The sequence below is a fragment of the Streptomyces sp. Tu 3180 genome (assembly GCF_009852415.1).
In the GTDB taxonomy this organism is placed as follows: Bacteria; Actinomycetota; Actinomycetes; order Streptomycetales; family Streptomycetaceae; genus Streptomyces.
This window is the reverse complement of record NZ_WOXS01000002.1, coordinates 4591361-4704325: the sequence shown is the minus strand read 5'-3', so window position 1 is coordinate 4704325 and position 112965 is coordinate 4591361. Positions and strand designations below refer to the sequence as shown.

Genomic DNA, 112965 nt, shown 5'->3' with positions numbered 1-112965 from the left:
ATTGTCCCACCGGCACACCGCGCACACCGTCCGGCCCGGCCCCCCGCCTATGCTGGCCGGGCACCGCCCCGACCACACGGGCCAGTGCGCCCGCGCCCGCCGCGCCGCCACGTACCCGGGAGGCGGCCCGCCCGCGGGCGCCCCGCCCGCCCCGCCCGTCCGCACCCGCCCGAGGAGCAGCCCATGGCCACCGCCGTACCGTCCGCCGCGTCCCGCATCGCCGTCGTCACGGGCGCGAGCAGCGGGATCGGCGCCGCCACGGCACGCCGGCTCGCCGAGGCCGGCTACCGCGTCGTCCTCACCGCCCGCCGCAAGGACCGCATCGAGGCGCTCGCCGAGGAGCTCACCGCGGCCGGCCACTCGGCGACGGCCTACCCGCTCGACGTCACCGACCGGCCGGCGGTCGACGAGTTCGCCACCGCGTTCAGGACCGTCGGCGTCCTCGTCAACAACGCCGGCGGCGCGCTCGGCGCCGACCCGGTCGCCACCGGCGACCCGGACCACTGGCGCACGATGTACGAGACGAACGTCATCGGCACCCTCAACCTCACCCAGGCCCTGCTGCCCAAGCTGGAGGCGAGCGGCGACGGCACGGTCGTGGTCGTCTCCTCCACCGCCGGCCACGCCACCTACGAGGGCGGCGCGGGCTACGTCGCCGCCAAGCACGCCGAGCACGTCCTCGCCGAGACCCTGCGCCTGGAGATCGTCGGCCGGCCGGTGCGCGTCGTCGAGATCGCGCCCGGCATGGTCAGGACGGAGGAGTTCGCGCTCACCCGCTTCGGCGGCGACGCGGAGAAGGCCGCCAAGGTGTACGAGGGCGTCGCCGAGCCCCTGACCGCCGACGACGTCGCCGACACGATCACCTGGGCGGTGACCCGCCCCAGCCACGTCAACATCGACCTGCTCGTCGTCCGCCCGCGCGCCCAGGCGTCGAACACGAAGGTCCACCGGGAACCGCGCTAGGCGGCGCCCGGCCCCGCGGAGGAAGCGCGAACGGCACGTCCGGCATCCCCGTCGCGGCGTTCGTGACGATCCGCGCCGTGCGGCACGCCGGGGCCGAGGGACCCGCGGGCCCGTCCCCGGCCCCGGTGTGACGGGGGCGGGCCCGCGACGGACCGGGCCCGCCCTCCCGTCAGCCCTTGACGCAGACGACCTGCTTCAGCTTCGCCACGACCTCCACGAGGTCCCGCTGCTGGTCGATGACCTGCTCGATCGGCTTGTAGGCGCCCGGGATCTCGTCCACGACGCCGGAGTCCTTGCGGCACTCCACGCCCCGGGTCTGCTCCTCCAGGTCCTTCGCGGTGAACCGGCGCTTCGCCGCGTTGCGGCTCATCCGCCGGCCGGCGCCGTGCGACGCCGAGTTGAAGGAGTCGGGGTTCCCGAGGCCCTTGACGATGTACGAGCCGGTGCCCATGGAGCCCGGGATGATCCCGTACTCGCCGGAACCCGCGCGGATCGCGCCCTTGCGGGTCACGAGCAGGTCCATGCCGTCGTAGCGCTCCTCGGCCACGTAGTTGTGGTGCGCGCTGATCTCCTGCTCGAAGGTCGGCTTCGCCTTCTTGAACTCCTTGCGGATCACGTCCTTCAGGAGCGCCATCATGATCGAGCGGTTGTACTTCGCGTACTCCTGCGCCCAGAACAGGTCGTTGCGGTACGCCGCCATCTGCGGGGTGTCCGCGACGAAGACGGCGAGGTCGCGGTCGACCAGGCCCTGGTTGTGCGGAAGCCCCTGGGCCACGCCGATGTGGTGCTCGGCGAGCTCCTTGCCGATGTTCCGGGAACCGGAGTGCAGCATCAGCCAGACGGAACCGTCCGTGTCCGTGCACACCTCGACGAAGTGGTTCCCCCCGCCCAGCGTCCCCATCTGCTTCGCGGCCCGTTCCTCGCGGAACCTCACCGCGTCCGCCACCCCGCCGAACCGCTTCCAGAAGTCGTCCCACCCGCCGGTCGCGAAGCCGTGCAGCCGGCCCGGGTCGACCGGGTCGTCGTGCATGCCCCGGCCCACCGGAATCACCTGCTCGATCTTCGACCGCAGCCGCGAGAGGTCCCCGGGCAGGTCGTTCACCGTCAGGGACGTCCGCACCGCCGACATGCCGCAGCCGATGTCGACGCCCACCGCCGCCGGGCACACCGCGCCCCGCATCGCGATGACCGACCCGACCGTCGCGCCCTTCCCGTAGTGCACGTCCGGCATCACGGCCAGGCCCTTGATCCACGGCAGGGTCGCCACGTTCCGCAGCTGCTGGAGGGCGACCTCCTCGACCGTCGCCGGATCCGTCCACATGCGGATCGGAACCTTCGCGCCCGGCAGTTCCACGTACGACATAACGTCCTCTTTCCCCCGATGAACCAGCAGAAGTCACGAATCGCAAAACCGGCGCCAGGGTCGGCGAAAAGGGATGACGGACCGGCGTCCACGGCAGTGCGTGCGATACACATTGTCTGCGGGGGGCGCCCCCCTGCGGCAAGCGAATAACCAGCGGGGACACTGGGGGGACACCAGCGAGGACCCCGGGGGCCCCGCGGGCGACCGGCCCGCACCCACCGTCGAGAGGAGCCCGACCGTGCAGCGGAAGGCGTACGTACCCGGCGTCGCCGTGCTCCTGGCGGCCGTGCTGGCCGGCTGCACCGGCGGCTCGGGCGACGGCGGCACGACGGACGACTCCAACCCGGGGAGCGCCGGCACGGCGACGCAGGCGGCCCAGCCCGGCAGGTACACCACGCTGCCCGAGCCCTGCGGCGCGGTCGACGAGGCGACGCTCGGCGAACTCCTGCCCGGTCTGGCGGAGTTGACCGACGAGGCGCAGCGCGAGAAGGCGTACGCGGGTGAGGCGGCCCTCACGTACGACACCGACCGCAAGGTGGGCTGCCGCTGGAAGGTGGAGTCGGCGGAGGCGACCGACCACCTGGCGGTCGGCTTCGAGCGGGTCGTCTCCTACGACAACGCCGTCAGCGACGACAGCCAGGCCGAGCGGCTCTTCGCGGAGAAGCGGACGGCGGCGGGCCTCCCGGAGCCGGTGGTCACGGAGTCCGGTTCCGCCGGCACCGGCGACGGCCCCGCCGCGGGCCCGAGTTCGCCGCCCTCCTCGTCCGCCTCCCCCTCCGGGTCCTCCCCGTCCGGGGCCTCCTCCGGGGGCTCCTCGTCCGGGGCCTCCGCCCCGGTGTCCGGCTCGCCCTCCGCCGCCCCCTCCGACCTCCGGCCCCGCCTCCTGGAGGACCTCGGCGACGAGGCCTTCCTCGACGACGAGCTGGACAGCTCGGGTTCGACCGCCAAGCAGCGCACGGTGACTGTGGCGTTCCGCACGTCCAACGTGATCGTGACCGTCGAGTACGCGGAGCAGCCGGCGGTCGTCGGCGCCGTCCCGGACAGCGAGGAAATGCAGGACAGGGCGCGGAAACTGGCCTCCCTGCTGGCCGATTCGCTGGGCGGCTGAGCGCCGTTCACGCCCTCTCCACGCCCGCGCGCAAAGCGCGCGAAGGAAGACCACACGAGTGGCTCACCGCGTACCGTGACCCCTCGGACCCCGTTCCGACCGCAGGGAACACGAGCGTCATGAGTGAAGGAACCATGCAGCGACGAGCACAGCGTAATCAGCGAGCGAAGCGTCTCACCCGCGCCCTTGTCTGCGCGGGCGCCGTCCCCGTGATGCTGGTCGCCGCCGGCTGCTCCTCGGACTCCGGCTCCGAAGAGGGCAAGGACAAGGCGGCCGGCGCCTCCGCGTCGGCGTCCGCGAGCCCGTCCCCGACGGTGCGGGCGGCGGCGTACAAGACGCTCCCGGAGTCGTGCAAGGTGCTGGCGAAGAAGACCCTGGAGGACCTCGCCCCGAAGGCGAAGGCGGGCAAGGAGGGCAATTCGGACGACGTGTCGACGCGCGCCAGTTGCTCCTGGAGCAGCCTCGACAACAACGGCGTGAAGGGCTCGCAGTTCCGCTGGCTGAACGTGTCGCTGCTGCGCTTCGAGTCGGACGCGACGCGCGGCGCGGGCGACGAGCTGGCCAAGGAGTACTACGACAAGCAGGTGCGGGACGCGCAGGCGGCCGAGGGCGCCAGGAAGACCGAGGCGGAGCCGCTCGCCGGGACGGGCGACGAGGCGACGGCCGTGCGGTACGAGCTGAAGAAGAAGGAAGGCACCTTCAAGCAGCAGACGGTCGTGGCCCGCGTGGAGAACGTGGTCGTCACCCTCGACTACAACGGCGCCGGCCTGGCCGGTGACCGGACGCCGAGCGCCGACGACCTGATGAAGGACGCGAAGAAGGCGGCCGCGGAGGCGGTGGCCGCGGTGACGAAGGCGAACGGCGCGGGCTCCGGGACCGGCGGGCCGAGCGGTTCCCCGTCGAAGTCGCCGTCGAAGTCGGCGTCCGCGTCGACGTCGGCGTCCGCCGAGAAGGCGTCGAGCAAGAGCTGATCCGTTGCCGCCCCGGAACCGGCCACCCGTCCCCCGTACGCGTGTGCCACTCTGTTGCGCGCAACAACACGCAAAGGGAGGGGAGTACGGGTGGCCGCGCCACTGCAGCTGACACGGATGCACCGGGTTCTCATCGGCGTGGTCGTCACCGGAGCCGTGATCATCGCCGGGATCGGCTTCGCGGGTTCGTACGCGGCCGTCCGTGAACTGGCCCTGAAGAAGGGCTTCGGGGACTTCAGTTACGTCTTCCCGATCGGCATCGACGCCGGCATCTGCGTCCTGCTGGCCCTGGATCTGCTGCTGACGTGGATCCGCATACCCTTCCCGCTGCTGCGGCAGACGGCGTGGCTGCTGACGGCGGCGACGATCGCCTTCAACGGCGCGGCGGCGTGGCCGGATCCGCTCGGTGTGGGCATGCACGGGGTGATCCCGGTGCTGTTCGTGGTCTCGGTGGAGGCGGCCCGGCACGCGATCGGCCGGATCGCCGACATCACCGCCGACAAGCACATGGAGGGCGTCCGCCTCACCCGGTGGATGCTCTCCCCGGTCCCCACGTTCCTGCTGTGGCGGCGGATGAAGCTGTGGGAGCTGCGCTCCTACGAGCAGGTGATCAAGCTGGAGCAGGAGCGTCTGGTCTACCAGGCCCGCCTGCGGTCCCGCTTCGGCCGCGCCTGGCGCCGCAAGGCCCCGGTGGAGGCCCTGATGCCGCTGCGCCTCGCCAAGTACGGCGTCCCCCTCGCCGACACCGCCCCGGCGGGCCTGGCGGCGGCGGGCATAGAGCCGGCGCTGATCCCCCCGGCGCCCCGGCAGGAGGTGGCCGAGGGCGGACGTGCCGCCGGGACGGCGCCCGTCCTGCAGAAGGCGGCGCCCGCCGGGGAGCAGCGCCCCGAGCTGGTCGCCCACCGGGACCCGGAGCCGGCACCGTACGCGCCCGGAGCCGAGCCCGAGCCCGTCCCGGCCCCCGACCAGAACCCCTGGCTGCACGCCCGGGACCCGCAGTCCGTGGAGTACCACGGGGACTACGACCCCACCTACGACCCGGACCAGTACGCCCAGTGGGTCGCGGAGCAGCGGCAGGCCGAGGAGTACCAGGACCAGTACCAGGAGGAGCCCCCGGTCCGGGAGCCCGCTCCGGAGGAGACCGGCAGCTTCCCCATCCCGGTGAGCCCGGGCCGCACCCGCGAGCTGGGCGAGGGCGGCGGCACGCCGGTCGCCGAGCCGGACGAGGAGGCGTACTACCAGGTGTTCCGCCAGTCGATAGACGGCAGCTACCCCACGCCCCGGGTCCTCGGCGACAACATCCAGGCGACCTACGGCACGACGCTGAGCCCGAGCGCCCTGAAGGCCCTCGCGGAACGCTTCCAGAAGCGCCATTCGGCGGAACTGGAGGAGGACCACATCGCCTAGCCGCACCGCCCGGCCACGACGACGGGGGCGCCCGGTGAGATCACCGGGCGCCCCCGTCGTCGTCGAACCGCGGTCTACTCCCCGAGCAGCGTCCGCACCCGGTCCTGTCCCACCGCGAGCAGCAGCGTGGGCAGGCGCGGGCCGGTGTCCCGCCCGACCAGCAGGTGGTAGAGCAGCGCGAAGAACGACCGCTGGGCGGTCTTGATCTCCGGCGGCAGCTCCTTGGGCGTGGCGTCGGCGGAGAAGCCCGCCTGGACCTTGGGCACGCCGTAGACGAGGTGGGTGAGCCCGTCCAGCGACCAGTGGTCGGCGAGTCCGTCGAGCAGGAGGCGCAGGGACTGCCGGCCCTGCTCGTCGAGCGACTTCAGCAGCTCGGCGTCGGGCTCCGCGCGGACGATGGTGCGCTGGTCGGCGGGGACGTGGGTGTTGATCCACGCCTCGGCCCTGTCGTAGCGCGGCCGGGCCTCGTCGAGCGAGGCGAGCGGGCGGGCCGGGTCGAGCTCGCTGAGGATGCGCAGCGCCTGGTCCTCGTGGCCGGCGGTGATGTCGGCGACGGAGGCGAGGGTGCGGTACGGCAGCGGCCGGGGCGTCCTCGGCAGCTCACCGCTCGCGGTGCGCACCGCGCGGGAGTGCGCGGCGGCGTCGGCGGGCAGCGCGGTGCCGTCGGCGACCTTGGCGTCCAGCCGGTCCCACTCGTCGTAGAGGCGCTGGATCTCCTGGTCGAAGGCGATCTTGAAGGACTGGTTGGGCCTGCGGCGGGCGTACAGCCAGCGCAGCAGCTGCGGCTCCATGATCTTCAGCGCGTCGGCGGGCGTGGGCACGCCGCCGCGCGAGGACGACATCTTGGCCATGCCGCTGATGCCGACGAAGGCGTACATGGGCCCGATGGGCTGCTTGCCGCCGAAGATCCCGACGATCTGCCCGCCGACCTGGAACGACGACCCGGGCGAGGAGTGGTCCACGCCGCTCGGCTCGAAGATCACGCCCTCGTAGGCCCACCGCATCGGCCAGTCGACCTTCCAGACCAGCTTGCCGCGGTTGAACTCGTCGAGCCGGACGGTCTCGGAGAAGCCGCACGCGGTGCAGGCGTAGGTCAGCTCGGTGGAGTCGTCGTCGTAGGAGGCGACGGTGGTCAGGTCCTTCTCGCAGTTGCCGCAGTACGGCTTGTACGGGAAGTACCCGCCGGCGCCGGAGCTGCCGTCGTCCTCGGCGGCGGCGCCCGAGCCCTCGGCGGCCTCCAGCTCGGCCTCGTCGACCGGCTTCTGCTTGGCCTGCTGCTTCTTCTGGTCGGCGGGCTTCGGCTTGGTCCGGTACTGGGCGAGGACCGCGTCGATGTCGTGCCGGTGCTTCATGGCGTGCAGGATCTGCTCGCGGTAGACCCCGGAGGTGTACTGCTCCGTCTGGCTGATCCCGTCGAACTCCACACCCAGCTGGGCCAGCGACTCGACCATCGCGGCCTTGAAGTGCTCGGCCCAGTTCGGGTGCGCGGAGCCCTTCGGTGCCGGGACGGAGGTCAGCGGCTTGCCGATGTGCTCGGACCAGGTCTCGTCGACGCCGTCGACACCGGCCGGCACCTTGCGGTACCGGTCGTAGTCGTCCCAGGAGATCAGGTGCCGGACCCGGTGGCCGCGGCGGCGGATCTCGTCGGCGACGAGGTGCGGGGTCATGACCTCGCGGAGGTTGCCCAGGTGGATCGGGCCGGAGGGGGAGAGGCCGGACGCGACGACGACCGGTTTGCCCGGGGCCCGACGCTCCGACTCCTCGATGACCTCATCCGCGAAACGGGAGACCCAGTCGGTGGTCTCGGTGCTCTGAGCCACGATCGGCACGTCCTTCTTTCTGCTCGGGCAGCCGGTACGGTCGCACGGCTGACCGCTCCATTCTCCCAGGCCCGCCCGCATCCGCGAAAACCGCTTTTCACCGCGTGGGATACTCGACTTCCGCAGCAGTCCACGAACCCGAGAGAACGGCAGCCACTCCATGGCCTCGGTCACGTCCCTCAGCGACTCCGTCCAGCAGCAGCTCGCGTCCGCCCTTTCGGCCACCCGGCCGGAGGCCGCCGGCGCGGACCCGCTGCTGCGACGAAGCGACCGGGCGGACTTCCAGGCCAACGGCATCCTCGCGCTGGCCAAGAAGGCGAAGGCGAACCCGCGGGAGCTGGCGGCCGAGGTCGTCGCGCACATCGTCACCGGCGACGACCTGATCCAGGACGTCGAGGTCTCCGGACCCGGCTTCCTCAACATCACGATCGCGGACCGGGCGATCACGGGGAACCTGGCCGCGCGGTACGCGGACGACACGGGCCGCCTCGGCGTGCCGTCCGCCGACCGCCCTGGCACCACGGTCATCGACTACGCCCAGCCGAACGTGGCGAAGGAGATGCACGTCGGGCACCTGCGGTCCGCGGTGATCGGCGACTCCGTCGTCCGGCTGCTGGAGTTCACCGGCGAGAACGTCGTGCGCCGCCACCACATCGGCGACTGGGGCACCCAGTTCGGCATGCTCATCCAGTACCTGGACGAGCACCCGCACGAGCTGGACCACAGGACCGGCGAGAACCTCCAGGTGTCCGGCGAGGAGGCGATGTCGAACCTCGACCGCCTCTACAAGGCGGCCCGCAGGCTGTTCGACTCCGACGAGGAGTTCAAGACCCGCGCCCGCCGCCGGGTGGTCGACCTCCAGGCCGGCGACCCGGCGACGCTCGCCATGTGGCAGAAGTTCGTCGACGAGTCGAAGATCTACTTCTTCTCCGTCTTCGAGAAGCTGGACATGGAGATCCGCGACGCCGACATCGTCGGCGAGTCCGGCTACAACGACATGCTCGCGGAGACCTGCCGCCTGCTGGAGGAGTCGGGCGTCGCGGTCCGCTCCGAGGGCGCGCTGTGCGTGTTCTTCGACGACGTCAAGGGCCCGGACGGCAACCCGGTCCCGCTGATCGTGCAGAAGTCGGACGGCGGCTTCGGCTACGCGGCGACCGACCTGTCGGCGATCCGCGACCGCGTCTTCCACCTGAAGGCGGACACCCTGCTGTACGTGGTGGACGCCCGCCAGGCGCTGCACTTCAGGATGGTCTTCGAGACCGCCCGCCGGGCCGGCTGGCTGAACGACGACGTGAAGGCGGTCCAGCTCGCCTTCGGCACGGTCCTCGGCAAGGACGGCAAGCCGTTCAAGACCCGTGAGGGCGAGACGGTCCGCCTGGTCGACCTCCTCGACGAGGCGATCGACCGCGCCTCCGCCGTCGTCCGGGAGAAGGCGCAGGACCTGTCCGAGGAGGAGATCGCCGAGCGGGGCACCCAGGTGGGCATCGGCGCGGTGAAGTACGCGGACCTGTCGACGTCGGCGAGCCGGGACTACAAGTTCGACCTGGACCAGATGGTCTCGCTGAACGGCGACACGTCCGTCTACCTCCAGTACGCCTACGCCCGCATCAACTCGATCCTGCGCAAGGCCCCCGAGGGCGTCCGCCCGGCGGCGCACCCGGAGCTCCGGCTGCACGAGGCGGAGCGGGCGCTCGGCCTGCACGCGGACGCGTTCGCGGAGACGGTGGCCGAGGCGGCGCGCGAGTACGCCCCGCACAAGCTGGCGGCGTACCTGTACCAGCTGGCGTCGCTGTACACGTCGTTCTACGACAAGTGCCCGGTGCTGAAGGCCGAGTCGCCCGAGCAGGTGGCCAACCGCCTGTTCCTGTGCGACGTGACGGCCCGGACGCTCCACCGGGGCATGGCGCTGCTGGGCATCCGGACGCCCGAGCGGCTCTGACGCCTCCGCCGGCGAGCGGCACGCGGCCCGTCCTCTCCCCCGGTGGGAGGACGGGCCGCGGCGTTCGCTCAGGCGCAGTGGTCGATGCTGTTGAAGTCCGGGAACGCGGCCCTGGTCCTCGCTCCGGCGACCCCGTCGACGGCGCGGTCGTAGTCGAAGAGGTCCAGGTGGCGCCGCAGCGCCCTGATCGCGTCGGGCCCGACGTGGTCCCGGGCCGGCACGGCGCTCTCCGGGCGCGGGAGGCGTCACCCCCCGCGCGTGCGGCCGCCCCGGCCGAGCCTGGCGGGAGCGGTCCGGGCCGTCTCCGGCCAGGTGTCCAGCGCTGCCCGGGCCGCGTGGTACCCGCACATGCCGTGGACCGAGGGGCCCGGCGGGGTCGCCGAGGAGCACAGCCACGTGCCGGGCAGCGGCGTCCGGTAGGGGTTCCAGCGGGGCACGGGACGGGCCAGCGTCTGCCACAGGGTCATCGCGCCGGAGGCGATGTCGCCGCCCACGTAGTTCGCGTTGTACGCGCCCAGCCGGGCCGCCGGCACGCCGCGCTCGGCGATCACCGTGTCGGTGAAGCCCGGGGCGTGGTTCTCGAGGGCGGCGCGGATCATCGGCAGGGGGTCGCGGGTGTCGCCGTGGGGCACGTGCGCGTAGGCCCACACCGGTCTCCTGCCCCGGACGGCCCGTGCCGGGTCCGCGGCGGCCGGGTCGACCACGATGACGTACGGGTGCGGGGTCCTCAGGCCCCGGGCGGTCGCGGTCTCGGCGCGGGCCAGTTCCGGTGCCGTGCCGTGGGACCCGCCCAGGTGGATCGTGGCGGCCCGGGAGAGGCGGGGGTCGGACCAGGGGATCGCCCCCTCGACGAGGAAGTCGGCCTTGGCGGCGCCCGGGCCGTACCGGTAGCGGGACAGGGCGCGGAGGTACCCGGTGGGCAGCGGGGCGATCCGGGCCAGTTCGCGGGGCGAGACGTCCAGCAGGGTGAGGCCGCGGGCGGGCAGGTCCCGCAGGCTGTCCACCCGGACGCCGGTGTGGATCCGGCCGCCGAGCCGCTCGATCTGCGCGGCCATGACGGCGGCGACGGCCCCGGAGCCGCCCCGCGGGACGGGCCAGCCGGTGGTGTGGGCGAGGTGCCCGAGCAGCAGGGCGACCGCGGCGGACGCCGGTGAGGGGAGCCGGCCGATGCCGTGGGCGGCCACCCCCGTGAGGAGAGCCCGGGCCGCCTCGGTGCGCAGGCCGCCGCCGGCGCGCAGGGCCTGGGCCGGCAGACGGGTGGCCAGGACGGCCAGGGCCCTCGGGTTCGGCGGCGTGCGCTGTGTGGAGAGCATCAGCTCCACCACGTCCGCGGAACGCTCCATCAGCGGGAGCATCAGCCGCCGCCAGCGCGGCCCGTCCCCGCCGAGTCCGGCGCAGGTGGCGTCGAGGTCACGCCAGGCCAGGGCGGCCGGCCGGCCCTTGAGGGGGTGCGCGTAGGCGGCCGGGGAGTGCAGCAGGGCGACGCCGTGCGCCTCCAGGCCGAGCGACCGCATGAACGGGGACACCGGCGCCATGGGGTGGACGGCCGCGCAGATGTCGTGCACCACCTCCGAGTCGAACAGCGGTTCCGAGCGCAGTCCCCCGCCGATGCGGTCGTGCGCCTCGAACACCTCGACCCGGAGCCCGGCGCGGGCGAGGGTGAGCGCGGCGGCGAGCCCGTTCGGCCCGGAACCGACGACGACGGCGTCCGTCATGAACGTCCTCTCAGTGGAAGGCCAGCCACCCGATGCCCAGGGCGCAGGTGAGGCCGGCGGCGGCCACGGCGGCGGGCCGGTTGCGGTGCAGCGCGCACCAGAGCAGCGCGGCGGTCACCAGCACGGCGCCCGTGCCGATCGCGGCGCGCAACGGCCCGTCGCCGTACCCGTATGCACCGAAGTTCCTCGCCAGCCAGGCGAACCAGGCGATCCTCATGACGCTCCCTGTGGCTCTCTGTCGGTGGTGGTGATCAGGTCCCGCCGCGCGGCGCGGGAGCCGCGAGAAGGGCTTTCCTGGCGAGACGCTCGGTGCCGGCCGCGTCGCCCAGGCGGTGCAGGACGATCCAGCGGCCGTCGTCGTGCGCGGCGGCCACGACGGACGAGCCGCGCGTGGCGCCGTTGTGCCACGTGATCGAGGAGCCGCGCCGCCAACTGGGCGCGGGCGGGCCCAGCCGGCGCTCGACGAGCAGTCCGACCACGACCCGGGACAGGGTCCGGCAGGTGGACCACAGACCGCCGGCCGGCAGGATCGGTCCGGTCAGGGTCCACAGGGGGCGGGGCCGGCCGAGCAGACCGCGCGGGACGAGGCGTCGCTCCTGCGGCGGCAGCGCGGTCACCGCACCCGCCTCCAGCCCCAGCGGCGACAGGACGTGCTCGTCCACGAGTTGTTGGTACGGGCGTCCCGTGACGGTGGTGAGGGCGTGCCCGAGCACGGCGTACCCGAGGTTGGAGTACTCCTCCTCCCCCAGCCGTCCCGTGGCCACCCGGTCCAGCTCGCGCAGCGAGGCGCGCAGGGCCTGTTCGGTGAAGGGGGCGTACGGGTCGTCGGGCGGGCCGGCGGGGCCGGCGGGCAGGCGCGGCAGGCCCGAGGTGTGCTCGGCGAGGTGCCGGAGCGTGATGCCCGTCCCGGCGGGCACCTCCTCCAGGCACTCCTCCAGCGGGGTGTCGAGGCCGACGACCCCGTCCTTCGCCAGCCGGGTCAGGACGGTTCCGGTGAACACCTTGCTGAGGGAACCGATTTCCACGAACCGGTCCTGGTCATGGCCGTGGGCGGTCCGGTCGTCGATACCGGCGCCGCCCAGCAGGCAGATCGGGGTGGGCACGTTGTCCGTCGCTCCTGTCGGTCGGATGTCGGTCGGATGTCGGTCAGACGGGTTCGGCCTCGGGTGCGGCCGTCCTCGTTCCGCTCTCCCCGCCCGGTCGCTCCGCCTTCGGGGGTGCTTCCGCCTCCGCCTCGGGCGTCCGGGCCCCGGGAAGCCTGCCCCGGACCCACGACAGGGCACGGTCGAGGGCGCCGGACAGGAAGACCAGATCGCACGCGATCATCGTCAGGGCGAAGCCGGTCAGCCCCATGAAGAACGCGATCGACAGGTGGAAGCAGACGGAGGCGGCGGCCGCCCAGGGACGCAGTGCCGGGACGAGCACGCCCAGGGGGAAGTAGACCAGGAAGGCGACCGTCCCGTAGGTGCCGAGCACGACCAGGAGGTCGTTCTCGTACACCAGGTCCGACCAGCCGGGCAGTTCGAACTCCGCGACGCGCATGATGTAGAAGAGCGCGGTGCCGTCCTGCCACTCCTCGCCCATGACCTTGTAGAGGCCGGAGACGACGTAGACCAGGCAGATCTGCGCCGCCACCATGAGGACGCCCAGGTTGTGGAACGGCACGGACACCGCGCGCAGTCGCCCGGGAACCCGCTGGGCGAGACGGTCCGCGAGGCCGGTGGGCAGGGCGAACCGGTCGTAGCAGCGCGTCAGGAGCAGGAACGGGATGACGACGTACGCGAGGTTGTCCCCGCCGTCCAGGAGGCCGGGCTGCCGCTGGTAGACGGACCACAGCAGCGCCCAGTGGAGCGCCAGTCCGGGCCGGCCGCCGACGCCGAGCATCACGGCCAGCGCGGCGGCCATCCCCAGGTGGTAGACGAGCTGGAAGTACCCGGGCGACGCCGACAGCGTGTACAGGCTGAAGCCGGTCAGCTGTGCCTCGAACTCCTCGTGCGGCAGCACCCCGTCGGGGCCGAACAGGTAGTTCCGCTCCTGGTACTGGCTCGCGTAGTACATGAGCCCGACGAAACCGAGCAGCACGCGTGTTCCCGACACGCCGGTGACGGCCACGGGGTCCAGGGACCAGGAATCCAGCCGGGCGGTGACGTTCCTCAGGGACCTCCTCATCGCAGATCCCGGGTCTTCTGCCAGGCGAAATCCTTCACCAGGACCTTTCCTTCGGCGGAGGGGTCACGACGCTTCGACCACGGCGGCAACTCGTGCACGTACATGCGGACCTGGACCTTCACCGCTTCTCCGCCGCACGCGGCGGGCATCTGGTCGTAGGCGTACCGGGACAGCCCTTTCACCGCCTCCGCCTCGGTGGCCTTCTCGTAGGGCAGCGGGGGCAGCACGGGCTTCTTGTCGTTGGTCTGCTGCTGGCGGATCCTCCTGAGCAGTTCCTCGCTGCTGGTGATGTTCTGCAGGTGCGCGGAGACGATACGGACCTCCCGCGACGGGAAGAAGCGGGAGGCCCGCGCCTTCTCCACGCCACGGGCCGACACGTCGTGGTACCGCGTCACCGATCCGTCCGCGCAGGCGGCCCTCGCCAGGATGCCGCGGTCGTCGGAGACGGGCGTCGGGGCGAAGAGCTGCCAGTTCTGCGAGAAGTACGGGTCGAGGTATTCCGCCACCCGGTCGCCGTAGACGAGTTTCGCCGGGCTGAGCGGCGCCTGGGACAGCGCGGCCATGGTCATGTGGGCGCCCAGGAGGGCGCCGCCGACAACGAGCGCCGCCCTCCTGGTGGTGCGGTACGGGTGCGTCACGTGGTGCTCAGCGGTCGAAGACCGTGTCGGCCGTGACTCCCTGCGGCAGGTTCGCCGGAGGGGCGAAGACGCTGCCGTGCGACAGCATGTTGTCGGCGTTGCTCTTCGCCACCACGGCCATGCCCTTGCCGACGGCCGTGGCCTTGTTGGCGGCCTTGGTGGCGGCCTTGCCGACGGACTTGGCCGCCTTGCCCACCAGGGACCCGATGGCCTGCGGGGCCTTGTCCTGCGAGGGCTGGGCGGCGGCCACGGGCGCGGCCGGCCGGGCCGGCACGGCCTGGGCGCTGCCCTGGGTGGCGACGAAGAGGGCGACACCGGCGGTGGCGGCACCGGCCGCGGTGGCGATCTTCTTGATGTTCATACGGTTTCTCTCCCCCAGGATGGTGATCCAGGTACGGGCAAAGCCGTGCGCCCGGTCGGGTGTTCCGGGTCCGTTTCCACGCACGGCGAACGACGTCGTCGAGCCTGCCAGTGTGGGGCGGGCCCTTCCATTGCCTCCTGAGGCAATGCCTTCAGCGGCAATGCCTCAGGAGGCGATTGCCTTCTCGCCGAGGGATTCGTAATTCTGGAACGCCACCAGGCTCGCCTCGAACCTGGATCCCACACCCAGTTTGCGCACGACGCTGGTGACATGGGCGCGAACGGTTCGTTCGGCGATTCCGAGCTGCCGGGCGAGCACGCGATTCGTCTCGCCTTTCGCCAGGTGGCGCAGCACCTCGCGCTCCCGGTCGGTCAGACGCGCCAGCGTCGCCACATCAACGGAAACATCGAACGGCCGGGTCTTTGCGACCGTGGTCAAGTGAGATCTCCCCCTGATTACTTGCCCCTGCCGGCCCGGAAAACGGCACGGCAGGACGAGCCGGTCGTACTTCCGGCGGGCGGTGGTCAGTCGCCGCACCGGTGTTTCACCCGGCTCGTTTCTTCATGCGCAGTTTAGTGGCGAGGACCGATGGAAACCAGCCGGGGTGACCCGAATCACCGTCAACTGCCGTCGGCAATGCGGGAAATACCGTTCCCACACGTCCGGCGCCTTACATTTCGTTTTGTTTTGAATGGTTGACGATTCGATCAGGTGCCGGCATTCGGGCGCCGGCCACCGGACGGTTCGTCCGGCGTGACGGAGCGCTACGCGGACCGCAGCCCCGCCCCCAGCCTGCGCAGCCCCTCCGCGATCTCCTGCGGGGTCTGCGTCACGAAGCACAGCCGCAGCGTGGCGCGGTCCGGGTCGGCGGCGTGGAAGGGGGCGCCGGGGACGTAGGCCACGTTCCGGCGGACCACCTGCGGGAGCAGGGCCGTGGTGTCGTACGGCTCCGGCAGGCGGACCCAGAGGAACATGCCGCCCTCGGGCCGGCTCCAGGTCGAGCCGTCCGGCAGGGCGGCGGCGAGTCCGGCGAGCATGGCGTCGCGCCGTTCGCCGTACGCGCCCGCGACGCGCCGGACGTGGGCGTCGAGGTCGTGGTCGGCGAGGTAGCGGGCCGCGGCGAGCTGGTTGACGGTCGGGGTGTGCAGGTCGGCGGCCTGCTTGGCGACGGCGCAGGCGCGGCGCAGCGCGGCGGGCGCGCGCAGCCAGCCCAGCCGCAGTCCGGGCGCCATGACCTTGGAGAAGCTGCCCAGCAGCACCGTGCGGTCCTCCGCCCCCGGGTGGGCGGCGATCCACGGCACGCGTTCGCCCTCGTAGCGCAGTTCCCCGTAGGGGTCGTCCTCGACGATCCACAGCCCGCGCCGGGCGGCGACCCCGGCCACGGCGGCACGGCGCGCGGCGGGCAGGGTGCGGCCGGTCGGGTTCTGGAAGGTGGGCACGGTGTAGAGCAGCTTGGGCCGCTCGCGGACCACCAGCTCGTCCAACGCCTCGGGGTCGAGCCCGTGTTCGTCGCCGGGCACGGCCACCACCCGCGCCCCGGCCAGGCCGAAGGACTGAAGTGCCGCCAGGTAGCAGGGGTTCTCCACCAGGACCGTGTCGCCGGGTTCGAGCAGCGCGGTGGCGAGGAGGGAGAGCGCCTGCTGGGAGCCGGTGGTGACGATCAGGTCGTCGGGGCCGGTGGGCAGTCCGCGCGCGCCGGTGCGTTCGGCGAGCGCGGCCCGCAGCGCCGGCTCGCCCTCGGTCGTGGAGTACTGCAGCGCCCGCGCGGGCGTCTCGGCGAGCACCGCCCGGTACGCCGCCGCGATGCCGTCGGCGTCGAACAGCTCCGGTGCCGGCAGCCCGCCCGCGAAGTTGATCACCTCGGGGCGGGCGGTGACGGCCAGGATGTCCCGCACGGGCGAACCGCCGACGCCGCGCGCCCGCGCGGCGAGCGGCGGCGTGGGGGCGGCGGGGACGGCGGGTTCGGTGACGGTCATGGGGCGGCTCCTTCGGCAGCGGTGACGGCGCGTCACCGCAGCCTAGGAAACTGCGTGCTCCATACATGCGACTTTCCGCGATCCGGACACCGGCCGGTGCGCCGGATCAGGTGCCGTCGTAGTGCTCCCAGGCGCTGCCGCCGAGCGGGTAGCCGTAGTAGTCCGTGCCCGAGGCGCTGGTGCGGAACGGCTTGCCCTGGTCGTCGATGCGGACCGTGCCCTTCCGGGATCCGCTGGACCACTGGAGCTCCAGGTACCAGCGGACGTCGTGCCCGCTGGTGTGCGCGCTGACGTAGAAGACCTCCGGGTCGGACTCGCTCACCGAGTAGGGGAAGTCCCGCTGCCCGTTGACCGGGGTCGCCAGGGGGTTGCCGAGGTCGAGCGACACGTCGAACGCCTTGGTGCCCACCTCGCCCCCGCAGCCCACGCCCATCGCGTACTCGTTCCAGGCGAGCGGTGCCGCCCTGCCCACCACGCGCACGTGCAGGGCCTGGAGGACGACGGTCTCCTCACCCGTGCCCTGCACGGTGAGCGCGACCGTCTGCCGGTCGGCGGAGACGGCGCCGAGCGCGGTGGCCCAGCCGACCGCGTCCTGCTGGGCGGGCGGCCTCGACACGTTCTGCGGGCTCCGGTCGATCAGGAAGCTGTGCTCGCAGGGGACGTCCCAGTAGTACGGCGTGTTCTGGACGGTGACCGGCACGGTCTTCCGCCCCTCGGTGTCCCGGCCGGCGGGATCGCCGCCCTTCCCGCCCCGGGAGGCCGAGGGACCCGGCGTCGTCCCGCTCTTGCCGGCCCCGGAGGCGGAGACGGACGGCGAGGCCGACGCGCTCCTGCTCGGGGAGGCCGACCGCGCGGTCCGCGACGGCGACGCGGACGCCGGGTCGGGAGCGGTGGCTCCGGCGGCCTCGGAGGGGCCGTCCCGCCCGGTGCCCCCGTCCGGGAGCAGGGTCACCCCGAGCACCACGGCGGTGACGAGGGCGACGGCCGTCCCGGCGTACAGCGCGGCCCGCCGCGCCGGACGGCGCCCGCCCGCCGGCGCACCGTCGCGCGCCTCACCGACCACGGTGACGACCTGCTCCCCGGCGGACTCCCCGGCACCGGGGGCCGCACCGGCCTCGGCACCGGGGGACTCGCCCGCGGGTCCGGCGGGAGCGGCACCGGCATCGGGAGACTCGCCCGCGGGTCCGGCGGGCCCGGCCTCGGCACCGAGGGGCGCGTGCACGGCCTCCGGGTCCCCGTCCGCGGCCGCCGGCGCCGGACGCTCCGTCTCCGGGGACGTACCCCCGGCCGCCGAAGGCGCCTTGCCCTTCGCCCCGTCGCTCCCGTCGCTCCCCTTGCCTGCCTTGTCTTCCTTGCCTTCCTTCACGCCCCGCAGGGCGTCCGCGCGGATCCAGCGGCGGTGGAGCTCCAGCAGCTCCTCAGGGGTCGCCCGGCACACCCGGGCCAGGCGTTCGACCGGTGCGAACTCGACCGGGACGACCTCTCCGCTGACGTAGCGGTGAAGGGTCGACGCACTCATGTGCAACCGCTTGCCCAGGACCCCGTAGCTGAGGCCCGAACGCTCCTTCAGCTCCTTCAACAGCCCCGCGAAATCGTCCCCCGCCACCATCTCTCCCACTCCCCGCATCCCCGTACCGCGTCCCAGCGGGACACCGTTCCCCCAGCTCAGAGCCGTTTTCGGCATCCCATTGTCCCGCATGTCCCGGCGTTACTGGCGACCGGGACGGGGCGTGTCACACGCTGTGGTCATCCAAGCAGCCGCTCCCCGGCACCGGTTGAGCGGCCGTCACACTCCAGCCACTTCCTGAAGGAGCTCCACCATGTCCGCACGCACCGCCCGCACCCGCCTGTTCGCCCTGTCCACCGTCGCGCTGGCCGCGCTGGCGCTGACGGCCTGCGAGAGCGGGTCGGACACCGGCGCCAGCAGCCCGTCCTCCTCCACGACGGCCACCGCCGGGGCGAAGCCGTCCACCGGGGACTCCGCCGGCACGGCCGGCGGCACCGGCGCGAACGACTCAAAGGGCACGGACGCCCAGGGCGACAAGGGCACTTCGGCCGGCTCCTCGGGCACCGGCACCGGGAAGGGCACCGCCACCGGCACCGGCGGCGGCAAGGGGAACGGCACGGGATCCGGCTCCGGCGCGCAGGACAAGGGGATCCCCGGCAAGTGCTCCGCGTCCGACGTGAGGATCACCGCCACGGAGGTGCCCCGCCCGATCAACCACCTGCTGCTGACGGCCACCAACACCGGCTCGAAGACGTGCCACCTGCCCGCCTACCCGCAGGCGCGGTTCGGCGAGGCCCAGTCCGTGCCGCCGGTCGCGGAGGAGACCAAGCCGCAGGCGGTGACGACCCTGGAGCCCGGCGCGTCCGGTTACGCGGGCGTGCTGCTGTCGGCCGGCGACGGCAGCGGCGGGAACGGCCGCACGGTGAACACCCTCACGGTCCCGTTCGACGACGGCTCGATCGCCACCGTGAGCCTGCCCTCCGGCGGCGTCCACGTCGACGACGCCCTGACGGTCACCTACTGGCAGACCGACGTGGACCTCGCCCTCTCCCACTGAGGGCCCCGATGCCACCGAGGGCTCCGGCCCCGCCCCGGCCGCACCTGCGCCGCCGGGACGGGGCCGGAGCCCTGCGGCCGTACGGAGTCAGCTCAGGGCGCGGGCCGCCTCGACGGCCCAGTAGGTGAGGATGTTCCGCGCCCCGGCCCGCTTGATGCCGGTCAGCGTCTCCAGGATCGCCCGCTCCCGGTCGATCCAGCCCTTCTCGGCGGCGGCCTCGACCATCGAGTACTCGCCGGAGATCTGGTACGCCGCCACCGGCACGTCCACCGCGTCCGCGACCCGCGCCAGGATGTCCAGGTACGGGCCCGCCGGCTTCACCATCACCATGTCGGCGCCCTCCTCCAGGTCGAGCGCCAGCTCGCGCATCGACTCGCGGACGTTCGCCGGGTCCTGCTGGTACGTCTTCCGGTCGCCCCGGAGCGAGGAGCCGACGGCCTCCCGGAACGGCCCGTAGAAGGCGGAGGCGTACTTGGCGGTGTAGGCGAGGATCGCCACGTCCTCCCGCCCGATCTGGTCGAGGGCGTCGCGGACGACCCCGATCTGCCCGTCCATCATCCCGCTGGGGCCGACCACGTGGGCGCCCGCGTCGGCCTGCACCTGCGCCATCTCGGCGTACCGCTCGAGCGTCGCGTCGTTGTCGACCCGCCCCTGCTCGTCCAGCACCCCGCAGTGCCCGTGATCGGTGGTCTCGTCGAGGCACAGGTCGGACATGACGAGCAGCTCGTCCCCGACCTCGGCCCGCACGTCCCGGATGGCCACCTGGAGGATCCCGTCCGGGTCGGTCCCGGGCGTCCCGAGGGCGTCCTTCTTCGACTCCTCCGGCACGCCGAACAGCATGATCCCGGAGATCCCGGCCGCCACGGCCTCCGCCGCCGCCTTCTTCAGGCTGTCGCGCGTGTGCTGCACGACGCCCGGCATCGCCGCGATCGGCACCGGTTCGCTCACGCCCTCGCGCACGAAGGCCGGGAGGATGAAGTCGGCGGGGTGCAGCCGGGTCTCGGCGACCATCCGGCGCATGACGGGGGTGGTCCGCAGACGCCGGGGCCGCGTGCCGGGGAAGGATCCGTACGTCGTCATACCACCTACGCTACGCCCGCCCCGGCACCGCCTTTGCCGACGTCGCGTCGGCGGACGGGCCCGCGCGCGGGCGCCTCCGCCCCGGCCGTGGGGGCCCCGCGCCGCCGGAACCCCGCGGGAGGCCGAGTACCGTTCCCCTTCGTCGTGGTCACGTCGTGGACGGGGAGCAGATCATGCGCAGTGCCGCCGTGACCGCCGGGGGCGACCGCATCCGCTGGGTCGAGCTGCCGGGCCGGGACCCGGCGCGCGTCTACGTGCACGGCCTGGGCGCCACCTCCCCCGCCTACTTCACCGCGACCGCCGTCCACCCCCTCCTCGCGGGCCACCGCTCCCTCCTGGTCGACCTGCTCGGCCACGGCCACAGCGACCGCCCCGCCTCGTTCGCCTGCACGCTCGAGGACCACGCCGACGCCCTCGCCGCCGCCCTGCGCGCGGCGCACGTCACCGGCGCCGAGGTCGTCGCGCACAGCATGGGCGGCTCGGTCGCCGTCGTGCTCGCCGTCCGGCACCCCGAACTGGTCTCCCGGCTCGTCCTGGTCGACGCCAACCTCGACCCGCTGCCCCGGGTGCCCGGCTCGGCCGGCAGCAGCGGCATCGCGGCCTACACGGAGGAGGAGTTCGTCACCGGCGGCTGGCGCGAGGTCCGCGACCGCGTGGGCTCCCACTGGTGGTCGACGATGCGCCTGGCGGGCCTGGAGGCCCTGCACCGCAGCGCGTCCCACCTGGTGGACGGCACCGAGCCGACGATGCGCGAGCTCCTGCTCGGCCTGCCGGTCCCCCGCACGTTCCTGTTCCCCGAGGCGGACGCGCCGTTCCCCGGCGCGGACGAACTGACCGCCGCGGGCGTCCCGGTGGTCCCGGTCCCCGACTGCGGGCACAACATCATGCTGGACAACCCGGAGGCGTTCGCCCGGGCGGTGGCGAAGGCACTGGCCTGACGGCCCTTTCGACGCACGTCCGCTTCACCGTCCCTCCCCCTCCGGCCGGGAGGAGAACCGCCGCTTATAATCAGCGTGTTGGCCTTCGGCGCCCCGCGGGAGCGTGCGGAGGCTTTTTTCATGCCCTCAGACACCCCGAAGACCTCCGGACCCACCACCTACCGCGCGTTGCTCCGCAACCGCGAGTTCGCCGGCCTGTACGCGAGCTTCACGCTCACGGTCGCCGCGGGCACCCTCTCGGGCTTCGCCCTCGGCACGCTGGTGGACCACCAGACCGGATCCCCGTTCCTGACGGCCGTGAGCATGTACGGCGCCACCTTCGCGACCGTGCTCGGCGCGATGACGCTGATGTCGGTCGCGGACGGCAGCCGTCCCCGCCGCACCCTCGTCGCGCTCCAGTGCGTCTCGCTGCTGGGCGTGGCCGCGCAGGCGGTCCCGGGGCTGCCGCTGTCCGCCCGCTTCGGCCTCCTCCTGGTCCTGGGCTTCCTCCAGTCCCTCGGGACCGGCACCCGGATGGGGCTGCTCGCCGAGGTGGTGCCCGCCGCCGCGTACGTCCCGGCGCGTTCGCTGATGAACATCACCTCGGGCGGCACGGCCGTCCTCGGCTACGCGCTCGGCGCCGTACTGCTGCGGTACGTGACCCCCCAGGACGTCTTCGCCGCCGCGACGGCGCTGACCGGCGCCGGACTGATCGTGGTGGCGGCGACCGTCCGGGAGCGCTCGATCCGCCCGCCCCGCCGCCCCGGCCTGCGGCAGACCTGGACGACGAACACCGCGCTCCTCTCCCGCTCCGGCCCCCGCGCCCTGCTGCTGAACCTGTGGGTCCCCAACGGCCTGGTCGTCGGCTGCGAGGCCCTGTTCATCTCCTACGCCCCCGACCACGCCGGCGTCCTCCTGGCCGCCGGTTCCGCGGGCATGCTCCTCGGCGACCTGACCGTCGGACGGCTGCTCACCGCCGACCTCCGGCGTCGCTGCGCGTTCGCCCTGCGCCTGCTGCTCGCCGCCCCGTACCTGCTGTTCGCGTTCCACCCTCCCCTGCCGGTGGCGACGGCCGCCGTGTTCGTCGCCGGTGCCGGTTTCGCCGCCACCCTCCCCCTCCAGGAGCACCTCCTGGCGCTGACCCCCGACCCGGTCCGGGGCCAGGTCCAGGGCGTCGAGTCGGCCGGGCGCATGACGTGGCAGGGCATCGGCGCCGCGCTCGCCGGCGGCGCCGCCCAGTACCTCGCCCCCGCCACGACGATCACCGTTCTCTCCGCGGCCTCCGTCGCCGTCACGGTCCTCTCCCGGCCCTTCGTGGCCCGCGTCCGCGCCGTCCACGTCGAGGGGGCCGGCACCTGAGCCGCGCCACACCGCCGGGCCCTGCGCGAGCCGGCCCGGTCACGGCCCGGCCAGGACCCGCTCCACGAACTCCCTCAGCCGTGACCGCAGTTCCTCGCGGTCCGTGCCGCACTCACCCGCGAGGTGTTCGACCAGGTCGGCGCGTACGGCGGCCAGCAGGGCGTGTGCGGTGAAGCCGGGGTCGGCGAGGCCCGGGACACCGGCCAGCGCGGAGCACAGCAGCGCGTGCCACCGCCCGTAGTGCTCCGCCCGGTAAGGGCTGCTGTCGGCCCCCGCCCCCTCCAGCGCCAGCACGAGGTGGCGGTGGTCCAGCTTGAAGCACAGCAGCGCGTCGAGCAGCGCGGGCACGCGCTGCGCCGGCGGCGTGCCGGGGCCCAGCGGCGGCGGCCCGTGCGCCACCGCCGCCTCCAGGGGTTCCAGCCGCGCCGCGTAGAGCGCGCCGATCAGCGCCGAACGGTCGCCGAACGCGCGGAACAGCGTGCCCTTGCCGACGCCGGCCGCCGCCGCGACGTCGGACATCGTGATGTCCCCGGGGCTGTCGCAGTGCGCGAACAGGTCGTCCGCCGCGGCGAGCAGAGCCGCCCGGTTGCGCACCGCGTCCTTGCGCGGCCTGCGCGCGGGCGCGCCGTCCACCGGTCCCGTTCCCATCCTCGACCTCCCGAGCTTGCAAAGCGGACCAGCGGTCCGTATCGTCGCCCCCAGTAAAGCGGACCGACGGTCCGCATTCTACGGGACGGAGACACCCCCATGCCCGAGCACACCCCCGCCTCCCCCGAGGCGCTCTTCCGCCACGGCCTGCGCCTGCTGCTGGACAAGGACATCCCCGCCTGGATCTCCCTGTGGGACGACGACGGCGTCATGGAGTTCCCCTTCGCCCCCGAGGGCTGGCCCCGCCGGCTGGAGGGCAGGGCGGCGATCGCCGCGTACATGCGCGACTACCCCGACCACATCGACCTGCACGACATCCCCGACCTGCGCATCCACCGGACCGACGACCCCGGCACCCTCGTGGTCGAGATGCGCGCGGAGGGCCGCGTGGTCGCCACCGGCGCGGCCTACGACATGACGTACATCGCCGTCGTCACCTTCCGGGACGGTCTGATCACCGGCTACCGCGACTACTGGAACCCGCTCGCCGTGCGCGAGCCCGGCGTCGACTTCGCCGGGAGCGCCCGATGACCCCCACCGGCACCGTCCTCGTCGTCGGCGCCACCGGCACCACCGGAAGCCGCACCACCGCTCAGCTCCTCGCCGCCGGCCACCGCGTCCGCGCCGCCTCCCGCCGGGGCGCCCCGCGCCCGGGCGCGGAACCGGCCCGCTTCGACTGGTACGACCCCGCCGGCCACGACGCCGCCCTCACCGGCACCGACCGCGTCTACCTCGTCCCACCGGTCGGCGACCCGGACCCGGCGGCGGTCATGCTCCCCTTCCTCGAACGGGCCCGGACCCGGGGCGTGCGCCGCGCGGTCCTCCTCAGCTCCTCGGCCGTCCCCGAGGGCGGCCCGGCGGTGGGCAGGGTGCACCGGGCCCTCCCGTCCCTCTTCGACGAGTGGGCGGTGCTGCGCCCCTCCTGGTTCATGCAGAACTTCACCGGCGCCCACCTCCACGCCACCACGATCCGCGAGACCGGCGCCTTCGCCACCGCCACGGGTGACGGCCGCGTCGCCTACGTCGACGCCGACGACATCGCCGCCGTCGCGGTACGCGCCCTGACCGACGACGCCGCCCCGAACCGCGACCTCGTCCTGACCGGCCCCGAGGCCCTCACCCACGACGACGTCGCCACGATCCTCACCGAGGTCACCGGCCGTCCCGTCACCCACCACCGCCTGACCGTCGCCGAGGTCCGCGACCGTCTCACCGAACAGGCCGGCATCCCCCCGGAGTTCGCCGCCCTCCTCGCCGACATGGACCACGCCATAGCCACCGGCGCCGAGTCCCGCACCACGGACACCGTCCACCGCCTCACCGGCCGCCGGGCCCACGACTTCCGCACGGTCGCCGCACGGGAGACCGCGCTCGTCCCCTAGGGACCTCGGCCCTGTCACCAGGAGGAGGCCGCCCGGGCGCCGACGAGGGTGGTCGGGAAGGGGACCTCACCGGCTGCGGGCGTCACCAGGGTCACCGTCGCAGCCCTGACCGTCGTCGCGGGTCTCTCGCTCACCGCCTGCCGGAACGACGGCGCCGCCACGGGGCGGAGCAATGCGTCCGCCCCGTCCACCCCGTCCTCTCCGGACGGCGGTTGGGGCTCGGGCGGTTCGGCTCAGGGCGCCGCGAAGGACTCCGCCGGGAAGGGTCCGGACGAGGGACAGGGCACGATCGCCGGAACCGGCTCCGACGAGGACGGGAAGATCGGCAAGCGCCGGCCAGGGCGGCTGACCCGCGCCCCCGGTACCGGGGTGCGCGACGGGAGGGCGGCGAACACGGGCGGCCGCCGGGGAGCGGGGCCGGACGCCGAAGAGACCGGGGCCGTGATGCGCACGGCCGTAAGGCAGTCGGGCCGGACGGCCTTCCCGCCGTACGCCTCCGAGTGCTGGCGGACGGCACGTGAAAACGGTGGAGCGCCCCCTCCGGGGGGCGCTCCGCCGTCGTCGCCTCAGGTCGTCGACCGGCGCCTGCGCGCCCCGGGCCGCCGCTCGCTCGGCCGGGTCACCGGGTCGCCCGCCTCCAGCGCGGCGGCGCGGCGCCGCGCGCCGAAGTCCGCCAGCGCCTCCGCCAGCTTGTGCACCGACGGCTCGGGGGCCATGACGTCGACCCGCAGCCCGTGCTCCTCGGCCGTCTTGGCCGTGGCCGGGCCGATGCACGCGATCACCGTGACGTTGTGCGGCTTGCCCGCGATGCCCACCAGGTTCCGCACCGTCGACGACGACGTGAACAGCACCGCGTCGAAGCCGCCGCCCTTGATCGCCTCACGGGTCTCCGCCGGCGGCGGCGACGCGCGCACGGTCCGGTACGCCGTGACGTCGTCGACCTCCCAGCCCAGCTCGATGAGCCCGGCGACCAGCGTCTCCGTGGCGATGTCGGCCCGCGGCAGGAAGACGCGGTCGATCGGGTCGAAGACCGGGTCGTAGGGCGGCCAGTCCTCCAGCAGACCGGCGGCCGACTGCTCGCCGCTCGGCACCAGGTCCGGCTTCACGCCGAAGGCGATCAGCGCGTTCGCGGTCTGCTCGCCCACCGCGGCGACCTTGATGCCGGCGAAGGCGCGCGCGTCGAGCCCGTACTCCTCGAACTTCTCGCGGACCGCCTTGACCGCGTTGACGGAGGTGAACGCGATCCACTCGTAGCGGCCCGTCACCAGGCCCTTGACCGCCCGCTCCATCTGCTGGGGCGTGCGCGGCGGCTCGACCGCGATGGTCGGCACCTCGTGCGGCACGGCCCCGTACGACCGCAACTGGTCGGAGAGCGACGCCGCCTGCTCCTTCGTGCGCGGCACGAGGACCTTCCAGCCGAACAGCGGCTTGGACTCGAACCACGCCAGCCGGTCGCGCTGGGCGGCGGCGCTGCGCTCGCCGACCACGGCTATCACCGGCCGGCCGCCGTCCGGGGACGGCAGCGCCTTCGTCTGCTTCAGCGTCTGCGCGATCGTGCCGAGCGTCGCCGTCCAGGTGCGCTGCCGGGTCGTCGTGCCGGCGACGGTCACCGTCAGCGGGGTGTCGGGCTTGCGTCCGGCGGACACCAGTTCGCCCGCCGCGGCGGCGACCGAGTCCAGCGTGGTGGAGACGACCACCGTGCCGTCCGACGCCCCGACCTCCGTCCAGCACCGGTCGGAGGCCGTGCGGGCGTCCACGAACCGGACGTCCGCGCCCTCGGCGTCGCGCAGCGGCACACCGGCGTACGCGGGCACGCCGACCGCCGTCGCGATGCCGGGGACGACCTCGAAGGGCACCCCGGCCGCGGCGCACGCCAGCATCTCCTCGGCGGCGTACACGTCGAGCCCGGGGTCACCGGTCACCGCACGCACGACCCGCCTGCCGCCCCGCGCGGCCTCCATGACAAGATGTGCGGCATCCCTCACCGCGGGGACAACGGCGGTTGTCGACGCGCCGTCAACAACCGTCAACTGGGGCGTGCCCGTGCCCGGAACGGATGACGCGGAGGAACCCGCCGCGTCCGTGTGCACCTCGGCGACGCCCTGCCTGGCGTGCGGGCGCACGACGTCGAGCACCTCGTGCTCGGCGACGAGGACGTCCGCGTTCGCCAGCGCCTCCACGGCGCGCAGGGTCAGCAGTCCCGGATCCCCGGGTCCGGCACCGAGGAAGGTGACGTGCCCGTGTTCCGGAGGGGCGGGAAGGGTGGTGGGGCTCACTGTGCTCGCTCCCCCATCAGACCGGCCGCGCCCTGCGCCAGCATCTCGGTGGCGAGTTCGCGACCGAGCGCCCTCGCCGCCTCCTGCGTCTCGGGCACGGGACCGGTGGTGGACAGCTGCACCAGCGTGGAGCCGTCGGTCGTGCCGACGACGCCGCGCAGGCGCATTTCCTTGACAGTCTGCCTGTCGGCCTGGGGGTCCCCCCGCTCGAGCGGAGCCGAGAGTGGGGGAAGGTCGGCCAGCGCGCCCACGGGGGCGCTGCAGCCGGCCTCCAGGGCGGCGAGCAGGGAACGCTCGGCCGTCACGGCGGCCCGCGTGAACGGGTCGTCGAGCTCGGCGAGCGCGGCGATCAGCGCAGCGTCGTCCGCGCTGCATTCGACCGCCAGGGCCCCCTGGCCGGGGGCGGGCAGAACCGTGTCGACCGACAGGAAGTCGGTCACCTCGTCGCCGCGGCCGATCCGGTTCATCCCGGCGGCGGCCAGTACGACGGCGTCCAGCTCACCGCTGTGGACGTACCCGATCCGGGTGTCGACGTTCCCGCGGATCGGTACCGTCTCGACGTCCATGCCGTGGGCGCGCGCGTACGCGTTCAACTGTGCCATGCGGCGCGGCGAACCGGTGCCGACGCGGGCGCCGCGCGGCAGGTCGGTGAGCTTGAGCCCGTCGCGCGTGACCAGCACGTCGCGCGGGTCCTCGCGCACCGGGATCGCGGCCACGACCAGCTCGTCGGGCTGCGCGGTCGGCAGGTCCTTCAGGGAGTGCACCGCGAAGTCCACCTCGCCGCGCACGAGCGCCTCCCGCAGCGCGGCCACGAACACGCCCGTGCCGCCGATCTGCGCGAGGTGCTCGCGCGAGACGTCGCCGTACGTGGTGACCGGGACGAGCTCGACGGGCCGTCCGGTCACCTGGCTCACGGCTTCCGCCACCTGCCCTGACTGGGCCATGGCGAGCTTGCTGCGCCTGGTCCCCAGCCTCAGTGCCTTCTCAGTCATGCCGGCCCTCGGTTCTCTGGGTTCTTCTCGGTGCTGTCCTCGGCGCGGGAGACGGAGGCCACCGTCTCGGGGTCGAGGTCGAACAGGGTGCGCAGCGCGTCGGCGTACCCGGCGCCGCCGGGCTCGGCGGCGAGCTGCTTGACGCGCACGGTCGGGGCGTGCAGCAGCTTGTCGACCACCCGGCGCACGGTCTGCGTGATCTCCGCGCGGTGCTTGTCGTCGAGGCCAGGCAGCCGCCCCTCCAGGCGGGCTATCTCGCCGGCCACCACATCGGCGGCCATGGTGCGCAGGGCGACCACGGTCGGCGTGATGTGCGCGGCCCGCTGCGCCGCCCCGAACGCCGCGACCTCATCGGAGACGATACGCCGGACCTGGTCCACGTCGGCAGCCATCGGGGCGTCCGCGGAGGCCTCCGCGAGCGACTCGATGTCGACCAGCCGCACCCCGGCGAGGCGGTGCACGGCCGCGTCGATGTCGCGCGGCATCGCGAGGTCGAGCAGGAACAGGACGGGCTCCGGACGCGGCGGCTCGGCCACCGGCTCCGGGCGGCGCCGCTCGGGGATCCGGCCGACGGCCGACGCGGTCGCGGCCAGCGCGCCGATCAGCTCGGCGTCGGCCTCGGGGCCGCGCCTGCCGGCCTCGCGGCGGTCGACGGTGCCGCCCGCCACCCACGCGGCGTGCTGCTCCAGCGTCGCCGCGTCCATGCCGGCGACGGCCGCCTCGCCCATCACCGAGAAACCGGGCCGCACGGCGGACAGGTCCAGCGGGCAGCCCTCCTCGGCGCCGACGGAGGTGGGCGGCAGCACGGCCTCCGCCTCCGGGGCGGGCGCGGCGGCCGGCGGCCGCCCCGTGCGGCTCTCGACTCCCGCGGCGATCGCGTCGGCCGTCAGGACGAGCCCGGTGGCGCCGGTGCAGGAGACGACGACGTCTGCACGTGTCAGTTCGTCCCGCACCGAGTCCATCGGCACCGCCCGGGCCCGCACGTCCGTGCCGTCGACCCCGCCCGGACCCCGCCCGTACTGCTCCTCGAGCAGGCGCGCGAGCCGCTCGGCGCGCTCGTGCGTGCGGTTGGCGACGACGACCTCGGCGACACCGGCCCGCGCGAGGGTGGCCGCGGCCAGCGAGGACATCGAACCGGCGCCGATGACCAGGGCCTTCTTGCCCCGGGCCCAGCTCTCGACGGCCGTGCCGAGGGCGAGCTGCTCCAGGCCGAAGGTGACCAGGGACTGCCCGGCGCGGTCGATGCCGGTCTCGGAGTGGGCGCGCTTGCCGACCCTGAGTGCCTGCTGGAACAGGTCGTTCAGCAGCCGGCCGGCGGTGTGCAGCTCCTGGGCGCGGGCGAGCGAGTCCTTGATCTGGCCGAGGATCTGGCCCTCGCCCACGACCATCGAGTCCAGTCCGCAGGCCACCGAGAACAGGTGGTGGACGGCCCGGTCCTCGTAGTGCACATAGAGATAAGGAGTGAGCTCCTCCAGGCCGACCCCGCTGTGCTGGGCGAGCAGCGTGGACAGCTCGGCGACACCGGCGTGGAACTTGTCCACGTCGGCGTACAGCTCGATGCGGTTGCAGGTGGCGAGCACCGCGGCCTCGGCGGCCGGTTCGGCGGCGACCGTGTCCTGCACCAGCTTGATCTGCGCGTCCTGGTTCAGCGAGGCCCGCTCCAGCACGCTGACCGGGGCGCTGCGGTGGCTCAGTCCGACGACGAGGAGACTCATGCCGGCATCACGGCGGGTACGTCCCCGTCGGGCCCCTGGTCGGTGGCGGACTCCTCGCGGGCGGCGGCCGGGACGGCGGCGGTCTCGGCGGTGGTCTCGGCCGTGGCCTCCTCGCCGGCCTTGCGCTGCTCGTGGAAGGCGAGGATCTGCAGTTCGATGGAGAGGTCCACCTTGCGCACGTCCACGCCGTCCGGGACGGACAGCACGGTGGGCGCGAAGTTCAGGATGGAGGTGACGCCGGCGGCCACGAGCCGGTCGCAGACCTGCTGGGCGGCACCGGCGGGGGTCGCGATCACGCCGATCGAGACGCCGTTGTCCCGGATGATCGACTCCAGCTCGTCGGTGTGCTGCACCGGGATCCCAGCGACGGGCTTCCCCGCCATCGCGGGGTCGGCGTCGATGAGGGCGGCGACGCGGAAACCGCGGGAGGCGAACCCGCCGTAGTTGGCGAGCGCGGCGCCGAGGTTTCCGATGCCCACGATCACGACCGGCCAGTCCTGGGTCAGCCCGAGTTCGCGGGAGATCTGGTAGACGAGATACTCGACGTCGTAGCCGACACCCCTGGTCCCGTAGGAACCCAGGTAGGAGAAGTCCTTGCGCAGCTTCGCGGAGTTGACCCCCGCGGCGGCCGCGAGCTCCTCGGAGGAGACCGTGGGCACCGAGCGCTCCGACAGCGCGGTGAGGGCTCGGAGGTACAGCGGAAGCCGGGCGACGGTGGCCTCGGGAATCCCTCGGCTGCGGGTCGCCGGTCGGTGAGTTCGGCCAGTTGCCACGGTGCTCCTGCGGGTAGAGCGGGGCTTCAGGCGGTCATACGTCCCCGGACCGCCCCGTCGAATGCAGGCTATGTCTTTGTGAACGCGTGCACAAAGATGGTGTCCGATTTGTCCGGCCAACGTGACCGGGCTCACGCAACCCTGGCCCCGTCGCGCGGAACCGGTGCGTCCGCACCGCTGCTCCTTGAGTTCTGGGGGCAAAACCGCACACGCTCCTCCGTGAATCCCGCCCCCGAGACCGAGTCGCCATCGATCCTAAGCGACTTTCCGGCCGGTTTGGACTGATCGGTCAGTCGGTCGGCCGGGACCGGGAGGCGTCAGGAGTCGGTGAGGGCCTTGCGGAGGCGGCCCTCGTTCACGCGCCAGAAGGTGTGCTGCCGGCCGTCGACGAGCACGACGGGGATCTGCTCCCAGTACCGCTCGTGCAGGTCCGGGTCCCGGGTGATGTCCTTCTGCTCCCAGCGGACGCCGAGCTCGTCGCACACCTTCTCCACCACCACCTGCGCTTCGTCGCACAGGTGGCAGCCGGGTTTGCGGACGAGGGTGACGAGCCGGTCCCGCGGGGCGGGCGGGGTGGTGCGGCGGAAGAGAGGGCTCATACCGGCCATTGTCGCGCGTGCGTCAACGACACGGACACGCGGAGTTCACGGCGTTCGAACCTCTCGGCTCGGGAACCGCCGGGTGAACTGGCTATGCTCACGCCATGGCCGCTCTCGGATGGCTCACTCCCCGTAGGCGCTCCGCCACGGCGCGGAGCGTGTTGGCAGGCGAGGCCTCGGCGGAGGCAGCACGCAAGTCCACCCAGGACGTTTCCGCCCGCGAACCGGATTTCCCGGTCCACGGCGACGACCGGGCCGCCGCGTTCTTCGACCTGGACAACACGGTGATGCAGGGCGCCGCCCTGTTCCACTTCGGGCGGGGCCTGTACAAGCGGAAGTTCTTCGAGACGCGCGAGCTGGTGCGGTTCGCCTGGCAGCAGGCGTGGTTCCGGCTGGCGGGCGTCGAGGACCCCGAGCACATGCAGGAGGCCCGCGACTCGGCGCTGTCGATCGTCCAGGGCCATCGCGTCTCCGAGCTGCAGTCCATCGGCGAGGAGATCTACGACGAGTACATGGCCGAGCGGATCTGGCCGGGGACGCGGGCGCTCGCCCAGGCGCACCTGGACGCGGGACAGAAGGTGTGGCTGGTCACGGCGGCGCCGGTGGAGATCGCGCAGGTGATCGCGCGCCGGCTGGGCCTGACCGGGGCGCTGGGCACGGTGGCGGAGTCGATCGACGGCGTGTACACGGGCAAACTGGTGGGCGAGCCGCTGCACGGGCCGGCCAAGGCGGAGGCGGTGCGCGCGCTGGCGCTCGCGGAGGAGCTGGACCTGAGCCGCTGCGCGGCGTACAGCGACTCGCACAACGACATCCCGATGCTGTCGCTGGTGGGCCACCCGTACGCGATCAACCCGGACTCCAAGCTCCGCAAGCACGCGCGCCGGATGGACTGGCGGCTGCGCGACTACCGCACCGGCCGGAAGGCGGCGAAGGTCGGCATCCCCGCGGCGGCGGGCGTGGGCGCGGTGGCGGGCGGCACGGCGGCGGCCATCGCCCTGCACCGCAAGCGCCGCTGAAACGATCGTCCGGGAAATCCGGGAACTCCGGGAACTCCGGGAACAGGGACACCGCCTCGCCGGGAAACACGGCCGATCCGACTGCTGTACCCCGCAACCCCCCTGCCCAGTCCTGTTGGCTGAACACGGCCACAACTCGCCCGTACCGAACCGGAATGTGAAGCGTTTCGGTCAACAACCGGTCACTCTCCGGTGCGCGAGAGGGCGGCAACCGGTTACGGAAGCGACGTAATCGGTGATTTGAGCAACTGGGCGTAGCAGCGCCTGTACGAAGCGTTATTCTCCTCAGACGCAAACCGGCACTCCTCCGTCGCTACGACGGGTGAACGGTCCGGTACTGCATGTGATGGAAGCTCTGCCTCTGGGAGTCCCGTGTACCCACACGTCGGGGTTGACGCCTCGGGCCTGGCTACGCTGCGCGCGACAGTCGCGACAGCCCGAGACATGTTGCGCGGCATCGTCCCCACCGCGCACGCCGTCCCCGCATTCGCCACCGCCCCCGTCGGCCCGTGCTACGCCCTCGCCGACGGCCTCGAGCAGGTGCCGGCGCGCAGCGCCGTCGCCGAGGGGCGGCGGTCGGGTGACGGACGGGCGGCCGGCAGGCGGGGGCGCCCCTCCGGCCCGGCCACCGCGCGCCGCCCCGCCGCCGACAGCGACAGCGCCCGGATGATGGACCTGGTGGAGCGCGCCCAGGCCGGCGAGGCCGACGCCTTCGGACGGCTCTACGACCAGTACAGCGACACCGTGTACCGGTACATCTACTACCGGGTGGGCGGCAGGGCGACCGCCGAGGACCTCACCAGTGAGACCTTCCTGCGGGCCCTGCGCCGTATCGGCACCTTCACCTGGCAGGGGCGCGACTTCGGCGCCTGGCTCGTGACCATCGCCCGCAACCTGGTCGCCGACCACTTCAAGTCCAGCCGCTTCCGGCTCGAGGTCACCACCGGGGAGATGCTCGACGCCAACGAGGTCGAGCGCTCCCCGAGGACTCCGTCCTCGAATCACTGTCCAACGCCGCCCTCCTCGATGCCGTACGACGACTCAACCCCCAACAGCAGGAGTGCGTCACGCTCCGGTTCCTCCAGGGTCTCTCCGTCGCCGAGACCGCCCGGGTGATGGGCAAGAACGAGGGTGCCATCAAGACCCTCCAGTACCGGGCCGTCCGCACCCTCGCCCGGCTCCTCCCGGACGACGCGCGCTGACCGGAGCGGCCGGAGCCGCCCGCACACGCTCAGCGACCCTCAACTCACGTTCCGTGAAGCCTCGTTGGCTTCCTCATTCGGCCGTCCGACGTCCGTAACCCAAGTGCCGCGCCGCTCGTTGTGCGGGATACAGGCTCCCTGTGGTCACCCCCTGACCGGCTCCGATCACCCGATCGTGTGGACGCGGTCGGGGCGTGGAACCCTCAGGACCCCCTGGGGAGTCGACCGTCATGACGAGAGGAGGTGCCGCCAGTGATCGCGAACGTATCGGCGCACCGGCGGGCGAACGCCTTCGCCCAGGCCCTGGAGGAGCAGTCCGACCGGGGCACGGCGGCCGAGCAGTCCGAAGGATCGACACCGGCCCCGGCCGCCCCGGAGAGCGAACAGGCGCGGCTGCTCACGCTCGCCTCCGGTCTCGGCGCGCTGCCCAGGCCGGAGCTGGATCCCGAGGTCAAGGTCGTCCAGCGGGCCCGGCTGGTGGCCGCGTTCGAGGCCATGCTCCAGGAGGGCACCGCGGCGGGCGAGGCGACGGACCTGTCCGTGCCCGAACAGCGCTCGCGCCGGGCCCGGGGCGCACACCGGGCGACCCCCCTGGGCAGACTGCGACCACGGTCGCGGCTGGCCAAAGGGCTCACCGCGAGCGGGATCGGCGTCGGCGTCGCCGCCGGCGCCCTCGGCGGAGTCGCCGCCGCCAGTTCCGACGCCCTGCCCGGCGACTCCCTCTACGGCCTCAAACGCGGCATCGAGGACGTCAAGCTCGGCCTCGCCGACGGCAACGCCGAGCGCGGCCGGATCCACCTCGACCACGCCTCCACCCGCCTCAACGAGGCCCGCCGGCTGATGGAGCGCGGACGCAGCGGCCCGCTGGACCACGAGTCCCTCGGCGAGATCCGCCGCGCCCTGTCCGGCATGCGGCACGACGCCTCCGAGGGCCACCGGCTGCTGCGCGAGGTGTACGAGCGCGACCCGGACTCCCTGGGTCCCATGCGGGAGCTCTCCTCCTTCTCCGAGGCGCACCGCGGCACCTGGGGCACCCTGCGCGACCGACTGCCGGTGCAGCTGGGGGACGTCAGTGAGCAGGTGTCGTCGGTGTTCGACGCCATAGACCAGGACGTCGCCCCGCTGCAGTCCCTGCTCCCCCCGTCCCCGTCCCGCGGGGACGACGGCAGCGGGCGGCGGCACGACTCCGGCCCGACACCCGGCACCCCGTCCGCCACGGGCTCCTCACCGGCTCCCGGCACCGGCGGCAGCGGGACCCCCGACGGGAGCGGCACCGGCAGTCACGGGCCCAGCAGCTCCGCCGGCGCCGACACCGAGAGCGACGGCCTGCTCGGCGGCGACACCGGCGACCTGCTCGACCCGCCTCAGGAGGACGGCGCCGGCTCCTCGGCGCCGGACCCGGACGGCGTCACACCGCCCCCCGCACCCGACGTCACCCTCCCGCCGCTCCTGCCCGGCCTGCTCCCGGGCCTGGGCATCGACGCGGAGGACGCGGAATAGCACCCCGGGGGCGCCCCTTTCCCGGGGCGCCCCCGGGGTCGTACGCGGCCCCTCGGGCCCCGTCCACCACCGGAGCCGTCCGGAACACTCGGAGCACCTGGGGCGTCCGGAACGCCTAGAAGAACACCGACCTGCGCTGCACCAGCAGCTTGTAGAGCGTGTGCTGGATCTGCTCCCGCACCTGGTCGGTCAGGTTGAACATCAGCATCGGGTCCTCCGCCGCCTCCGGCGGGTACCCGTCCGTCGGGATCGCCTCCCCGAACTGGATCGTCCACTTCGTGGGCAGCGGAATCGCGCCGAGCGGCCCCAGCCACGGGAAGGTCGGCGTCAGCGGGAAGTACGGGAAACCCAGCAGCCGCGCGAGCGTCTTCGCGTTGCCGATCATCGGGTAGATCTCCTCCGCCCCGACGACCGAGCACGGGACGATCGGGACGCCCTGGCGCAGCGCGGTGGACACGAACCCGCCCCGGCCGAACCGCTGGAGCTTGTACCGCTCGCCGAAGGGCTTGCCGATGCCCTTGAAGCCCTCCGGCATCACCCCCACCAGCTCGCCCCGGCCGAGGAGGCGTTCGGCGTCCTCCGTGCAGGCCAGGGTGTGCCCGAGCTTGCGGGCGAGCTCGTTCACCACCGGCAGCACGAACACCAGGTCGGCCGCGAGCAGCCGCAGATGACGGCCGGCCGGGTGGTGGTCGTGCACGGCGACCTGCATCATCAGGCCGTCCAGCGGCAGCGTCCCGGAGTGGTTGGCGACGATCAGGGCGCCGCCCTCCGACGGGATGTTCTCGACGCCCTTCACCTCCACCCGGAAGTACTTCTCGTACATCGGGCGCAGCAGGGACATCAGGACCTGGTCGGTGAGCTCCTCGTCGTAGCCGAAGTCGTCGACCTCGTAGTCCCCGGTGAGGCGGCGGCGCAGGAAGGCCAGGCCGCTCGCGATCCGCCGCTCCAGTCCACCGGCGCCGTCGCCGGCCGGCTCCGGGAGCGGCCCCCGGGGCGGCTCTTCCCCACGGGGCACGGGGCCGCCCTCCCCCGCGGCCGCCACGCCCGGCAGGGGCTGCACCTCTCCCACCGCCGCGGGCTGCGTGCCCGGGCGGCGGCTCCCCGCACCGCCCCGGCGGCGCGGCGGGCGCTGCGCGGCGCCCCCGCGGGAACGGTCGTCGTCGAACGGAATGACCTTGGCGTCCGCCATCGTTGCTGCGCTCCTCAGTTGGCGCTCTGCGTCGGGGGTGACCGCTGCCCGGCAGGGGCAGTGCGGCGATCCGGTCGACGGCCCTCGCAAGGACCTCCGGCGGAAGCAGCCCGGGGCCGCGGCTGCGCACGAAGTCCCCAAACGTTTCCGCAGTCGTGTATTTCGGGGTGAAGCCCAGCGTCTCGCGCATCTGGTCCGTCGCCACCACCCGCCCGTGCGTGAGCAGCCGGATCTGCTCGGGCGAGAAGTCCGTCATCCCCAGCGTACGCACCAGCGAACCGGCCCAGGTGACCGCGGGAAGCAGCAGGGGCACGGTGGGCCGGCCGAGCCGCCGGGAGCACTGGGAGAGCAGCAGGACGCCGTCGCCGGCAATGTTGAAGGTGCCGCTGTTGAGGGTGGAGCGCCTCGGTTCGTGCGAGCCGATCCGCAGCACCTCGATCACGTCGTCCTCGTGCACGAACTGCAGCCGCGGGTCGTAGCCGAACACGGTCGGCAGGACCGGCAGCGAGAAGTACGCGGCGAGCGGGGTGTCCGCGGCGGGACCCAGGATGTTGGCGAACCTCAGCACGCACACCGCGACGTCCGGGCGGCGCCGCGCGAAGCCGCGCACGTACCCCTCGACCTCGACCGTGTCCTTCGCGAAGCCACCGCTGGGCAGGGACTTGGGCGGGGTCGTCTCGGTGAAGACCGCCGGATCGCGGGACGCGGAGCCGTAGACGTTCGTACTGGACTTCACGACCAGCCGCTTGACGTTCGGGGACTTCTGGCAGGCACCGAGCAGCTGCATGGTGCCGATGACGTTGGTCTCCTTGAGCGTGGCCCGGCTGCCGCTGCCGAGCGGCGTGCCCGTGACGTCCAGGTGGACGACCGTGTCGGCGCCCGACTCGGCGAGCACCCGCGCGATGGTCGGCTGGCGGATGTCGGCCTGGACGAAGTCGGCACCGCCCAGGTGGTGCTCGGGCGGGACCGCGTCGACCGCGACGACCCGGTCCACCTCGGGATCACGCTGGATCCGCCGGACGAACCGGCCTCCCAGCTGACGGGCCACTCCGGTCACGAGCACGACTTTTCCCAAGATCAGCGCCTTCCTCTCGCCCTGCCCCGACGGCCAACTTAGCGGGTGACCGTCGCTCTGTGGTGCCCCGCGGATGCGTGAAGTGACGGCTTCCCCGGACGTACGAACGGCAGTGGCCCCCCACCGGAGTGCGGTGGGGGGCCACTGGACACGCTTGCGCGGTGCCGCTTACTTCTTGTTGCGGCGCTGGACGCGCGTGCGCTTGAGCAGCTTGCGGTGCTTCTTCTTGGCCATCCGCTTGCGCCGCTTCTTGATAACAGAGCCCACGACTACCCTCGCTCACTTCTCATCACTCGGTGTTTGGGCGCCATGGGCCCACACGACCTACGAGGGGCTAGCCTACCCGCCCGAGCGCTGAGGTCGTAATCGAGGTGACCGGGGAGTCCCACGAGTGCCCTGAACGGGACTCCCCGACACGCCGTCAGGCGGTTTCCACCCCCACATAGCTCTCGCGGAGGTACTCGTGAACCGCTTGCTCCGGGACGCGGAAGGACCGCCCCACCCGGATCGCGGGCAGATGACCGCTGTGCACCAGCCGGTACACGGTCATCTTCGACACTCGCATCACCGAGGCGACTTCCGCCACGGTAAGGAACTGAACCTCGTTCAGAGGCCTCTCGCCAGCTGCAGCCATGACACACCTGAACCTTCCGCACTCGACGGCCACCGGCTTCCCCTTCCGGTGACTCTTCGTCGCTGCGTGCTCACTCCCCAATGTAGGGGCGGGTGATGCGAGTGGGGAAGAGGTGCACCCATCGGCGGCCTACTGTGACAGACACGCTCGTTTGAGTACGTAGCGGGTCAGCGGCAGGTAGTAACCGGCCCGCGCGCCGTCATCAAGTGGAACGACGACGGACACCGCCCCCTCGGCTTCCCCGACGAACGGGGCCGGGTCGTTCACATCGGCCAACGCGACGGCCTCGAACCCCAGCTGACCTGCTCCGCAGGCCCAGCCGTGGTCCCCGATCACCAACTCCGGAAGCGGCCCGCCGGCCGCCGCGGCCGCGTCGAGCGCGGTCCGAACCGGGAGGGGGGAGTGCGTGTGTGCGCCGGGCTCACGACCGGGGCGTTCCGGGGCGGCTCCGCGGACGAGTCCGACTCCCCGTACGTAGTCGAGGTTGTACGTGCGTAGACCGAACCGGGTCGTTATGTCGACACAGCGACCCTGCGCCGGGGTGAGGACGGCACATCCCGCCGCCGACAGCGCGTCTGCGAGGGCGGCGTAGAAACCGAGCAGCCGGTGCGGGTGACCGGTGCCGAGGAGGACGGGCGCGCCCCGCCGGGCGGCGGCCGCCAGCCGCCCCGCGCAGGCGTCCAGGGCGGCCAGGGTCCGCTCGGGGTCGATCACCTCATGGCCGGAGGTGTGCCGGGGATCGGCCGAGACCCCGCACCTCTGCGCCATCAGCGCGAGCAACTCCCGCTCCTCCCATGCCCCTTCGGGATCCAGCCCGATCAGCACCCGCGGGTCCCGGGCGGCGAACAGCCGGTAGCTCCGCAGGCTCTCCTCCCGCGTGGTGCCCACGACCCCGGCGAGCCGGGCGGTCAGGAGGTGGGCACGGAGGTCGGCGGTGGTCAGCACGGACACGATGGTGCGGGACACGGGGGCGGGGCGCGGCCGGAACCGGGGAACACCGCACGGTCGGCGTAACGGCCCCTCAGACCTCCCGGCACACGTGCCCGCGGGCCCGTGCGGTCCGTACGGCCCACGCGGCACACGCCCCAACCGGCGCGACGGACCTGCGGGCCTACGCCAGCAGCCCCCGCAGCGGGAACACCGCGCGCCGCGCCGCCAGGATCGCCTGGTCCAGGCGGTCCGCCGGGTCGTACCCCGCGTCCCACGCGGCCCAGGAGACCGGCCACCGCCCGTCGGTCATCCGGCGCGGCGCCGGCTGCCGGGTCCGGGCGTAGACCTCCTGCCGCCAGCCCTCGGGGATCACCGTCGTGGGGTCCACGGGCCGCCCGGCCGCGATCCCCACCAGATGGGTCCAGGACCGCGGCACGACCTCCACCACCGCGTATCCGCCACCGCCCAGCGCCACCCACCTCCCGTCGGCGTGCGCGTGCGCGAGCTCGTGGCAGGCCGCCTGCACCGCGCGCTGCGCGTCCAGCGACACCGCCAGGTGCGCCAGCGGATCCTCGAAGTGGGTGTCGGCCCCGTGCTGCGTCACCAGCACCTGCGGCCGGAACTCCGCGAGCAGCTCCGGCACGACGGAGTGGAACGCCCGCAGCCACCCGGCGTCCCCGGTCCCGGCCGGCAGGGCCACGTTGACCGCGCTGCCCTCCGCGACCTCCGCCCCCGTCTCCTCCGGCCACCCGGTCTGCGGGAACAGCGTCCGCGGGTGTTCGTGCAGCGAGATCGTCAGTACCCGCGGGTCCTCCCAGAACGCCGCCTGCACCCCGTCCCCGTGGTGCACGTCGACGTCGACGTACGCGACCCGCTCGGCCCCCAGCTCCAGCAGCCGGGCGATCGCCAGCGAGGCGTCGTTGTACACGCAGAAGCCGGAGGCGGCCCCCGGCATCGCGTGGTGCAGCCCGCCCGCGAAGTTCACCGCGTGCAGCGCGTCCCCGCGCCACACCGCCTCCGCCGCCCCCACCGACTGCCCCGCGATCAGCGCCGACACCTCGTGCATCCCCGCGAACGCGGGATCGTCCATCGTCCCCAGCCCGTACGCCGGGTCCGCCGACCCCGGGTCCGCCGACGCGGCCCTCACCGCGTCGATGTAGTCCTGCCGGTGGACGAGCCGCAGCGTCGACTCCCCGGCCGCCTTCGCCGCGACCACCTCCACCTCACGGTCGAGCCCGAGGGCACCGACCAGACTCCGGGTCAGCGCGAGCCGGACAGGATCCATCGGATGGTCCCGGCCGAAGTCATAGTTCGTCACTGCCTCGTCCCACATCAGCTGTGCGCGGCCGCTCATGCCCGCCACCGTATCGGTCCGGTTGAGCCGCGAACGACCTGGCGCACACCAGCGTCACCAGGACCAACACCATCGGCACGAGCATCGCCCCGCGGTGGCTCCAGGCGTCGCCGAGCGCACCGACCAACGGCGAACCGATCAGGAAGCCCACGTAATTGAAGACGTTGAGGCGCGCCACGGCCGCGTCCGAGGTCCCCGGGCCGTGGAGCTCGAGGGCGCGCCGCCCCGCCGCCGCGAACGTCTGCGGCACCAGCACGCAGAGCCCCAGCCCCAGCAGCGTGAACCCCAGCATCCCCGCCCACGCCCCGGGCGCCCCGGCCACCACGGCGAACCCCGCCGCCGCCACCACCGCCCCGGCCCGCACGACCGCCACCGCCCCGAACCGCCGCACCCCGGCGTCCCCGATCGCCCGCCCCAGCAGCGTGGTGACCATGTAGACGTTGTACGGAACGGTCGCCAGCTGCTCCGAACCCCCCAGCACGTCCTGGAGGTACTTCGCGCTCCAGTTGGACACCGTCGAGTCCCCGATGTACGCCACCGTCATCACCAGGCATAACGGCACCAGCCACCCGAGCCCGGCGGCCCTGCCCTCCCCCGCCGCGCTCCCGGGCGCCGCGCCCTTCGCCGGCGGCTCGTCCCCGGCCACCGGCCGGCCGCCCCTGTCGACGTACCACCGGCTCCCGACCAGCGCGGCCGGCAGCAGCACCAGCACCACCGGCAGGTACGACACCCACAGCGCCAGCTCCTCGTGCGCCCCCACCCAGGCGAGCGACGCCCCGACGATCCCGCCCAGGCTGTACGCGGCGTGGAACCCGAGCATGATGCTGCGCCCGTACGCCTGCTGCAGACTCACCCCGAGCATGTTCATCGAGGCGTCCAGCGCCCCCACCGCCAGCCCGAAGGCGGCCAGCGCCACGCCCAGCCCGGCCAGGTGCTCCCCCGCCCCGACCCCGAGCAGCGCCAGCAGCACCACCGGCTGCGACCACCGCAGCACCCGGCTCGGCGGCACCCGCCTCACCAGCCGCTCCGTCGTGACGCTCCCGATGCCGGCCAGGACCGGCACGGCGGCGAGGAAGACGGGCAGCAGCGCGTCGGAGACCCCGTACCGGTCCTGGACGGCCGGAATCCGCGTCACGAGCAGAGCGAAGGCGACGCCCTGGACGAGGAAGCCGAACGCCAGCGAGAGCCTGCCGCGCCGCAGCACATCAGTCATGGCGGCGAGCGTAGGACTCCGGTGTACCCGTGGGTAGATCCGGCCAAAGGTGAATCTTCCTCAGTTCCCGTCGAGCAGCCCGGCCAACTCCCGCATGTCCCCGAAGAGTCGAGTGGTCCCGGTGAGCTTCTCCGCGGGCGTCATCGCGGTGAACCCGTACACGTCCATCCCGGCCGCGACCGCCGCCCGGACGCCCAGCGGACTGTCCTCGACGACCACGCAGCGCTCCGGTGCCACCCCCATCCGCTCGGCCGCGTACAGGAACAGATCCGGCGCCGGCTTCCCCCTGCCCACATCCTGTGAACTGAAGATCCGCTCATCGTCGAACCACCGGTCGAGCCCTGTCGTCCGATGCCCCACCCGGATCCGCTCATGGCTCCCGGACGAGGCCACGCAGTACGGCACCGCGTCCGCGGCCAGCTTCTCGAGCACCTCCACGGCACCCACCACCGGCTTCAGCTCCCGCTCGAACGCGGCGAAGACCCGGGCGTGGAACACGTCGTCGAAGTCCGCCGGCAACCGCTGCCCGGTCCGCTCCACGACCAGATCGTGCACGCGGTGCATGGCGGAACCCATGTAGTCGCGGATGGATTCCTCGTACGACGTGGGATGCCCGAGCTCGGTGAGATAGGCGGCGAGAAGCCGGTTGGAAATGGGCTCGCTGTCGACGAGAACACCGTCGTTGTCAAAGATGACGAGGTCATAGCGCATGATCCGACCCTAAACGCAGAAAACCCCCGTGCCGAACGGCACGGGGGTTTCCATCAAGAATTGTTCGGCGGCGTCCTACTCTCCCACAGGGTCCCCCCTGCAGTACCATCGGCGCTGTAAGGCTTAGCTTCCGGGTTCGGAATGTAACCGGGCGTTTCCCCTACGCTATGACCACCGAAACACTATGAAACAATCAACAACCGGCTTCGGGTTGTTCGTGGTTTCAGAACCAACACAGTGGACGCGAGCAACTGAGGACAAGCCCTCGGCCTATTAGTACCGGTCAACTCCACACGTTACCGTGCTTCCATATCCGGCCTATCAACCCAGTCGTCTACTGGGAGCCTTACCCCATCAAGTGGGTGGGAGTCCTCATCTCGAAGCAGGCTTCCCGCTTAGATGCTTTCAGCGGTTATCCCTCCCGAACGTAGCCAACCAGCCATGCCCTTGGCAGAACAACTGGCACACCAGAGGTTCGTCCGTCCCGGTCCTCTCGTACTAGGGACAGCCCTTCTCAAGACTCCTGCGCGCACAGCGGATAGGGACCGAACTGTCTCACGACGTTCTAAACCCAGCTCGCGTACCGCTTTAATGGGCGAACAGCCCAACCCTTGGGACCGACTCCAGCCCCAGGATGCGACGAGCCGACATCGAGGTGCCAAACCATCCCGTCGATATGGACTCTTGGGGAAGATCAGCCTGTTATCCCCGGGGTACCTTTTATCCGTTGAGCGACGGCGCTTCCACAAGCCACCGCCGGATCACTAGTCCCGACTTTCGTCCCTGCTCGACCCGTCGGTCTCACAGTCAAGCTCCCTTGTGCACTTACACTCAACACCTGATTGCCAACCAGGCTGAGGGAACCTTTGGGCGCCTCCGTTACCCTTTAGGAGGCAACCGCCCCAGTTAAACTACCCATCAGACACTGTCCCTGATCCGGATCACGGACCCAGGTTAGACATCCAGCACGACCAGACTGGTATTTCAACGACGACTCCACCCGAACTGGCGTCCGAGCTTCACAGTCTCCCAGCTATCCTACACAAGCCGAACCGAACACCAATATCAAACTGTAGTAAAGGTCCCGGGGTCTTTCCGTCCTGCTGCGCGAAACGAGCATCTTTACTCGTAGTGCAATTTCACCGGGCCTATGGTTGAGACAGTCGAGAAGTCGTTACGCCATTCGTGCAGGTCGGAACTTACCCGACAAGGAATTTCGCTACCTTAGGATGGTTATAGTTACCACCGCCGTTTACTGGCGCTTAAGTTCTCAGCTTCGCCCACCCGAAGGTGAGCTAACCGGTCCCCTTAACGTTCCAGCACCGGGCAGGCGTCAGTCCGTATACATCGCCTTACGGCTTCGCACGGACCTGTGTTTTTAGTAAACAGTCGCTTCTCGCTGGTCTCTGCGGCCACCCCCAGCTCCGGCAGCAAGTGCCGTCACCGGATGTGGCCCCCCTTCTCCCGAAGTTACGGGGGCATTTTGCCGAGTTCCTTAACCATAGTTCACCCGAACGCCTCGGTATTCTCTACCTGACCACCTGAGTCGGTTTAGGGTACGGGCCGCCATGAAACTCGCTAGAGGCTTTTCTCGACAGCATAGGATCATCCACTTCACCACAATCGGCTCGGCATCAGGTCTCACCCTCATGAGTGGCGGATTTGCCTACCACTCGGGCTACACCCTTACCCCGGGACAACCACCGCCCGGGCTGGACTACCTTCCTGCGTCACCCCATCACTCACCTACTAACCGCTTGGGCCGGCGGCTCCACCACTCCCCTTCACCCGAAGGATCCGGGGCGGCTTCACGGCCTTAGCATCACGATGCTCGGTGTTTGACGCTTCACAGCGGGTACCGGAATATCAACCGGTTATCCATCGACTACGCCTGTCGGCCTCGCCTTAGGTCCCGACTTACCCTGGGCAGATCAGCTTGACCCAGGAACCCTTAGTCAATCGGCGCACACGTTTCTCACGTGTGAATCGCTACTCATGCCTGCATTCTCACTCGTCAACCGTCCACAACTCGCTTCCGCGGCTGCTTCACCCGGCAGACGACGCTCCCCTACCCATCACAGCACCCGTTGGGGCTTATTGCTGCAATGACACGACTTCGGCGGTACGCTTGAGCCCCGCTACATTGTCGGCGCGGAATCACTAGACCAGTGAGCTATTACGCACTCTTTCAAGGGTGGCTGCTTCTAAGCCAACCTCCTGGTTGTCTGTGCGACTCCACATCCTTTCCCACTTAGCGTACGCTTAGGGGCCTTAGTCGATGCTCTGGGCTGTTTCCCTCTCGACCATGGAGCTTATCCCCCACAGTCTCACTGCCGCGCTCTCACTTACCGGCATTCGGAGTTTGGCTAAGGTCAGTAACCCGGTAGGGCCCATCGCCTATCCAGTGCTCTACCTCCGGCAAGAAACACACGACGCTGCACCTAAATGCATTTCGGGGAGAACCAGCTATCACGGAGTTTGATTGGCCTTTCACCCCTAACCACAGGTCATCCCCCAGGTTTTCAACCCTGGTGGGTTCGGTCCTCCACGAAGTCTTACCTCCGCTTCAACCTGCCCATGGCTAGATCACTCCGCTTCGGGTCTTGAGCGTGCTACTGAAGCGCCCTGTTCGGACTCGCTTTCGCTACGGCTACCCCACCCGGGTTAACCTCGCAACACACCGCAAACTCGCAGGCTCATTCTTCAAAAGGCACGCAGTCACGAGACACCAGCAAGCTGATGTCCGACGCTCCCACGGCTTGTAGGCACACGGTTTCAGGTACTATTTCACTCCCCTCCCGGGGTACTTTTCACCATTCCCTCACGGTACTATCCGCTATCGGTCACCAGGGAATATTTAGGCTTAGCGGGTGGTCCCGCCAGATTCACACGGGATTTCTCGGGCCCCGTGCTACTTGGGTGTTTCTCAAGCGAGCCGTACAGATTTCGACTACGGGGGTCTTACCCTCTACGCCGGGCCTTTCGCATGCCCTTCGCCTATCCATACGGTTTCTGACTCGCCGACCAGCCGGCAGACTGATCAAGAGAAATCCCACAACCCCGCATGCGCAACCCCTGCCGGGTCTCACACGCATACGGTTTGGCCTCATCCGGTTTCGCTCGCCACTACTCCCGGAATCACGGTTGTTTTCTCTTCCTGCGGGTACTGAGATGTTTCACTTCCCCGCGTTCCCTCCACACTGCCTATGTGTTCAGCAGCGGGTGACAGCCCATGACGACTGCCGGGTTTCCCCATTCGGACACCCCCGGATCAAAGCCTGGTTGACGACTCCCCGGGGCCTATCGTGGCCTCCCACGTCCTTCATCGGTTCCTGGTGCCAAGGCATCCACCGTGCGCCCTTAAAAACTTGGCCACAGATGCTCGCGTCCACTGTGCAGTTCTCAAACAACGACCAACCACCCGTCACAACCCGCCGAAGCGGACCTTTACCGGGGCCGGCAACCGAGAGACGACCGTGCGGCCGTGCCCTCAGACACCCAACAGCGTGCCCGACACGATCAGCCGACCAGATCAGCGTTCCACGCTCCGAAGAGCAGTACTAGCGCCTGGTCCGTCCTGGACCGTGCCGAGTAGTCAACGTTCCACCCATGAGCTGACCACCGCCAGACATTCGCTGGCGTAGTGGCTCTGGATCCCTTGCGGGACCTAGATGCTCCTTAGAAAGGAGGTGATCCAGCCGCACCTTCCGGTACGGCTACCTTGTTACGACTTCGTCCCAATCGCCAGTCCCACCTTCGACAGCTCCCTCCCACAAGGGGTTGGGCCACCGGCTTCGGGTGTTACCGACTTTCGTGACGTGACGGGCGGTGTGTACAAGGCCCGGGAACGTATTCACCGCAGCAATGCTGATCTGCGATTACTAGCGACTCCGACTTCATGGGGTCGAGTTGCAGACCCCAATCCGAACTGAGACCGGCTTTTTGAGATTCGCTCCACCTCGCGGTATCGCAGCTCATTGTACCGGCCATTGTAGCACGTGTGCAGCCCAAGACATAAGGGGCATGATGACTTGACGTCGTCCCCACCTTCCTCCGAGTTGACCCCGGCGGTCTCCCGTGAGTCCCCAGCACCACAAGGGCCTGCTGGCAACACGGGACAAGGGTTGCGCTCGTTGCGGGACTTAACCCAACATCTCACGACACGAGCTGACGACAGCCATGCACCACCTGTACACCGACCACAAGGGGGGCTCTGTCTCCAGAGCTTTCCGGTGTATGTCAAGCCTTGGTAAGGTTCTTCGCGTTGCGTCGAATTAAGCCACATGCTCCGCCGCTTGTGCGGGCCCCCGTCAATTCCTTTGAGTTTTAGCCTTGCGGCCGTACTCCCCAGGCGGGGCACTTAATGCGTTAGCTGCGGCACGGACGACGTGGAATGTCGCCCACACCTAGTGCCCACCGTTTACGGCGTGGACTACCAGGGTATCTAATCCTGTTCGCTCCCCACGCTTTCGCTCCTCAGCGTCAGTATCGGCCCAGAGATCCGCCTTCGCCACCGGTGTTCCTCCTGATATCTGCGCATTTCACCGCTACACCAGGAATTCCGATCTCCCCTACCGAACTCTAGCCTGCCCGTATCGACTGCAGACCCGGGGTTAAGCCCCGGGCTTTCACAACCGACGCGACAAGCCGCCTACGAGCTCTTTACGCCCAATAATTCCGGACAACGCTCGCGCCCTACGTATTACCGCGGCTGCTGGCACGTAGTTAGCCGGCGCTTCTTCTGCAGGTACCGTCACTTGCGCTTCTTCCCTGCTGAAAGAGGTTTACAACCCGAAGGCCGTCATCCCTCACGCGGCGTCGCTGCATCAGGCTTGCGCCCATTGTGCAATATTCCCCACTGCTGCCTCCCGTAGGAGTCTGGGCCGTGTCTCAGTCCCAGTGTGGCCGGTCGCCCTCTCAGGCCGGCTACCCGTCGTCGCCTTGGTGAGCCGTTACCTCACCAACAAGCTGATAGGCCGCGGGCTCATCCTGCACCGCCGGAGCTTTCCACCATCAAGGATGCCCAAGATGGTCGTATCCGGTATTAGACCCCGTTTCCAGGGCTTGTCCCAGAGTGCAGGGCAGATTGCCCACGTGTTACTCACCCGTTCGCCACTAATCCCCACCGAAGTGGTTCATCGTTCGACTTGCATGTGTTAAGCACGCCGCCAGCGTTCGTCCTGAGCCAGGATCAAACTCTCCGTGAATGTTTACCGGCTGTCCGGTGACACATCACGAGAGCGGAACGGTCGGGCGGAATAGGCCCAACCGTTCACAGCGTCCTCGCTGTGTTTTTTCAAAGGAACCTCGACCATCCGAAACCGGATGGACGGGGTATCAACATATCTGGCGTTGACTTTTGGCACGCTGTTGAGTTCTCAAGGAACGGACGCTTCCTTCGTACTCACCCTCGCGGGCTTTCCTCCGGGCGCTTCCCTTCGGTCTTGCGTTTCCGACTCTATCAGATCTTTCCGATCCGATTTCCTCGGTGCTTTCCAGGTTCCCGCTTCCGCGTTTCCCTTTCCGGCGGTTCCGACTCTATCAGATCCTTTCGGGCCTGACTCCCAGTCAGAGGGTTTTGCCTTCCCGGCCGTTGGGCCGTTCCGACGAGTGAGACTTTAGCGGATTCCTGACTCCCGAGCTAATCGGGGGCCTGCACCCTTTCGGGCGCGGATTCCTCATTTCGCGAATACGCATGCCAATGACACGACGGCAGACAGACGACTGTCGTCGAGCAGTGGTGGTGGTGCGGAATGGCTGTCCGGGGACCGACCGGAGTCGGCTCTCACGTCGGACAACTCGGAGAACAGTACGGATCCGGTCGGGCTGTGTCAACTGCCGGCCTCGCCCCTCCTCCGAGGGCTACGCTGGTCCGCATGACGACGCGTACGTACTGCCAGTTCTGGTGGGCCGCCTGACGGCGGCCGTCCTGCGTATGCACTCATCGGCCGCCGCCTCGGCGGCCGATCTTGTTTCTCCTCCGGAGCTCCGAGGGGCGGCCGACCGGGACGGCGGCCTCGGACAGGAGACGGAGAAGAGATGACACGGGTCTTCAGCGGGATCAAGCCGACCGGACACCTGACGCTGGGGAACTACCTGGGGGCCATGCGGCAGTGGGCCGCCGTCGACCAGCACCGGGCGGAGGCGCTGTTCTGCATCGTCGATCTGCACGCGCTGACCGTGGACCACGACCCCGCGCGGGTGCGCAGGCTGAGCCGGCAGGCGGCGACGCTGCTGCTGGCGGCCGGACTGGATCCGCAGCTGTGCACGGTGTTCGTGCAGAGTCATGTGGACGAGCACGCGCGGCTGTCGTACCTGCTCGAGTGCGTGGCCACGGACGGCGAGATGCGGCGGATGATCCAGTACAAGGAGAAGGCCGCGCGGGAGCAGCGGCGGGGCGGGAGCGTGCGGCTGTCGCTGCTGACGTACCCGGTGCTGATGGCGGCGGACATCCTGGCGTACGGGGCCGACGAGGTGCCGGTCGGGGACGACCAGGCGCAGCACGTGGAGCTGACCCGGGACCTCGCGGTGCGGTTCAACCAGCGGTACGGGCACACGTTCGTGGTGCCGCGGGCCACGCATCCGACGGTGGCGGCGCGGGTGATGAACCTGCAGGACCCGACGGCGAAGATGGGCAAGAGCGACGACACGGGGCCGGGGATCGTCTATCTGCTGGACGAGCCGGACGTGGTGCGCAAGAAGGTCATGCGGGCGGTGACCGACAGCGGGCGGGACGTCGTGTACGACCGGGAGTCGCGGCCGGGGGTGGCCAATCTGCTGGAGATCCTCGCGGCGTGCTCGGGCGGGAACCCGGAGGCGTTGGGCGGTGTGTATGAGTCGTACGGCGCTTTGAAGAAGGACACCGCGGAGGCCGTGGTCGAGGTCCTGAGGCCCGTGCAGGAGAGGCACAAGGAGTTGTGCGCGGATCCTGGCTATGTGGAGGGGGTGCTGCGGGACGGTGCGGAGCGGGCGCGGGCCATGTCCCGGCCGATCGTGGATACGGCTTACCGGGCGATCGGGCTGTTGCCGGCGGGCGCGGACAGCGGGACCCCCGTGCTGAACGCGGCTCGGTAGGCGGGAGGCCGGTGGCGGGACGCGTCGTGGTGCGCCGGCGCGGCGCGTCCTCGCTGCCGAGGCCGGCCCCGTGGCAGTAAATCCCTGCTCACTGACCTTTGTGCCTCTGGGGTGCGGGGCGTCGGGACACCACGATCAGGGGCATGGACATCGCAGAGATCGCTGACAACGCGGCGCTGGTGGTCGTCGACGTGCAGAAGGGTTTCGAGGACCTCGCGTTCTGGGGGTCGCGGAACCACCCCGGGGCGGACGACAACATCGCCTCGCTCATCGACGTGTGGCAGGCGTCGGGCCGGCCGGTCGTGTTCGTGCGGCACGACTCGGTCAAGCCGGAGTCGCCGTTGTGGCCGGGGCAGGAGGGCAACGCGTTCAAGGAGTACGTGCAGGCGCGGCGCGGGAAGGGGGCGCGGGGGCGGAGCTGCTGGTGACGAAGAGCGTGAACTCGGCGTTCTACGGTTCGCCCGATCTCGACGCCTGGTTAAGGGGCGCGGGGATCTCCCAGGTCGTGGTGGTCGGGATCCAGACCAACCTGTGCGTGGAGACGACGGCCCGGATGGGCGGGAACCTGGGGTACGACGTGGTGGTGCCGTTCGACGCGACGTACACCTTCGACCTGGAGGGGCCGTTCGGCTGGAGGCTCAGTGCGGACGAGGTGGCGCGGGCGTCGGCGGTGTCCCTGCACGGGGACGGCTTCGCGCGTGTGGTGACCACGAAGGAGGTGGTGGACGCGGCGGGGTGACCGCGCCCGGTCGGGTCGGTCCCGTCAGTCCTTGGTGCCGGTGGCGAGTTCGCGGCTGCGGTCGCGGGCGGCTTCCAGGGCGGCGATGAGGGCCGCTCGTACGCCGTGGTTCTCGAGTTCGCGGATGGCGTTGATGGTGGTGCCGGCGGGGGAGGTGACGTTCTCGCGGAGCTTGACCGGGTGCTCGCCGCTGTCACGGAGCATGGTGGCGGCGCCGATCGCGGACTGGACGATCAGGTCGTGGGCCTTGTCGCGGGGCAGGCCGAGGAGGATGCCGGCGTCGGTCATGGCTTCGACCAGGTAGAAGAAGTAGGCCGGGCCGGAGCCGGAGAGGGCGGTGCAGGCGTCCTGCTGTGATTCGGGGACGCGGAGGGTCTTGCCGACGGCGCCGAAGATCTCCTCGGCGTGGGCGAGGTGGTCGGCGGTGGCGTGGCTGCCGGCGGAGATGACCGACATGGCCTCGTCGACGAGGGCGGGGGTGTTGGTCATGACGCGGACCACGGGGGTGCCGGTGGCGAGGCGGTCCTCGAAGAAGGCGGTGGGGATGCCGGCGGCGCCGCTGATGACCAGGCGGTCCGCGGGGACGTGCGGGGCGAGTTCGTCGAGGAGGGCGCCCATGTCCTGCGGTTTGACCGTGAGGATCAGGGTGTCGGCGGTCTTGGCGGCCTCCTGGTTGGAGACCGGGGTGACTCCGTGGCGGGCGCGGAGCTCTTCGGCTCGTTCCTGGCGGCGGGCGGTGACCAGGAGATCGGCGGGGGCCCAGCCGGCGCGGATCATTCCGCTGAGCAGGGCTTCGCCGATCTTGCCGGTGCCGAGGACTGCGACTTTCTGGGTCATGGCTGGGGGTGCCCTCCGGGGTGTGCGTCGTCCTGGTTCATCCTCGCACCCGGGGGTGCGGGGACGGGGGCGTGTCCGGTGGGCGGGACGGGTGGGGAGCGGTCATACCGTCCTGCGGCGCAGGGTGGCGGCGCCGAGGCCGAGGACGAGCAGGGCGCAGCCGGCGACGACCAGGACGTCGCGGACGAAGGCGGCGGTCATGTCGGTGTGCTTGAGGACCTCGTTCATGCCGTCCACGGCGTAGGACATGGGGAGGACGCCGGAGATGGTCTCGAGGACCGGGTGCATGGCGTCGCGGGGGGTGAAGAGGCCGCAGAGGAGGAGCTGGGGGAAGATCACCGCCGGCATGAACTGGACCGCCTGGAACTCCGAGGCCGCGAAGGCCGAGACGAACAGGCCGAGGGCGGTGCCGAGGAGGGCGTCGAGCAGGGCCACCAGGAGGAGCAGCCAGGGGCTGCCGGTGACGTCGAGGCCCAGGAACCAGAGGGCGAGGCCCGTGGCGAGGGTGGACTGGATGATCGCGAGGGTGCCGAAGGCGAGGGCGTAGCCGGCGATCAGGTCGCCTTTGCCCAGCGGCATGGCGAGGAGGCGTTCCAGGGTGCCGGAGGTGCGTTCGCGCAGGGTGGCGATCGAGGTGACGAGGAACATCGTGATCAGGGGGAAGATCCCCAGGAGCGAGGCGCCGATGTTGTCGAAGGTGTGCGGGCTGCCGTCGAAGACGTAGCGGAGCAGCAACAGCATCAGGCAGGGGACGAGCAGCATCAGCGCGACGGTGCGCGGGTCGTGGCGGAGCTGGCGCAGGACCCGGGCCGCGGTGGCGGTGGTGCGGGAGAGGTTCAGGGCGCCGGTCGGGGCCGGTGCGGTCGCCGCCGGGCGGGTGGTGCTCATCGGGTGGTCTCCTTGGTGCGGCCTGCCGCGATCGCCTCGTCCACCAGGTGCAGGAAGGCCGCCTCGACGGTCTCGGAGCCGGTGCGGGTGCGGAGGGCGTCGGGGGTGTCGTCGGCGAGGATCTCGCCCGCGCGCATGAGCAGGAGGCGGTGGCAGCGCTCGGCCTCGTCCATGACGTGGGAGGAGATCAGCAGGGTGGCGCCGCGTTCGGCGAGGGTGTGGAAGAGCTGCCAGAGGTCGCGGCGCAGGACCGGGTCGAGGCCGACCGTGGGTTCGTCGAGGACCAGGAGTTCGGGGGTGCCGAGGAGGGCCACGGCGAGGGAGACGCGGCTGCGCTGGCCGCCGGAGAGGTTGCCGGCGAGGGCGTCGGCGTGGCTGGTGAGGTCGACGTCGGCGAGGACGCGTTCCACGTCGTGGTGGCGGTCGGCGGTCGTGCGGCCGGGGTGGAGGACCGCTGAGAAGTAGTCGAGGTTCTGGCGGACGGTGAGGTCGTCGTAGACCGACGGCGCCTGGGTGACGTAGCCGATGCGGGTGCGCAGGGTGGGGTGGCCGGCGGGGAGGCCGAGGACGTCCAGGGTGCCGGAGACCTTGGCCTGGGTGCCGACGACGGCGCGCATCAGGGTGGACTTGCCGCAGCCGGACGGGCCGAGGAGGCCGGTGATCCGACCGCGCGGGACGGTGAGGTCGAGGCCGCGCAGGACCGTGCGGGGGCCTCGGACGACGGTGAGGTCCCGGGCGCGGACGGCCGGAGCGGTGTCACCCCGGCCGTCCGCGCCCGGCTCCTCGTCGCCGTGCGGGGTGTCCGGGCGCGGCGGCCCGGAGGAGTAATTCATCATGTGATGAATAATCCTCTCGGGTGCGGGTGGCGTCAAGCCGCTGCGGGGGCCGTCGCGAGGAGGACGACGTCGTACGTCTCCTCGACGACCCCGTCGGGGGAGACGGTCAGGAGGTGCCGCCGCTCCTCGGCCAGGTAGGCCGCGCCGCGTGCCTCGTCCTGGGTCAGGAGGACCGAGTGGCTGCCGAGGTTGGCCAGGTGCGTGTCGAGGGGGACGCGGCGGCTCCAGCGGATCTCGCGGCGGGTGAGGTCGAGGCAGCCCGTGGGGTCGGCGACACGGGCGTTGACGTTGCGTTTCTCGGCGGAGAGGTTCAGCCCGAAGTGCCGGTCGGTGCGTTCGGCCGCCTCGGCGATCCACGGCACGTCGAGCGCGTCGGTGTTCCACCACAGGGCGAGGGCGCCGCCCGGGCGCAGGACGCGCAGCGCCTCCGGGACGGCCCGGGCCGGGTCGGTCCAGTGCCGGGCCTGGGCGTAGGTGAGGAGGTCGAGGGACGCGTCGGCGAGGGGCAGGCGGTCGCCGTCGCCGCGGACGATCGGGAGGCCGGGGTGGCGGCGGCGGAACTGCGCCGCCATGCCGTCCCCGGGTTCCACCGCGAGCACGTCGGCGCCGCGGGCGTGCAGCAGCGCGGTCGCCATGCCGGTCCCGGCGCCGACGCCCGCGACGCGGGAGCCGGCGAGGGTGCGGCCGGCGAGTTCCTCGAGGGCGTCGAAGAGGGCGGGCGGGTAGGAAAGGCGGCTGGCGGCGTACTGGGCCGCGGCGGCGTTGAAGGAGCGGGCGCGGGCGGAGCGGTCGGGCGGGGTGACGGATCCGGCGGCGGGCGGCTCGGACGCTTCGGTGGACATACGGCCATGGTGGCCGTGGGACGGCGCCGAGGGGACGGGGCGGGGCGGGAAATTCTCCGTCGAGCCGGAGGAATCCCGCGGTGAGCCGCGGGTCAGGGGCGGCGGCGCTTCCCGGGGTTGCCCGAGCGGCGGGAGGACCGCTTGTCGTGCCGGGCGCGGGCCGTCTCGTACTCCTCGCGGTGGAGTCCCTCCCCCGGGGCCTCGGTCAGGGAGCGGAAGAAGTAGGCGAGGAGGGAGCCGACGAAACCGATGGCCAGGAGGCCGCGGAGGGAGGCCTGGCGGGCGGGGTCGGGACGGCGGGTGAAGCTCTCCCAGGTGTGGCGGAAGGCGAGGGCGCTGCAGACGGCGAACATCACGACCATGAGGACCGTGACGAAGCTGCCGACGTCGGCGATCCGGAAGCCCTGGTAGGCGAGGCGCAGGACGAAGCAGGAGGCGGCCGCGGCGGCGAGCGAGCCGACGGCGACGCCGACGCGGCGGGCGGTGTAGCCGCCGGAGTGGTCGACCCAGGTGGTGCCGAAGAAGCGGATGGGTTCGGGGCGGGGCCCGCCGGGGGTTCCCGCTCCCGGGGAGCCCGCGGTGCTGTCCGGGGTGCCGTTCTCTGCGCTCACGCGTCGATTATGGCTCCGGGTGCGCCGCGGGCTCCGGGCGGGATCAGGCGCGGCGCGGGGCGGGGAAGGCTCCGGCGGCGCCTGCGGGCGGGACCGGCCTGCGGCTCCGGAGCGCCGTGGGAGCGCTCCGGGCCGTCGAGGCGGGTCAGAAGGAGCAGCGCGGACGGATGTAGCCGTCGCTGCCGGTCTGCACGTACGCGTCGGAGACGAACTCGCCGTCGTCGATGTTGTCCCAGATGTTGGACGTGCCGTACGGGCCCGACACGGTGGTGCCGGGTGCCTGGCAGAAGATCGGGACCTTCGCCCCCTCGGGCAGCATCCGGACGATGGTGTAGCCGGTGCCGGGACCGCTGCGGACGTTCAGGCGGACGCCCGGGGCGACCGAGTAGTAGCGCAGAGTCGCGGTGGCGACCGCTTCCGGCGCGTCGCCGGTCTCCGTCACCTCGGCACGGTCGACAGACATGTGTACCTCCCCCGTGGGTCCCCATGGTTGTCATGGGGCCCCGTTGATTCCCCTCGAACATGACGCGCACACCTGTGCGTTCGCGGAACACGGAGGCTAGCAAGCCGCCTCTGTCCCGTACGAGTCATCCACTAGGCTCCGTGCGTCGCGCGTGCGGACGAACAGTACGGGGGTGGTCCCATGGCGCCACAGCAGAACGCCGGGGCGGGCGCGGAAGCGGAACTTCCTGATTACGCCGGTCACTACCGTCTGGAGTCCCGTCTGGGCTCGGGCGGCATGGGGGTCGTCCATCTGGCCCGCAGCACCTCGGGCATGAAGCTCGCGGTGAAGGTCGTGCACGCCGAGTTCGCCAGGGATCCCGAGTTCAGAGGACGGTTCCGGCAGGAGGTGGGCGCGGCCCGCAGGGTGAGCGGCGCCTTCACCGCGCCCGTGGTCGATGCCGACCCCGAGGCGGAACGGCCGTGGATGGCCACCCTGTTCATCCCCGGCCCGACCCTCTCCGAGCACGTGAAGCGGAACGGTCCGATGGCCCCCGCCCAGCTGCGTCGGCTGATGGCGGGGCTGGCCGAGGCGCTGCGCGACATCCACCGGGTCGGGGTGGTGCACCGGGACCTGAAGCCCAGCAACGTGCTGCTCGCCGAGGACGGGCCGAAGGTCATCGACTTCGGCATCTCCCGGCCGAAGGACAGCGAGTTGCGCACCGAGACGGGGAAGCTGATCGGCACGCCGCCGTTCATGGCGCCCGAGCAGTTCCGGCGGCCGCGGGAGGTCGGGCCCGCCGCCGACGTCTTCGCGCTGGGGTCCGTGCTGGTGCACGCGGCGACCGGGCGCGGGCCGTTCGACTCCGACAGCCCGTACGTGGTCGCCTACCAAGTCGTGCACGACGATCCCGACTTGACCGGGGTTCCGGACGAACTCGCGCCGCTCGTCCTGCGCTGCCTCGCCAAGGAGCCCGAGGACCGGCCCACGCCCGACGAGTTGATGCGGGAGCTGCGCTCGGTGGCCGCCTCGTACGACACCCAGGCGTTCATACCGGCGCAGCGCACGGGAGACGCGCCCGGGCCGGAGCCCCGGGCCCGGGAGACGGAGAAGCCGAAGAGGACGGAGAGGACGGAGAAGCCGGACGGGCCCGGACGGCGGCCCGGGCGGCGCGCGGGCGGGCGGGCGGTTCTCGGGGCCGGTGCCCTCGGTCTCGCCGCGATCGTCGCGCTGGCGGCCGTCCAGCTGTCCGGTGGTGACGGCACGGCACCGGGGACCGGCGCGCCCCGGGCCGCGTCGGCCGGGTCCGGCCCGTGGGTGGCGTCCGGGTCCGGGAACGGCACGCCCCGGTGTTCCCACGGGGCGGGGAAACTGCTCTGCGCGCAGACCGGGCGGGTCTTCGCCCTCGACCCGTCCGACGGCCGGCTGCTCTGGCGGCGCACCGTCACCGCGGCGGAGGGGAGCGGACCGCCGGTCGTGGCGGGCGGTCTCGTCCTGCTCCCGTCCGCGCGGGGCGGACGCCTGGAGGCGCTCGACCCCGCCTCGGGCACGACGCGCTGGCAGCGGAACACACCCGCGTACGGCGGACTCGCGTCCGCCGGGGGCACGCTGCTGCTCACCGGTGCCGACGGCAGGGTCACCGGCGTGGACGGCGCTTCGGGCGAGAAGAGGTGGAGCCGCCGTGTCCCCGGCCACGAACGGCCGTACTTCACCTCCTTCGCCGGAAACCCCCTGGCGTACGCGGCGAGCGCGTCCGACGACGGGACGAGCACACGGGTCACCGCGGTGGATCCGGACAGCGGTGAGGTGCGGTGGGACGCTCGGCTCGAGGGAGCGCTGGAGCCCGTCGGCACGACCGGGGAAACGGTCTTCCTCACCTCCGCCGACGGGGTCTACGGCGACACGGATGCCGTGGTCCGCTACACCCCGGCCACGGGGGCCACGCGCCGGGTGGCGCTCCCCGTCCCCCTCGAGCAGGCCCACGGCACCGTCCACGGGAACGTGGTCCACCTCATGGCCGCGGGCGGGTCCCTGGTCGCCGTCGACCTGGAGGCGGGGAGGCGGCTGTGGAGCCTGGAAACGGGTCTGGCCCGCGGCTCGGCGCCGGTCACCGACGGCCGGACCGTGTACGTCACCGCCCCCGACGGGCGGCTGCTCGCCGTGGACGCCCGCGGGGGGAGGCTGCTCGGGCAGACACCGCCGCGGCTCGGCGCGGACTCCGGCCGGATCGCGGCCGACCTGCCCGAGCCCGTGGTCGTCGGGCACCGCGTCCACGCCTCCGCGCCCGACGGCACCGTCTTCGCCGTCGACGGCCGCGATCCGGCCGCCTGGTAGCGCCGCACGCGCGAAGGGGCCGCCCCCGCACCGGCGGGAGGCGGCCCCGTGACGCGGGACCCGGACCTCAGCCCAGCTTCGACACGTCGCGCACCGCGCCCCTGTCCGCGCTGGTCGCCATCGCCGCGTACGCCCTCAGGGCGGCGGAGACCTTGCGGTCGCGGTTCTTCGGGGCGTACCGGCCGTTCAGCGCCTGTTCGCGGCGGGCCAGCTCGGCGTCGTCGACCAGGAGCTCGATCGAGCGGTTCGGGATGTCGATGCGGATGCGGTCGCCGTCCTCGACCAGGGCGATGGTGCCGCCGGAGGCCGCCTCCGGGGAGGCGTGGCCGATGGACAGGCCGGAGGTGCCGCCGGAGAAGCGGCCGTCGGTGACCAGCGCGCACGCCTTGCCGAGGCCGCGGCCCTTCAGGTACGAGGTCGGGTAGAGCATCTCCTGCATGCCGGGGCCGCCCTTGGGGCCCTCGTAGCGGATGACGACGACGTCGCCCTCCTTGACCTGCTGGGTGAGGATCTTCTGAACGGCCTCCTCCTGCGACTCGCAGACGACCGCCGGGCCCTCGAAGGTCCAGATGGACTCGTCGACGCCGGCCGTCTTCACCACGCAGCCGTCGACGGCGAGGTTGCCGCGCAGGACCGCGAGGCCGCCGTCCTCGGAGTAGGCGTGCTCGGCGGAGCGGATGCAGCCGCCCTCGGCGTCCTCGTCCAGCGTCTCCCAGCGCTCGGACTGGGAGAACGCCTCGGCGGAGCGGACGCAGCCGGGGGCCGCGTGCCACAGCTCGACCGCTTCCGGGGAGGGCGAGCCGCCGCGCACGTCCCACGTCTTCAGCCAGTCCCCGAGGGAAGGGCTGTGGACCGCGTGGACGTCCTCGTTGAGCAGGCCCGCGCGGTGCAGCTCGCCCAGCAGGGCCGGGATGCCGCCGGCGCGGTGCACGTCCTCCATGTAGTACGTGCGGTTCTTCGCCACGTTCGGGGCGACCTTCGCGAGGCAGGGGACCCGGCGCGAGACCGCGTCGATCTCGTTGAGGCCGAAGGGGACGCCCGCCTCCTGGGCCGCGGCCAGCAGGTGGAGGATCGTGTTGGTCGAGCCGCCCATGGCGATGTCCAGGGCCATCGCGTTCTCGAAGGCCGAGAGGGAGGCGACCGAGCGCGGCAGGACCGTCTCGTCGTCCTCCTCGTAGTAGCGGCGGGTGATGTCCATGACCGTACGGGCCGCCGCCTCGTACAGGCCCTTGCGGGCCGTGTGGGTGGCGAGGACCGAGCCGTTGCCCGGCAGGGACAGGCCGATGGCCTCGGTGAGGCAGTTCATGGAGTTGGCGGTGAACATGCCGGAACAGCTGCCGCAGGTCGGACAGGCGTTCTCCTCGATGCGGAGGATGTCCTCGTCGGAGATCTTGTCGTTGACGGCGTCGGAGATCGCGTCGACCAGGTCCAGCGTGCGGACCGTGCCGTCGACCAGGGTCGCGCGGCCGGACTCCATCGGGCCGCCTGAGACGAAGACCGTCGGGATGTTCAGGCGCAGGGCCGCGTTCAGCATGCCCGGGGTGATCTTGTCGCAGTTGGAGATGCAGATCAGGGCGTCCGCGCAGTGGGCCTCGACCATGTACTCCACACTGTCCGCGATCAGGTCGCGGGAGGGGAGCGAGTAGAGCATGCCGCCGTGGCCCATCGCGATGCCGTCGTCGACGGCGATCGTGTTGAACTCGCGCGGGATGCCGCCGGCCGCGACGACCGCCTCGCTGACGATCCGGCCGACCGGCGCGAGGTGGGTGTGGCCGGGGACGAACTCCGTGAAGCTGTTGGCGACCGCGATGATCGGCTTGCGGCCGATGTCCGCACCCGGTACACCGGAGGCGCGCATCAGGGCGCGGGCGCCCGCCATGTTGCGGCCGTGGGTGACTGTGCGGGACCTCAGCTCGGGCATCGTCGCTCGCTCCTTCAGACCTTCGAAGAGTGCCGGCCAGAGAGTTCTGACTGGCATCGAGCGTACGCCGGTCATCCAGAGGGCGGGACGAGGTGTCCGGAATGCGGGATGAATGTCTCGCCGCCGGAACGCGGTCGTCAGCGTCCGGTGAGGTGTCCCTGCACCACGGGCGCCACGCGCCTGACGATCTGCTCCGGGTCCGCCGAGGCCAGCGGCTCCACCTTGATCACGTACCGGATCATCGCGATCCCGACCAGCTGCGCGGCGGCGAGCTCGGCGCGCAGCTCCGCGTCCGGCGAATCGAGCTGCCCGGCGATGCGGCGCAGCAGCTGGCCGGCGACCAGGCGGCGGAAGACGGCGGCCGCGGTCTCGTTGTTCACGGCGGAGCGGACGATCGCGAGCAGCGGGGCCCGGGTCACCGGGTTCTCCCAGAGCCCGATGACCGTGCGTGTCATCCGCTCGCCCACTTCCTCGAGCGGGCCTTCGAGGACCGCGTCCCGGCCCACGAGCGCCGGCGCCAGGGCGACCTCGACGGCCGCCTCGAACACCTGCTCCTTGGTGCCGAAGTAGTGGTGCACCAGCGCGGAGTCGACCCCGGCCGACTTGGCGATGCCCCGTACGGACGTCTTCTCGTACCCGCGCTCGGAGAACTCCTCGCGGGCCGCGTCGAGGATGCGGTCACGGGTGCCGGCCGATTCCGTGCGCGGGGGGCGGCCGCGGCGCCGGGAGACGCCGTTCGGCCGCGCGGCCGCGTCCGGGCCGTCGCTCGCGGTGACGCCGGTCATCGCCGCGGCATCCGGGCGGCGGAGGAGGCGGAGGCCAGGTGCAGGCGGGTGAACGCCAGCGCCTCCGCCAGGTCGGCCTCGCGCTCCGCGCCGGACATGGCACGGCGGGTGTTGACCTCGATGACGACGTGGCCGTCGAAGCCGCCGAGCGCGAGGCGCTGCAGCACCTCGGCGCAGGGCTGGTCGCCGCGGCCGGGCACGAGGTGCTCGTCCTTGGCCGAGCCCCGGCCGTCGGCGAGGTGGACGTGGCCGAGGCGGTCGCCCATGCGGTCGATCATCTGCAGGGCGTCGGTGCGGGCGGTCGAGGCGTGGCTGAGGTCGATCGTGAAGTGGCGGTAGTCCTCCTTGGTGACGTCCCAGTCGGGGGCGTACGCCAGCATCTCGCGGTCGCGGTAGCGCCAGGGGTACATGTTCTCGACGGCGAACCGCACATCCGTCTCGTTCGCCATCCGCCAGATTCCGTCCACGAAGTCCCGGGCGTACTGCCGCTGCCAGCGGAAGGGCGGATGGACGACGACGGTGCCGGCGCCGAGCTTCTCGGCGGCGGCCCGGGCCCGCTGGAGCTTGGTCCAGGGGTCGGTGGACCACACGCGCTGCGTGATGAGCAGGCAGGGGGCGTGCACGGCCAGGACGGGGATGCGGTGGTAGTCGCTGAGTCTGCGCAGCGCCTCGATGTCCTGGCTGACCGGGTCGGTCCACACCATGACCTCGACGCCGTCGTACCCGAGGCGCGCGGCGATCTCGAAGGCCGTCGCCGTCGACTCCGGATAGACGGAGGCCGTCGACAGAGCGACCTTCGCATCCGGGATGCGCACCGCTGGTTCTGCCACGAGGGACAGGGTACGGGGTGCGTTCGGCGGACGGGCGGCGGACGGGCGCCGGGCGACCGGCTTCGGCCAGGACCGCCCACCGGCGCCGGACCCGCGTGTCCGCAGGACAGGGCCCGCTCGTCCGCCCGCCGGGCGATCCGTCCGCCCGGCCGCCGTGTGACGGAGCTAACCGGCCCCCCGGATGCTCCCGCACGCGGCGCGCGGCGGCACGGAGCCCCCGGCCCGGCGCGTACGGCTACGCCGGACCCATGTGGTCCAGGCGGCGCAGGATGACGCCCTCGCGGAGCGCCCACGGGCAGATCTCCAGGCGTTCCACGCCGAACAGGTCCATCGCGCCCTCCGCGACCAGCGCCCCGGCGAGCAGCTGGCCCGCGCGGCCCTCGGAGACGCCGGGCAGTTCGGCGCGCTCGGCGACGGTCATGGCGGCGAGCCGGGGCACCCAGCCCTCCAGGGACTCCCGCTTCAGCTCGCGCTGGACGTACGGGCCCTCGGCGGAGCGGGCGGCGCCGGCGATGCGGGCGAGCTGCTTGAAGGTCTTGGAGGTGGCCACCACGTGGTCGGGGGCGCCGAGGCGGCTGAATTCGCCGACCGTGCGGGCGATCTCGGTGCGCACGTGGCGGCGCAGCGCGCGGACGTCGTCCGGCGCGGGCGGGTCGCCGGGCAGCCGGCCGGCGGTGAGGCGGCCGGCGCCCAGCGGCAGCGACACGGCGGCGTCGGGCTCCTCGTCCATGCCGTAGGCGATCTCCAGGGAGCCGCCGCCGATGTCGAGGACGAGCAGCTTCCCGGCCGACCAGCCGAACCAGCGGCGGGCGGCGAGGAAGGTGAGCCGGGCCTCCTCCTCGCCGCTGAGGACCTGCAGCTCGACCCCGGTCTCCTCGCGCACCCGCGCGAGGACGTGGTCGGCGTTGTCCGCGTCGCGCACCGCGGAGGTCGCGAACGGCAGCAGTTCCTCGACCCCCTTGTCCTCGGCGGCCCGGAGCGCCCCGTGGACGACCGCGACCAGCCTGTCGATCCCGTCCGGGCCGATGGCCCCGTCGTCCTCCAGCAGCTGGGCGAGGCGCAGTTCGGCCTTGTGCGAGTGCGCGGGCAGCGGGCACGCGCCGGGGTGCGCGTCGACCACCAGCAGGTGCACCGTGTTCGAACCCACGTCGAGGACACCGAGTCTCATGTACGGAACGCTACTGCCCGCCGCGCGGTGTGTTGCCGCCCTCGGCGCATCTTCCGCGGTGCCCGGGCCGGTCCCGGAGGGGAGCGCGGGCGACTTACCCTGGACGGGTGCCAAAGACGAAAAAGGCGAAGGACGAGAAGACGGACAAGAGGGCCGAGAAGGTCAAACCGGACGCGGGTTCTTCGCGGGTGACCGCACCGAAGTCGCCGGGGAAGCCTCCGGCGGACGACGAGAAGGGCCTCGACTTCGCCCGCGCATGGGTGGAATTTCCCGATCCGGCGGACGACGAGCAGGTCTTCCGCTGCGATCTGACATGGCTGACCTCTCGCTGGAACTGCATCTTCGGCAGCGGTTGCCAGGGCATCCAGGCGGGCCGCGCGGACGACGGGTGCTGCACTCTGGGCGCCCACTTCTCCGACGAGGACGACGAGAAGCGGGTCGCCGAACATGTGGCGAGGCTCACGCCGGACATCTGGCAGCACCACGAGGAGGGCACCAGGAACGGCTGGGTGTCGCAGGACGAGGACGGCGACCGCCAGACCCGCCCGTTCCAGGGCTCGTGCATCTTCCAGAACCGGCCGGGTTTCGCGGGAGGCATGGGCTGCTCGCTGCACATCCTCGCCCTCAGGGAGGGCCGCGAGCCGCTGGAGACCAAGCCGGACGTGTGCTGGCAGCTGCCGGTCCGGCGGACCTACGACTGGATCGACCGGCCCGACGACACGCGCGTGCTGCAGGTCTCGATCGGCGAGTACGACCGCCGCGGCTGGGGTCCGGGCGGCCACGACCTGCACTGGTGGTGCACCTCGGCGACCTCGGCGCACGGCGCCGGGGAGCCGGTGTACGTCTCCTACCGGGCGGAGCTGACCGAGCTGATGGGCAAGGCCGGCTACGACCGTCTGGCCGAGCTGTGCGAGGAACGGCTGGCCTCGCAGCTGCCCCTGCTGGCACCGCATCCGGCGGACCCCGCCTGATCCGGTCCCGGTCTACGGCGTGGACGGGGCCGGGTCGCCGCCGTCCGCGGGCGGGGGCGTCGGTCCCGCCGGGTCGGCCGGGGCGGTCCCGCCGGGCGCGGGCTCCGGGCCGGGCGAGGACGGGGGGCCGGTCGGCGTGGGCTGCGGGGGTGCCGGTGTGGTGGGCGCCGGGTCCGGGCCGGGCGACGACGGCGGCCCGCCGGGGCTCGGGGGAGGGCCGCTCGGGGTGCCGGGGTGCGCGGTGCCCGGGCCGCCGGGGTGACCGGGGGCGCCGCCGTGGCCCCCGATGGTGACGACCGCGCCGGCGGGTGCGATCGCCACGGTCGCCCTCCAGTGCCCCGACGGCTCACGGAGCCGGTCGACGTACACCCTGACCGTCGACGACTCGCCGGGGGCGAGCGTGCCCGACGACCGGCTCAGGTGGAGCCAGGGCGCTCCCGTGGAGGCGGACCAGCGGACCGGCTCGGAGCCCGTCGCGGTGAGGGTGATCAGCGTGGTGCCGCCGGTGTGGCCGGCCGTGACGGCCAGCGCGGCGCCCTCCCGTCCGGCCCCGGTGGCGCCGACGACCTCCACGGACACGTCCGCCCCGCCGCCCTCGCCGAACCGGGGGCCGGGCCGGGGGCCGGCGTTGCCGGTGTTCTCGTAGCCGCCCGCTCCCTCGCCGTCGAGGTCGACGGGGCCGCCGTCCTCCCACGCGGAGGCGGAGCGGCCGTCCTGGGCCTCGCCGACGGGGGTGCCGCGGTAGGCGGCCCACAGCGCGAACACGGGCGCGGCGATCACGGTGGCGACGACCGTCGTCGTGACGGCACGCGCGCGGAACCGGTCCCTGCGGGCGACGCGGTCCCTGGGGTCCACCGGGAAGCCGCGCCGGTCGAAGCGGGGCGCGGCGGCGCGCCCGCGCGGGTGGTGGGCCACGGCGGCGCGCAGGGCCGCGCCCGGCGCCGGCAGGACGGGCAGCGCGTCCGGCGTGACGCTGGTGCCGGGCCAGCGGCCGGGGACGGCCCGCTCGGCGGTGCGGCGGCAGCGCGGGCAGTCGTCGACGTGCCGGACGAGTTCACGGCGCAGGGCGGTGCTGAGCACGAGCTGGTGGTCGCCGGTGAAGTGCGCCACACCGGAACAGGCGCCGGTCTCGACGACGGCGAGCGCCGCGCGGGTGCGCTCGACCTCGCAGGCCGCGGAGGCGAGCAGCTCGCGGGCGGCGGCCGGCTCCCTGCCGAGCACGGCGGCGACCTCGTGGGCGGAGAGGCGGTGGCGGACGGCGAGTTCCAGCGCCTCGCGCTGCTCCGGGGTGATGCCGGCGGCCTCCGGCCAGGCCAGCAGGGCCAGTTCCCGCCGGCGGCGCTCCCGGACCTCCTCGGAGACCGCCGGGGCGGTGGCGGCCCGGTCCTCGCGCCGGCGGTCGGTGCGGCCCGCGGCGTGGGTGGTACGACGTTTCTGCTGGGCCTCCGCCAGCGTGCGCAGACACGCCCAGCGGGCCAGCGCGTACAGCCAGGCCCGGCGGTCCCCGGGCGCGTCCGGGACGTGCCGGCCGCGGCGCTCCGCGAGCACGAGGACGTCGGCCAGGGCGGCGGTCGCCGCGTCGTGGTCGCACAGCACGGACAGGCAGTAGGTGAACAGCCCGTCCAAGTGCGGTTCGTAGCGCGTGTGCGGCCGCCGCACCAGCGTGCGCGCGGCCCCACGGTCACGCACCTCCCGGTGCGCCCGGTGAGTGCCGGTCGTGCGGGTCGGGGTCTCCGGGCCACTGCTCGTCATCCGGCGACCGTAGGCGGCCCGGGGCGGCCTTCTCGGGTGCCCTGCACACTTTTAATCCGTACGGGTGAAACGATCCCTCAATCGGGTACAGGAACCTTTCGCTCACCGGGCCGGGCGCGGAAACCGCCCGGTCCGGGCCTCCCCGACGGCGCCGCCCGGGGCCGCCGTCCCCTCCTCCCGGCACCCGCTCTCCTCCCCGCGCCCGTCCCTCCCCGGCACGCGTCCGCCTCCGGGCGCAGCGCCTCCCCCGGCACGCGTCCGCCTCCGGGCGCCGTCCCTCCCCCGGTGCCGGTCCGGCGTCCGCGCCCCGGATCCGAGCGGCCGTGCGGGGGCCGGCCGGCGCCCCGGTCCGCGTTGTCAGTCCCGGCCGCTACCGTTTTCGCATGGCTGCCCGTACCAAGACCACCAAGGACCGCCCGTCCTACCGCTGCACCGAGTGCGGCTGGCAGACGGCCAAGTGGCTCGGCCGCTGCCCCGAGTGCCAGGCCTGGGGGACGGTCGAGGAGTACGGCGCGCCCGCGGTCCGTACGACGGCCCCGGGGCGGGTCACCACCTCCGCCCTGCCCATCGGCCAGGTCGACGGCCGCCAGGCCACCGCCCGCTCCACCGGCGTGCCCGAGCTGGACCGGGTGCTCGGCGGCGGGCTGGTCCCCGGGGCCGTGGTGCTCGTCGCGGGCGAGCCCGGCGTCGGCAAGTCCACCCTGCTGCTCGACGTGGCGGCCAAGTCGGCGAGCGAGGAGCACCGCACGCTCTACGTGACCGGTGAGGAGTCGGCGAGCCAGGTCCGGCTGCGGGCCGACCGCATCCACGCCATCGACGACCACCTGTACCTCGCCGCCGAGACGGACCTGTCCGCCGTGCTCGGCCACCTGGACGCGGTCAAGCCGTCCCTGCTGATCATGGACTCGGTGCAGACGGTGGCGTCGCCGGAGATCGACGGCGCCCCGGGCGGCATGGCCCAGGTCCGCGAGGTGGCCGGCGCGCTGATCCGGGCCTCCAAGGAGCGCGGCATGTCCACGCTCCTGGTGGGACACGTCACCAAGGACGGCGCGATCGCCGGTCCGCGCCTGCTGGAGCACCTGGTGGACGTCGTCCTGCACTTCGAGGGCGACCGGCACGCGCGCCTGCGCCTGGTCCGGGGTGTGAAGAACCGCTACGGCACCACCGACGAGGTCGGCTGCTTCGAACTGCACGACGAGGGCATCACGGGCCTCGCGGACCCGAGCGGGCTCTTCCTGACCCGCCGTGACGAGCCGGTGCCCGGCACCTGCCTGACGGTCACCCTGGAGGGCCGCCGCCCCCTGGTCGCCGAAGTGCAGGCGCTCACGGTCGACTCGCAGATCCCCTCCCCCCGGCGCACCACGTCCGGCCTGGAGACCTCGCGCGTGTCGATGATGCTGGCGGTGCTGGAACAGCGCGGCCGCATCAGCGCCCTGGGCAAACGGGACATCTACTCCGCGACGGTCGGCGGGGTGAAGCTCTCGGAGCCCGCCGCGGACCTGGCCGTCGCGCTCGCCCTGGCGTCGGCGGCGAGCGACACCCCGCTGCCGAAGAACCTGGTCGCGATCGGCGAGGTCGGCCTGGCCGGCGAGGTGAGACGGGTCACGGGCGTCCAGCGCAGGCTCGCCGAGGCGCACCGCCTGGGCTTCACACACGCCCTGGTACCGGGCGATCCGGGCAGAATCCCTCCGGGGATGAAGGTCCTGGAAGTCGCGGACATAGGGGACGCGCTGCGCGTCCTTCCGCGCTCCCGTCGGCGAGAGGCCCCACGGGAGGAGGAGGACCGCCGGTAGACTTTGCCCAGGTCTCGCCCGTCCGTACGAACCGAGTACGCGAAACGGGGGCGCCCCAGAACCTGCGACCGGAGGAGTGCAGTGGCAGCCAACGACCGGGCAGCGGCTCCCGGAAAGTCCGGTGGGAGTGCCGGTTCCGAGGGCCTGATGCGCGCCTCGCTGAGCGCCGTGGCACCCGGCACCACCCTGCGTGACGGCCTGGAGCGCGTGCTCCGCGGCAACACCGGCGGTCTGATCGTGCTCGGTTCCGACAAGACCGTCGAGGCACTGTGCAGCGGCGGCTTCGTGCTGGACGTCGAGTTCACCGCGACCCGGCTGCGCGAGCTGTGCAAGCTGGACGGCGGCATCGTCCTGTCGTCCGACCTGTCCAAGATCCTGCGGGCGGGCGTCCAGCTGGTGCCGGACCCGACCATCCCGACCGAGGAGACCGGCACCCGGCACCGCACCGCCGACCGGGTCTCCAAGCAGGTCGGCTTCCCGGTCGTCTCGGTCTCCCAGTCGATGCGCCTGATCGCGCTCTACGTCGACGGCCACCGCCGGGTCCTGGAGGACTCGGCGGCGATCCTGTCCCGCGCCAACCAGGCCCTCGCCACGCTGGAGCGCTACAAGCTCCGCCTCGACGAGGTCGCGGGCACGCTGTCGGCGCTGGAGATCGAGGACCTGGTGACCGTCCGGGACGTCTCGGCGGTCGCGCAGCGGCTGGAGATGGTGCGCCGCATCGCCACCGAAATCGCCGAGTACGTGGTCGAGCTGGGCACCGACGGCCGCCTCCTCGCCCTCCAGCTGGACGAGTTGATCGCGGGCGTGGAGCCGGAGCGCGAGCTCGTCGTGCGCGACTACGTCCCCGAGCCCACCGCCAAGCGCTCCCGCACGGTCGACGAGGCCCTGCACGAGCTGGACGCGCTCCCCCAGGCGGAGCTCCTGGAACTGCCGACGGTGGCCCGCGCCCTGGGTTACACCGGCTCCCCCGAGACCCTGGACTCGGCGGTGTCGCCGCGCGGTTTCCGGCTGCTGGCGAAGGTGCCGAGGCTGCCCCGGGCGATCATCGACCGCCTGGTGGAGCACTTCGGCGGGCTGCAGAAGCTGCTCGCCGCCAGCGTGGACGACCTCCAGACGGTGGACGGCGTCGGCGAGGCCCGGGCGCGCAGCGTCCGCGAGGGTCTGTCGAGGCTGGCGGAGAGCTCGATCCTCGAGCGGTACGTCTGAGCCCTCCCGGGCGGGTCACCGCCCGGCGCGTACCGCCGCTCCCGGCGGTACGCGCCGGGCGCGGCCCCGGTCCCCCGTCAGTCCTTCTCCAGCACGAACGACGTCCGCATCTTCGCGAACCCCGGCGCCTTGGCCTCCACCAGGTACGTCCCGGCGCCGGCCGATCCCGCCGGCGGCGTCGCGCACCGCGGGGCGCTCGGCTTGCGGTCCCACTTCACGGTGTACGTGATGCTCTCACCGGCCGGTACCCGGAACACCAGGCTCCGCACGCCCTCGGGGCAGTCGTCCGACGCCCAGTACGGGTCGTCCTCGCTCGCCTGGGTGATCGTCAACACCGTGCTCTCCGGCCCGAGATCGACCTTGCAGTCGCTGCCGGAGGCGTTCCGCGCGGTCAGCAGGAAGGTGGGGGTCCGACCGGGCTCGTAGGCGTTGCGGACGCTGCGCAGGGTCAACCTGACCGTGTTCGCCGTGCAGTTGGGCAGTCCGGAACCGGATCCGGCCGGCAGCGCGTCACCCGCGCCGACCCCGGACGACGTGCCGCCCTCGGAACCGCCGCCCGCGCCGCCCCCCGCGCCGCCGTCCGAACCGCCGGCGCCACCGGAGCCCGCGGGGTCGCCGTTCGCTCCGTCGTCCCCGCCTTCGCCCTCGCCCTCGTCCCCGCTCCCGGACGACGAGCCGCCGGACCCGCCGGAACCCGACTCGTCGCGTCCGCCCGGCGCCTGGCTGATCGCCGGCCCCGAACCCGACGGTCCCGGTGTGATGGACGGTGCGGGATTCTTGCCGTTGGCCCCGCTCCCGCGGTCGTCGCCGCCCCCGCCGCCCGCGGTGACCACCCAGGTGATCAGCAACGCCAACACGGCCAGTACGGACAGCAGTACGACCCTCCTTCGCCAGTAGATGGAGGAGGGAAGCGGCCCGACCGGATTGCGCAGAGATCCCACGGCGCAAACTGTACGAGAGATCGGTGCGTTCGCTCGGCCCACCCGCCGCCAAGACTCACAACTTTTCCGGATCATCATCCCGGAACCCGCCCCGCCCGCCCTGTCTTTCGTCGGGTGCGGCACGCGACGATCGCGGGGTGTGACCGCATCGGCCCCTCGCCTACGGTCCGTGACCATGGACTTCGTGGACAGCGGGCTCTACCGCGACATCACCGACTTCGCGCACGACTCCCCGTCGTGGGTGCGGCACACGGCCGAGATCGGGACGGAGGCCGGACTCCTGGTCTTCGTCGCGCTGTTCGTCCTCGGCTGGTGGCGGGCCCGGCGCGCCGGCCCACGGACGTTCGCGATCGCGTGCCTTGCACCTCTGGCCACGGCCGTGGCGTACGTGTGCAGTGAGGTGCTGAAGTCCGTTGTGACCCAGGAGCGTCCGTGCCGGGCGGTCACCGACGCCGCCCCCTCCCTGGCCGCGTGCCCGCCGCACGGCGACTGGTCGTTCCCCAGCAACCACGCCGCGATCGCGGGCGCCTCGGCCCTCGCCCTGGTCCTGGTCCGCCGCGCGCTCGTCCGGCTGACGGCCCCGCTGGCCCTGCTCACGGCCTTCTCCCGGGTGTTCGTCGGCGTGCACTACCCGCACGACGTGGCCGCCGGACTGCTCCTCGGCGCGGTCGTCGCCTTCGCCGCCGTACGGCTGGCCACGCGCCCGGCGGTCCGGCTCGCCGCGTCGATGCGCGCCTCGTCGGCGCCCGCCGTGCGCTGGCTCACCGGACCGGGACCGGAACCGGCCGCCCACCGCGTCCCGCCGTACGCGACGCGCCGACACCGCTAGGACTCAGGTCGCGACCAGTCCCGCCTCGTGGGCGACGATCGCCGCCTGTACGCGATTGCGCACGCCGAGCCGGTCGAGGACCGCGCTGACGTACGCCTTCACCGTGCCCTCGACGAGGTGCAGCCGGGCGGCGATCTCCGGGTTGGACAGTCCGGACCCGACCAGGCCGAGCACCTCGCGCTCGCGCGGGCTGAGCACCGCCACGCGCGCGCGGGCCTCCGCCTCCCGGGCGAGCCGGCCGGTGCCGCCGGCGCCGCCGAGTCCCTCGATGACGTACCGGGCCACCTTGGGCGACAGGAAGGCCGCGCCGCCCGCCACCGCCCTTGTTCCGGCGATGAGTTCGTACGGGTCACCGGACTTGAGCAGGAAGCCGGTGGCGCCGCCGCCCAGCGCGCGGGCCACGTGGGCGCGTTCGGAGAAGGTGGTGAGCATCGCGACGGCCGTGCCGGGGACGGTGCGGACGATCTCCTCGGCCGCCGCGAGCCCGTCCAGGCGGGGCATGCGGATGTCGAGCAGGGCCACGTCGGGGCGGTGCGCCCGGGCCAGTTCGACGGCCTCGCGCCCGTCACCCGCCTCCGCGACGACCTCCGTCTCACCGCTGCTCCCCAGGATGGCGCGCACCCCGGCGCGCACCAACGCCTCGTCGTCGGCCAGCAGGACCCGGATCATCGTGCGAACTCCTCTTGTTCGTGCGGTCGTTCTCCCTCCGGTCCGTCGCCGGCCAGGCCGACGCGCGGGACCACGTCCTTGGTGACCAGGCGCCCCTCCTCGTCGAAGCAGAGCCGGAAATGGTCGACGGAGACGAAGAGTTCGCCGCTCGCGCGGTAGTAACGGCAGTCGGCGCCCTCGGGCGGCGCGGGCGCGCGTTCCGAGGGCGGGTCCTGGACGTCCCGGTCCGGCAGCACCCGTGCGACCTCGTCGGCCGGCGCGCCCGGGCGCAGCCCCGCGTAGGCGGCGGGCTCCAGGACCGAGTGCGTCTCGGTGTAGGCGTACCAGCCGAAGGCCGAACCGACCAGGACGACACCCGCGCAGGCCGCGACGCCGAGACCGGCGGCGACCCGGCGGCGGGCCCGGGTGAAGGGGGCGGAGGGCGGGTGCGGGGGCGCGGCCTGCGCGGACGCCCGCGCCGGGACGTGGGCCCGGACCCGGTAGCCGTCGGCGTGCGGGCCCGCCTCGAAGGTGCCGCCGACCGCGGTCACGGCGGCGCGCAACCCGAGCAGGCCCGAACCGCTTCCCGGGGCCGGTGAACTCCCTTGGACCGCACGGCCGTTGGTGATGGTGACGGTCGCTCCCCGCGCGTCGTCCCCCGTCACCGCCACGACGACGGGCGCGCCCGGTGCGTGCCGTGCCGCGTTGGTCAGCGCCTCCCTGGTCACCCGGTGCAGCAGCCGCCCGGCGACCCCGCCGGGCCGCACGGCCGTGTTCCGCCCGCCGGTCTCCCAGCGCACCGGCAGCCCGGACTCGGCGGCGCGGGCGACGAGTTGCTCGACGTCCTCGCCGGCCGGGGTCAGCGGCACGGGCTCGTCGTCCTCCCGCAGGACGCCGATGATGCGGTGCAGCCGGTCGGTGGCGTCGGCGGCCGCCGCGCGCAGGTCGGCCGCGGCGGCCCGGTGGTGGCCGGCGAGGTCGGGGGCGACCTGGAGGGCGCCCGCGCGCAGGGCGATCAGGCTCAGCTCGTGGCCCAGGGAGTCGTGCATGTCCTGGGCGATCCGGGCCCGCTCGCGCAGCCGGGCGCGCTCCTCGGTGAGGCGCTGCTCCTCCTCCAGGCGGGCCGCCCGCAGCCAGCCCGCCTCGGCCAGCTGGCGGCTCTGCCGCCAGTAGCGCCCGCCGAGCCAGGGGAAGACGCAGCCGAACAGGAGGGTGCCGGTCAGGACCAGCCACTCGGGGACCGGGTCGGCCCCGGTGAGCGCGATCCGCGCGGTGCCGGCGCAGCCGACGGCGGCGAAGCACAGCGCCGCGGGGGCCGTGCGCTCCGCCCGCAGCCCGAGCAGCAGCGCGGACACACCGAGCGCCGGGCCGTAGGAGACGCTGAACAGCGCGGGTGCGCAGGCCAGGCTCAGGGCGGCCGTCAGCGCGAACGCGGCCGGCGGCCGGCGCCGGGAGACGGCGGTGGCGGCGGCGAGCAGGACCAGGCCGGCCAGCCGCTGCCCGAGGGCGCGCGGCTCGTTCAGCCCGAGCCGGTCCGCGGTGAGCGCCGGGGCGGCGAGGGCCGCCCAGAGCAGGCAGCCCCTGCCGAGCGCGGCGAGGCGGGCACGTTCCATGCCGTCGACGCTACAAGCGGCCGCCGGGTCGCCACTGCTGCCGATCGTCAGGTGCCCGTCACTCTCCGGGACCCCTGGTTCCCCCTCCCACCACCGTGGCGGTCCCCCCGCGGGCGGGGCCGGGCGTGGCAGGATCGAGGGGTCATGACTGCTCCCACGAAGCCCCCGTACGGCCCCGCCGCCGATTCCGCGTCCGAGCGTGCTCCCGGTGAGCCGCTGCACTCCCCTGTCATCGAATGGTTCGACGAGCACGCCCGGGACCTGCCGTGGCGGCGCCCGGAGGCCGGCGCGTGGGGGGTGATGGTCAGTGAGTTCATGCTCCAGCAGACCCCGGTGAACCGGGTCCTGCCCGTCTACGAGCAGTGGATGGCCCGCTGGCCGCGCCCCGCCGACCTCGCCGCCCAGGCGCCCGGCGAGGCCGTCCGCGCCTGGGGCCGGCTCGGCTACCCGCGCCGCGCCCTGCGGCTGCACGGCGCCGCCGTCGCCATAACGGAGCGGCACGGCGGCGACGTCCCGGCCGACCACGCCCAGCTGCTGGCGCTGCCCGGCATCGGCGAGTACACGGCCGCGGCCGTGGCGTCGTTCGCGTACGGGCAGCGGCACGCGGTGCTGGACACCAACGTCCGCCGGGTGTTCGCCCGCGCGGTCACCGGGGTGCAGTACCCGCCGAACGCGACCACCGCCGCCGAGCGCCGGCTCGCCCGGACGCTGCTGCCGGAGGATGCGTCGACCGCCGCGCGGTGGGCCGCCGCCTCCATGGAGCTCGGGGCGCTGGTGTGCACGGCGAAGAACGAGTCGTGCCACCGCTGTCCGATCGCCGCGCAGTGCGCCTGGCGCCTGGCGGGCAAGCCGGCCCACGACGGTCCGCCGCGCCGGGGCCAGACGTACGCGGGCACGGACCGCCAGGTCCGCGGGCGGCTGCTGGCCGTGCTGCGGGAGACGCACGGACCGGTGCCGCAGGCCGCCCTGGACCGGGTGTGGCACGAGCCGGTGCAGCGCGCCCGCGCCCTGGACGGTCTCGTCGCCGACGGCCTGGTGGAGCCGCTGCCGGGCGGCCTGTACCGGCTGCCGCTGGGCTGATGCACAGCCGGCGCACACGGGGACGGGCGTCCGCGGCCACGGCGCCGGCCCGCCGTATCCGCCCATAACCGCCTCGATCGCCGCACCACCCCACCCCGTTCCCCCTTCCGTTACACAACCGACGGACAGCCGCAGGCTGCCCGCAGGCTGCTTCGCACAGTGCCGTGACAACGCCTCCGTACCTTCGTCCACGTGCCCGGAAAGGGCATGACGACCACGGATCACAGGCAGTGCAGCCGGCGCGCACGGGCGGGCCGGAACGGGGAGCGGAAGGCGGTTCACCATGGCGCAGGGCGAGGTGCTCGGGTTCGAGGAGTACGTCCGCACCCGGCAGGACGCGCTGCTGCGCAGCGCCCGCCGCCTGGTCCCGGACCCCGTCGACGCGCAGGACCTGCTGCAGACCGCGCTGGTCCGGACGTACGGCCGCTGGGAGACCATCGAGGACAAGCGGCTGGCCGACGCCTACCTGCGCCGCGTCATGATCAACACGCGGACCGAGTGGTGGCGCGCCCGCAGGCTGGAGGAGGTGCCGACCGAGCAGCTCCCGGAGTCCTGCGTGGACGACGCCACCGAGCAGCACGCCGACCGCGCCCTGCTGATGGACGTCCTGAAGGTGCTCGCCCCGAAGCAGCGCAGTGTCGTGGTGCTGCGACACTGGGAGCAGATGTCCACGGAGGAGACGGCCGCCGCCCTCGGCATGTCGGCCGGAACGGTCAAGAGCACACTGCACCGGGCGCTGGCCCGGCTCCGCGAGGAGCTTCAGGCGCGCGACCTGGACGCACGCGCTCTGGAGCGTGAGGAGCGGGAGCGTTGCGCGGCCTGACCGGCGCGGGGCACACAGGGGCCCGGACCACCGTCCGGGCGGCGACCGCGGCGACGGCCGCGCTCGCCGCCGCGGGCCTCTTCGCCGCGGGCTGCGGCACGGGCGGCACCGGCGCACGGGACGAGGGCCCGGCGCACGCGGACTCGGCGGTGAGCGCCGCCGCGCCCTCGAAGGCGCAGGCCACGGCTCCCGACCGGGTGGACGCGGTCCGGCTGATCAAGGCCGACCCGGCGGTCTCGGCCGAGGTCAAGCGGGAGCTCGAGCCGTGCGTCGCCGACGAGTACCCCGTCGACGTGAGCTACGGCAACCTCACCGGAGGAGCCGCCGACGACGTCGTCGTCAACGTGCTGACCTGCGGGGACGCGGTGGGCGTCGGCTCGTACGTGTACCGCGACGAGGACGGCTCGTACGTGAACGTGTTCAAGACCGAGGAACCCCCGGTGTACGCGGAGATCGACCGCGGGGACCTGGTGGTGACCAAGCAGGTGTACGACCGGGGCGACCCGGTGTCGAGCCCGTCCGGCGAGGACGTGGTCACCTACCGCTGGACCGCGGGCCGGTTCACCGAGGAGTACCGCACGCACAACGACTACGGCAAGGTGGCCGGGCCGGAGCCGGCGCCCGCGCCCGACGGCTGAGACGTGGCTCACGGCGTGAACCGGCGGAGCCGCCCGGACCGATGAACGGGTGAACCCCCGCACGGTCCCCTGCGTCCGTCGGGTGGGCGGGGGAAGAGCGCCCGCACGGACCCGAGACCGAAACGAGAACTGAGAGCACCGGGATGGCAGACCAGACCCACGTCCTGTTCGTCGAGGACGACGACGTCATCCGCGAGGCCACCCAACTCGCCCTGGAGCGGGACGGCTTCGCGGTCACCGCGATGCCCGACGGCCTGTCCGGTCTGGAGGCGTTCCGGGCGAACCGCCCCGACATCGCGCTCCTCGACGTCATGGTCCCCGGCCTCGACGGGGTCAGCCTGTGCCGGCGCATCCGCGACGAGTCGACGGTCCCGGTGATCATGCTGTCGGCGCGCGCCGACTCCATCGACGTCGTGCTGGGCCTGGAGGCGGGTGCCGACGACTACGTGACCAAACCGTTCGACGGGGCCGTCCTGATGGCCCGGATCCGCGCGGTGCTGCGCCGCTTCGGGCGGGCGAACGGCGGCCGGGGGGAACCGGCCGCCGCGGACGACGGGGGTGTGCTCGCCTTCGGCGAGCTGGAGGTCGACACCGAGGGCATGGAGGTGCGCAGGGCGGGGGAGCCGGTGGCGCTGACGCCGACCGAGATGCGGCTGCTGCTGGAGTTCTCCTCGGCGCCGGGCACCGTGCTCTCCCGCGACAAGCTGCTGGAACGCGTGTGGGAGTACGGCTGGGGCGGTGACACCCGGGTCGTCGACGTCCATGTGCAGCGGCTGCGCGCGAAGATCGGCCAGGACCGGATCGAGACGGTCCGCGGCTTCGGCTACAAGCTGAAGGCCTGAGCGGGCGGATGCGGCGGATGCAGCGGATACGCGAGGCGCGGGGGCGCTTCCGGCGCCTGGTGGCGGCCTGGGTCGACCGGGCGGGCATCGGCACGGGCCTGCGGTGGAAGCTCAGCGCGGCCATCGCGCTGGTCGGCGCGCTGGTGGCGATCGCGCTGAGCCTGGTCGTGCACAACGCGGCCCGGGTGTCGATGCTGGACAACGCGCGCGACCTCGCCGACGAGCGCATCATGATCGCCCAGCGCAACTACGAGCTGTCCGGACGGCTGAACTTCCCCAACACCAAGATCGACGACCCGGGGCTGCCCGAGGCGCTCCGGGAGAAGGTCGAGGCGGGTCGCCGCGCGACCTACGTGGCCGACCGGCCGGGCGGGGCGCCGGACATATGGGCGGCGGTGCCGCTGAAGGACGGGCACGTGATGTCCCTGCACTCCGGCTTCACCGACCGCAGCTCGGACATCCTCAAGGACCTCGACCAGGCCCTGGTGATCGGTTCGATCGCGGTCGTCCTGGGCGGCAGCGCGCTCGGTGTGCTGATCGGCGGCCATCTGTCGCGCCGGCTGCGCAAGGCGGCCACCGCCGCCAACCGGGTCGCGGGCGGCGAGACGGACGTGCGGGTGCGGGAGGCCATCGGCGGGGTCGTCCGCGACGAGACCGACGACCTGGCCAGCGCCGTGGACGCCATGGCGGACGCGCTGCGGCAGCGGCTGGAGGCCGAGCGCCGGGTCACCGCCGACATCGCGCACGAGCTGCGCACCCCGGTGACCGGGCTGCTGACCGCCGCCGAACTGCTGCCGCCGGGGCGCCCGACCGAGCTGGTGCTGGACCGGGCCAAGGCGATGCGCACCCTCGTCGAGGACGTCCTGGAGGTGGCCCGGCTGGACGGGGCCTCCGAGCGGGCCGAACTGCAGGACATCCTGCTGGGCGAGTTCGTCGCCCGGCGGGTGGCCGCGAAGGACCCGGCCGCCCGGGTGCGGGTGGTGCACGAGTCGGAGGTCACCACCGACCCGCGGCGTCTGGAGCGCGTGCTGTTCAACCTGCTCACCAACGCCGCCCGGCACGGCAGGCCGCCCGTCGAGGTCACCGTCGAGGGCCGGGTCGTCCGGGTCCGCGACCACGGGCCCGGCTTCCCCGACGACCTGCTCGCCGAGGGGCCGAGCCGGTTCCGCACCGGCAGCGCGGACCGGGCCGGCCGGGGCCACGGGCTGGGCCTGACCATCGCGGCGGGGCAGGCCCGGGTGCTGGGAGCGCGGCTGACCTTCCGCAACGTACGGCCGGCGGGGGCGCCGGAGGGCGCACCGGCGGAGGGTGCGGTCGCCGTGCTGTGGCTGCCGGAGCACGCGCCGACGAACACCGGGAGCTACCCGGTGCTGGCCCAGTGACGGGGGCGTTTCAGCAGCCCCAGTCCTTGTCCGTGTCGAGGCCGCCCTCGCGCCTCTGGGTGAAGGAGAACCAGTTGCCGGAGTCGTCGCGGAACAGGGCCTCGGTGCCGTACGGGCGCTCCTGCGGCTCCTGGATGAACTCGACCCCGCGGTCCTTGAGCTTGGCGTAGTCGCCGTGGATGTCGTCGGTGGTCAGCACACCGGGGCCGAGCGCTCCCTTGGCCACCAGCTTCCTGATCATCTCGGCGGACTCGGGGTCCATGCCCGCGCCGGGGACCATCAGGGTCAGTTCGACGTCGGGCTGCTCCGGCGAGCCGACGGTGAGCCAGCGCATGCCGCCCTCGCCCAGGGTCATGTCGGTGCGCACCTCCAGGCCCAGCTTCTCGGTGTAGAACTCCTTCGCCCGGTCCTGGTCGAGGACCCAGACGGTGGTGATGGCGAGCCCCTTGATCATGACGTACTCCTGTTTCGCGGCCGTTCCCTCAGTGCCCTGTCACCGTAGGCGGCGCCGCCGTCAGTCCGCTTCTCCGGAATTGCGCTGTGCCGCCGCCCTGCCCGGCCCGGGCCGGTACCCGCCGAGCCAGTGCATGGCGTAACAGCCCGGGATCAGGGCGGCACCGCGGCCCACGTGCCTGGCGCGGTACTCGCTGGGGGACAGGCCGGTCCAGGTCTTGAACCGCGCCGAGAACGTGCCCAGGCTGCTGAAGCCGACCACGTGGCAGATCTCCGTCACCGACAGACCGGCGGTGCGCAGCAGGTCCTCGGCGCGCTCGATCCGGCGGTGCGTGAGGTACTGGCCCGGGGTCTCGCCGTAGGTCTCCCTGAAGGCGCGTATGAAGTGGTAGCGCGAGTAGCCGGCGTGCGCGGCGATCGCGGTCAGGTCGAGGTCCGGGTCGGCCCAGTCCCGGTCCATCGCGTCCTTGGCCAGTCTCAGCTGACGCGCCTTGTCCATGCGGCCGATGGTGGCACGGGGGTCTGACAACGGCGCCGGGGCACGTCCCGGGCAGGGGAAGGAGCCGGGGAAGAGGCGGGAAGGAGCGGGGGCGTCCGCGCGCACGGGAAGCGGTCCACGCGCGCGAAGGCCCCCGGGGAGCCGGTGCGCCTCCGGGGGCCTTCGCGGGACCGCCGCGGACCGTCAGACGGGCTCGGTCACCGCCGCCGGCGCCGGTGCGCCGTCACCGGCGTCCTTCTGGTCGGGGCCCGCGCCCTTCAGCGGGACCTCCCTCACGAACACGGCCGCTGCCAGCGAGAGCACCGCGATCACCGCGCCCAGGAGGAACGCCGCGTGGGTGCCCGAGGACACCGCGTGCTGGTACGCCTCCCGGGCCGCCTCCGGCAGCCGCGCCAGGCTCGCCGCGTCCAGCTGGGCGGACTGCTCGGTCACCCGGGAGCCCAGCGCGCCGGCCCGCTCGGCCATGACGTCCTGGACGCGGTTGTTGAACAGCGCGCCCATGACCGCGACGCCGAAGGACGAGCCGAGGGTGCGGAACAGGGTGGTGGACGAGGACGCCACGCCCATGTCCTTCATCTCGACGCTGTTCTGCGCGACCAGCATGGTGATCTGCATCAGACAGCCCATGCCGAGACCGACCACCGCCATGAAGACGCCGGAGGTGAACCGGGAGGTCCCGGTGTCCATCGTGGACAGCAGATACAGTCCGACGATCATCAGGGCGCTGCCGAGCACCGGGAAGACCTTGTACCGGCCGGTGTGGGTGGTCACCCGGCCCGCGACCATCGAGGTCACCAGCATCGCGCCGAGCATCGGCAGGAGCAGCAGACCGGAGTTGGTGGCGGAGGCGCCCTGCACGGACTGCTGGTACAGCGGCAGGAAGAGGGTCGCGCCGAATATCACGAAGCCGGTGATGAAGCCGATGACGGACATCAGCGTGAAGTTGCGGCTGCGGAAGATGTGCAGCGGCAGCACCGGCTCGGCCGCCCTGGTCTGCCAGAACACGAAGCCCACGAGGGACGCGGCACCGATGCCGGTCAGCTCCATGATCCGCGCCGAGGTCCAGGCGTACTCCGTGCCGCCCCAGGTGGTGACCAGCACGACGGCGGTGATGCCGACGGTCAGCAGCGCGACCCCGAGGTAGTCGATGCCGGCCTCGGACCGCTTCTTCGGCAGGTGCAGCACGGTGCCCACGGCGGCCAGCGCGACCGCGCCGAGCGGCAGGTTGATGTAGAAGGCCCAGCGCCAGCCCCAGTTGTCGGTGATGGTGCCGCCGACCAGGGGTCCGCCGATCATCGCCAGCGCCATCACGGCGGCCATCATGCCCTGGTACTTGCCGCGCTCCCGGGGAGGGACGAGGTCGCCAATGATCGCCATGACGCCGACCATCAGGCCGCCGGCGCCCAGGCCCTGCACCGCGCGGAAGGCGATCAGCTCGCCCATGTCCTGGGCCATGCCGCTGAGCGCGGAGCCGATCAGGAAGATCACGATGGACGTCATGAACGAGCCCTTGCGCCCGTACATGTCGCCGAGCTTGCCCCAGACCGGGGTGGAGGCCGCGGTCGCCAGGGTGTAGGCGGTGACCACCCAGGACAGGTGCTCCAGTCCGCCCAGTTCGCCCACGATCGTCGGCATCGCCGTACCGATGATCATGTTGTCGAGCATCGCGAGCATCATCGCGATCATGAGCGCGAGCAGGACCACCCGCACGCTCCTCGGCCGTTTGCCGGTGTCCGTCTCCACGGCCCCCGCCGCTGGTGTGTCCGCCATGGTCCTCTCCCCCGGCCACGGTCGCGTGGCCACCGCTACTTACTTGCCGACCGGCTAGTTCATTCTCCCGGGAAGCTAGTCGCGCAACTAGCCGGGCGTCAAGTAAGTTTTCGTCAAGAGAGGGCGAGCAGGAGGATGGGCGGCACCATGGACGGCACCAGACAGCGGCGCCGCGGGAACACCCGCCAGCGCATCCAGGACGTGGCGCTCGAACTCTTCGCCGAGCAGGGCTACGAGAAGACCTCGCTGCGCGAGATCGCCGAGCGCCTGGACGTCACCAAGGCGGCGCTGTACTACCACTTCAAGACGAAGGAAGAGATCCTCGTCGGCATCTTCGAGGACCTCTCACGGCCGCTGGAGGACCTGATCGAGTGGGGGCGGCGGCAGCCGCACTCGCTGGAGACCAAGCAGGAGATCATCCGCCGGTACAGCGAGGCGCTCATGGGCGCGGCCCCGCTCTTCCGCTTCATGCAGGAGAACCAGGCGACGGTCCGCGAGCTGCGCATCGGCGAGATGTTCAAGACCCGCATGCTCGGGCTGCGGGACATCCTCATCGACCCGGACGCCGATCTGGTCGACCAGGTGCGCTGCGTCAGCGCCCTGTTCACGATGCACGCGGGGATGCACGTCCTCCAGGACGTCGAGAGCGACCCCGAGGAGAAGCGCAAGGCCGTCCTCGAGGTCGCCACCGATCTGATCACCCAGGCCCACCGGGGCGGCGGGGGCGCCTAGGCGCCCCCGCGGGGGATCAGACCTGCACGCCCTTGGAGCGCAGGAACTGGATCGGGTCGATCGCCGAGCCGTAGTTCGGGGTGGTGCGGATCTCGAAGTGCAGGTGCGGACCGCTGGAGTTGCCGGTGTTGCCGGACAGGGCGATCTTCTGGTCGGTCTTGACGACCTGGCCGATCCTGACGTCGACCCGCGACAGGTGGGCGTACTGGGAGTACGTGCCGTTGCCGTGCTTGATGACGACGGCGTTGCCGTAGGCGGGGCCGTCGCCGGCGCCGTTGGGGCCGGCCTTGACGACGGTGCCGCCGTGGGTGGCGAAGACCGGGGTGCCGGTCGGCACGGCGTAGTCCTGGCCGCTGTGCTTGGAGGCCCACATGCCGCCGTTCTGGGCGAAGCTCGCGGAGAGCTTGTAGCTCTTCACCGGGTCGACCCAGGACGCCTGCTTCTGCGCGGCCGCCTGCACCGCCTTCTCGGCCTGCGCGGCCTTGACGGCCTGCGCGGCCTGTGCGGCCTGTGCGGCCCGGGCCGCCTTCTCCGCCTCGGCGGCCTGCGCGGCCTCGGCGGCCTGGGCCTTCGCGACCTTGGCCTGGGCGGCGGCCTGCGCCTGGACGGCGTGCGCGGCGGTGGCGGCGCCGGCGGCGCTGGAGGCCGCCGTGGACTCGACGGCGGCCGCGACCCCGGCTCCCAGTACGGCCGAAGCGCCCAGACCGGCGGCCAGCACGGTCGCACGGGTGCGGAGAGTGGTCGGACGGGAGAAACGGGACGTGACGCGCGGAGACATTCGAACCTCATGGGGACGGGGTCACAGGAAGGCCCGTCCGGGTGACGCACTGGCGTTCGCCGGGCGGGCCACACCTTGGTAACCCAACCGGTTCGAACCGCACAAAAGTGTGACCTACGACGACATCTAGTAGTTCATCACCAAAGTTCATGAGTCACGACAGAGTCGTTATTTCGGACGAAGCAGCTCAGGGCGTCGCATTTAGCTCACACCAGCTGAGCGATATGTCCGATTTCTTAGTTCTCGCCCGTTCCACTATTCCCCGTAGTACGTGACGCAGGTCCTGTGCGGCACGTCACCGAGGGGCTCGGTCGGGGGGCCGGGGAATGTGACCCGGGCCACGCCGGGCCCGCGCGACACCCCCTCCCGCACGACGGCCCGACCACCCCCGCGGCTGTGGTCGACGCCACGCGGACAGGGGGCTCGCACCGCCTCCGGCGCGGCCGCCCACCCGCCCTCGGCCACCCGGCGCGGGGCGGCCGGAGGGGCGGGCCGCGGAACGGCGGGGGAACCGACCGACTACTGCCCAGTAACCCAATCGTTGCCGTCACGCCACTTGTCCGGGCGAGCATGCACGCGACAACTTTGTGCCGTCAGGCATCCGTGCAGGCATGAGAGGACGCCACCCCCCATGACCGAACAGACCGGACAGACCAGACAGATCGGGCGCACCTGGAAGCGGGCCCTCGGCACCGCCGCCGTCACCGGCGCCGTGCTCACCATGACGGTCGCGCCCGCCGGCGCCGACACGGCGCCGCCCGCCCCGGCGTCGGCCCCGGCCGTCACGGCGTCCGTCGCGGCCGACGTCGACTACGACACCTGGCAGAGGGACTGCCGGGCGGTCATGGACCAGGCGCTGCCCTACCTGAAGCAGCGGATCGCGAACCCGAAGCCGGGCGAGAAGCAGGCGATCGTCCTCGACGTCGACAACACCGCGCTGGAGACGGACTTCGGCTTCAGCTTCCCGCAGCCCGCCAACGAGCCCGTCCTGGAGGTCGCCGAGTACGCCCAGGAGCGCGGTGTCGCCCTGTTCTTCGTGACCGCCCGCCCCGGCATCATCCACGCGCCCACCGAGTACAACCTCGACCACGTGGGCTACGAGTCCGCCGGGCTCCACGTGCGCGGGTTCCTCGACCTCTTCAAGAACGTGGCCGACTACAAGACGGCCCAGCGCGTCGCCATCGAGTCGAAGGGCTACACGATCATCGCCAACATCGGCAACAGCGCCACCGACCTGTCGGGCGGCCACGCCGAGAAGACCTTCAAGCTGCCGGACTACGGCGGCCAGCTGTCCTGACCGGACGGTCGGCTCCCGCTGGACTCACCCCCGTTCACGCTCACACGCGTTCACGGGGGTGAGGCGGTGGGAGCCCGCCGTCCCGGTCGGCAGGCCGGCCACCGACCCGCTGATGTGCGGGCTGATGTGCGCCCCGCGCCGCGACCGGCGGGCTGCCCCCGGCACGGGCGAACGGGCACGGGCCGGGGGCCCGGGCGGCCTGCGCCACCGGGAGACCCCGACCCGCGTCGCCCTCGGCGGCGGCGGTCCCCTCCGCCCCGACGACCGGGCCGGACCGGCCGCGCTGCCCTCGCCGACCGGCTGTCCGTGGACGCCCGGCTCACCGCCCGGACGAGGGGGGCACCGGAGCTCCCCCGGGTGGAGGAGCTGTACGTGACGGACCTCGAGGCCGGCACGGACCTGTCCCCGCTGTCCCGGCCCTGCCCGCGCGTGCGCGCCGTCCGGCTGCTCTCCGCCACGGCCTCCGCTCCGCCGGACGCGGCCGCGTCCGCGCCCCGGTTCCCCGGCGCCGGGGTCACCGTCTCCCGCGGCCGCCCCCTCGCCCCGTCCCGAGCACGCCGAAGGGGCCGGTGCCCGAAGGCACCGGCCCCTTCTCGCCCTACGGGACGCTTACGCGTCCTTGCTCAGGTTCGGACCGGTTCCGCCGGCCGCCTGCTCGATCGGCGGGACGTCGGGCAGGGCCGACTTCTCCTCACCGCGGAAGGTGAAGGTCTGGGTCTCGCCCTCGCCCTCGGTGTCCACGACCACGATGTGACCGGGACGCAGCTCGCCGAAGAGGATCTTCTCCGACAGCGAGTCCTCGATCTCGCGCTGGATGGTCCGGCGCAGCGGCCGGGCGCCCAGCACGGGGTCGTAGCCCTTCTTGGACAGCAGCTCCTTGGCGGACTGGGAGAGCTCGATGCCCATGTCCCGGTCCTTCAGACGCTCGTCCACCTTGCCGATCATCAGGTCGACGATCCGCAGGATGTCGCCCTGGGTGAGCTGCGGGAAGACCACCACGTCGTCGACGCGGTTGAGGAACTCGGGCCGGAAGTGCTGCTTCAGCTCGTCCGAGACCTTGTTCTTCATGCGCTCGTAGTTGGTCTTCGTGTCGCCCGCGGCGGCGAAGCCCAGGTTGAAGCCCTTGGAGATGTCCCGGGTGCCGAGGTTGGTCGTCATGATGATGACCGTGTTCTTGAAGTCCACGACCCGGCCCTGGGAGTCGGTCAGGCGACCGTCCTCCAGGATCTGCAGCAGCGAGTTGAAGATGTCCGGGTGGGCCTTCTCGACCTCGTCGAAGAGGACGACCGAGAACGGCTTGCGGCGCACCTTCTCCGTCAGCTGACCGCCCTCCTCGTAGCCCACGTAGCCGGGGGGCGAACCGAAGAGACGCGAGACCGTGTGCTTCTCGCTGAACTCCGACATGTCGAGGGAGATCAGCGCGTCCTCGTCGCCGAAGAGGAACTCCGCGAGCGCCTTGGACAGCTCCGTCTTACCGACGCCGGACGGGCCGGCGAAGATGAACGAGCCACCCGGACGCTTCGGGTCCTTCAGACCCGCACGGGTACGGCGGATCGCCTTGGACAGCGCCTTGACGGCGTCGTCCTGGCCGATGACCCGCTTGTGCAGCTCGTCCTCCATGCGGAGCAGACGGCTGGACTCCTCCTCGGTCAGCTTGAAGACCGGGATGCCGGTGGCGGTCGCGAGGACCTCGGCGATCAGCTCGCCGTCGACCTCGGCGACGACGTCCATGTCGCCGGCCTTCCACTCCTTCTCCCGCTTGGCCTTGGCGGCGAGGAGCTGCTTCTCCTTGTCGCGCAGGGAGGCGGCCTTCTCGAAGTCCTGCGAGTCGATCGCGGACTCCTTGTCCCGGCGGACACCGGCGATCTTCTCGTCGAACTCGCGCAGGTCCGGCGGCGCGGTCATCCGGCGGATGCGCATCCGCGAGCCGGCCTCGTCGATCAGGTCGATCGCCTTGTCCGGCAGGAAGCGGTCCGAGATGTACCGGTCGGCCAGGGTGGCGGCCTGGACCAGCGCCTCGTCGGTGATGGAGACGCGGTGGTGCGCCTCGTACCGGTCGCGCAGGCCCTTGAGGATCTCGATCGTGTGCGGCAGGGACGGCTCCGCGACCTGGATCGGCTGGAAGCGGCGCTCCAGGGCCGCGTCCTTCTCCAGGTGCTTGCGGTACTCGTCCAGCGTGGTCGCACCGATGGTCTGCAGCTCACCGCGGGCCAGCATCGGCTTCAGGATCGAAGCGGCGTCGATGGCGCCCTCGGCGGCACCCGCACCGACCAGCGTGTGCAGCTCGTCGATGAACAGGATGATGTCGCCGCGGGTGCGGATCTCCTTGAGCACCTTCTTCAGGCGCTCCTCGAAGTCACCGCGGTAGCGGGAGCCGGCGACCAGCGCGCCGAGGTCCAGGGTGTAGAGGTGCTTGTCCTTGAGGGTCTCGGGCACCTCGCCCTTGACGATGGCCTGGGCGAGGCCCTCGACGACGGCGGTCTTGCCGACGCCGGGCTCACCGATCAGCACCGGGTTGTTCTTGGTACGGCGGGACAGCACCTGCATGACCCGCTCGATCTCCTTCTCGCGCCCGATGACCGGGTCGAGCTTGGACTCACGAGCGGCCTGGGTGAGGTTCCGGCCGAACTGGTCGAGGACCAGGGACGTGGAGGGGGTGCCCTCGGCAGGACCGCCGGCGGTGGCGGCCTCCTTGCCCTGGTAACCGGAGAGCAGCTGGATCACCTGCTGCCGCACGCGGTTCAGATCTGCGCCCAGCTTGACCAGGACCTGGGCGGCGACGCCCTCGCCCTCACGGATCAGGCCGAGCAGGATGTGCTCCGTGCCGATGTAGTTGTGGCCCAGCTGAAGGGCCTCGCGGAGCGACAGCTCCAGGACCTTCTTGGCACGGGGGGTGAAGGGGATGTGCCCGGACGGGGCCTGCTGGCCCTGGCCGATGATCTCCTCCACCTGCTGGCGGACCGCCTCGAGCGAAATCCCGAGGCTCTCAAGGGCCTTGGCGGCGACACCCTCACCCTCGTGGATCAGGCCCAGGAGGATGTGCTCGGTGCCGATGTAGTTGTGGTTGAGCATCCGGGCTTCTTCCTGAGCCAGGACGACAACCCGCCGCGCGCGGTCGGTGAACCTCTCGAACATCGTTAATCGCTCCTCAGAGCGGTCAGGCAGTGGGGGGAACTTCCCCTCCCTGTCCTTCCGCAGCTTAGTCCCGCGAGCGGGGACCGCTCATTCCAACTGCCGACACCGTCGATGGCCTCCTGACCCCGCTCACGCCGACATCTGCTCCAACCCGATGGTGCGAGACGATGTTCCCGCAGGCCAGGCAGTTACCCCCTTCGCCAGTACGCCGATGGCGAACGGGAGACGTCCCGCCCTGCGTGTCGCCCCCTCCCACTAGGGATGTCTTACCCGCTGCTACGGACGATCCATGCCGAGTGCACGGGTTCCCTCCGCTACGGGCGAACAACCTTGCGCCCTCCCGCACCCCCGCGCGCCCCCTTGTTCGACACTCTGCGGACACGGAGCGCGACTCAGCGTAACCCGGGGCGCCTTCCGCCGGTTGCGCCGGACATGGTTGGCACCGCCCCCGGCCCGGTTCCGCCGCCCGGCCCCGGCCCGGTTCCGCACCCCCGCCGGACGCCCGTCCGCCGGCCGGACACCCGTCGGCCGCCCGTGCCGGGCGGCGGGGTCCGGCTCTGGTACGAGAACGCGCTGGGCTGGCCGACGGCGCCCGGGCTCCCGGTGCGCCTGGTGGTGGGGGAACGCTTCGACGTCCTGGACCTGCCGGCCGAGGCGGGGCACCCGGCGCTGGAGCGCCTGGGGCGCACCGGGCGGGGGTTCCCCGTGGCGGTGCAGGGCGGCCGGATGCGGCTGCTGGTGGCCGCGGGCAGCGCGGAGGAGCTGCCGGGGCTGCTGGACTGGCTGGAGTGGGGCTCGCTGGAGCTGGACCTGGCCGCGATCGGCGCGGGCGGGCTCATGGACGCCCCCGGCCTCCGGGATGCGAGGGTCCCGGACCTTGCGGAGGTGAGGTTCCCGGGCTTTCCGGAGGTGAGGTTCCCGCCGCCCGGCCGCTTCCTCCGGGAAGTGGCCACGACGGCTCGCAGGGGGCCGCCGTGTGGCTGCGGCCCCCCGAACCGGGATGCGAGGTCGAGGCCTCGCTGCCGACGCTGTCGGCGCTGGGGGGCCGTGGCGGCGCCCCCGATCTCGTACGGCTGGTGAACACGGTGGTGACGCAGATCCACCGGGTCCGGCTGCGGCGCGCGTGCGCGTAGCCGTCGGTCGCGCCACGGACCCCCGTGACGGCGCGTGCGCGGTGTCCGCCGCCTTCCGGTCCGGCCTCGCGGGGCCGGACCGTCGTCAGCCGTTGGCGTTCTCGTAGGCCTCGCGGATGGACGCGGGGACGCGGCCGCGGTCGTTGACCTCGTAACCGTTCTCCTTCGCCCAGGCGCGGATGGCCGCGGTGTCCTGGCTGCCGCCGGAAGAAGCACGCGTCTTTCCGCGCCCGCCCGAAGCACGGCCTCCGGTACGCCGACCGCCCTTCACGTAAGGCTCGAGAAGGCCGCGGAGCTTGTCCGCATTGGCGGTGGTGAGATCGATCTCGTACGTCTTGCCGTCCAACGCGAACGTCACGGTCTCGTCCGCCTCGCCGCCGTCGAGGTCGTCGACAAGAAGGACCTGAACCTTCTGTGCCACCGGATTTCCTTTCATCGATAACTTGAGGGCCGGGGTGTGCCGGCGTCCGCCGTATCGCCGTCCCCTGTTATATGCACTACTGCAGTACGTCGGAAAGCAAACCGCTTTTGCCGGAAAAACACAAACCCCTGGCGGAGACCCGCTGCCCGCACCCGCCCGGAAACATGCGCGTTTCGGACATAGGGCACCCGGGCAAGGGCACGGCGCGGAATCGCCGACGATCACAGATGCAGAAGCATCCGGCTGTTGCCCAGGGTGTTCGGTTTCACTCGTTCGAGACCGAGGAACTCCGCGACGCCCTCGTCATAGGAACGCAGCAGCTCCGCGTACACATCGGTGTCGACGGGAGTCTCCCCGATCTCCACGAAGCCGTGCTTGGCGAAGAAGTCGACTTCGAAGGTCAGGCAGAAAACACGGCGAACACCGAGCCAGCGGGCGGTCTGCAGCAACTTCTCCAGCAACTGGTGCCCCACGCCGGCGCCCTTCAGGCCGGGCTTCACCGCCAGAGTGCGCACTTCCGCGAGGTCTTCCCACATCACGTGCAGGGCGCCGCAGCCGACGACCTCGGCGTTGTCGTCCCGTTCCGCGACCCAGAACTCCTGGATGTCCTCGTAAAGCGTCACCGTTGCTTTGTCGAGCAGGATGCCCCCGCGGACGTAGGCGTCGAGGAGGCGGCGTACGGCCGGGACGTCGCCGGTGCGGGCCCGCCGGACGGTGAGGGCTTTTGCGGTGCCTTCGAAGCTGTCCGCTGAGGTGTCTGCTGACATGAGCGGACGCTATCGTCCGTGTCCGCCCTCTGCCGAGCCGGGGTTCTCGTCCCGGGCTTCCGGGGGTTCGGCGGGGCGGGCTTCTCCGGGGGGTTCGGCCGGCGGCTGCGGTTGCGGCGTGGTTTCCGGAAGTCGGACGACGCGCACGGCATCGGTCAGGGCCTGGCGCTGTTCCTCGCTCATCATGCCGAAGAAGGCGACGAGGGCCGCCGCGGCGTTGTCACTCTGCGACCACGCTTCGTTCATCAGCGCGGCGGCGTATGCGGCGCGAGTGGAGACCGCCTCATATCGATAGGCCCGGCCTTCCGCCTCTCGGCGCACCCAGCCCTTCTGATGGAGATTGTCCAAAACGGTCATCACCGTGGTGTACGCGATGGACCGTTCCTTCTGAAGATCTTCCAGGACTTCCCGAACGGTCACCGGGCGGTTCCACTTCCACACCCGCGTCATGACCGCGTCTTCGAGTTCTCCCAATGGGCGAGGCACAACTCAGAACAATAGTGGGAGATCCCGCCAATGGCGTGTCGGACGGGCATCACTGCTGGCGAACGGGCACAAAAGGGGCGTACGGCCCGTGCGGCGCTGTGCGCCGGAGCCGTACGCCGGTGTCGCCGCCGTGGGGTCAGCCGTCGGTCCCGGGGGAGGGCCGGGAGCCCTCCGCGCGCGCGTAGGCCGCGTCGACGGCCGCGTCCTCCTTGGCCTTGTTGGTGCCGCCCTGGGTCTTCACGATCACCCGGATCACGCCGATGAAGAGAGCGGCCATGACGACCGGGGGCACAAGCGCGGAGACGTAGTCCATGGATCCAGGGTAGCCAGGGGAGCGCGGGCGAGCGGGCGGGGGTCGGGGCGGCGACCCCGGCCCGCGCCGGCCCGCCTCGGTCCGCGTCAGCCCGCGGCCAGCCGCCGGCCGGCCGGGGGTGGGGTGGGCCTGCGCCGGGGGAAGACCTCGCCCGGGGTGGGGACGGGGCGGGCGGGCTGCGGCGCGCCGGGGGCGGGCGCGGGACGGGGCTGGGGGCGGCCGGACGCTGCGCGGGCTTCTTCCGGGGGTCCTCGGTGGCGGCGGCCATGCCCCCGGGGAGGGCGAGGAGGCGGGTCCGGGAGGCGGGGACGGTGGGGAGACCGGCGGCGGGGGCGGTCACCCGCACCGTGCGGCGGGCGAGGCGGGCGCGCACGTCCTGTTCGGCGAGGAGCCGGCAGCGGTGCAGGAGGGCGGCGGCGGTGGGGTTGCCGCGCAGGGCCCGCAGGGCGGCGAGGTCGTCGGGGTCGGGGCGGTATCCGGCGCCCAGCGCCTCCTCCAGGAGCGCGAGGTAGCCGACGGCGGTGCCGGGGAGGGCGGCGCGGTAGCGGCCGAGGTCGGCCACGAGGAAGGCGCGCAGCCGGGCGCTCTCCCGCGTCGCCTCGTCGAGGGACTCGGCGAGGCGGAGGCAGTCCTGGACGTCGTCGGCCGAGGCGGTGGCGGGGTGGAGGGCGAGGGCGAGGGCACGGCGGAGCACGCGCAGCTCCTCCACGCCGAACGCCATGCCGCCGCGGGATCCGTAGGGCGTGGGCATGCGGCGACGATACGCGCTAATCAGACAAAACGTGCACAGGGAACGGGTGTGGCGCGGAGGCGCCACCCGGGTGGGCGGGGGGCGCGCAGCGCCCGGGGCCGGGGCGGGGACGGGCGGGGCCGGTGCGGGCGGTCCGTCCCCGCCCGCACCGGTCCCGGGCGTCCGCTACATGCGCGACACGTTCCGCTCGTACACCAGGCGCAGGCCGATCAGTGTCAGCCAGGGCTCGTGCTCGTCGATGACCGAGGACTCGCCCAGGACCATCGGGGCCAGCCCGCCCGTCGCGATGACCGTCACGTCGTCGGGGTCGGCGGCGAGTTCCCGGGCCATGCGGTTGACGACGCCGTCGACCTGGCCGGCGAAGCCGTAGATGATGCCGGACTGCATCGCCTCGACCGTGTTCTTGCCGATCACGCTGCGGGGGCGCGCCACCTCGATCTTGCGGAGCTGGGCGCCGCGGACGCCGAGGGCCTCGACGGAGATCTCGATGCCGGGGGCGATGACCCCGCCGACGTACTCCCCGCGCGCGCTGACCGCGTCGAACGTCGTCGCCGTGCCGAAGTCGACGACGATGGCCGGGCCGCCGTAGAGGTCGACCGCGGCGACCGCGTTGATGATGCGGTCCGCGCCGACCTCCTTGGGGTTGTCGGTGAGGATGGGGACCCCCGTCTTGACGCCCGGCTCGACGAGGACGGCGGGGACGTCGCCGTAGTAGCGGCGGGTCACCTCGCGCAGTTCGTGCAGCACGGAGGGGACGGTCGCGCAGATGGCGATGCCGTCGATGCCGTCGCCCAGCTCGTCGCCGAGGAGGGGGTGCATGCCCATCAGGCCCTGGAGGAGGACCGCGAGCTCGTCGGCGGTGCGGCGCGCGTCCGTGGAGATGCGCCAGTGCTCGACGATGTCGTCGCCGTCGAACAGGCCCAGGACGGTGTGCGTGTTGCCCACGTCGATCGTCAGCAGCATGGCCCTACTCCGCGGCTCGCAGGTCGAGGCCGATGTCGAGGATCGGCGAGGAGTGGGTGAGGGCTCCCACGGCGAGGTAGTCGACGCCCGTGTCGGCGTACGCCTTGGCGTTGGCGAGGGTGAGGCGGCCGGAGGCCTCCAGGGCGGCGCGGCCGGCCACCAGGGCCACGGCCTCCTCGCACTCGCCGGGCGTGAAGTTGTCCAGCAGGATCAGGTCGGCGCCGGCGTCCAGGACCTCGCGGAGCTGGTGGAGGGTGTCGACCTCGACCTCGATCGGGACGTCGGGGAAGCGTTCGCGGACCGCGCGGAAGGCCTCGGCGACGCCGCCGGCGGCCACCACGTGGTTGTCCTTGACCAGGGCCGCGTCCGACAGGGACATGCGGTGGTTGACGCCACCGCCGCAGCGCACGGCGAACTTCTCCAGGCTGCGCAGGCCCGGCGTGGTCTTGCGGGTGTCGCGGATCCTGGCCCCGGTGCCCTCGAGGACGTCCGCCCACGCGCGGGTGGCCGTCGCGATGCCCGACAGGCGGCACAGGAGGTTGAGCGCGCTGCGCTCGGCGGTGAGCAGGTCGCGGGTGCGGGCGGTGACGGAGAGGAGCTTCTGCCCCGCCTCGACGCGGTCGCCGTCCTCCGTGTGGCGTTCGACCTCGAACTCCTCGGTGCACACCACCGACATGACCGCCTCGGCGATCCTGAGGCCCGCCACGGTGCCCGCCTCGCGCGCCGTGAAGTCGGCGGTGGCCACGGCGTCCTCCGGGATGGTCGCGACCGTCGTCACGTCCACGCCGTGGGCCAGGTCCTCCTGGAGGGCGACCCCTGCGATGTCCTCGACCTCGACCGGGTCGAGGCCCGCGTCGGCCAGGAGCTGGGCGAGCGCGGGGTCGAGGCCGCACTCCGGGTACGCCTCGTCGTCCGCGCCGCAGGCGCAGCCGTCGCCGCAGCCACCGGACGGGACGAGGGGAAGGTCGGGGGTGGTCACTGCTGTCACTGCTCCTGGGCCTGGTGAGGGAGGGTCGGGGGGAAGTCTGTGGTGTCGGTGGTGCGCACCGCCAGCGATCGGTCCGGATTCAGCCGTACGACGATGTGGCGGCGCCAGGCCGCGTCGTCGCGCTCGGGGCGGTCCTCGCGCCAGTGGCAGCCGCGGGTCTCCTCGCGCCGCCGCGCGGCGGCGACCAGGACGCGGGCCACGCACAGGAGGTTGGTGGCCTCCCAGGTGTCGACGCCGGGCTCGGCGGTCTTGCCGTTCTCCTCGAGGGCGTCGCGGGCTTCGGCGTGCAGGTGGTGCAACCGGTCGGCGGCCTCGGAGAGGGACGCGGCGGAGCGCAGGACGCCGGCTCCCGCGGTCATGGTCCGCTGGATGGCGAAGCGGGCCTCCGGGGGGAGGAGGGGGTGCGCGGGACGGTCGGACTGCGGGAGGGGCTGCGGCACGCGCGCGTGGAGGGTGTCCCGGCCGGCGGCGATGTCGGCGGCGATGCGCTCGGCGTAGACCAGTCCCTCCAGGAGGGAGTTGGAGGCCAGGCGGTTGGCGCCGTGCACGCCGGTGCAGGCGACCTCGCCGCACGCGTACAGGCCGGGGACGGTGGTGCGGCCGTGGGAGTCGGTGCGGACGCCGCCGGAGGCGTAGTGGGCGGCCGGGGCGACCGGGACGGGCTCGGTGACCGGGTCGATGCCGTGGGCGCGGCAGGCGGCGAGGATCGTCGGGAAGCGGTGCTCCCACATCTCGGCGCCGAAGTGGCGGGCGTCGAGGTACATGTGCTCGGCGTCCTGCTCCCGCATGCGGCGCATGATGCCCTTGGCGACGATGTCCCGGGGCGCGAGTTCGGCCAGCTCGTGCTGCCCGGCCATGAAGCGCACGCCGTCGGCGTCCACCAGGTGGGCGCCCTCGCCGCGGACCGCCTCGGAGACCAGGGGCTGCTGGCCCTCCGCGTCGGGTCCGAGGAAGAGGACGGTGGGGTGGAACTGGACGAACTCGAGGTCGCTCACCTCGGCGCCCGCGCGCAGGGCGAGGGCCACGCCGTCGCCCGTGGAGACGGCGGGGTTCGTGGTCGCGGAGAAGACCTGGCCCATGCCGCCGGTGGCCAGGACGACGGCCGGGGCGTGGACGGCTCCCACGCCGTCGTGCTGGCCCTCGCCCATGACGTGCAGGGTGACGCCGGCGGTGCGGCCGTCGGCGTCCGTGAGGAGGTCCAGGACGAGCGCGTTCTCGATGGTGCGCATCCCGCGCGCGCGGACCGCCTCGACCAGGGCGCGGGAGATCTCGGCGCCGGTGGCGTCGCCGCCCGCGTGGGCGATGCGGCGGCGGTGGTGGCCGCCCTCCCGGGTGAGCTCCAGACCGCCCTCGGCGGACTCGTCGAACTGCGCGCCGGTGGCGATCAGGCGGCGTACGGCGTCGGGGCCCTCGGTGACGAGGAGGCGGACCGCCTCCTCGTCGCACAGGCCGGCGCCCGCGACCAGGGTGTCGTCCAGGTGCTGCTCGGGGGTGTCGCCCTCGCCGAGGGCCGCGGCGATGCCGCCCTGGGCCCAGCGGGTGGAGCCGTCGTCGAGCCGGGCCTTGGTGACGACCACGGTGGTCAGGCCGGCGGCCTCGCAGCGCAGGGCCGCGGTGAGGCCGGCGACGCCGGAGCCGACGACCACGACGTCCGCGGCGATGGACCACCCGGGCGCGGGCGCGTGCAGTCGTATGCCTGTGCTGGTCACGAGGCGGCTCCGAACGTTCCGAAGGTCAGGGGGACGTTGTCGATCAGGCGGGTGGTGCCCACCCGGGCGGCCACGGCGAGGACGGCCTCGCCGGTGAAGTCGTCGCCGATCTCGGTGAAGTCGGACGGGTCGACCAGGGCCAGGTAGTCCAGGGCGAGGGGCGGGTCGAGGCGGGCGGCCTCGTCGAGGACCAGGCGGGCGGCGGCGCGGACGGCCGCCGGGCCGCCGGCGGTGGTGGCGGCGACGGCGTGCGCGTCGGCCGCCGCGCGGGACTCCCCCATGGCGCTGAGCGCCTCGACCCGCGCGCGCGAGGTGGGCACTTCGCGGGCCCGCGCGCGCAGCGCCTCCTGGGCGGCGTGCCGGTCCCGGCCCGCGAACAGCGCCCGGGACAGGGCGAGCGCGGTGCGCCGCTCCCGGGGCGAGAGGTAGCGGTTGCGGCTGGACAGGGCGAGCCCGTCCTCCTCGCGGACGGTGGGCACGCCGACGATCTCGACGCCGAAGTTCAGGTCCCGCACCATGCGCCGGATCAGGGCGAGCTGCTGGGCGTCCTTCTGGCCGTAGAGGGCGACGTCGGGGCGGGTGAGGTGGAGCAGCTTGGCGACGACGGTGAGCATGCCGTCGAAGTGGCCGGGACGGGCGGCGCCCTCGAGGCGTTCGCCCATGGGGCCGGCGCTGATCCGGACCTGGGGCTCGCCGCCCGGGTAGACCTCGTCGACGGCGGGGGCGAAGACGGCGTCGGCGCCCGACTGCTCGGCGAGCTTGAGGTCGGCGTCCAGGGTGCGCGGATAGCGGTCCAGGTCCTCGCCCGCGCCGAACTGCAGCGGGTTGACGAACACGGTGACCACGACCTCGCCCTCTGGACCGGCGATCTCGCGCGCGGTGCGGATCAGTGTGGCGTGGCCCTCGTGCAGGGCGCCCATGGTCATCACGACGGCGCGGCGGCCGGTACGCGCGCGGGCGTGCAGTTCACCGGCGGTGCGCAGCAGGGTGGTGGTCATCGGGCGGCTCCGTTCCGGGACGCGCGCGTCGTGGTGCGGCTGTGGTGGGGGGCGGGGCGGCCGGCGGGGCTCATCGGGTCTCCCCCGTGCCGTCCGGGCTTTCCGGGCCGTCGGTGCCGGCGGCTCCGTCGGCGAGTACCCCGAGGAGGTCCTCGGCGAGTTCCGGCTTCAGCAGTCCGTGGGCGAGCGCCCGGTCGGCGGTCGCGCGGGCCATCGCCAGGTAGCCGGCCACGGTCTGCGGGGCGTGCCTGCGCAGTTCGGCGACGTGCGCGGCGACCGTGCCCGCGTCACCGCGCGCGACCGGGCCGGTGAGGGCCGCGTCACCGGAGCGCAGTGCGTTGTCCAGGGCGGCGCCGAGCAGCGGGCCGAGCATCCGGTCGGGGGCCCCGACGCCGGCGGCGCGCAGCAGCTCCAGGGACTGGGCGACGAGGGTGACCAGGTGGTTGGCGCCCAGGGCGAGGGCCGCGTGGTACAGCGGGCGGTTCTCCTCGGCGATCCACTCCGGCTCGCCGCCCATCTCGATCACGAGGGCCTCGGCGGCCAGCCGCAGTTCCTCGGGCGCGGTGACGCCGAAGGAGCACCCGGCGAGGCGCTGCACGTCGACCGGGGTGCCGGTGAAGGTCATCGCGGGGTGCAGGGCCAGCGGCAGCGCACCGGCCCGCAGGGCGGGGTCGAGCACCTTCGCGCCGTACCGCCCGGAGGTGTGCACGAGGAGCTGCCCCGGCCGCACCGCGCCGGTGTCGGCGAGCCCGGCGACGAGGCCGGGCAGGGCGTCGTCCGGCACCGTCAGCAGGACCAGCTCGGACCGCTCGAGGACGTCGGCGGGCGGCACCACCGGCACGTCGGGGAGCATCTGCCCGGCGCGCCGGCGGGAGGCGTCGGAGACCGCGGAGACGGCCACCGGCCGGTGCCCGGCGAGCTGGAGGGACGCGGCCAGGGCGGGGCCCACGCGTCCGGCGCCGACGACGCCGACGGTGAGCCGCGCGGGACGGTCCCTGGGATCTGGCTGTGGGGTTGTGTTCACGCGACGGCGGCCTTCCCGTTCCAGTCCGCTCGGGGTACCGGACGATTTCTCGTCATGTTAACGCGATCGGTTCCGGCGGTGGTCGGTTGTCCACAGGCTGTGGGTTTCCGTACGCCGCCGCGGCACACGCGTGTGCGGGAACCCGGCGCGCTCGTGCGCGGGAACCCGGCGCGCTCGTGCCTCGTGCGCGGGAACCCGGCGCGCTCGTGCGCGGAAATGCGGATGCCCGCGCGGACGGCGGCGCGGGATGATCGCGGCCATGAGTGACACGGCGGAAGGCACGAGCGACACGACGGTGCGGGACGAACGGCCGTCCGGCCCCGGGGCCGGCGACCGGACACCCCCGACGCTGCGCGAACGGAGGATCGCCGCCTGGCGCCGCGCCCCGCGCGTGCCGGCTCGCCTCGGTTTCCTGGCCCCGCTCCGGGAGCGGCTGGCCCTGCTGGAGGCGGCGGGGAGCGTGTACGACCTCGACGAGACGTGCGACGTCTACGGCGACGGCGTCGTCGGGGCCCTGGAGGGGCGGGTCGCCGAACTGCTCGGCACCGAGGCCGCCGCGTTCTTCCCGACCGGCACCATGGCCCAGCAGGTGGCCCTGCGCTGCTGGGCGGGCCGCACCGGGAACCCGGCGGTCGCCCTGCACGCGCTGAGCCATCCCGAGGTGTACGAGCGGAACGCGTTGAGCCAGGTCAGCGGGTTGCGGCCGGTGCGGGTGACGAGCGAGCCCCGGCTGCCCACGGCCGCCGAGGTGCGCGACCTCGAGGAGCCCTTCGGCGCGCTGATGCTGGAGCTGCCCCTGCGGGACGCCGGTTTCGTGCTGCCCACCTGGGAGGAGCTGACCGGGGTGGTGGAGGCGGCACGGGAACGCGAGGCGGTCGTGCACTTCGACGGGGCCCGCCTGTGGGAGTGCACCGAGCACTTCGGCCGGCCGCTGGCGGAGATAGCGGGCCTCGCGGACAGCGTCTACGTGTCGTTCTACAAGTCCCTCGACGCCTTCGGCGGTGCGGCGCTCGCCGGCCCGGCGGCCCTGGTGGAGGAGGCGAGGGCCTGGCGGCACCGGTACGGCGGCAACGTCTTCCAGCAGTTCCCCACCGCCCTGTCGGCCCTCGTCGGCCTGGACCGGGAGCTGCCCCGGCTGCCGGAGTACGTCGCCCACGCGCGCGTGGTGGCCGCCGCGCTGCGCGAGGGCCTCGCGGCGGGCGGACTGCCCTGGTCCCGCGTCCACCCCGAGGTGCCGCACACGCACGACTTCCAGGTGTGGCTCCCGTACGACGCCGAGGTCGCCGCGGAGGCGGCGATCCGGTCGGCCGAGGAGACGGGGACCGCGCTGTTCGCCAACCACTGGGACCCGAAGGGGCCGGGCCTGTCCTTCACCGAGGTGTACGTGCGGTCGGCGGGACTGGAACTGACGGCCGACGACGTGCGGACGGCGGCGGCGGAGTTCGCGCGGCGGCTGACCGGGGGCGATCCGGCGTAGTCCCGGCTCCGGCGGGAGGCCCCGTCGATTGACGGGGGCCGTCAATCGTGGACGGCGTCGCCGGCGGCGGGGTGCACCATGTGGGCATGAGCGTGAGCATCGATGTCGCGGGGCTGCGGCCGGAGAGAGCCGTCGTCGTGCCCTCTCCGCTGGCCGAGCTCGGCATGGCGCTGCACGCGCTGTCCGAGCCGGGGCACCATCCGGGCCTCCAGGGCTGGGTGACCGGCGTGACCGCGCGGCTCGACCCGCACCTGGCGGACCGGATGTGCGAGGCCGACTTCCTGTGGCGGACGACGTTCTCGGACCTGTTCCTGCCGTGCGCGGGGCTGCCGGGCGGCGGCGCGCTGCCGGGCGGGACGCTCACCGAGGAGCTGGACCTGCTGGACAAGCTGTCGGACGAGCAGTTCGTGGACGCGGCCCTGGAGTTCACCTGCGCGCTCCCCTACGGCACGCCGGGTCCGGGACCGCTCACCGACGAGGGCCTGCGCCGGCGTTCGCTGGAGCTGGCCGCCGCGCGGGGGCCGCGCCAGGTCCGGTTCACCGAGCGGCTGCTGGCCGACCCGCCGCGGATCCGGGCCTGGCTGCGGCAGTTCCTCCAGGACTGCGACGAGGCGTTCTTCGCCGAGACCTGGTCCCGGCTGCGCCACCAGCTCGCCGCGGACACCCGCCACAAGACCGACCTGCTGCGGCACAAGGGCCTGGCCGAGGCGCTGGCGGCGGTGTCCCCGGCGGTGACGCTCGACGAGGCCGCCGGCCGGATCACCGTCGACAAGCTGGGCGACGGCCGTACCGCCACCGGGGACGGCGGGCTGCTGCTGATCCCCACCAGCCTGGGCTGGCCGCACCTGATGGTGCTGCACCGGTACGGCTGGCAGCCGGTGCTGCACTATCCGGTCGGCTCCCCCGAGCTCGCCGCCCCGCCGACGGTCGAGCAGCTGGCCCTGCGGATGACGGCGCTGTCCCATCCGGTCCGCATGCGCCTGTGCCGCCACCTGGCCCGCAGCGCGTACACCACCAGCGAGCTGGCGCAGGTGCACGGCATGACGGCGCCGGAGATATCCCGGCACCTGGGCGTGCTCAAGAAGGCCGGCCTGGTCACCACGCGCCGCCGCGGGCGGTACGTGCTGCACCAGCTGGACGTGACGGTCGTGGCCCGGCTCGGCAGCGACTTCCTGGAGGGGATCCTGCGCTGAGGGCGCGCACCCGCGCCCGCCCGCCGGGGCGGACGTGCCGGGGACCCGCGCAGCCGCCGCAGCGCCGTCGCGCGCCCGGCGGGGAGGGTGAAGGGGCGTACGCCGTGGCCGGGTCCGCGCGGCGGGCCGGCGCGCGGCCGTCCGGTCAGCCGTGTCCGCCCGCCCGCACCAGTCCCGTCTCGTAGGCGAGGACCACCACCTGCACCCGGTCCCGCAGGCCCAGCTTGGTCAGGATGCGGCCCACGTGCGTCTTCACCGTCGCCTCGGACAGCACCAGCCGGGCCGCGATCTCGCCGTTGGACAGGCCCTGCGCGACCAGCACCATGACCTCCCGCTCGCGCTCGGTGAGCCGCCCCAGCTCCTTGTGCTCGGGCTGCCCGCCCGCGCTCGGCAGCATCGGCGCGAAGCGGTCCAGGAGCCGCCGGGTGGTGGACGGGGCGACCACGGCGTCGCCGCTGTGCACCGCGCGGATCGCGGCGAGCAGCTCGCCCGGCGGCACGTCCTTGAGCATGAAGCCGGAGGCACCCGCCTTCAGCCCGGAGAAGGCGTACTCGTCGAGGTCGAAGGTGGTCAGGATCAGCACCTTCGGCGGGTCGGTGTCCGCGCAGATCCGGCGGGTCGTCTCCACCCCGTCGAGCTTCGGCATGCGGACGTCCATCAGCACCACGTCGACGGCGGCGGACCGCAGCACCTCCAGGGCCTCGACGCCGTTGCCCGCCTCCGCCACGACCTCCATGTCCGGCTGGGCGGCGAGCACCATCCGGAACCCGGTGCGCAGCAGCACCTGGTCGTCGACGAGCATCACGCGGATCGTCATCGGGTCCTCTTCCGTGGGTACGGGCACTACGGCTGTTACAGGTGTCAACGCGGGGCGTGCGCAGGCGGTCAGTGCGCGGGTTTGAGCGGCAGCAGGGCGCTGATGCGGAATCCTCCGCCGGGGCGCGGACCCGCGTCCAGGGTGCCGCCGACCATGCCGACCCGCTCGCGCATGCCGATCAGGCCGTGGCCCCGGCCGTCGAAGCCGCCCTCCTCGTACAGCTCGTGCGGGGCGCCCTTGCCGTCGTCCTCGACGAGCAGGCCCAGCCCGTCGTCGAAGTACACCAGGCGCACGCTGGCACCCGCGTCGGGGCCGCCGTGCTTGCGGGTGTTGGTGAGCGCCTCCTGCACGATGCGGTACGCGGTGAGCTCGACGCCGCTGGGCAGCGGGCGCGGGGTGCCCTCGACCCTGAAGTCCACGGGCAGTCCGGAGTCCCGGCACTGCTCGACGAGGTCCTCGATCTGCCGCACGTCGGGCTGCGGCACGTACTCCCCGGCCTCCTGGTGCTCGCCGGTGCGCAGCACGCCGAGCAGGCGGCGCATCTCGGCGAGGGCCTGCCGGCCGGTGGAGGAGATGGTCTCCAGGGCCTTCTTCGCCTGGTCGGGCGCGGCGTCGAGGACGTAGGCGGCGCCGTCGGCCTGCACCACCATCACCGACACGTTGTGCGCGACGACGTCGTGCAGCTCGCGCGCTATCCGGGCGCGTTCGGCGGCGACCGCCACCTTGGCCTGCGCCTCGCGCTCCTTCTCCAGCCGGGCGGCGCGCTCCTCCAGCTGTGCGAAGTAGGCGCGGCGGGTGCGGATGGAGTCGCCGAGCACCCAGGCGAGGGCGAAGGGCACGGTCTGGAAGATCACCACGGCGAGGTTGGTCGCCATGCCCACGTCCTCGTTGGGCCAGCGCACCTGTGCCAGCGGGGCGGCGCACAGGCCGGCGGCCAGCGCCAGGCGGGAGGCCCAGCGGGCGCCGATCGCCGCGACCGTGTAGACGATCACCAGCAGGGCGAAGTCGGCGGGCACCGTCGCGACGTCCATGATCAGCTGGCCCGCGCCCACCGCGAGGGCGAGGAGCAGCATCCGCTCCGGCATCCGCCGGCGCAGCGCGACGACCAGCGACAGCAGCAGCATGACCGGCACGGTGAGGGCCGGCAGTTCCGTGCCCCGGGACTCCTCCGTGCTCGCTCCGCCGAGCACCGAAATCCCGAACAGGACCACGGCCCAGAAGCCGTCGACCCATGCCGGGTGCCTGCGGAGGAAGTCATAGAGGCGCTGCACGTAACCCAGCGTAGGGAAGCGAAATGCGTGCAGGGGTCAACCGGAGGGCCGATCCCCGGTCGGCACGCGTACTCCGCAAGGTGGAGGCCCGGTGTGTCCGTGCCCCTAATGTGGTCCGGTGACCACGGCACGACAGGCGAGTGACACCGGTGGCGACGGCGGCGGAAGGCGGGTGGCACCGGTGACGGCAGGGACCGCGGACGACGACCGGGGCGGCCGGGACGGCGGGGGTGACCGGGACGGCTGGCGCGGCTGGCGCGAGGCGGCCCTGGCCGCGCTGTACGGGCCGGGCGGCTTCTACCGCAGGCCCGAGGGCCCGGCCGGGCACTTCCGCACGGCCGTGCACGCCTCGCCGCTGTTCGCCGGGGCCGTGGCGCGCCTGCTGTGCCGGGTCGACGAGGCGCTGGGGCGGCCGGCGGTGCTCGACTTCGTGGACATGGCCGCCGGGCGGGGGGAACTGGTCACCGGTGTGCTCGCCGCGCTGCCCGCCGAGGTGGCGGACCGGGTGCGCGCCCGCGCGGTCGAGCTGGCCGGCCGTCCCGCCGGGCTCGATCACCGGATCGAGTGGCGGGCCGAACCCCCGGAGCGCGTCACGGGGCTGCTCTTCGCCAACGAGTGGCTGGACAACGTGCCCGTGGACGTCGTGGAGGTGGACCCGGCGGGCGTGCCCCGGCTGGTGCTGGTGCGGGGGGACGGGACGGAACGGCTCGGCGACCCGGTCGCGGGCGACGGGGCGCGGTGGCTGGCGCGGTGGTGGCCGCCGGGGGACGTGGAGGGGCTGCGGGCGGAGATCGGGCTGCCCCGCGACCGGGCCTGGGCCGCGGCGGCCGGGACGCTCGCGCGGGGGCTCGCCGTCGCCGTCGACTACGCGCACGCGGCCGGCGCGCGGCCGCCGTTCGGGACGCTCACCGGCTTCCGGGAGGGACGGGAGACGACGCCCGTGCCGGACGGGTCGTGCGACATCACCGCGCACGTCGCCCTGGACGCCTGCGCCGCGGCCTGCCCGCTCCCCGGCACCCGCCTGCTGTCCCAGCGGGACGCCCTGCACGCCCTGGGCCTCACCGGCGGCCGTCCGCCGCTCGCGCTGGCGTCCACCGACCCCGCCGGGTACGTGCGCGCCCTCGCGGGCGCCTCCCAGGCCGCCGAGCTCACCGCGCCGGGCGGGCTCGGCGACTTCACGTGGCTGGTGCAGCCGGTGGGGATCCCGGACGTGCTCGCCGGCTGACCCCGGCCGGGGTCACTTGTCGATGTCGCCCACCACGAAGAACATCGACCCCAGGATCGCCACCATGTCGGCGACCAGCGTCCCCGGCAGCAGCTCGGTGAGCGCCTGGATGTTGTTGTAGGACGCCGAGCGCAGCTTCAGCCGGTACGGGGTCTTCTCGCCCTTGCTGACCAGGTAGTAGCCGTTGAGGCCGAGCGGGTTCTCGGTCCACGCGTAGGTGTGTCCCTCGGGTGCCTTGAGCACCTTCGGGAGCCGCTGGTTGACCGGTCCCGGGGGCAGCTCGGCGAGCCGGTCGAGGCAGGCGCCGGCGAGGTCGAGGGCGTTGTGGGTCTGCTCCAGGAGGCACTCGAAGCGGGCGAGGCAGTCGCCCTCCTGCCGGGTCACCACCTTCAGGACGTCCCCCAGCTCGCCGTAGGCGAGGTACGGCTCGTCGCGGCGCAGGTCGAAGTCGAGTCCCGAGGCGCGCCCGATCGGCCCGCTCACCCCGTACGCGAGCACGGCCTCCGGGGACAGGACGCCGACGCCGCGCGTGCGGCCCCGGAAGATCTCGTTGCCGAGCACCAGGTCGTCGAAGCGGTCCATGCGGGAGCGGACGTCGGCGACGGCGGCCCGCGCGCGCGCCGTCCACCCGGCCGGGAGGTCCTCCTTGAGGCCGCCGACGCGGTTGAACATGTAGTGCATCCGCCCGCCGGAGACCTCCTCCATGACGTGCTGGAGCTCCTCGCGCTCCCGGAAGGCGTAGAAGATCGGGGTGATGCCGCCGAGTTCCAGCGGGTAGGAGCCGAGGAACATCAGGTGGTTGAGCACCCGGTTCAGCTCCGCGAGCAGCGTGCGCAGCCACACCGCGCGCTCGGGGACCTCCATGCCGAGCATCCGCTCCACGGCGAGGACCACGCCCAGCTCGTTGGAGAAGGCCGACAGCCAGTCGTGGCGGTTGGCCAGCATGATGATCTGACGGTAGTCGCGCGCCTCGAACAGCTTCTCCGCGCCCCGGTGCATGTAGCCGATCACCGGCTCCGCGCGGACGATGCGCTCGCCGTCCAGGACCAGCTTCAGGCGCAGCACCCCGTGCGTGGACGGGTGCTGGGGCCCGATGTTGAGCACCATGTCGGTGCTCTCCGCGGCGCCGCCGATACCGACCATGGTCTCCGTCGTAGGAGTCATGAACACAGTCTCCCCTACGTACGCTGGCCCCATGGAGACGGGGAGCGTGCACGGCACGGGGACCGCGGACGGTGAGCCGGTGTGGATCGCGCTGCCCCCGGGGCTGCTGCGCATGCGGCGGTTGATGCTGGTGGTGTGGCTGGGGCTGCTGACCCTGGCCACCGCCCTGGTCCCGGGACTGCTGGCCGGGCCCGGCTGGGCCCTCTTCGCGGTGCTGCCGCTGGCCCTGACGGCCTGGGGCTGGGTGCTGCTGGAGCGCAACTGGCGCTCCTGGCGGTACGCCGAGCGCGCCGACGACCTGCTGATCAGCCGGGGCGTCCTGTGGCGCCAGGAGACGGTCGTGCCGTACGGGCGGATGCAGCTGGTCGAGGTCGCCTCCGGGCCCGTCGAACGGTACTTCGGCCTGGCCAGCGTGCAGCTGCACACGGCGGCCGCGGCGACCGACGCGACCATCCCCGGCCTCGACCCGGCCGAGGCGGAGCGGCTGCGCGACCGGCTCACCGAACTGGGCGAGGCCCGATCGGCGGGGCTGTGACGGCCCCCGGCGTCCACGAGGACGTGCGTGGGCGGCGCCCCGTGGACGAGCGGCGGCTGCACCCCGTCACGCCGCTCAGGCGGGCGTGGGCGCCCGTCGCGGTGCTGATCGGGTGGGCGCTGCACGATCCCGACCAGGCGCAGCGCCAGCTGACCCGGCTGACGCCCGCCACCGTGCTGATCGGTCTCGCCGTCCTCCTCCCCGCCGCCGCCCTCTACGGCTTCCTGACGTGGTGGTTCACCCACTTCGCGGTGACCGACAGCGAACTGCGCATCCGCACCGGGCTGTTGTTCCGGCGCACCGCGCACATCCGGCTGGAGCGGATCCAGGCCGTCGACGTCACCCAGCCGCTGCTCGCGCGGGTCGCGGGCGTGGCGAAGCTCAAGCTCGACGTCATAGGCACCGACAAGAAGGACGAACTCGCCTTCCTGGGCGCCGACGAGGCGCGCGCGCTGCGCGCCGAACTGCTCGCGCGGGCGGCCGGTTTCGCGCCCGAGACCGCGCACGAGGTCGGCGAGGCGCCGTCCCGGCGGATGCTGCGGGTGCCGCCGGGCGTCCTCGCCGCCGCCCTGGTGCTGACCGGCGCGACCTGGGGGTGGCTCGTCGTCGCCGCCGTCGTGCTGCCGCTGCTGTGGACGGTCACCCACAGCCTGTGGACACTGCTCGCCGCCGCCGTTCCGCTGCTCGGCGCGGCGGGCGCGAGCAGTGTGGGCCGGTTCGTCACCGAGTACGACTGGACCGTGGGCGAGTCGCCCGACGGGCTGCGCATCGACCACGGGCTGCTGGACCGGGCGCACGAGACGGTTCCGCCGGGGCGCGTGCAGACCGTGCGCGTCGTCGAGCCGCTGCTGTGGCGGCGGCGGGGCTGGGTGCGCGTGGAGCTGGACGTGGCGGGGTCGTCCAACTCCCTGCTGCTGCCGGTCGCTCCCCGCGAGATCGCCGAGGCGGTCGTCGCGCGGGTGCTGCCCGGGGTGAGCGTGCCGCCGCGCGAGGCGCTCACCCGGCCGCCGCGGCGCGCGCGGTGGTGCGTGCCGCTCTGGTGGCGCGGCTACGGACTCGCCGTCACCGACGCGGTGTTCGCCGCCCGCCACGGGCTGCTGCGGCGGAGCCTGGCCCTGGTGCCGCACGCCAAGGTGCAGAGCGTACGGCTGGTCCAGGGGCCCTGGCAGCGGGCCCGGGGCGTCGCCGACGTCCATGTGGACACCGGGGCGAACAAGTCGGTGACGGCCCGCCTCCGGGACGCCGGTGAGGCGGCGGACCTGCTGCGGGCCCAGGCGGAGCGCTCCCGCACGGGCCGCAGGGACGCCCGCCCGGACCGCTGGATGGCCTAGGGGCCCGCCCCTCCGGCCGGTGCACACGCGCGTGCGGGCGCGCCGAGAAGGGGCGCGGGACGGCGCGGGACGCCGACGGGGTCCCGCACGTCGTCCGTGCGGGACCCCGTCCCCGTCCGTGTGACCGGTGCTTCAGGAGGCCGCGCTGCGCAGCCCCTGGACGTCGATCGGCTCCGTCTCGTCGTGCGCCGTCAGGTCGATGACCTGCCCGATCCCGCGCGCGTCCTCGTCGGCGGGCTTGAACCGCGCCTCCGTCTCGGCCTTGTGCAGGGCGAGCGCCTCCGGCCCGACGACGTCGGCCAGGTCCTCGTTCTGCACGGCCTCCACGGCGGACCGGCCGGTGTCCTTCTTCGTGCCGAAGAAGTCGAACCCGCCGTCGGGCACCGGACGCCGCGCGGGCGCCGCCGGCGGTACGACCGCCACCGCGGTCGGCACGGTGAAGTGCCCGGAGGGCTGCCGCGCGGACCGGTCCGGAGCGGCGGCCGGGGCGGGGGACGCGCTCGCGTGCCCGTGCTCGCCGGCCGCCCCTTCCTGCTCCTCGGTCCCGGCCTCGGATGCCTGCTCCGGCTTCCGCTTCCGCGCGGGCCCGGGGCCGTCGTCCTCGGGGATCCGGGCCCCCTCCGGGGAGCCGTCCCGCCGCGGGGTTCCGGCGTCCTCCGGCGCACCGGCGCCGCGGGGGGCGTCGTCGGCCTGCGCCGCCGCGCCGTCGTCGGCCTGCGCCGCTATGGCGGGGTCGGCGTCGTCGCCGGCGGACTCGTTGCTCCCGGAGGGCTCCGGGGATCCGGCCGGCTCGGCGGACCCGGCGGTCCCGGTGACCTCGTCAGCGGCTTCGCCGCGGGCCGCGCCGAACCGTGCCAGCGCCGCGCCGGCCCGCAGGAACAGCCGGGAGCCCTCCGGCGAGAAGACCGACGGAATCGTCGGCTCCGTGTCGGTGTCGCCGCTCGCGGCCGCCTCCCCGGCGGCGGTCCCGCCGTCGGCCGCCGTCCCGCTCCCGCGCCTGGCCGCCGGCACGGACGCCGCCTCCGCGGGCCCCTCCGCGGGCCGCTGCTGGGCGGACTCCGCTGCGGACGCGGCCGCCGACGCCCCCGCCGGCAGCGCGCGGGCCGGGACCGAGGCCTCGATCTCGAGCACCCGGCGGTCCTCCAGGACGCTCGCCCGGTCGGCCTCCGCCGCGGCGTACCGCCGCAGCAGTGCCGCGTGCTCGTTGCGCAGCCCGGCGAGCTCCGTGCGCTTGGCGCGCAGCCGCTGCTCCAGCTTCGCGCGCAGCTCGCGCGACTCCTCGAGATCGGACTCCAGTTCGGCGACCCGCTCCTCGAAACGCCACTCGTCGCTCGCACGCGCGCGGGTGAGGTCGGCGACGCGTTTGCCCGCCTGGACGTCCCAGTGCCGCATGACGACCGCACCGACGACCGCCGTGACCGCGGCGGCCGCGGCCAGGACACGGAGCACCATCGGTTGCGTGAACACCCAGGGCCCCAGGGCGCAGACGACGGAGACGCCTGCGATCGCCGACGGGGGCAGCATCCTGTGCAGGGGCGGGGAATGACGGTGACGTCCACGTGGCATGGCCAGAAACTTACCGCGCGTAGGCGAATGATGGTGCCCCGCCCCGTAAAAACAAAGCCACGTCGAGGGTTTCACAGGGCATCAGCGAACTCGCGCCGAACGTGAATGGACACGCCGCCGGAATTGCCAAGATCATTTTCTTCGCCGGCGGGTTCCCCGCAGCGCGCCCGGGCGGTCCCGCCCCGTCTCCGGGCGCCCGCCGGACCGCTCCGGCGCTGCCGGAATCCCCGTCGCCGGGCACCGCAGTCGCGCCCCCGCTTTCCGCGGACGGCCGGCGGGATCCGCGTGCGTCCGGTTCCCTTCCCCCGCCCGACAACTTCGGCGCGCCCTTGCGGGGGCCCTTGTGGGTGGTGGGATTCCTTGTGGTGGGACTTGTCCGAGCAGGGGGACTCGTCCGGCTCGCCGCCGGTGGCCGGAAGGGAAGTGTCCGGCGCGTCGCGGTAAGCACGCGGTGAACCTCTCCCCCGAAACCGTCGCCCGTAAGGCGTGTTGTCGCCCGATACCCGAACGCGATGTCGCCGGACGCCCGAATCGGCGCCGGTTCCCAGGCCTTTCGCAGAACCGGCAGAACCACGGGACGCGATGTCCGCGGGGAAGGGCGGGAAAGACCGGGCCGGATTCCGCGGCCCGCGGACCGGCCGCGGGGCGGCCCCGCCGTGCGCGGCGTACGCCGGCCGCCGCGCGGCCCGCGTCCCGGGGCGGCCCCGTCGTCGGCCGGGCCCGCGCCCCGGTGGGCCCCGGCACCGCCGCGGACGTCCTCCCCCGCTCCCGGCACCACCGTGTGCACGCGGCACCGCGCGGTTCCCCCGTGGCGCCGGGCCGCGCCGCCGGTCCGCCGGCGGCGACCGTCCCGTCGCCGCCGCGCACGGGGCCGGCGGCGGGCCGGATCCGCACGGTGGCCCGAAGGCGTCGTCCGTCCGGCCTGACGGCACCCGCGCACCGCCCTGGGCCTACGCTGAACGTATGAGCAACCACAGCGGACGCCCCCGGGTCGCCGGCCTTCCTCACTGGGACCGCTGCGCGGTCATGGGGGTCGTGAACGTGACGCCCGACTCCTTCTCCGACGGCGGCCGCTGGTTCGACACGACGACCGCCGTCAAGCACGGCCTCGACCTGGTCGCCCAGGGTGCGGACCTGGTCGACGTCGGCGGCGAGTCCACCCGCCCCGGCGCCACCCGCGTCGACGAGGCCGAGGAGCTCAGGCGCGTCATCCCCGTGGTCCGCGGCCTCGCCGCCGAGGGCGTCGCCGTCTCCGTCGACACCATGCGCGCGTCCGTCGCCGAGCAGTCCCTCGCGGCCGGTGCCGCGATCGTCAACGACGTCAGCGGCGGCCTCGCCGACCCCGCCATGATCGGTGTCGTCGCCGCCGCCGGCGCCCCCTTCGTCGTCATGCACTGGCGCGGCTTCCTCGAGGGCGGCAACGTCCGGGGCGAGTACGCGGACGTCGTCACCGAGGTCGTCGACGAGCTGCGCGCACGCGTGGAGGCCGTGCTGGAGGGCGGCATAGCCGCCGACCGCGTGATCGTCGACCCCGGCCTGGGGTTCTCCAAGGACACCGACCACGACCTCGCCCTCCTGGCCCGCCTCGACCGGCTCCTGGGCCTCGGCCACCCGCTGCTGGTCGCCGCCTCCCGCAAGCGGTTCCTCGGCCGCGTCCTGGCCGACGCGGACGGCACGCCCCCGCCCGCCCGCGAACGCGACGCCGCCACCGCCGCCGTCTCCGCCCTCTCCGCGCAGGCCGGCGCGTGGGCGGTCCGCGTGCACGAGGTCCGCGCGACCGCCGACGCCGTGCGCGTCGTGCGCGCCGTCGAACAGGCGCGCACACCGGACGGCACTCCCCCCGAATCCGGCGCACACGGCGCAGAAGGAGCCCGGTGACCGCACCCCACACCGACGTCGAGCAGGTCGAGGCCGCCAACACCGCCTTCTACGAGGCACTCGAACGGGGCGACTTCGAGGAGGTGGCGTCGCTCTGGCTCACCCCTGCCGACCTCGGCGTCGACGAGACGTACCACGACCCGGCGGACGCCGGTGTGGTCTCCTGCGTGCACCCCGGCTGGCCCGTGCTCACCGGACGCGGCGAGGTCCTGAGGTCGTACGCCCTGATCATGGCGAACACCGACTACATCCAGTTCTTCCTCACCGACGTGCACGTCTCGGTCACCGGCGACACCGCCGTGGTGACCTGCAGCGAGAACATCCTCAGCGGCGGCCCCGCCCCCGAGGCCGGCGAGGAGCTCGGCCCCCTGGTCGGCCAGCTCGTCGTCGCCACCAACGTGTTCCGGCGCACCCCCGGCGGCTGGAAGCTCTGGTCCCACCACGCCTCCCCGGTCCTCGCCGAGACCGACGAGGAGGAGGACGACGACACCCCCTCCTGAACGGGTAGGGGGACCACAAGGCCCACAAGGAGAGGCGCCCCGCTGGTCCGGACCCGCCGGTGCCCGCGGGTAGCCTCGACTCCGGCCGGTGTGCCGCCCGCACGCGGCGCCGACCGGCCGGACCGACGACTGCAGGAGTGATTCGCGTGGATCGTGTCGCGCTGCGCGGCCTGAGGGCCCGCGGGCACCACGGTGTGTTCCCCAAGGAGCGCGAGGAGGGCCAGACCTTCGTGGTGGACCTCGTCCTCGGCCTGGACACCCGGCCGGCCGCGGCCGACGACGACCTGACCAGGACCGTGCACTACGGCATCGTGGCGGAGGAGGTCGTGGCGGTCGTCGAGGGCGATCCCGTGGACCTCATCGAGACCCTCGCCGAGCGCATCGCCCGGGTCTGCCTGAAGCACGACGTGGTGCAGGAGGTCGAGGTCTGCGTCCACAAACCGGACGCGCCGATCACCGTGCCCTTCGACGACGTGACCGTCACCATCATCCGGAGCCGCGTATGACCAGGCCGTCCACCCCGGGCCACACCGACCCGACCGTTCAGCCCGTCCCCGCCTCCGTGGTCGAGCAGGTCGACGCCGCCGACGCCACCCTGCACAATCCGAAGCGGGCCGTGGTGTCCATCGGCGCCAACCTCGGCAACCGTCTGGAGACCCTCCAGGGGGCCGTCGACGCCCTGGAGGACACCCCGGGCGTCCGGGTCAAGGCCGTCTCCCCGGTCTACGAGACGGAGCCGTGGGGCGTCGAGCCCGGCAGCCAGCCCTCGTACCTCAACGCGGTCGTGGTCCTCAGGACCACCCTGCCCCCGTCCTCCCTGCTGGAGCGGGCGCACGCCGTCGAGGACGCCTTCCACCGGGTCCGGGACGAGCGCTGGGGCCCCCGCACCCTCGACGTGGACATCGTCTCCTACGCGGACGTCCGCTCCGACGACCCGCACCTCACGCTCCCCCACCCCCGCGCCCACGAACGCGCCTTCGTGCTCGCGCCCTGGCACGACGTCGATCCCGGGGCGGAACTCCCCGGCCGCGGACGGGTCGGCGATCTCCTCGGCACGGTCGCCCGCGAGGGCGTCACCCTCCGCAAGGACCTGGAACTCCGGCTGCCGGAATAGCCGTTAAGGTCGACACGATCACATTCCGGGGCACCGGGGGAATCCGAGGGGACACCGTGAAAGAGCTGCGCATCAGGGTGCTGGCGGGCGTCTTCGTCGTCGCCGGGATCCTGTCCTGGGCCGGCGCCCGTCTGTGGAACTCCCTGGGGACCCTGCCGAGCGTGCCCGTGGCCGCGCCCATCGTCCTCGCCCTGATCGCCGTGGTCCTCGCGGCCACGGCCCTCTCGCTGCGCGCCCGTCTCAGGGCCCAGCGCGAGCGCCGCCCCGAGGCCAAGGGCGTCGACCCCCTGATGGCGGCCCGCGCGGTCGTCTTCGGTCAGGCCAGCGCCCTGGTCGCCGCCCTCGTCGCCGGCATGTACGGCGGCACCGGCGTCTTCCTCCTGGAATCCCTGGACATCCCCGCCCGCCGGGACCAGGCCGTCTACGCCGGCTTCTCGGTCCTGGCGGGCATCGCCGTCATAGCGGCGGCCATCTTCCTGGAGCGCGTCTGCAAGCTCCCGGAGGACGACGAGAACAACGGCGCGGGGGTCACCCCGGCCGGATGAGGCGACCGGGGACGAGCCGTCAGCGCGCCATGATCAGGCTCATCGCCTCGTTGCGCGTCGCCGCGTCCCGCAGCTGACCGCGCACCGCCGAGGTGATGGTCTTCGCGCCGGGCTTGCGGATGCCGCGCATCGACATGCACATGTGCTCGCACTCCACGACCACGATCACCCCGCGCGGCTCCAGGATCTCCATCAGGGAGTCCGCGATCTGCGTGGTGAGTCGTTCCTGCACCTGCGGGCGGCGGGCGTAGACGTCCACGAGCCGGGCCAGCTTGGACAGACCCGTGATCTTCCCGCTGGTGGACGGGATGTACCCGACGTGCGCCACGCCCCGGAACGGCACCAGGTGATGCTCACAGGTCGAGTACACCTCGATGTCCTTCACGAGCACCATCTCGTCGTGGCCGAGGTCGAACGTCGTCGTCAGCACGTCCTCGGGCTTCTGCCACAGACCCGCGAATATCTCCCTGTACGCCCGCGCCACCCGCGCCGGAGTCTCCAGGAGCCCCTCGCGGTCCGGGTCCTCGCCGACCGCGATCAGGAGCTCGCGCACGGCGTTCTCGGCCCGCTTCTCGTCGAACTCGCCGATGGGGGCTATGCCGTCCAGCGTCACGGGGTCGGTCATGGGGTGCCTCGTTCCTGTGCCTTCACGCGTGAGGGGCACGCGTCTCAACTGCGGTACGCGAATGCCGCGCCCCCCAGGCTAGAACCAGGGGGGCGCGGCGGTCATTCCGGGCCCGGTGGGCCCGGCGGGAGCCTCGGATCAGCTCTCGGGGCGGTCCTCCGCGGTCCGCTCGGGCGCCGGGGCGGGCTCCACCGTGGTGCTCTTGGCGGTGGTGATCGCCGGCGTCGCGCCGTTCGCCCCGTTCGTCAGGGCCAGCTCCTTGGGGGAGAGGACCGGCGGGCGGGTCGACGGCGTACGGCGGGAGGAGCCGGTCCAGGCGGGCCTGGGCGGGCGCTTGACGATCGGCGCGAAGATCTCGGCGATCTCCTCCTTGCCCAGCGTCTCCTTCTCCAGGAGGGCCAGGACCAGGTTGTCGAGGACGTCGCGGTTCTCGACCAGGATCTCCCACGCCTCGTTGTGCGCGGTCTCGATGAGCTTCTTGACCTCTTCGTCGACCAGCGCGGCGACCTCTTCCGAGTAGTCGCGCTGGTGAGCCATCTCACGGCCGAGGAACGGCTCGGTGTTGTCGCCGCCGAACTTGATCGCGCCCAGACGCTCGGTCATGCCGTACTGCGTGACCATCGCGCGGGCCAGGCCGGTGGCCTTCTCGATGTCGTTGGCGGCACCGGTCGTCGGGTCGTGGAAGACGAGCTCCTCGGCCGCGCGGCCGCCCAGCATGTAGGCCAGCTGGTCCAGCATCTCGTTGCGGGTCGTGGAGTACTTGTCCTCGTCCGGGAGCACCATCGTGTAGCCGAGGGCGCGGCCCCGGGACAGGATGGTGATCTTGTGGACGGGGTCGGAGTTCGGGGAGGCCGCCGCGACCAGGGCGTGTCCGCCCTCGTGGTACGCGGTGATCTTCTTCTCCTTGTCCGACATGATCCGGGTCCGCTTCTGCGGGCCCGCGACCACGCGGTCGATCGCCTCGTCCAGCATCTTGTTGTCGATCAGCTTCTGGTCGCTGCGCGCGGTCAGAAGCGCGGCCTCGTTCAGCACGTTGGCCAGGTCCGCACCGGTCATGCCGGGGGTGCGGCGGGCGACGGCCGACAGGTCGACGTCCGGGGCGACCGGCTTGCCCTTCTGGTGGACCTTGAGGATCTCCAGCCGGCCCTGCATGTCCGGGCGGTCGACCGCGATCTGGCGGTCGAAGCGGCCGGGGCGCAGGAGGGCCGGGTCGAGGATGTCCGGGCGGTTCGTCGCGGCGATGAGGATCACGCCGCCCTTGACGTCGAAGCCGTCCATCTCGACGAGGAGCTGGTTCAGGGTCTGCTCGCGCTCGTCGTGACCGCCGCCGAGGCCGGCGCCGCGGTGGCGGCCGACCGCGTCGATCTCGTCGACGAAGACGATCGCGGGGGCGTTGGCCTTGGCCTGCTCGAACAGGTCACGGACCCGGGAGGCACCGACACCGACGAACATCTCGACGAAGTCGGAACCCGAGATCGAGTAGAACGGGACACCGGCCTCGCCCGCGACGGCACGCGCGAGCAGGGTCTTGCCGGTGCCGGGCGGGCCGTAGAGCAGCACGCCCTTGGGGATCTTGGCGCCGACGGCCTGGAACTTGGCCGGCTCCTGCAGGAACTCCTTGATCTCGTGGAGTTCCTCGACCGCCTCGTCCGAGCCCGCGACGTCGGCGAACGTCGTCTTCGGGGTGTCCTTGGTGATGAGCTTCGCCTTGGACTTGCCGAAGTTCATGACGCGGGAGCCGCCGCCCTGCATCTGATTCATCAGGAACAGGAAGACGACCACGATGAGGACGAAGGGCAGCAGGGACAGCAGAATGCTCACGAACGGGTTCTGCTTGGACGGCGAGACCGTGTAGCCGTCCGGGATCTGCTCGTTCTGGAACTTGTCCTGCAGTGTGTTGGCGATGGTGACGCCCTGGTCACCGATGTAGCTCGCCTGGATCTTCGAGCTGTCCTCGACCTTGACGCCGTCCTTGAGCTGGACCTTGATGATCTGCTCGTCGCCGGTGGTCAGCTTGGCCGACTCGACCTTGTTCTCATTGATCGCCTGGACGACCTGGCCCGTGTCCACCGTCTTGTAGCCGCCGGACGAGCCGACGACCTGCATCAACACGACCACGGCAAGGACGGCCAGCACGATCCACATGACCGGCCCACGGAAGTATCGCTTCACGTCCATCCATACGGAGCGGTGCCGCCCCGTCCCTCCTGCCATAGTGAGTTTGATAAAGGCTGTTCTTCGGACGGTACCCCAGCATTGTCCCCCGAAGCTGTGAGGGACGGCCGGCAAACGCGTCCATGCATGCTCCAACGCCGCCGAGCCCGCCGGGGTTCCCGATCACCGTACGGCGGGCGGGCCCCCGGGGCTCAGCCCCCGTAGACGTGGGGCGCGAGCGTACCGACGAACGGGAGGTTGCGGTACTTCTCGGCGTAGTCGAGGCCGTAGCCGACGACGAATTCGTTGGGGATGTCGAATCCGGCCCATTCCACGTCGATGGCGACCTTGGCGGCCTCGGGCTTGCGCAGCAGCGTGCACACCTTGAGGGAGGCGGGCTCGCGCGAGCCGAGGTTGGAGATCAGCCAGGACAGGGTCAGGCCGGAGTCGATGATGTCCTCGACGATGAGGACGTGCTTGCCCTTGATGTCGGTGTCGAGGTCCTTGAGGATCCGCACCACACCGGAGGACTGGGTACCCGCCCCGTACGAGGATACGGCCATCCAGTCCATGGTGACGGGGGTGGACAGTGCCCGGGCGAGGTCGGCCATGACCATCACCGCGCCCTTGAGGACGCCGACGAGCAGCAGGTCCTTGCCCGCGTACTCCGCGTCGATCTTCGCGGCCAGCTCCACCAGCTTGGCGTCGATCTCTTCCTTGGTGATGAGCACCTTCTCGAGGTCGGCACCCATGTCTTTCGCGTCCACCCGCATCACTTTCGGTCGTCCCACCGGCTGTCCCGTGCCGTCCCCGGCGCTGCCGGGGGCGGGGATTCAGCCTTGCCGAATCACCAGTCTGCCACCCTGGCGCCGGACGACGACTTTGCCGGGGAGGTTGATGGCCCCCTGTCCGCGCCAGCCGGTGATCAGCCGGTCCACTTCCTCGATGTGGCGGGCGAACAGGGAACCGGCCGGGGCGCCGGCCTCGATGGCGGCGCGGCGCAGCACGCGGCGGCGTACGGCGGGCGGCAGGGCGTACAGCCCGGCGCACTCCAGACGGCCGTCGGCGTCCCGGACGCCGGCCGCGGCCCGGCCGGCCCAGGCGTCGAGGGCGTCGGCGTCGTCGCGGGAGAGCTGGGCCGTGCGGGCGAGGGCCTCGACGACGCCCTTGCCGAGGGCCTTCTCCAGGGCGGGCAGGCCCTCGTGGCGCAGGCGGGAGCGGGTGTAGGCCGGGTCGGCGTTGTGCGGGTCGTCCCAGACGGAGAGGGACTGGACCATGCAGGCCTTGCGGGCGGTCTGCCGGTCGAGCTGGAGGAAGGGGCGCCGGTAACGGCCGTCGGCCCCCGAGACCGCGGCCATTCCGGACAGGGAGCGGATGCCGGAGCCGCGGGCGAGCCCCAGCAGGACGGTCTCGGCCTGGTCGTCGCGGGTGTGGCCGAGCAGGACGGCCACGGCGCCGTGCCGTTCGGCGGCGGCGTCGAGGGCGGCGTAGCGGGCGTCCCGGGCGGCGGCCTCGGGTCCGCCGCCGCGGCCGACGCTGACCGCGACGGACTCGACCGGGTCCAGTCCGAGTTCGCGCAGGCGCAGCACGACCTCGGCGGCGCGCACGTCGGAACCGGCCTGGAGGCCGTGGTCGACGGTGACGCCTCCGGCGCGGACGCCGAGCCGGGGGGCCTCGAAGGCGAGGGCGGAGGCGAGCGCCATGGAGTCGGCGCCACCGGAGCAGGCCGCGAGCACGAGCGGGGAGGGGGGACGCTCGTCCGGGGCCCGGCCGGGGGTTCGACCGTGGTCGTCGGGGACGTCGCCGTGGTCGTCGAGGATGTCGTTCAGGACGCGGCGGACCGCCAGGCGTATCGCCGCGACCGCAGGATGGGGACCCATGTCCGGTTCCCTTCATGAAGTTTTCGGGGGGTGAACCCGATGTCGGTCACTCAGAGTGTGTAGATGGTGACAGAACCGGGCCGTTACCC

The 112965-nt window shown here is 72.6% G+C and carries 97 protein-coding genes, 3 rRNA genes and 5 pseudogenes; 38 read left to right on the top strand and 67 right to left on the bottom strand.

Annotated features, from left to right (window positions below; translation table 11 throughout):
* Positions 1–183: 183 nt before the first annotated feature.
* A complete protein-coding gene (locus GL259_RS22110; protein WP_159535099.1) occupies positions 184–963 on the top strand; it encodes an SDR family NAD(P)-dependent oxidoreductase in 780 nt (259 codons plus the stop codon).
* A gap of 169 nt (positions 964–1132) precedes the next feature.
* Here GL259_RS22110 and GL259_RS22105 read toward each other — a convergent pair whose 3' ends face one another.
* A complete protein-coding gene (locus GL259_RS22105; protein WP_159535098.1) occupies positions 1133–2326 on the bottom strand; it encodes an RtcB family protein in 1194 nt (397 codons plus the stop codon).
* Between the two features lie 238 nt (positions 2327–2564).
* On the opposite strand from GL259_RS22105, the gene GL259_RS22100 reads away from it, so the two are divergent.
* From GL259_RS22100 to GL259_RS22090, 3 genes are all read left to right on the top strand, one after another.
* Positions 2565–3434 carry a DUF3558 domain-containing protein gene (locus GL259_RS22100; RefSeq protein ID WP_159535097.1) on the top strand — a complete coding sequence of 290 codons (870 nt, stop codon included), beginning with the start codon at positions 2565–2567 and terminating at the stop codon, positions 3432–3434.
* A 134-nt stretch (positions 3435–3568) separates the two neighbouring features.
* Positions 3569–4405 (top strand): DUF3558 family protein, encoded by an 837-nt coding sequence (locus tag GL259_RS22095; RefSeq protein ID WP_347814621.1) that lies wholly within the window; start codon positions 3569–3571, stop codon positions 4403–4405.
* A 90-nt stretch (positions 4406–4495) separates the two neighbouring features.
* A complete protein-coding gene (locus GL259_RS22090; RefSeq protein ID WP_159535095.1) occupies positions 4496–5812 on the top strand; it encodes a DUF2637 domain-containing protein in 1317 nt (438 codons plus the stop codon).
* Positions 5813–5886: 74 nt separating this feature from the next.
* Here the strand turns inward: GL259_RS22090 and lysS are convergent, their stop codons facing one another.
* Complete coding sequence (lysS, locus tag GL259_RS22085) at positions 5887–7641, bottom strand: lysine--tRNA ligase (protein ID WP_159535094.1); 1755 nt, start codon at positions 7639–7641, stop codon at positions 5887–5889.
* 151 nt (positions 7642–7792) lie between these two features.
* Here lysS and argS point away from each other — a divergent pair, with 151 nt between their 5' ends.
* Positions 7793–9571, top strand: a complete 1779-nt coding sequence (gene argS, locus GL259_RS22080; protein ID WP_159535093.1) for an arginine--tRNA ligase — start codon at positions 7793–7795, stop codon at positions 9569–9571.
* Between the two features lie 68 nt (positions 9572–9639).
* Here the strand turns inward: argS and GL259_RS22075 are convergent, their stop codons facing one another.
* From GL259_RS22075 to GL259_RS22030, 10 genes are all read right to left on the bottom strand, one after another.
* On the bottom strand, positions 9640–9792 hold the full coding sequence (locus tag GL259_RS22075; RefSeq protein WP_159535092.1) for a hypothetical protein: 153 nt from the start codon (positions 9790–9792) through the stop codon (positions 9640–9642).
* Between the two features lie 24 nt (positions 9793–9816).
* Entirely contained in the window at positions 9817–11286 is a 1470-nt protein-coding gene (locus GL259_RS22070; protein ID WP_159535091.1) for an NAD(P)/FAD-dependent oxidoreductase, read from the bottom strand.
* Between the two features lie 10 nt (positions 11287–11296).
* On the bottom strand, positions 11297–11503 hold the full coding sequence (locus tag GL259_RS22065; RefSeq protein ID WP_159535090.1) for a hypothetical protein: 207 nt from the start codon (positions 11501–11503) through the stop codon (positions 11297–11299).
* 34 nt (positions 11504–11537) lie between these two features.
* Entirely contained in the window at positions 11538–12389 is an 852-nt protein-coding gene (locus tag GL259_RS22060) for a serine hydrolase domain-containing protein (RefSeq protein ID WP_159535089.1), read from the bottom strand.
* 43 nt (positions 12390–12432) lie between these two features.
* Positions 12433–13455 (bottom strand): HTTM domain-containing protein, encoded by a 1023-nt coding sequence (locus GL259_RS22055; protein ID WP_159535088.1) that lies wholly within the window; start codon positions 13453–13455, stop codon positions 12433–12435.
* Positions 13452–14093, bottom strand: a complete 642-nt coding sequence (locus GL259_RS22050) for a DUF5819 family protein (protein WP_159535087.1) — start codon at positions 14091–14093, stop codon at positions 13452–13454. The genes GL259_RS22055 and GL259_RS22050 overlap by 4 nt, the downstream gene beginning before the upstream one ends.
* Before the next feature lie 7 nt (positions 14094–14100).
* Positions 14101–14454, bottom strand: coding sequence for a hypothetical protein (locus GL259_RS22045; protein WP_159535086.1), 354 nt, complete (start codon positions 14452–14454; stop codon positions 14101–14103).
* Positions 14455–14619: 165 nt separating this feature from the next.
* Positions 14620–14892 carry a LuxR C-terminal-related transcriptional regulator gene (locus GL259_RS22040; RefSeq protein ID WP_159535085.1) on the bottom strand — a complete coding sequence of 91 codons (273 nt, stop codon included), beginning with the start codon at positions 14890–14892 and terminating at the stop codon, positions 14620–14622.
* Positions 14893–15218: 326 nt separating this feature from the next.
* Positions 15219–16430, bottom strand: a complete 1212-nt coding sequence (locus GL259_RS22035; RefSeq protein ID WP_159535084.1) for a PLP-dependent aminotransferase family protein — start codon at positions 16428–16430, stop codon at positions 15219–15221.
* A gap of 106 nt (positions 16431–16536) precedes the next feature.
* Complete coding sequence (locus tag GL259_RS22030; RefSeq protein ID WP_159538852.1) at positions 16537–18036, bottom strand: helix-turn-helix transcriptional regulator; 1500 nt, start codon at positions 18034–18036, stop codon at positions 16537–16539.
* Between the two features lie 214 nt (positions 18037–18250).
* On the opposite strand from GL259_RS22030, the gene GL259_RS22025 reads away from it, so the two are divergent.
* On the top strand, positions 18251–18994 hold the full coding sequence (locus GL259_RS22025) for a DUF4232 domain-containing protein (protein ID WP_159535083.1): 744 nt from the start codon (positions 18251–18253) through the stop codon (positions 18992–18994).
* An 87-nt stretch (positions 18995–19081) separates the two neighbouring features.
* Here GL259_RS22025 and hemB read toward each other — a convergent pair whose 3' ends face one another.
* Positions 19082–20074, bottom strand: a complete 993-nt coding sequence (hemB, locus tag GL259_RS22020) for a porphobilinogen synthase (protein ID WP_159535082.1) — start codon at positions 20072–20074, stop codon at positions 19082–19084.
* A 173-nt stretch (positions 20075–20247) separates the two neighbouring features.
* On the opposite strand from hemB, the gene GL259_RS22015 reads away from it, so the two are divergent.
* Together GL259_RS22015 and GL259_RS22010 are read left to right on the top strand one after the other, a co-directional pair.
* Complete coding sequence (locus GL259_RS22015) at positions 20248–21012, top strand: alpha/beta hydrolase (protein ID WP_159535081.1); 765 nt, start codon at positions 20248–20250, stop codon at positions 21010–21012.
* 120 nt (positions 21013–21132) lie between these two features.
* Entirely contained in the window at positions 21133–22350 is a 1218-nt protein-coding gene (locus GL259_RS22010; RefSeq protein ID WP_159535080.1) for a hypothetical protein, read from the top strand.
* Between the two features lie 39 nt (positions 22351–22389).
* Here the strand turns inward: GL259_RS22010 and GL259_RS22005 are convergent, their stop codons facing one another.
* Complete coding sequence (locus GL259_RS22005; RefSeq protein WP_159535079.1) at positions 22390–22998, bottom strand: TetR/AcrR family transcriptional regulator; 609 nt, start codon at positions 22996–22998, stop codon at positions 22390–22392.
* Between the two features lie 99 nt (positions 22999–23097).
* Between GL259_RS22005 and GL259_RS22000 the strand changes: the two genes are divergently transcribed.
* Together GL259_RS22000 and GL259_RS21995 are read left to right on the top strand one after the other, a co-directional pair.
* Positions 23098–23529 (top strand): nuclear transport factor 2 family protein, encoded by a 432-nt coding sequence (locus GL259_RS22000; protein WP_159535078.1) that lies wholly within the window; start codon positions 23098–23100, stop codon positions 23527–23529.
* Positions 23526–24380 (top strand): NAD(P)H-binding protein, encoded by an 855-nt coding sequence (locus GL259_RS21995; protein ID WP_159535077.1) that lies wholly within the window; start codon positions 23526–23528, stop codon positions 24378–24380. The genes GL259_RS22000 and GL259_RS21995 overlap by 4 nt, the downstream gene beginning before the upstream one ends.
* Positions 24381–24946: 566 nt before the next feature.
* On the opposite strand, the gene GL259_RS21990 is transcribed toward GL259_RS21995, so the two are convergent.
* The 5 genes from GL259_RS21990 to GL259_RS21970 form a co-directional block, all read right to left on the bottom strand.
* On the bottom strand, positions 24947–26656 hold the full coding sequence (locus GL259_RS21990; protein ID WP_159535076.1) for a bifunctional uroporphyrinogen-III C-methyltransferase/uroporphyrinogen-III synthase: 1710 nt from the start codon (positions 26654–26656) through the stop codon (positions 24947–24949).
* Entirely contained in the window at positions 26653–27648 is a 996-nt protein-coding gene (gene hemC, locus GL259_RS21985) for a hydroxymethylbilane synthase (RefSeq protein ID WP_159535075.1), read from the bottom strand. The genes GL259_RS21990 and hemC overlap by 4 nt, the downstream gene beginning before the upstream one ends.
* Positions 27645–29363: a glutamyl-tRNA reductase gene (locus tag GL259_RS21980; RefSeq protein WP_159535074.1), complete on the bottom strand. Its 1719-nt coding sequence runs from the start codon at positions 29361–29363 to the stop codon at positions 27645–27647. The genes hemC and GL259_RS21980 overlap by 4 nt, the downstream gene beginning before the upstream one ends.
* On the bottom strand, positions 29360–30136 hold the full coding sequence (locus tag GL259_RS21975) for a redox-sensing transcriptional repressor Rex (protein WP_159535073.1): 777 nt from the start codon (positions 30134–30136) through the stop codon (positions 29360–29362). The genes GL259_RS21980 and GL259_RS21975 overlap by 4 nt, the downstream gene beginning before the upstream one ends.
* Positions 30137–30453: 317 nt before the next feature.
* On the bottom strand, positions 30454–30735 hold the full coding sequence (locus tag GL259_RS21970; RefSeq protein WP_159535072.1) for a glutaredoxin family protein: 282 nt from the start codon (positions 30733–30735) through the stop codon (positions 30454–30456).
* 104 nt (positions 30736–30839) lie between these two features.
* Between GL259_RS21970 and GL259_RS21965 the strand changes: the two genes are divergently transcribed.
* From GL259_RS21965 to GL259_RS21955, 3 genes and pseudogenes are all read left to right on the top strand, one after another.
* Positions 30840–31751 carry an HAD-IB family hydrolase gene (locus GL259_RS21965; protein WP_159535071.1) on the top strand — a complete coding sequence of 304 codons (912 nt, stop codon included), beginning with the start codon at positions 30840–30842 and terminating at the stop codon, positions 31749–31751.
* Between the two features lie 444 nt (positions 31752–32195).
* Positions 32196–32953: pseudogene (locus GL259_RS37750) on the top strand (ECF subfamily RNA polymerase sigma factor, BldN family).
* Positions 32954–33205: 252 nt separating this feature from the next.
* Complete coding sequence (locus tag GL259_RS21955; RefSeq protein ID WP_159535070.1) at positions 33206–34453, top strand: DUF5667 domain-containing protein; 1248 nt, start codon at positions 33206–33208, stop codon at positions 34451–34453.
* Positions 34454–34568: 115 nt separating this feature from the next.
* Here GL259_RS21955 and GL259_RS21950 read toward each other — a convergent pair whose 3' ends face one another.
* The 11 genes and pseudogenes from GL259_RS21950 to GL259_RS21900 all read right to left on the bottom strand — a co-directional run bounded on the left by GL259_RS21950 (position 34569) and on the right by GL259_RS21900 (position 46766).
* A complete protein-coding gene (locus tag GL259_RS21950) occupies positions 34569–35642 on the bottom strand; it encodes a lysophospholipid acyltransferase family protein (RefSeq protein ID WP_159535069.1) in 1074 nt (357 codons plus the stop codon).
* Positions 35643–35676: 34 nt separating this feature from the next.
* Positions 35677–36717: pseudogene (locus GL259_RS21945) on the bottom strand (NAD-dependent epimerase/dehydratase family protein); the annotation flags it as partial.
* Between the two features lie 168 nt (positions 36718–36885).
* Positions 36886–36984, bottom strand: a complete 99-nt coding sequence (locus GL259_RS21940; RefSeq protein WP_003948845.1) for an AURKAIP1/COX24 domain-containing protein — start codon at positions 36982–36984, stop codon at positions 36886–36888.
* 154 nt (positions 36985–37138) lie between these two features.
* Positions 37139–37351: a helix-turn-helix domain-containing protein gene (locus tag GL259_RS21935; RefSeq protein WP_004984898.1), complete on the bottom strand. Its 213-nt coding sequence runs from the start codon at positions 37349–37351 to the stop codon at positions 37139–37141.
* Positions 37352–37480: 129 nt separating this feature from the next.
* Positions 37481–38296, bottom strand: a complete 816-nt coding sequence (locus GL259_RS21930) for a phosphatase (RefSeq protein ID WP_159535068.1) — start codon at positions 38294–38296, stop codon at positions 37481–37483.
* A 166-nt stretch (positions 38297–38462) separates the two neighbouring features.
* Entirely contained in the window at positions 38463–39635 is a 1173-nt protein-coding gene (locus tag GL259_RS21925; protein ID WP_159535067.1) for an acetoin utilization protein AcuC, read from the bottom strand.
* The gene (locus GL259_RS21920; protein ID WP_159535066.1) at positions 39586–40848 is read right to left on the bottom strand and encodes an MFS transporter; all 1263 of its coding nucleotides are present in this window, start codon (positions 40846–40848) and stop codon (positions 39586–39588) included. The genes GL259_RS21925 and GL259_RS21920 overlap by 50 nt, the downstream gene beginning before the upstream one ends.
* Positions 40849–40908: 60 nt before the next feature.
* Complete coding sequence (locus tag GL259_RS21915; RefSeq protein WP_159535065.1) at positions 40909–41559, bottom strand: HAD family hydrolase; 651 nt, start codon at positions 41557–41559, stop codon at positions 40909–40911.
* 62 nt (positions 41560–41621) lie between these two features.
* A 5S ribosomal RNA gene (rrf, locus tag GL259_RS21910) occupies positions 41622–41738 on the bottom strand.
* A gap of 74 nt (positions 41739–41812) precedes the next feature.
* Positions 41813–44933, bottom strand: a 23S ribosomal RNA gene (locus GL259_RS21905).
* 308 nt (positions 44934–45241) lie between these two features.
* Positions 45242–46766, bottom strand: a 16S ribosomal RNA gene (locus GL259_RS21900).
* The 16S, 23S and 5S rRNA genes sit together here, the layout of an rRNA operon.
* 832 nt (positions 46767–47598) lie before the next feature.
* Here GL259_RS21900 and trpS point away from each other — a divergent pair.
* Positions 47599–48633, top strand: a complete 1035-nt coding sequence (trpS, locus tag GL259_RS21895; protein ID WP_159535064.1) for a tryptophan--tRNA ligase — start codon at positions 47599–47601, stop codon at positions 48631–48633.
* A 143-nt stretch (positions 48634–48776) separates the two neighbouring features.
* Positions 48777–49372 (top strand): annotated as a pseudogene (locus GL259_RS21890) (cysteine hydrolase family protein).
* Positions 49373–49396: 24 nt separating this feature from the next.
* Here GL259_RS21890 and proC read toward each other — a convergent pair.
* From proC to GL259_RS21860, 6 genes are all read right to left on the bottom strand, one after another.
* Entirely contained in the window at positions 49397–50209 is an 813-nt protein-coding gene (gene proC / locus GL259_RS21885) for a pyrroline-5-carboxylate reductase (RefSeq protein ID WP_159535063.1), read from the bottom strand.
* Between the two features lie 102 nt (positions 50210–50311).
* Positions 50312–51097 (bottom strand): ABC transporter permease, encoded by a 786-nt coding sequence (locus GL259_RS21880; protein WP_159535062.1) that lies wholly within the window; start codon positions 51095–51097, stop codon positions 50312–50314.
* Positions 51094–51933, bottom strand: coding sequence for an ABC transporter ATP-binding protein (locus tag GL259_RS21875; RefSeq protein ID WP_159535061.1), 840 nt, complete (start codon positions 51931–51933; stop codon positions 51094–51096). The genes GL259_RS21880 and GL259_RS21875 overlap by 4 nt, the downstream gene beginning before the upstream one ends.
* A gap of 32 nt (positions 51934–51965) precedes the next feature.
* Complete coding sequence (locus GL259_RS21870; RefSeq protein WP_159535060.1) at positions 51966–52775, bottom strand: class I SAM-dependent methyltransferase; 810 nt, start codon at positions 52773–52775, stop codon at positions 51966–51968.
* Between the two features lie 92 nt (positions 52776–52867).
* Complete coding sequence (locus tag GL259_RS21865) at positions 52868–53386, bottom strand: EamA/RhaT family transporter (protein ID WP_159535059.1); 519 nt, start codon at positions 53384–53386, stop codon at positions 52868–52870.
* A 145-nt stretch (positions 53387–53531) separates the two neighbouring features.
* Positions 53532–53849 carry an SH3 domain-containing protein gene (locus tag GL259_RS21860; RefSeq protein ID WP_159535058.1) on the bottom strand — a complete coding sequence of 106 codons (318 nt, stop codon included), beginning with the start codon at positions 53847–53849 and terminating at the stop codon, positions 53532–53534.
* 180 nt (positions 53850–54029) lie between these two features.
* Between GL259_RS21860 and GL259_RS21855 the strand changes: the two genes are divergently transcribed.
* Positions 54030–56162, top strand: coding sequence for a serine/threonine-protein kinase (locus GL259_RS21855; RefSeq protein ID WP_159535057.1), 2133 nt, complete (start codon positions 54030–54032; stop codon positions 56160–56162).
* Positions 56163–56229: 67 nt separating this feature from the next.
* Here GL259_RS21855 and ilvD read toward each other — a convergent pair whose 3' ends face one another.
* From ilvD to GL259_RS21835, 4 genes are all read right to left on the bottom strand, one after another.
* A complete protein-coding gene (ilvD, locus tag GL259_RS21850) occupies positions 56230–58083 on the bottom strand; it encodes a dihydroxy-acid dehydratase (RefSeq protein ID WP_159535056.1) in 1854 nt (617 codons plus the stop codon).
* A gap of 137 nt (positions 58084–58220) precedes the next feature.
* The gene (locus GL259_RS21845; protein WP_159535055.1) at positions 58221–58868 is read right to left on the bottom strand and encodes a TetR family transcriptional regulator; all 648 of its coding nucleotides are present in this window, start codon (positions 58866–58868) and stop codon (positions 58221–58223) included.
* On the bottom strand, positions 58865–59698 hold the full coding sequence (locus tag GL259_RS21840; RefSeq protein WP_159535054.1) for a sugar phosphate isomerase/epimerase: 834 nt from the start codon (positions 59696–59698) through the stop codon (positions 58865–58867). The genes GL259_RS21845 and GL259_RS21840 overlap by 4 nt, the downstream gene beginning before the upstream one ends.
* A 235-nt stretch (positions 59699–59933) precedes the next feature.
* Positions 59934–60866: a Ppx/GppA phosphatase family protein gene (locus GL259_RS21835; protein WP_159535053.1), complete on the bottom strand. Its 933-nt coding sequence runs from the start codon at positions 60864–60866 to the stop codon at positions 59934–59936.
* A gap of 107 nt (positions 60867–60973) precedes the next feature.
* On the opposite strand from GL259_RS21835, the gene GL259_RS21830 reads away from it, so the two are divergent.
* Positions 60974–61837 carry a hypothetical protein gene (locus GL259_RS21830; RefSeq protein WP_159535052.1) on the top strand — a complete coding sequence of 288 codons (864 nt, stop codon included), beginning with the start codon at positions 60974–60976 and terminating at the stop codon, positions 61835–61837.
* A 12-nt stretch (positions 61838–61849) separates the two neighbouring features.
* On the opposite strand, the gene GL259_RS21825 is transcribed toward GL259_RS21830, so the two are convergent.
* The gene (locus GL259_RS21825) at positions 61850–63589 is read right to left on the bottom strand and encodes a sigma-70 family RNA polymerase sigma factor (protein ID WP_159535051.1); all 1740 of its coding nucleotides are present in this window, start codon (positions 63587–63589) and stop codon (positions 61850–61852) included.
* 383 nt (positions 63590–63972) lie between these two features.
* On the opposite strand from GL259_RS21825, the gene radA reads away from it, so the two are divergent.
* Together radA and disA are read left to right on the top strand one after the other, a co-directional pair.
* Complete coding sequence (gene radA, locus GL259_RS21820; RefSeq protein ID WP_159535050.1) at positions 63973–65382, top strand: DNA repair protein RadA; 1410 nt, start codon at positions 63973–63975, stop codon at positions 65380–65382.
* Between the two features lie 81 nt (positions 65383–65463).
* On the top strand, positions 65464–66588 hold the full coding sequence (gene disA, locus GL259_RS21815; protein ID WP_159535049.1) for a DNA integrity scanning diadenylate cyclase DisA: 1125 nt from the start codon (positions 65464–65466) through the stop codon (positions 66586–66588).
* A 77-nt stretch (positions 66589–66665) separates the two neighbouring features.
* Here disA and GL259_RS21810 read toward each other — a convergent pair whose 3' ends face one another.
* On the bottom strand, positions 66666–67529 hold the full coding sequence (locus GL259_RS21810; protein ID WP_159535048.1) for a hypothetical protein: 864 nt from the start codon (positions 67527–67529) through the stop codon (positions 66666–66668).
* A gap of 175 nt (positions 67530–67704) precedes the next feature.
* Here GL259_RS21810 and GL259_RS21805 point away from each other — a divergent pair, with 175 nt between their 5' ends.
* Entirely contained in the window at positions 67705–68358 is a 654-nt protein-coding gene (locus GL259_RS21805) for a phosphatase PAP2 family protein (RefSeq protein WP_159535047.1), read from the top strand.
* 3 nt (positions 68359–68361) lie between these two features.
* On the opposite strand, the gene GL259_RS21800 is transcribed toward GL259_RS21805, so the two are convergent.
* On the bottom strand, positions 68362–69027 hold the full coding sequence (locus GL259_RS21800) for a response regulator transcription factor (protein ID WP_159535046.1): 666 nt from the start codon (positions 69025–69027) through the stop codon (positions 68362–68364).
* Positions 69024–70619 carry a sensor histidine kinase gene (locus tag GL259_RS21795; protein ID WP_159535045.1) on the bottom strand — a complete coding sequence of 532 codons (1596 nt, stop codon included), beginning with the start codon at positions 70617–70619 and terminating at the stop codon, positions 69024–69026. The genes GL259_RS21800 and GL259_RS21795 overlap by 4 nt, the downstream gene beginning before the upstream one ends.
* A gap of 144 nt (positions 70620–70763) precedes the next feature.
* Between GL259_RS21795 and GL259_RS21790 the strand changes: the two genes are divergently transcribed.
* The 5 genes from GL259_RS21790 to cseC all read left to right on the top strand — a co-directional run bounded on the left by GL259_RS21790 (position 70764) and on the right by cseC (position 75384).
* The gene (locus tag GL259_RS21790; protein ID WP_159535044.1) at positions 70764–71699 is read left to right on the top strand and encodes an A/G-specific adenine glycosylase; all 936 of its coding nucleotides are present in this window, start codon (positions 70764–70766) and stop codon (positions 71697–71699) included.
* A gap of 283 nt (positions 71700–71982) precedes the next feature.
* Positions 71983–72522 (top strand): SigE family RNA polymerase sigma factor, encoded by a 540-nt coding sequence (locus GL259_RS21785; protein ID WP_159535043.1) that lies wholly within the window; start codon positions 71983–71985, stop codon positions 72520–72522.
* Positions 72510–73160: a hypothetical protein gene (locus GL259_RS21780; protein ID WP_159535042.1), complete on the top strand. Its 651-nt coding sequence runs from the start codon at positions 72510–72512 to the stop codon at positions 73158–73160. Before GL259_RS21785 ends, GL259_RS21780 begins: the two co-directional genes overlap by 13 nt.
* Before the next feature lie 143 nt (positions 73161–73303).
* Positions 73304–74002: a two-component system response regulator CseB gene (gene cseB, locus GL259_RS21775; protein ID WP_159535041.1), complete on the top strand. Its 699-nt coding sequence runs from the start codon at positions 73304–73306 to the stop codon at positions 74000–74002.
* A 17-nt stretch (positions 74003–74019) separates the two neighbouring features.
* On the top strand, positions 74020–75384 hold the full coding sequence (cseC, locus tag GL259_RS21770) for a two-component system sensor histidine kinase CseC (RefSeq protein ID WP_159535040.1): 1365 nt from the start codon (positions 74020–74022) through the stop codon (positions 75382–75384).
* Between the two features lie 10 nt (positions 75385–75394).
* Here the strand turns inward: cseC and GL259_RS21765 are convergent, their stop codons facing one another.
* The 3 genes from GL259_RS21765 to GL259_RS21755 form a co-directional block, all read right to left on the bottom strand.
* A complete protein-coding gene (locus GL259_RS21765) occupies positions 75395–75838 on the bottom strand; it encodes a VOC family protein (protein WP_159535039.1) in 444 nt (147 codons plus the stop codon).
* A gap of 60 nt (positions 75839–75898) precedes the next feature.
* Positions 75899–76336 (bottom strand): helix-turn-helix transcriptional regulator, encoded by a 438-nt coding sequence (locus tag GL259_RS21760; RefSeq protein WP_243762355.1) that lies wholly within the window; start codon positions 76334–76336, stop codon positions 75899–75901.
* Between the two features lie 183 nt (positions 76337–76519).
* Positions 76520–78139 (bottom strand): MDR family MFS transporter, encoded by a 1620-nt coding sequence (locus GL259_RS21755; RefSeq protein WP_279578628.1) that lies wholly within the window; start codon positions 78137–78139, stop codon positions 76520–76522.
* A gap of 102 nt (positions 78140–78241) precedes the next feature.
* Between GL259_RS21755 and GL259_RS21750 the strand changes: the two genes are divergently transcribed.
* Positions 78242–78838, top strand: coding sequence for a TetR/AcrR family transcriptional regulator (locus tag GL259_RS21750; RefSeq protein ID WP_208026501.1), 597 nt, complete (start codon positions 78242–78244; stop codon positions 78836–78838).
* A gap of 16 nt (positions 78839–78854) precedes the next feature.
* Here GL259_RS21750 and GL259_RS21745 read toward each other — a convergent pair whose 3' ends face one another.
* The gene (locus tag GL259_RS21745; protein ID WP_159535036.1) at positions 78855–79616 is read right to left on the bottom strand and encodes a M23 family metallopeptidase; all 762 of its coding nucleotides are present in this window, start codon (positions 79614–79616) and stop codon (positions 78855–78857) included.
* A gap of 631 nt (positions 79617–80247) precedes the next feature.
* On the opposite strand from GL259_RS21745, the gene GL259_RS21740 reads away from it, so the two are divergent.
* Entirely contained in the window at positions 80248–80913 is a 666-nt protein-coding gene (locus GL259_RS21740; RefSeq protein ID WP_159535035.1) for an HAD family acid phosphatase, read from the top strand.
* A 609-nt stretch (positions 80914–81522) separates the two neighbouring features.
* Here GL259_RS21740 and GL259_RS21735 read toward each other — a convergent pair.
* The gene (locus GL259_RS21735) at positions 81523–84048 is read right to left on the bottom strand and encodes an ATP-dependent Clp protease ATP-binding subunit (protein WP_159535034.1); all 2526 of its coding nucleotides are present in this window, start codon (positions 84046–84048) and stop codon (positions 81523–81525) included.
* Between the two features lie 360 nt (positions 84049–84408).
* Between GL259_RS21735 and GL259_RS21725 the strand changes: the two are divergent.
* Positions 84409–85181: pseudogene (locus GL259_RS21725) on the top strand (SCO3374 family protein).
* 85 nt (positions 85182–85266) lie between these two features.
* Here GL259_RS21725 and GL259_RS21720 read toward each other — a convergent pair.
* From GL259_RS21720 to GL259_RS21685, 10 genes and pseudogenes are all read right to left on the bottom strand, one after another.
* Positions 85267–85602, bottom strand: coding sequence for an Lsr2 family protein (locus GL259_RS21720; protein WP_159535033.1), 336 nt, complete (start codon positions 85600–85602; stop codon positions 85267–85269).
* Between the two features lie 221 nt (positions 85603–85823).
* The gene (locus GL259_RS21715; protein WP_159535032.1) at positions 85824–86369 is read right to left on the bottom strand and encodes an amino-acid N-acetyltransferase; all 546 of its coding nucleotides are present in this window, start codon (positions 86367–86369) and stop codon (positions 85824–85826) included.
* Positions 86370–86378: 9 nt separating this feature from the next.
* Entirely contained in the window at positions 86379–86855 is a 477-nt protein-coding gene (locus GL259_RS21710) for a BlaI/MecI/CopY family transcriptional regulator (protein WP_159535031.1), read from the bottom strand.
* Positions 86856–86991: 136 nt separating this feature from the next.
* Positions 86992–87168, bottom strand: a complete 177-nt coding sequence (locus GL259_RS37745) for a hypothetical protein (RefSeq protein WP_166461540.1) — start codon at positions 87166–87168, stop codon at positions 86992–86994.
* 86 nt (positions 87169–87254) lie between these two features.
* A pseudogene (locus GL259_RS38870) lies at positions 87255–87889 on the bottom strand (hypothetical protein).
* 195 nt (positions 87890–88084) lie between these two features.
* Complete coding sequence (locus GL259_RS21705; protein WP_159535030.1) at positions 88085–88882, bottom strand: type III pantothenate kinase; 798 nt, start codon at positions 88880–88882, stop codon at positions 88085–88087.
* Positions 88883–88886: 4 nt separating this feature from the next.
* The gene (nadC, locus tag GL259_RS21700) at positions 88887–89861 is read right to left on the bottom strand and encodes a carboxylating nicotinate-nucleotide diphosphorylase (RefSeq protein WP_159535029.1); all 975 of its coding nucleotides are present in this window, start codon (positions 89859–89861) and stop codon (positions 88887–88889) included.
* Positions 89862–89866: 5 nt separating this feature from the next.
* Entirely contained in the window at positions 89867–91579 is a 1713-nt protein-coding gene (locus GL259_RS21695; RefSeq protein WP_159535028.1) for an L-aspartate oxidase, read from the bottom strand.
* The gene (gene panC, locus GL259_RS21690; protein WP_159535027.1) at positions 91576–92577 is read right to left on the bottom strand and encodes a pantoate--beta-alanine ligase; all 1002 of its coding nucleotides are present in this window, start codon (positions 92575–92577) and stop codon (positions 91576–91578) included. The genes GL259_RS21695 and panC overlap by 4 nt, the downstream gene beginning before the upstream one ends.
* Positions 92578–92647: 70 nt before the next feature.
* Positions 92648–93601, bottom strand: a complete 954-nt coding sequence (locus GL259_RS21685) for a DUF2520 domain-containing protein (protein ID WP_159535026.1) — start codon at positions 93599–93601, stop codon at positions 92648–92650.
* A gap of 247 nt (positions 93602–93848) precedes the next feature.
* Here GL259_RS21685 and GL259_RS21680 point away from each other — a divergent pair, with 247 nt between their 5' ends.
* On the top strand, positions 93849–95078 hold the full coding sequence (locus tag GL259_RS21680) for a beta-eliminating lyase-related protein (protein WP_159535025.1): 1230 nt from the start codon (positions 93849–93851) through the stop codon (positions 95076–95078).
* Positions 95079–95164: 86 nt separating this feature from the next.
* A complete protein-coding gene (locus GL259_RS21675) occupies positions 95165–96271 on the top strand; it encodes a DUF5937 family protein (protein ID WP_159535024.1) in 1107 nt (368 codons plus the stop codon).
* 145 nt (positions 96272–96416) lie between these two features.
* Here the strand turns inward: GL259_RS21675 and GL259_RS21670 are convergent, their stop codons facing one another.
* Both GL259_RS21670 and GL259_RS21665 read right to left on the bottom strand, forming a co-directional pair.
* Entirely contained in the window at positions 96417–97088 is a 672-nt protein-coding gene (locus tag GL259_RS21670) for a response regulator transcription factor (RefSeq protein ID WP_159535023.1), read from the bottom strand.
* Between the two features lie 68 nt (positions 97089–97156).
* Positions 97157–98359, bottom strand: coding sequence for a sensor histidine kinase (locus GL259_RS21665; protein WP_159535022.1), 1203 nt, complete (start codon positions 98357–98359; stop codon positions 97157–97159).
* A gap of 172 nt (positions 98360–98531) precedes the next feature.
* Between GL259_RS21665 and GL259_RS21660 the strand changes: the two genes are divergently transcribed.
* Entirely contained in the window at positions 98532–99584 is a 1053-nt protein-coding gene (locus GL259_RS21660; RefSeq protein ID WP_159538848.1) for an SAM-dependent methyltransferase, read from the top strand.
* Positions 99585–99596: 12 nt separating this feature from the next.
* On the opposite strand, the gene GL259_RS21655 is transcribed toward GL259_RS21660, so the two are convergent.
* Complete coding sequence (locus GL259_RS21655; protein WP_159535021.1) at positions 99597–100748, bottom strand: NADH-quinone oxidoreductase subunit D; 1152 nt, start codon at positions 100746–100748, stop codon at positions 99597–99599.
* A gap of 31 nt (positions 100749–100779) precedes the next feature.
* On the opposite strand from GL259_RS21655, the gene GL259_RS21650 reads away from it, so the two are divergent.
* The gene (locus GL259_RS21650) at positions 100780–101283 is read left to right on the top strand and encodes a PH domain-containing protein (protein ID WP_159535020.1); all 504 of its coding nucleotides are present in this window, start codon (positions 100780–100782) and stop codon (positions 101281–101283) included.
* On the top strand, positions 101280–102614 hold the full coding sequence (locus GL259_RS21645; protein ID WP_159535019.1) for a PH domain-containing protein: 1335 nt from the start codon (positions 101280–101282) through the stop codon (positions 102612–102614). The genes GL259_RS21650 and GL259_RS21645 overlap by 4 nt, the downstream gene beginning before the upstream one ends.
* Positions 102615–102746: 132 nt before the next feature.
* On the opposite strand, the gene GL259_RS21640 is transcribed toward GL259_RS21645, so the two are convergent.
* On the bottom strand, positions 102747–104180 hold the full coding sequence (locus tag GL259_RS21640; protein WP_243762354.1) for a hypothetical protein: 1434 nt from the start codon (positions 104178–104180) through the stop codon (positions 102747–102749).
* 963 nt (positions 104181–105143) lie between these two features.
* Between GL259_RS21640 and folP the strand changes: the two genes are divergently transcribed.
* The 5 genes from folP (at position 105144) to GL259_RS21615 (ending at position 108217) form a co-directional block, all read left to right on the top strand.
* The gene (gene folP / locus GL259_RS21635; RefSeq protein WP_159535018.1) at positions 105144–106058 is read left to right on the top strand and encodes a dihydropteroate synthase; all 915 of its coding nucleotides are present in this window, start codon (positions 105144–105146) and stop codon (positions 106056–106058) included.
* Positions 106055–106558 (top strand): nuclear transport factor 2 family protein, encoded by a 504-nt coding sequence (locus tag GL259_RS21630; RefSeq protein WP_159535017.1) that lies wholly within the window; start codon positions 106055–106057, stop codon positions 106556–106558. The genes folP and GL259_RS21630 overlap by 4 nt, the downstream gene beginning before the upstream one ends.
* Before the next feature lie 146 nt (positions 106559–106704).
* Positions 106705–107064: a dihydroneopterin aldolase gene (gene folB / locus GL259_RS21625; RefSeq protein ID WP_159535016.1), complete on the top strand. Its 360-nt coding sequence runs from the start codon at positions 106705–106707 to the stop codon at positions 107062–107064.
* Positions 107061–107672 (top strand): 2-amino-4-hydroxy-6-hydroxymethyldihydropteridine diphosphokinase, encoded by a 612-nt coding sequence (folK, locus tag GL259_RS21620; RefSeq protein ID WP_159535015.1) that lies wholly within the window; start codon positions 107061–107063, stop codon positions 107670–107672. The genes folB and folK overlap by 4 nt, the downstream gene beginning before the upstream one ends.
* Positions 107673–107728: 56 nt before the next feature.
* Positions 107729–108217, top strand: coding sequence for a DUF3180 domain-containing protein (locus GL259_RS21615; protein ID WP_159535014.1), 489 nt, complete (start codon positions 107729–107731; stop codon positions 108215–108217).
* Positions 108218–108236: 19 nt separating this feature from the next.
* Here GL259_RS21615 and folE read toward each other — a convergent pair whose 3' ends face one another.
* The 4 genes from folE to tilS form a co-directional block, all read right to left on the bottom strand.
* Entirely contained in the window at positions 108237–108842 is a 606-nt protein-coding gene (folE, locus tag GL259_RS21610; RefSeq protein ID WP_159535013.1) for a GTP cyclohydrolase I FolE, read from the bottom strand.
* A 138-nt stretch (positions 108843–108980) separates the two neighbouring features.
* Positions 108981–111020, bottom strand: a complete 2040-nt coding sequence (gene ftsH / locus GL259_RS21605) for an ATP-dependent zinc metalloprotease FtsH (RefSeq protein WP_159535012.1) — start codon at positions 111018–111020, stop codon at positions 108981–108983.
* Between the two features lie 188 nt (positions 111021–111208).
* On the bottom strand, positions 111209–111769 hold the full coding sequence (gene hpt / locus GL259_RS21600) for a hypoxanthine phosphoribosyltransferase (protein WP_016825215.1): 561 nt from the start codon (positions 111767–111769) through the stop codon (positions 111209–111211).
* A 60-nt stretch (positions 111770–111829) separates the two neighbouring features.
* Complete coding sequence (gene tilS, locus GL259_RS21595) at positions 111830–112876, bottom strand: tRNA lysidine(34) synthetase TilS (protein ID WP_159535011.1); 1047 nt, start codon at positions 112874–112876, stop codon at positions 111830–111832.
* Positions 112877–112965 lie beyond the last annotated feature (89 nt).

What these genes read in the sequence shown, in the direction of transcription:
- GL259_RS21800 (WP_159535046.1), bottom strand. Translation starts at nt 69,027, where the DNA reads ATGATCCGGGTCCTGCTGGCCGACGACGAGGCGTTGGTGCGCGCCGGG.
- GL259_RS22065 (WP_159535090.1), bottom strand. Translation starts at nt 11,503, where the DNA reads ATGAGGATCGCCTGGTTCGCCTGGCTGGCGAGGAACTTCGGTGCATAC.
- GL259_RS21765 (WP_159535039.1), bottom strand. Translation starts at nt 75,838, where the DNA reads ATGATCAAGGGGCTCGCCATCACCACCGTCTGGGTCCTCGACCAGGAC.
- proC (WP_159535063.1), bottom strand. Translation starts at nt 50,209, where the DNA reads ATGACCCAGAAAGTCGCAGTCCTCGGCACCGGCAAGATCGGCGAAGCC.
- GL259_RS22035 (WP_159535084.1), bottom strand. Translation starts at nt 16,430, where the DNA reads ATGACCGTCACCGAACCCGCCGTCCCCGCCGCCCCCACGCCGCCGCTC.
- tilS (WP_159535011.1), bottom strand. Translation starts at nt 112,876, where the DNA reads ATGGGTCCCCATCCTGCGGTCGCGGCGATACGCCTGGCGGTCCGCCGC.
- GL259_RS22025 (WP_159535083.1), top strand. Translation starts at nt 18,251, where the DNA reads ATGTCCGCACGCACCGCCCGCACCCGCCTGTTCGCCCTGTCCACCGTC.
- GL259_RS21705 (WP_159535030.1), bottom strand. Translation starts at nt 88,882, where the DNA reads ATGCTGCTGACGATCGACGTGGGCAACACGCACACCGTCCTGGGCCTG.
- cseB (WP_159535041.1), top strand. Translation starts at nt 73,304, where the DNA reads ATGGCAGACCAGACCCACGTCCTGTTCGTCGAGGACGACGACGTCATC.
- folP (WP_159535018.1), top strand. Translation starts at nt 105,144, where the DNA reads ATGAGCAACCACAGCGGACGCCCCCGGGTCGCCGGCCTTCCTCACTGG.
- GL259_RS21920 (WP_159535066.1), bottom strand. Translation starts at nt 40,848, where the DNA reads ATGACTGATGTGCTGCGGCGCGGCAGGCTCTCGCTGGCGTTCGGCTTC.
- GL259_RS22095 (WP_347814621.1), top strand. Translation starts at nt 3,569, where the DNA reads ATGCAGCGACGAGCACAGCGTAATCAGCGAGCGAAGCGTCTCACCCGC.
- GL259_RS21860 (WP_159535058.1), bottom strand. Translation starts at nt 53,849, where the DNA reads ATGTCTGTCGACCGTGCCGAGGTGACGGAGACCGGCGACGCGCCGGAA.
- GL259_RS21880 (WP_159535062.1), bottom strand. Translation starts at nt 51,097, where the DNA reads ATGAGCACCACCCGCCCGGCGGCGACCGCACCGGCCCCGACCGGCGCC.
- hemB (WP_159535082.1), bottom strand. Translation starts at nt 20,074, where the DNA reads ATGACGACGTACGGATCCTTCCCCGGCACGCGGCCCCGGCGTCTGCGG.
- GL259_RS21835 (WP_159535053.1), bottom strand. Translation starts at nt 60,866, where the DNA reads ATGAGACTCGGTGTCCTCGACGTGGGTTCGAACACGGTGCACCTGCTG.
- GL259_RS21855 (WP_159535057.1), top strand. Translation starts at nt 54,030, where the DNA reads ATGGCGCCACAGCAGAACGCCGGGGCGGGCGCGGAAGCGGAACTTCCT.
- trpS (WP_159535064.1), top strand. Translation starts at nt 47,599, where the DNA reads ATGACACGGGTCTTCAGCGGGATCAAGCCGACCGGACACCTGACGCTG.
- GL259_RS21715 (WP_159535032.1), bottom strand. Translation starts at nt 86,369, where the DNA reads ATGTCAGCAGACACCTCAGCGGACAGCTTCGAAGGCACCGCAAAAGCC.
- GL259_RS21745 (WP_159535036.1), bottom strand. Translation starts at nt 79,616, where the DNA reads ATGTCTCCGCGCGTCACGTCCCGTTTCTCCCGTCCGACCACTCTCCGC.
- GL259_RS21870 (WP_159535060.1), bottom strand. Translation starts at nt 52,775, where the DNA reads ATGTCCACCGAAGCGTCCGAGCCGCCCGCCGCCGGATCCGTCACCCCG.
- folK (WP_159535015.1), top strand. Translation starts at nt 107,061, where the DNA reads ATGACCAGGCCGTCCACCCCGGGCCACACCGACCCGACCGTTCAGCCC.
- GL259_RS21805 (WP_159535047.1), top strand. Translation starts at nt 67,705, where the DNA reads ATGGACTTCGTGGACAGCGGGCTCTACCGCGACATCACCGACTTCGCG.
- GL259_RS21795 (WP_159535045.1), bottom strand. Translation starts at nt 70,619, where the DNA reads ATGGAACGTGCCCGCCTCGCCGCGCTCGGCAGGGGCTGCCTGCTCTGG.
- GL259_RS21845 (WP_159535055.1), bottom strand. Translation starts at nt 58,868, where the DNA reads ATGACCGGCGTCACCGCGAGCGACGGCCCGGACGCGGCCGCGCGGCCG.
- GL259_RS22015 (WP_159535081.1), top strand. Translation starts at nt 20,248, where the DNA reads ATGCGCAGTGCCGCCGTGACCGCCGGGGGCGACCGCATCCGCTGGGTC.
- GL259_RS21965 (WP_159535071.1), top strand. Translation starts at nt 30,840, where the DNA reads ATGGCCGCTCTCGGATGGCTCACTCCCCGTAGGCGCTCCGCCACGGCG.
- GL259_RS21970 (WP_159535072.1), bottom strand. Translation starts at nt 30,735, where the DNA reads ATGAGCCCTCTCTTCCGCCGCACCACCCCGCCCGCCCCGCGGGACCGG.
- GL259_RS21875 (WP_159535061.1), bottom strand. Translation starts at nt 51,933, where the DNA reads ATGATGAATTACTCCTCCGGGCCGCCGCGCCCGGACACCCCGCACGGC.
- GL259_RS22000 (WP_159535078.1), top strand. Translation starts at nt 23,098, where the DNA reads ATGCCCGAGCACACCCCCGCCTCCCCCGAGGCGCTCTTCCGCCACGGC.
- GL259_RS21675 (WP_159535024.1), top strand. Translation starts at nt 95,165, where the DNA reads ATGAGCGTGAGCATCGATGTCGCGGGGCTGCGGCCGGAGAGAGCCGTC.
- GL259_RS21980 (WP_159535074.1), bottom strand. Translation starts at nt 29,363, where the DNA reads ATGAGTCTCCTCGTCGTCGGACTGAGCCACCGCAGCGCCCCGGTCAGC.
- GL259_RS21915 (WP_159535065.1), bottom strand. Translation starts at nt 41,559, where the DNA reads ATGCGCTATGACCTCGTCATCTTTGACAACGACGGTGTTCTCGTCGAC.
- GL259_RS21950 (WP_159535069.1), bottom strand. Translation starts at nt 35,642, where the DNA reads ATGGCGGACGCCAAGGTCATTCCGTTCGACGACGACCGTTCCCGCGGG.
- ilvD (WP_159535056.1), bottom strand. Translation starts at nt 58,083, where the DNA reads ATGCCCGAGCTGAGGTCCCGCACAGTCACCCACGGCCGCAACATGGCG.
- cseC (WP_159535040.1), top strand. Translation starts at nt 74,020, where the DNA reads ATGCAGCGGATACGCGAGGCGCGGGGGCGCTTCCGGCGCCTGGTGGCG.
- GL259_RS21825 (WP_159535051.1), bottom strand. Translation starts at nt 63,589, where the DNA reads ATGACGAGCAGTGGCCCGGAGACCCCGACCCGCACGACCGGCACTCAC.
- GL259_RS22045 (WP_159535086.1), bottom strand. Translation starts at nt 14,454, where the DNA reads ATGAACATCAAGAAGATCGCCACCGCGGCCGGTGCCGCCACCGCCGGT.
- ftsH (WP_159535012.1), bottom strand. Translation starts at nt 111,020, where the DNA reads ATGGACGTGAAGCGATACTTCCGTGGGCCGGTCATGTGGATCGTGCTG.
- folE (WP_159535013.1), bottom strand. Translation starts at nt 108,842, where the DNA reads ATGACCGACCCCGTGACGCTGGACGGCATAGCCCCCATCGGCGAGTTC.
- GL259_RS21650 (WP_159535020.1), top strand. Translation starts at nt 100,780, where the DNA reads ATGGAGACGGGGAGCGTGCACGGCACGGGGACCGCGGACGGTGAGCCG.
- hemC (WP_159535075.1), bottom strand. Translation starts at nt 27,648, where the DNA reads ATGACTGAGAAGGCACTGAGGCTGGGGACCAGGCGCAGCAAGCTCGCC.
- GL259_RS21670 (WP_159535023.1), bottom strand. Translation starts at nt 97,088, where the DNA reads ATGACGATCCGCGTGATGCTCGTCGACGACCAGGTGCTGCTGCGCACC.
- GL259_RS21925 (WP_159535067.1), bottom strand. Translation starts at nt 39,635, where the DNA reads ATGAGCGGCCGCGCACAGCTGATGTGGGACGAGGCAGTGACGAACTAT.
- panC (WP_159535027.1), bottom strand. Translation starts at nt 92,577, where the DNA reads ATGACCACCACCCTGCTGCGCACCGCCGGTGAACTGCACGCCCGCGCG.
- GL259_RS22055 (WP_159535088.1), bottom strand. Translation starts at nt 13,455, where the DNA reads ATGAGGAGGTCCCTGAGGAACGTCACCGCCCGGCTGGATTCCTGGTCC.
- GL259_RS22005 (WP_159535079.1), bottom strand. Translation starts at nt 22,998, where the DNA reads ATGGGAACGGGACCGGTGGACGGCGCGCCCGCGCGCAGGCCGCGCAAG.
- GL259_RS21640 (WP_243762354.1), bottom strand. Translation starts at nt 104,180, where the DNA reads ATGCCACGTGGACGTCACCGTCATTCCCCGCCCCTGCACAGGATGCTG.
- GL259_RS21735 (WP_159535034.1), bottom strand. Translation starts at nt 84,048, where the DNA reads ATGTTCGAGAGGTTCACCGACCGCGCGCGGCGGGTTGTCGTCCTGGCT.
- GL259_RS22105 (WP_159535098.1), bottom strand. Translation starts at nt 2,326, where the DNA reads ATGTCGTACGTGGAACTGCCGGGCGCGAAGGTTCCGATCCGCATGTGG.
- hpt (WP_016825215.1), bottom strand. Translation starts at nt 111,769, where the DNA reads ATGCGGGTGGACGCGAAAGACATGGGTGCCGACCTCGAGAAGGTGCTC.
- radA (WP_159535050.1), top strand. Translation starts at nt 63,973, where the DNA reads ATGGCTGCCCGTACCAAGACCACCAAGGACCGCCCGTCCTACCGCTGC.
- GL259_RS22110 (WP_159535099.1), top strand. Translation starts at nt 184, where the DNA reads ATGGCCACCGCCGTACCGTCCGCCGCGTCCCGCATCGCCGTCGTCACG.
- GL259_RS21750 (WP_208026501.1), top strand. Translation starts at nt 78,242, where the DNA reads ATGGGCGGCACCATGGACGGCACCAGACAGCGGCGCCGCGGGAACACC.
- GL259_RS21790 (WP_159535044.1), top strand. Translation starts at nt 70,764, where the DNA reads ATGACTGCTCCCACGAAGCCCCCGTACGGCCCCGCCGCCGATTCCGCG.
- GL259_RS21995 (WP_159535077.1), top strand. Translation starts at nt 23,526, where the DNA reads ATGACCCCCACCGGCACCGTCCTCGTCGTCGGCGCCACCGGCACCACC.
- GL259_RS21935 (WP_004984898.1), bottom strand. Translation starts at nt 37,351, where the DNA reads ATGGCTGCAGCTGGCGAGAGGCCTCTGAACGAGGTTCAGTTCCTTACC.
- GL259_RS21785 (WP_159535043.1), top strand. Translation starts at nt 71,983, where the DNA reads ATGGCGCAGGGCGAGGTGCTCGGGTTCGAGGAGTACGTCCGCACCCGG.
- GL259_RS21680 (WP_159535025.1), top strand. Translation starts at nt 93,849, where the DNA reads ATGATCGCGGCCATGAGTGACACGGCGGAAGGCACGAGCGACACGACG.
- argS (WP_159535093.1), top strand. Translation starts at nt 7,793, where the DNA reads ATGGCCTCGGTCACGTCCCTCAGCGACTCCGTCCAGCAGCAGCTCGCG.
- GL259_RS21760 (WP_243762355.1), bottom strand. Translation starts at nt 76,336, where the DNA reads ATGGACAAGGCGCGTCAGCTGAGACTGGCCAAGGACGCGATGGACCGG.
- GL259_RS22070 (WP_159535091.1), bottom strand. Translation starts at nt 11,286, where the DNA reads ATGACGGACGCCGTCGTCGTCGGTTCCGGGCCGAACGGGCTCGCCGCC.
- GL259_RS21740 (WP_159535035.1), top strand. Translation starts at nt 80,248, where the DNA reads ATGACCGAACAGACCGGACAGACCAGACAGATCGGGCGCACCTGGAAG.
- GL259_RS22010 (WP_159535080.1), top strand. Translation starts at nt 21,133, where the DNA reads ATGCCCTCAGACACCCCGAAGACCTCCGGACCCACCACCTACCGCGCG.
- GL259_RS21655 (WP_159535021.1), bottom strand. Translation starts at nt 100,748, where the DNA reads ATGACTCCTACGACGGAGACCATGGTCGGTATCGGCGGCGCCGCGGAG.
- GL259_RS37745 (WP_166461540.1), bottom strand. Translation starts at nt 87,168, where the DNA reads ATGGACTACGTCTCCGCGCTTGTGCCCCCGGTCGTCATGGCCGCTCTC.